Annotated in this window: 113 protein-coding genes, 1 tRNA gene, 1 pseudogene and 1 other annotated feature (1 of these 116 running past the window's edge); of the genes and pseudogenes, 40 read left to right on the top strand and 75 right to left on the bottom strand. The window is 57.0% G+C overall.

What is annotated here, in order from left to right; translation table 11 throughout:
* On the bottom strand, positions 1-84 hold the 5' portion of the coding sequence (locus tag Q0753_RS04790; protein ID WP_298718047.1) for a CoA transferase subunit A. It extends 735 nt beyond the left edge of the window; only the first 84 of its 819 coding nucleotides appear in the window; its start codon is at positions 82-84; its stop codon lies off the left edge, out of view.
* A 215-nt stretch (positions 85-299) separates the two neighbouring features.
* Here Q0753_RS04790 and Q0753_RS04785 point away from each other — a divergent pair, with 215 nt between their 5' ends.
* From Q0753_RS04785 to Q0753_RS04755, 7 genes are all read left to right on the top strand, one after another.
* Positions 300-1,145, top strand: coding sequence for an IclR family transcriptional regulator C-terminal domain-containing protein (locus tag Q0753_RS04785; RefSeq protein ID WP_298718044.1), 846 nt, complete (start codon positions 300-302; stop codon positions 1,143-1,145).
* Positions 1,146-1,557: 412 nt separating this feature from the next.
* Positions 1,558-3,102, top strand: coding sequence for a sodium:alanine symporter family protein (locus tag Q0753_RS04780; protein WP_298718041.1), 1,545 nt, complete (start codon positions 1,558-1,560; stop codon positions 3,100-3,102).
* Positions 3,103-3,170: 68 nt separating this feature from the next.
* Positions 3,171-4,589: an amidase gene (locus Q0753_RS04775; protein WP_298718038.1), complete on the top strand. Its 1,419-nt coding sequence runs from the start codon at positions 3,171-3,173 to the stop codon at positions 4,587-4,589.
* 47 nt (positions 4,590-4,636) lie between these two features.
* Positions 4,637-5,686 (top strand): ornithine cyclodeaminase, encoded by a 1,050-nt coding sequence (locus Q0753_RS04770; protein ID WP_298718035.1) that lies wholly within the window; start codon positions 4,637-4,639, stop codon positions 5,684-5,686.
* Positions 5,687-5,710: 24 nt separating this feature from the next.
* Positions 5,711-7,027 (top strand): amidohydrolase, encoded by a 1,317-nt coding sequence (locus tag Q0753_RS04765; RefSeq protein WP_298718032.1) that lies wholly within the window; start codon positions 5,711-5,713, stop codon positions 7,025-7,027.
* A gap of 177 nt (positions 7,028-7,204) precedes the next feature.
* Entirely contained in the window at positions 7,205-8,569 is a 1,365-nt protein-coding gene (locus Q0753_RS04760; protein WP_298718030.1) for an OprD family outer membrane porin, read from the top strand.
* Between the two features lie 178 nt (positions 8,570-8,747).
* On the top strand, positions 8,748-9,209 hold the full coding sequence (locus tag Q0753_RS04755) for an Lrp/AsnC family transcriptional regulator (RefSeq protein WP_298718024.1): 462 nt from the start codon (positions 8,748-8,750) through the stop codon (positions 9,207-9,209).
* A 170-nt stretch (positions 9,210-9,379) separates the two neighbouring features.
* Here Q0753_RS04755 and Q0753_RS04750 read toward each other — a convergent pair whose 3' ends face one another.
* Positions 9,380-10,282 carry a LysR family transcriptional regulator gene (locus tag Q0753_RS04750; RefSeq protein WP_298718022.1) on the bottom strand — a complete coding sequence of 301 codons (903 nt, stop codon included), beginning with the start codon at positions 10,280-10,282 and terminating at the stop codon, positions 9,380-9,382.
* A gap of 107 nt (positions 10,283-10,389) precedes the next feature.
* Between Q0753_RS04750 and Q0753_RS04745 the strand changes: the two genes are divergently transcribed.
* The 9 genes from Q0753_RS04745 to Q0753_RS04705 all read left to right on the top strand — a co-directional run bounded on the left by Q0753_RS04745 (position 10,390) and on the right by Q0753_RS04705 (position 19,377).
* Positions 10,390-11,508, top strand: a complete 1,119-nt coding sequence (locus Q0753_RS04745; protein WP_298718019.1) for a muconate/chloromuconate family cycloisomerase — start codon at positions 10,390-10,392, stop codon at positions 11,506-11,508.
* Positions 11,509-11,558: 50 nt separating this feature from the next.
* A complete protein-coding gene (gene catC / locus Q0753_RS04740; RefSeq protein WP_298718016.1) occupies positions 11,559-11,849 on the top strand; it encodes a muconolactone Delta-isomerase in 291 nt (96 codons plus the stop codon).
* 61 nt (positions 11,850-11,910) lie between these two features.
* Entirely contained in the window at positions 11,911-12,840 is a 930-nt protein-coding gene (gene catA / locus Q0753_RS04735) for a catechol 1,2-dioxygenase (RefSeq protein WP_298718013.1), read from the top strand.
* 119 nt (positions 12,841-12,959) lie between these two features.
* The gene (locus Q0753_RS04730) at positions 12,960-14,336 is read left to right on the top strand and encodes a Rieske 2Fe-2S domain-containing protein (protein ID WP_298718010.1); all 1,377 of its coding nucleotides are present in this window, start codon (positions 12,960-12,962) and stop codon (positions 14,334-14,336) included.
* Entirely contained in the window at positions 14,333-14,818 is a 486-nt protein-coding gene (gene benB, locus Q0753_RS04725) for a benzoate 1,2-dioxygenase small subunit (RefSeq protein WP_298718007.1), read from the top strand. The genes Q0753_RS04730 and benB overlap by 4 nt, the downstream gene beginning before the upstream one ends.
* Positions 14,819-14,837: 19 nt before the next feature.
* On the top strand, positions 14,838-15,866 hold the full coding sequence (gene benC, locus Q0753_RS04720) for a benzoate 1,2-dioxygenase electron transfer component BenC (RefSeq protein WP_298718004.1): 1,029 nt from the start codon (positions 14,838-14,840) through the stop codon (positions 15,864-15,866).
* On the top strand, positions 15,863-16,642 hold the full coding sequence (benD, locus tag Q0753_RS04715; protein WP_298718002.1) for a benzoate diol dehydrogenase BenD: 780 nt from the start codon (positions 15,863-15,865) through the stop codon (positions 16,640-16,642). The genes benC and benD overlap by 4 nt, the downstream gene beginning before the upstream one ends.
* A 106-nt stretch (positions 16,643-16,748) precedes the next feature.
* The gene (locus Q0753_RS04710) at positions 16,749-18,092 is read left to right on the top strand and encodes an MFS transporter (protein WP_298718000.1); all 1,344 of its coding nucleotides are present in this window, start codon (positions 16,749-16,751) and stop codon (positions 18,090-18,092) included.
* Positions 18,093-18,171: 79 nt separating this feature from the next.
* The gene (locus tag Q0753_RS04705) at positions 18,172-19,377 is read left to right on the top strand and encodes a benzoate/H(+) symporter BenE family transporter (RefSeq protein ID WP_298717997.1); all 1,206 of its coding nucleotides are present in this window, start codon (positions 18,172-18,174) and stop codon (positions 19,375-19,377) included.
* Positions 19,378-20,061: 684 nt separating this feature from the next.
* Here Q0753_RS04705 and Q0753_RS04700 read toward each other — a convergent pair.
* The 3 genes from Q0753_RS04700 to dnaQ form a co-directional block, all read right to left on the bottom strand.
* Positions 20,062-20,138: transfer RNA gene (locus Q0753_RS04700), tRNA-Asp, on the bottom strand.
* 124 nt (positions 20,139-20,262) lie between these two features.
* Positions 20,263-21,357 carry a hypothetical protein gene (locus tag Q0753_RS04695; RefSeq protein ID WP_298717994.1) on the bottom strand — a complete coding sequence of 365 codons (1,095 nt, stop codon included), beginning with the start codon at positions 21,355-21,357 and terminating at the stop codon, positions 20,263-20,265.
* Between the two features lie 35 nt (positions 21,358-21,392).
* Positions 21,393-22,124, bottom strand: a complete 732-nt coding sequence (gene dnaQ / locus Q0753_RS04690) for a DNA polymerase III subunit epsilon (RefSeq protein ID WP_298717992.1) — start codon at positions 22,122-22,124, stop codon at positions 21,393-21,395.
* A 162-nt stretch (positions 22,125-22,286) separates the two neighbouring features.
* Here dnaQ and rnhA point away from each other — a divergent pair, with 162 nt between their 5' ends.
* Entirely contained in the window at positions 22,287-22,751 is a 465-nt protein-coding gene (gene rnhA / locus Q0753_RS04685; RefSeq protein WP_298718159.1) for a ribonuclease HI, read from the top strand.
* Here the strand turns inward: rnhA and Q0753_RS04680 are convergent.
* Positions 22,739-23,452 (bottom strand): methyltransferase domain-containing protein, encoded by a 714-nt coding sequence (locus Q0753_RS04680; RefSeq protein WP_298717990.1) that lies wholly within the window; start codon positions 23,450-23,452, stop codon positions 22,739-22,741. The two genes, rnhA and Q0753_RS04680, sit on opposite strands and share 13 nt — an antisense overlap.
* A 47-nt stretch (positions 23,453-23,499) precedes the next feature.
* On the opposite strand from Q0753_RS04680, the gene gloB reads away from it, so the two are divergent.
* On the top strand, positions 23,500-24,285 hold the full coding sequence (gene gloB / locus Q0753_RS04675) for a hydroxyacylglutathione hydrolase (protein ID WP_298717987.1): 786 nt from the start codon (positions 23,500-23,502) through the stop codon (positions 24,283-24,285).
* Between the two features lie 63 nt (positions 24,286-24,348).
* Complete coding sequence (locus Q0753_RS04670; protein WP_298717984.1) at positions 24,349-25,752, top strand: LysM peptidoglycan-binding domain-containing protein; 1,404 nt, start codon at positions 24,349-24,351, stop codon at positions 25,750-25,752.
* A gap of 62 nt (positions 25,753-25,814) precedes the next feature.
* On the opposite strand, the gene Q0753_RS04665 is transcribed toward Q0753_RS04670, so the two are convergent.
* Positions 25,815-26,657 carry an endonuclease/exonuclease/phosphatase family protein gene (locus Q0753_RS04665; RefSeq protein WP_298717981.1) on the bottom strand — a complete coding sequence of 281 codons (843 nt, stop codon included), beginning with the start codon at positions 26,655-26,657 and terminating at the stop codon, positions 25,815-25,817.
* Entirely contained in the window at positions 26,635-27,033 is a 399-nt protein-coding gene (yciA, locus tag Q0753_RS04660; RefSeq protein WP_298717978.1) for an acyl-CoA thioester hydrolase YciA, read from the bottom strand. The genes Q0753_RS04665 and yciA overlap by 23 nt, the downstream gene beginning before the upstream one ends.
* Before the next feature lie 88 nt (positions 27,034-27,121).
* Here yciA and yjjX point away from each other — a divergent pair, with 88 nt between their 5' ends.
* Positions 27,122-27,703: an inosine/xanthosine triphosphatase gene (gene yjjX / locus Q0753_RS04655; RefSeq protein WP_298717975.1), complete on the top strand. Its 582-nt coding sequence runs from the start codon at positions 27,122-27,124 to the stop codon at positions 27,701-27,703.
* Here yjjX and Q0753_RS04650 read toward each other — a convergent pair.
* A complete protein-coding gene (locus Q0753_RS04650) occupies positions 27,627-28,463 on the bottom strand; it encodes an NAD(P)-binding domain-containing protein (protein ID WP_298717972.1) in 837 nt (278 codons plus the stop codon). The genes yjjX and Q0753_RS04650 overlap by 77 nt on opposite strands.
* Positions 28,453-30,360, bottom strand: coding sequence for a transglycosylase SLT domain-containing protein (locus Q0753_RS04645; protein ID WP_298717970.1), 1,908 nt, complete (start codon positions 30,358-30,360; stop codon positions 28,453-28,455). The genes Q0753_RS04650 and Q0753_RS04645 overlap by 11 nt, the downstream gene beginning before the upstream one ends.
* Before the next feature lie 383 nt (positions 30,361-30,743).
* Here Q0753_RS04645 and raiA point away from each other — a divergent pair, with 383 nt between their 5' ends.
* The 3 genes and pseudogenes from raiA to Q0753_RS04630 form a co-directional block, all read left to right on the top strand.
* Positions 30,744-31,082, top strand: coding sequence for a ribosome-associated translation inhibitor RaiA (raiA, locus tag Q0753_RS04640; protein ID WP_298717967.1), 339 nt, complete (start codon positions 30,744-30,746; stop codon positions 31,080-31,082).
* Positions 31,083-31,104: 22 nt separating this feature from the next.
* Positions 31,105-31,377, top strand: a complete 273-nt coding sequence (locus Q0753_RS04635; protein ID WP_298717962.1) for a hypothetical protein — start codon at positions 31,105-31,107, stop codon at positions 31,375-31,377.
* Positions 31,286-31,422: a sequence feature (Phe leader region), on the top strand. It overlaps the preceding gene by 92 nt.
* 53 nt (positions 31,423-31,475) lie before the next feature.
* Positions 31,476-32,624, top strand: a pseudogene (locus Q0753_RS04630) (chorismate mutase); the annotation flags it as partial.
* 1,056 nt (positions 32,625-33,680) lie between these two features.
* On the opposite strand, the gene tyrA reads toward Q0753_RS04630, so the two are convergent.
* Both tyrA and Q0753_RS04620 read right to left on the bottom strand, forming a co-directional pair.
* Positions 33,681-34,811 (bottom strand): bifunctional chorismate mutase/prephenate dehydrogenase, encoded by a 1,131-nt coding sequence (tyrA, locus tag Q0753_RS04625; protein WP_298717959.1) that lies wholly within the window; start codon positions 34,809-34,811, stop codon positions 33,681-33,683.
* A gap of 142 nt (positions 34,812-34,953) precedes the next feature.
* The gene (locus Q0753_RS04620; protein WP_298717956.1) at positions 34,954-36,024 is read right to left on the bottom strand and encodes a 3-deoxy-7-phosphoheptulonate synthase; all 1,071 of its coding nucleotides are present in this window, start codon (positions 36,022-36,024) and stop codon (positions 34,954-34,956) included.
* A 244-nt stretch (positions 36,025-36,268) separates the two neighbouring features.
* On the opposite strand from Q0753_RS04620, the gene Q0753_RS04615 reads away from it, so the two are divergent.
* Both Q0753_RS04615 and Q0753_RS04610 read left to right on the top strand, forming a co-directional pair.
* The gene (locus tag Q0753_RS04615; protein WP_298717953.1) at positions 36,269-36,562 is read left to right on the top strand and encodes a hypothetical protein; all 294 of its coding nucleotides are present in this window, start codon (positions 36,269-36,271) and stop codon (positions 36,560-36,562) included.
* A gap of 102 nt (positions 36,563-36,664) precedes the next feature.
* Positions 36,665-37,258, top strand: coding sequence for a DUF502 domain-containing protein (locus Q0753_RS04610; protein ID WP_298717950.1), 594 nt, complete (start codon positions 36,665-36,667; stop codon positions 37,256-37,258).
* 102 nt (positions 37,259-37,360) lie between these two features.
* On the opposite strand, the gene Q0753_RS04605 is transcribed toward Q0753_RS04610, so the two are convergent.
* The 47 genes from Q0753_RS04605 to Q0753_RS04375 all read right to left on the bottom strand — a co-directional run bounded on the left by Q0753_RS04605 (position 37,361) and on the right by Q0753_RS04375 (position 81,839).
* On the bottom strand, positions 37,361-38,149 hold the full coding sequence (locus Q0753_RS04605; RefSeq protein WP_298717947.1) for a VacJ family lipoprotein: 789 nt from the start codon (positions 38,147-38,149) through the stop codon (positions 37,361-37,363).
* A 71-nt stretch (positions 38,150-38,220) separates the two neighbouring features.
* Positions 38,221-39,432 carry a c-type cytochrome biogenesis protein CcmI gene (gene ccmI, locus Q0753_RS04600; RefSeq protein WP_298717943.1) on the bottom strand — a complete coding sequence of 404 codons (1,212 nt, stop codon included), beginning with the start codon at positions 39,430-39,432 and terminating at the stop codon, positions 38,221-38,223.
* A gap of 1 nt (position 39,433) precedes the next feature.
* On the bottom strand, positions 39,434-39,916 hold the full coding sequence (locus Q0753_RS04595; RefSeq protein WP_298717940.1) for a cytochrome c-type biogenesis protein: 483 nt from the start codon (positions 39,914-39,916) through the stop codon (positions 39,434-39,436).
* A 4-nt stretch (positions 39,917-39,920) separates the two neighbouring features.
* The gene (locus tag Q0753_RS04590) at positions 39,921-40,454 is read right to left on the bottom strand and encodes a DsbE family thiol:disulfide interchange protein (RefSeq protein WP_298717937.1); all 534 of its coding nucleotides are present in this window, start codon (positions 40,452-40,454) and stop codon (positions 39,921-39,923) included.
* Positions 40,451-42,406 carry a heme lyase CcmF/NrfE family subunit gene (locus Q0753_RS04585; RefSeq protein WP_298717934.1) on the bottom strand — a complete coding sequence of 652 codons (1,956 nt, stop codon included), beginning with the start codon at positions 42,404-42,406 and terminating at the stop codon, positions 40,451-40,453. Before Q0753_RS04585 ends, Q0753_RS04590 begins: the two co-directional genes overlap by 4 nt.
* Positions 42,403-42,897 (bottom strand): cytochrome c maturation protein CcmE, encoded by a 495-nt coding sequence (ccmE, locus tag Q0753_RS04580; protein ID WP_298717931.1) that lies wholly within the window; start codon positions 42,895-42,897, stop codon positions 42,403-42,405. Before ccmE ends, Q0753_RS04585 begins: the two co-directional genes overlap by 4 nt.
* On the bottom strand, positions 42,894-43,100 hold the full coding sequence (gene ccmD, locus Q0753_RS04575; RefSeq protein WP_298717925.1) for a heme exporter protein CcmD: 207 nt from the start codon (positions 43,098-43,100) through the stop codon (positions 42,894-42,896). Before ccmD ends, ccmE begins: the two co-directional genes overlap by 4 nt.
* Positions 43,090-43,836 carry a heme ABC transporter permease gene (locus tag Q0753_RS04570; protein WP_298717922.1) on the bottom strand — a complete coding sequence of 249 codons (747 nt, stop codon included), beginning with the start codon at positions 43,834-43,836 and terminating at the stop codon, positions 43,090-43,092. The genes ccmD and Q0753_RS04570 overlap by 11 nt, the downstream gene beginning before the upstream one ends.
* Positions 43,837-44,001: 165 nt before the next feature.
* The gene (gene ccmB, locus Q0753_RS04565) at positions 44,002-44,670 is read right to left on the bottom strand and encodes a heme exporter protein CcmB (protein ID WP_298717921.1); all 669 of its coding nucleotides are present in this window, start codon (positions 44,668-44,670) and stop codon (positions 44,002-44,004) included.
* Positions 44,667-45,302, bottom strand: a complete 636-nt coding sequence (ccmA, locus tag Q0753_RS04560) for a cytochrome c biogenesis heme-transporting ATPase CcmA (protein WP_344965063.1) — start codon at positions 45,300-45,302, stop codon at positions 44,667-44,669. Before ccmA ends, ccmB begins: the two co-directional genes overlap by 4 nt.
* Before the next feature lie 150 nt (positions 45,303-45,452).
* Complete coding sequence (locus Q0753_RS04555) at positions 45,453-45,857, bottom strand: DUF2802 domain-containing protein (RefSeq protein WP_298717915.1); 405 nt, start codon at positions 45,855-45,857, stop codon at positions 45,453-45,455.
* Positions 45,857-46,345, bottom strand: a complete 489-nt coding sequence (locus tag Q0753_RS04550) for a chemotaxis protein CheW (protein ID WP_298717912.1) — start codon at positions 46,343-46,345, stop codon at positions 45,857-45,859. The genes Q0753_RS04555 and Q0753_RS04550 overlap by 1 nt, the downstream gene beginning before the upstream one ends.
* 19 nt (positions 46,346-46,364) lie before the next feature.
* Positions 46,365-47,240 carry a chemotaxis protein CheW gene (locus Q0753_RS04545; protein WP_298717909.1) on the bottom strand — a complete coding sequence of 292 codons (876 nt, stop codon included), beginning with the start codon at positions 47,238-47,240 and terminating at the stop codon, positions 46,365-46,367.
* Entirely contained in the window at positions 47,237-48,022 is a 786-nt protein-coding gene (locus tag Q0753_RS04540) for a ParA family protein (protein WP_298717906.1), read from the bottom strand. Before Q0753_RS04540 ends, Q0753_RS04545 begins: the two co-directional genes overlap by 4 nt.
* Positions 48,019-48,870: a flagellar motor protein MotB gene (locus Q0753_RS04535; RefSeq protein ID WP_298717903.1), complete on the bottom strand. Its 852-nt coding sequence runs from the start codon at positions 48,868-48,870 to the stop codon at positions 48,019-48,021. Before Q0753_RS04535 ends, Q0753_RS04540 begins: the two co-directional genes overlap by 4 nt.
* The gene (locus Q0753_RS04530; RefSeq protein ID WP_298717900.1) at positions 48,867-49,610 is read right to left on the bottom strand and encodes a flagellar motor protein; all 744 of its coding nucleotides are present in this window, start codon (positions 49,608-49,610) and stop codon (positions 48,867-48,869) included. The genes Q0753_RS04535 and Q0753_RS04530 overlap by 4 nt, the downstream gene beginning before the upstream one ends.
* A gap of 1 nt (position 49,611) precedes the next feature.
* A complete protein-coding gene (locus Q0753_RS04525; RefSeq protein ID WP_298717896.1) occupies positions 49,612-50,754 on the bottom strand; it encodes a chemotaxis response regulator protein-glutamate methylesterase in 1,143 nt (380 codons plus the stop codon).
* A gap of 26 nt (positions 50,755-50,780) precedes the next feature.
* Positions 50,781-52,856 carry a chemotaxis protein CheA gene (locus Q0753_RS04520; protein ID WP_298717893.1) on the bottom strand — a complete coding sequence of 692 codons (2,076 nt, stop codon included), beginning with the start codon at positions 52,854-52,856 and terminating at the stop codon, positions 50,781-50,783.
* A 9-nt stretch (positions 52,857-52,865) separates the two neighbouring features.
* Positions 52,866-53,615 (bottom strand): protein phosphatase CheZ, encoded by a 750-nt coding sequence (locus tag Q0753_RS04515; protein ID WP_298717890.1) that lies wholly within the window; start codon positions 53,613-53,615, stop codon positions 52,866-52,868.
* Between the two features lie 12 nt (positions 53,616-53,627).
* The gene (cheY, locus tag Q0753_RS04510; protein ID WP_298717887.1) at positions 53,628-54,011 is read right to left on the bottom strand and encodes a chemotaxis response regulator CheY; all 384 of its coding nucleotides are present in this window, start codon (positions 54,009-54,011) and stop codon (positions 53,628-53,630) included.
* 272 nt (positions 54,012-54,283) lie between these two features.
* Entirely contained in the window at positions 54,284-55,006 is a 723-nt protein-coding gene (locus Q0753_RS04505) for an RNA polymerase sigma factor FliA (protein WP_298717884.1), read from the bottom strand.
* Positions 54,990-55,874, bottom strand: a complete 885-nt coding sequence (locus tag Q0753_RS04500) for a MinD/ParA family protein (RefSeq protein WP_298717881.1) — start codon at positions 55,872-55,874, stop codon at positions 54,990-54,992. Before Q0753_RS04500 ends, Q0753_RS04505 begins: the two co-directional genes overlap by 17 nt.
* The gene (flhF, locus tag Q0753_RS04495; RefSeq protein ID WP_298717878.1) at positions 55,867-57,255 is read right to left on the bottom strand and encodes a flagellar biosynthesis protein FlhF; all 1,389 of its coding nucleotides are present in this window, start codon (positions 57,253-57,255) and stop codon (positions 55,867-55,869) included. The genes Q0753_RS04500 and flhF overlap by 8 nt, the downstream gene beginning before the upstream one ends.
* 16 nt (positions 57,256-57,271) lie before the next feature.
* Positions 57,272-59,368 carry a flagellar biosynthesis protein FlhA gene (gene flhA, locus Q0753_RS04490; RefSeq protein ID WP_298717875.1) on the bottom strand — a complete coding sequence of 699 codons (2,097 nt, stop codon included), beginning with the start codon at positions 59,366-59,368 and terminating at the stop codon, positions 57,272-57,274.
* Positions 59,369-59,796: 428 nt separating this feature from the next.
* Positions 59,797-60,930 (bottom strand): flagellar biosynthesis protein FlhB, encoded by a 1,134-nt coding sequence (flhB, locus tag Q0753_RS04485; RefSeq protein WP_298717873.1) that lies wholly within the window; start codon positions 60,928-60,930, stop codon positions 59,797-59,799.
* On the bottom strand, positions 60,931-61,719 hold the full coding sequence (fliR, locus tag Q0753_RS04480) for a flagellar biosynthetic protein FliR (RefSeq protein ID WP_298717871.1): 789 nt from the start codon (positions 61,717-61,719) through the stop codon (positions 60,931-60,933).
* A 108-nt stretch (positions 61,720-61,827) separates the two neighbouring features.
* Positions 61,828-62,097: a flagellar biosynthesis protein FliQ gene (fliQ, locus tag Q0753_RS04475; RefSeq protein WP_298717868.1), complete on the bottom strand. Its 270-nt coding sequence runs from the start codon at positions 62,095-62,097 to the stop codon at positions 61,828-61,830.
* Positions 62,097-62,852, bottom strand: a complete 756-nt coding sequence (fliP, locus tag Q0753_RS04470; RefSeq protein ID WP_298717865.1) for a flagellar type III secretion system pore protein FliP — start codon at positions 62,850-62,852, stop codon at positions 62,097-62,099. The genes fliQ and fliP overlap by 1 nt, the downstream gene beginning before the upstream one ends.
* Positions 62,839-63,222 (bottom strand): flagellar biosynthetic protein FliO, encoded by a 384-nt coding sequence (fliO, locus tag Q0753_RS04465; RefSeq protein WP_298717862.1) that lies wholly within the window; start codon positions 63,220-63,222, stop codon positions 62,839-62,841. Before fliO ends, fliP begins: the two co-directional genes overlap by 14 nt.
* Positions 63,222-63,635, bottom strand: coding sequence for a flagellar motor switch protein FliN (fliN, locus tag Q0753_RS04460; protein ID WP_298717859.1), 414 nt, complete (start codon positions 63,633-63,635; stop codon positions 63,222-63,224). The genes fliO and fliN overlap by 1 nt, the downstream gene beginning before the upstream one ends.
* Positions 63,632-64,690 (bottom strand): flagellar motor switch protein FliM, encoded by a 1,059-nt coding sequence (gene fliM, locus Q0753_RS04455; protein WP_298717856.1) that lies wholly within the window; start codon positions 64,688-64,690, stop codon positions 63,632-63,634. Before fliM ends, fliN begins: the two co-directional genes overlap by 4 nt.
* Positions 64,691-64,697: 7 nt before the next feature.
* Positions 64,698-65,168 (bottom strand): flagellar basal body-associated FliL family protein, encoded by a 471-nt coding sequence (locus tag Q0753_RS04450; protein ID WP_298717853.1) that lies wholly within the window; start codon positions 65,166-65,168, stop codon positions 64,698-64,700.
* Positions 65,169-65,214: 46 nt separating this feature from the next.
* Positions 65,215-67,206 carry a flagellar hook-length control protein FliK gene (locus Q0753_RS04445; protein ID WP_298717850.1) on the bottom strand — a complete coding sequence of 664 codons (1,992 nt, stop codon included), beginning with the start codon at positions 67,204-67,206 and terminating at the stop codon, positions 65,215-65,217.
* Positions 67,207-67,335: 129 nt separating this feature from the next.
* On the bottom strand, positions 67,336-67,773 hold the full coding sequence (fliJ, locus tag Q0753_RS04440; protein ID WP_298717847.1) for a flagellar export protein FliJ: 438 nt from the start codon (positions 67,771-67,773) through the stop codon (positions 67,336-67,338).
* A complete protein-coding gene (gene fliI / locus Q0753_RS04435) occupies positions 67,773-69,104 on the bottom strand; it encodes a flagellar protein export ATPase FliI (RefSeq protein WP_298717844.1) in 1,332 nt (443 codons plus the stop codon). Before fliI ends, fliJ begins: the two co-directional genes overlap by 1 nt.
* The gene (gene fliH, locus Q0753_RS04430; RefSeq protein ID WP_298717841.1) at positions 69,091-69,900 is read right to left on the bottom strand and encodes a flagellar assembly protein FliH; all 810 of its coding nucleotides are present in this window, start codon (positions 69,898-69,900) and stop codon (positions 69,091-69,093) included. Before fliH ends, fliI begins: the two co-directional genes overlap by 14 nt.
* A complete protein-coding gene (gene fliG, locus Q0753_RS04425; protein ID WP_298717839.1) occupies positions 69,897-70,943 on the bottom strand; it encodes a flagellar motor switch protein FliG in 1,047 nt (348 codons plus the stop codon). The genes fliH and fliG overlap by 4 nt, the downstream gene beginning before the upstream one ends.
* On the bottom strand, positions 70,936-72,642 hold the full coding sequence (fliF, locus tag Q0753_RS04420; RefSeq protein WP_298717837.1) for a flagellar basal-body MS-ring/collar protein FliF: 1,707 nt from the start codon (positions 72,640-72,642) through the stop codon (positions 70,936-70,938). Before fliF ends, fliG begins: the two co-directional genes overlap by 8 nt.
* Before the next feature lie 11 nt (positions 72,643-72,653).
* On the bottom strand, positions 72,654-72,968 hold the full coding sequence (gene fliE, locus Q0753_RS04415; RefSeq protein ID WP_298717834.1) for a flagellar hook-basal body complex protein FliE: 315 nt from the start codon (positions 72,966-72,968) through the stop codon (positions 72,654-72,656).
* Between the two features lie 162 nt (positions 72,969-73,130).
* Positions 73,131-74,537: a sigma-54 dependent transcriptional regulator gene (locus Q0753_RS04410; RefSeq protein ID WP_298717831.1), complete on the bottom strand. Its 1,407-nt coding sequence runs from the start codon at positions 74,535-74,537 to the stop codon at positions 73,131-73,133.
* Between the two features lie 111 nt (positions 74,538-74,648).
* Positions 74,649-75,602: an ATP-binding protein gene (locus Q0753_RS04405; RefSeq protein WP_298718157.1), complete on the bottom strand. Its 954-nt coding sequence runs from the start codon at positions 75,600-75,602 to the stop codon at positions 74,649-74,651.
* A 173-nt stretch (positions 75,603-75,775) separates the two neighbouring features.
* Positions 75,776-77,236 carry a sigma-54-dependent Fis family transcriptional regulator gene (locus Q0753_RS04400; RefSeq protein ID WP_298717828.1) on the bottom strand — a complete coding sequence of 487 codons (1,461 nt, stop codon included), beginning with the start codon at positions 77,234-77,236 and terminating at the stop codon, positions 75,776-75,778.
* 444 nt (positions 77,237-77,680) lie between these two features.
* On the bottom strand, positions 77,681-78,076 hold the full coding sequence (gene fliS, locus Q0753_RS04395; protein ID WP_298717825.1) for a flagellar export chaperone FliS: 396 nt from the start codon (positions 78,074-78,076) through the stop codon (positions 77,681-77,683).
* A 20-nt stretch (positions 78,077-78,096) separates the two neighbouring features.
* Positions 78,097-78,396 carry a hypothetical protein gene (locus Q0753_RS04390; RefSeq protein WP_298717822.1) on the bottom strand — a complete coding sequence of 100 codons (300 nt, stop codon included), beginning with the start codon at positions 78,394-78,396 and terminating at the stop codon, positions 78,097-78,099.
* Positions 78,393-79,796 (bottom strand): flagellar filament capping protein FliD, encoded by a 1,404-nt coding sequence (fliD, locus tag Q0753_RS04385; protein WP_298717817.1) that lies wholly within the window; start codon positions 79,794-79,796, stop codon positions 78,393-78,395. Before fliD ends, Q0753_RS04390 begins: the two co-directional genes overlap by 4 nt.
* Before the next feature lie 11 nt (positions 79,797-79,807).
* Positions 79,808-80,182, bottom strand: coding sequence for a flagellar protein FlaG (locus tag Q0753_RS04380; protein WP_298717814.1), 375 nt, complete (start codon positions 80,180-80,182; stop codon positions 79,808-79,810).
* Positions 80,183-80,351: 169 nt separating this feature from the next.
* The gene (locus Q0753_RS04375; RefSeq protein ID WP_298717811.1) at positions 80,352-81,839 is read right to left on the bottom strand and encodes a flagellin; all 1,488 of its coding nucleotides are present in this window, start codon (positions 81,837-81,839) and stop codon (positions 80,352-80,354) included.
* A gap of 267 nt (positions 81,840-82,106) precedes the next feature.
* Here Q0753_RS04375 and Q0753_RS04370 point away from each other — a divergent pair, with 267 nt between their 5' ends.
* The 11 genes from Q0753_RS04370 (at position 82,107) to Q0753_RS04320 (ending at position 95,308) form a co-directional block, all read left to right on the top strand.
* On the top strand, positions 82,107-85,793 hold the full coding sequence (locus Q0753_RS04370) for a glycosyltransferase (protein ID WP_298717808.1): 3,687 nt from the start codon (positions 82,107-82,109) through the stop codon (positions 85,791-85,793).
* A 17-nt stretch (positions 85,794-85,810) separates the two neighbouring features.
* Positions 85,811-86,581, top strand: a complete 771-nt coding sequence (gene rfbF / locus Q0753_RS04365; protein WP_298717805.1) for a glucose-1-phosphate cytidylyltransferase — start codon at positions 85,811-85,813, stop codon at positions 86,579-86,581.
* Entirely contained in the window at positions 86,542-87,678 is a 1,137-nt protein-coding gene (gene rfbG / locus Q0753_RS04360) for a CDP-glucose 4,6-dehydratase (protein WP_298717802.1), read from the top strand. The genes rfbF and rfbG overlap by 40 nt, the downstream gene beginning before the upstream one ends.
* The gene (locus Q0753_RS04355) at positions 87,675-88,235 is read left to right on the top strand and encodes a dTDP-4-dehydrorhamnose 3,5-epimerase family protein (RefSeq protein WP_298717799.1); all 561 of its coding nucleotides are present in this window, start codon (positions 87,675-87,677) and stop codon (positions 88,233-88,235) included. Before rfbG ends, Q0753_RS04355 begins: the two co-directional genes overlap by 4 nt.
* Complete coding sequence (locus Q0753_RS04350; RefSeq protein ID WP_298717796.1) at positions 88,232-89,455, top strand: class I SAM-dependent methyltransferase; 1,224 nt, start codon at positions 88,232-88,234, stop codon at positions 89,453-89,455. Before Q0753_RS04355 ends, Q0753_RS04350 begins: the two co-directional genes overlap by 4 nt.
* A complete protein-coding gene (locus tag Q0753_RS04345; protein ID WP_298717793.1) occupies positions 89,452-90,561 on the top strand; it encodes a DegT/DnrJ/EryC1/StrS aminotransferase family protein in 1,110 nt (369 codons plus the stop codon). Before Q0753_RS04350 ends, Q0753_RS04345 begins: the two co-directional genes overlap by 4 nt.
* 72 nt (positions 90,562-90,633) lie before the next feature.
* Complete coding sequence (locus Q0753_RS04340) at positions 90,634-91,392, top strand: hypothetical protein (protein ID WP_298717790.1); 759 nt, start codon at positions 90,634-90,636, stop codon at positions 91,390-91,392.
* A 3-nt stretch (positions 91,393-91,395) separates the two neighbouring features.
* The gene (locus Q0753_RS04335) at positions 91,396-92,715 is read left to right on the top strand and encodes an FAD/NAD(P)-binding protein (RefSeq protein WP_298717787.1); all 1,320 of its coding nucleotides are present in this window, start codon (positions 91,396-91,398) and stop codon (positions 92,713-92,715) included.
* On the top strand, positions 92,678-93,820 hold the full coding sequence (locus Q0753_RS04330) for a class I SAM-dependent methyltransferase (RefSeq protein WP_298717784.1): 1,143 nt from the start codon (positions 92,678-92,680) through the stop codon (positions 93,818-93,820). The genes Q0753_RS04335 and Q0753_RS04330 overlap by 38 nt, the downstream gene beginning before the upstream one ends.
* Entirely contained in the window at positions 93,820-94,554 is a 735-nt protein-coding gene (locus Q0753_RS04325) for a WbqC family protein (RefSeq protein ID WP_298717781.1), read from the top strand. The genes Q0753_RS04330 and Q0753_RS04325 overlap by 1 nt, the downstream gene beginning before the upstream one ends.
* Positions 94,532-95,308, top strand: a complete 777-nt coding sequence (locus Q0753_RS04320; RefSeq protein WP_298717778.1) for a cephalosporin hydroxylase family protein — start codon at positions 94,532-94,534, stop codon at positions 95,306-95,308. Before Q0753_RS04325 ends, Q0753_RS04320 begins: the two co-directional genes overlap by 23 nt.
* Before the next feature lie 98 nt (positions 95,309-95,406).
* Here Q0753_RS04320 and Q0753_RS04315 read toward each other — a convergent pair whose 3' ends face one another.
* The 14 genes from Q0753_RS04315 to Q0753_RS04250 form a co-directional block, all read right to left on the bottom strand.
* Positions 95,407-96,771 (bottom strand): UDP-glucose/GDP-mannose dehydrogenase family protein, encoded by a 1,365-nt coding sequence (locus tag Q0753_RS04315; protein WP_298717775.1) that lies wholly within the window; start codon positions 96,769-96,771, stop codon positions 95,407-95,409.
* Between the two features lie 427 nt (positions 96,772-97,198).
* Entirely contained in the window at positions 97,199-98,470 is a 1,272-nt protein-coding gene (gene flgL / locus Q0753_RS04310) for a flagellar hook-associated protein FlgL (protein WP_298717772.1), read from the bottom strand.
* Positions 98,471-98,479: 9 nt separating this feature from the next.
* On the bottom strand, positions 98,480-100,441 hold the full coding sequence (gene flgK / locus Q0753_RS04305; RefSeq protein WP_298717769.1) for a flagellar hook-associated protein FlgK: 1,962 nt from the start codon (positions 100,439-100,441) through the stop codon (positions 98,480-98,482).
* 9 nt (positions 100,442-100,450) lie between these two features.
* Positions 100,451-101,449: a flagellar assembly peptidoglycan hydrolase FlgJ gene (gene flgJ, locus Q0753_RS04300; protein WP_298717766.1), complete on the bottom strand. Its 999-nt coding sequence runs from the start codon at positions 101,447-101,449 to the stop codon at positions 100,451-100,453.
* Between the two features lie 138 nt (positions 101,450-101,587).
* Positions 101,588-102,637 carry a flagellar basal body P-ring protein FlgI gene (locus Q0753_RS04295; protein ID WP_298718155.1) on the bottom strand — a complete coding sequence of 350 codons (1,050 nt, stop codon included), beginning with the start codon at positions 102,635-102,637 and terminating at the stop codon, positions 101,588-101,590.
* Positions 102,638-102,977: 340 nt separating this feature from the next.
* Entirely contained in the window at positions 102,978-103,667 is a 690-nt protein-coding gene (gene flgH / locus Q0753_RS04290; RefSeq protein WP_298717763.1) for a flagellar basal body L-ring protein FlgH, read from the bottom strand.
* A gap of 42 nt (positions 103,668-103,709) precedes the next feature.
* Positions 103,710-104,498 carry a flagellar basal-body rod protein FlgG gene (flgG, locus tag Q0753_RS04285; RefSeq protein ID WP_298717760.1) on the bottom strand — a complete coding sequence of 263 codons (789 nt, stop codon included), beginning with the start codon at positions 104,496-104,498 and terminating at the stop codon, positions 103,710-103,712.
* An 11-nt stretch (positions 104,499-104,509) separates the two neighbouring features.
* A complete protein-coding gene (flgF, locus tag Q0753_RS04280) occupies positions 104,510-105,253 on the bottom strand; it encodes a flagellar basal-body rod protein FlgF (protein ID WP_298717757.1) in 744 nt (247 codons plus the stop codon).
* Between the two features lie 308 nt (positions 105,254-105,561).
* The gene (gene flgE / locus Q0753_RS04275; RefSeq protein ID WP_298717754.1) at positions 105,562-106,818 is read right to left on the bottom strand and encodes a flagellar hook protein FlgE; all 1,257 of its coding nucleotides are present in this window, start codon (positions 106,816-106,818) and stop codon (positions 105,562-105,564) included.
* Positions 106,819-106,829: 11 nt separating this feature from the next.
* Positions 106,830-107,528: a flagellar hook assembly protein FlgD gene (locus tag Q0753_RS04270; protein ID WP_298717751.1), complete on the bottom strand. Its 699-nt coding sequence runs from the start codon at positions 107,526-107,528 to the stop codon at positions 106,830-106,832.
* 6 nt (positions 107,529-107,534) lie between these two features.
* Entirely contained in the window at positions 107,535-107,954 is a 420-nt protein-coding gene (flgC, locus tag Q0753_RS04265) for a flagellar basal body rod protein FlgC (RefSeq protein ID WP_298717748.1), read from the bottom strand.
* On the bottom strand, positions 107,951-108,352 hold the full coding sequence (flgB, locus tag Q0753_RS04260) for a flagellar basal body rod protein FlgB (RefSeq protein ID WP_298717746.1): 402 nt from the start codon (positions 108,350-108,352) through the stop codon (positions 107,951-107,953). The genes flgC and flgB overlap by 4 nt, the downstream gene beginning before the upstream one ends.
* Positions 108,353-108,444: 92 nt before the next feature.
* Complete coding sequence (locus Q0753_RS04255; protein ID WP_298717743.1) at positions 108,445-109,266, bottom strand: protein-glutamate O-methyltransferase CheR; 822 nt, start codon at positions 109,264-109,266, stop codon at positions 108,445-108,447.
* A 20-nt stretch (positions 109,267-109,286) separates the two neighbouring features.
* Entirely contained in the window at positions 109,287-110,201 is a 915-nt protein-coding gene (locus Q0753_RS04250; protein WP_298717740.1) for a chemotaxis protein CheV, read from the bottom strand.
* 153 nt (positions 110,202-110,354) lie between these two features.
* Here Q0753_RS04250 and flgA point away from each other — a divergent pair, with 153 nt between their 5' ends.
* The 3 genes from flgA (at position 110,355) to Q0753_RS04235 (ending at position 111,899) form a co-directional block, all read left to right on the top strand.
* Entirely contained in the window at positions 110,355-111,095 is a 741-nt protein-coding gene (gene flgA / locus Q0753_RS04245; RefSeq protein ID WP_298717738.1) for a flagellar basal body P-ring formation chaperone FlgA, read from the top strand.
* 71 nt (positions 111,096-111,166) lie between these two features.
* A complete protein-coding gene (gene flgM, locus Q0753_RS04240) occupies positions 111,167-111,484 on the top strand; it encodes a flagellar biosynthesis anti-sigma factor FlgM (RefSeq protein WP_298717735.1) in 318 nt (105 codons plus the stop codon).
* A 1-nt stretch (position 111,485) separates the two neighbouring features.
* The gene (locus tag Q0753_RS04235; RefSeq protein ID WP_298717732.1) at positions 111,486-111,899 is read left to right on the top strand and encodes a flagella synthesis protein FlgN; all 414 of its coding nucleotides are present in this window, start codon (positions 111,486-111,488) and stop codon (positions 111,897-111,899) included.
* Between the two features lie 72 nt (positions 111,900-111,971).
* Here the strand turns inward: Q0753_RS04235 and Q0753_RS04230 are convergent, their stop codons facing one another.
* Together Q0753_RS04230 and Q0753_RS04225 are read right to left on the bottom strand one after the other, a co-directional pair.
* A complete protein-coding gene (locus Q0753_RS04230) occupies positions 111,972-112,367 on the bottom strand; it encodes an LPP20 family lipoprotein (protein ID WP_298717727.1) in 396 nt (131 codons plus the stop codon).
* Positions 112,357-113,103, bottom strand: coding sequence for a FlgO family outer membrane protein (locus Q0753_RS04225; protein ID WP_298717724.1), 747 nt, complete (start codon positions 113,101-113,103; stop codon positions 112,357-112,359). The genes Q0753_RS04230 and Q0753_RS04225 overlap by 11 nt, the downstream gene beginning before the upstream one ends.
* A 254-nt stretch (positions 113,104-113,357) precedes the next feature.
* Between Q0753_RS04225 and Q0753_RS04220 the strand changes: the two genes are divergently transcribed.
* Positions 113,358-114,497, top strand: a complete 1,140-nt coding sequence (locus tag Q0753_RS04220) for a flagellar assembly protein T N-terminal domain-containing protein (RefSeq protein ID WP_298717722.1) — start codon at positions 113,358-113,360, stop codon at positions 114,495-114,497.
* Positions 114,498-114,677 lie beyond the last annotated feature (180 nt).

Genomic DNA, 114,677 nt, shown 5'->3' with positions numbered 1-114,677 from the left:
ATGGGTAAAGCCTTCCATGGCGACGGTAGCGCCGTCCTGGACATAGCGAGCAACTGCGTCGTGCAAGCTCATGAATTGGGCCATGAGTGTTTGCCTCCCTGAGTGAACCTAAAAGTTCGCATTGCGAACCTTGTGTTTGCATTGCGAACATATTTGCACTCTTTTCCCGATCTCGCAAACCCAAAAATTCGACATTCGTCAAATAAAAACTATAACCACCTGTAAAATAAGCCGTTATTTTTTTACCTGGAGGTGACATTTTAAAGGCGTGGAGAAATAACCCATGATGCATGTTCGCAATGCGAACTTTTGCTATCATGGATGGCTCCTTTATCCAGCAATACCGCGACAGGAAATACGGCATGAATCAGGACGACAAACTCAACCCGGACGATCGCGACTTCGTCACCGCGCTGGCCAGCGGACTGGAAGTGTTACAGGCGTTCGATCAAAACAGCCCGCGCATGACCCTGAGCGAAGTGGCGGCCAAAACCGGCATGAACCGGGCCAAGGCCCGCCGCTTTCTGCTGACCCTGCATGCGCTGGATTATCTGAAGAAACAGCACCGTCATTTCGAGCTGACCCCCAAGGTGCTGCAACTGGGTCATGCCTTTCTGTCGGTCAACCGCTACGGCACCATGATTCAGCCTTATCTGGAAGACATGACTCGGCAAATCAACGAGTCCACCTCGCTCGGCATCCTCGACGGCGACGAGGTCGTCTATATCGCCCGCTCCGCCGCCGAACATCGGCTGATGGCCATACAGCTGTCGGTGGGCACCCGGCTGCCCGCCGCCTACACCTCGATGGGACGGGTGCTGTTGGCCCAGCTCTCTGCCGCCGAATTGGACACCTTTCTGAAACAGGTTCGGCTGCAGGCCCACACCGAGCGAAGCATTGTGGATAGCGATGCATTACGTCAGGTATTGGAAGAGGTGCGCGTACAGGGGTATGCCATCGTTGATCAGGAGCTGGACTCCGGCCTGCGTTCGGTGGCGGTGCCGGTGTTCGATAAGCAGGGATTTCTGCTGGGCGCCATCAACATCAGCACCAATGCGGCCCGGGTTGACATGAAAACGCTGCAGGAGCGCTTTCTGCCGCTGCTGCAGGAGAAAGCCGGCCTGATACGAATGGCGGTGCATTGAGATAATACGCGCCAATTTACTCGCGATGGCTATCGCTGCTCGCTGTTTACCACGGCGCGTCACCAGGACTTTGACCCCCAAAGAGAGTCGATTATCTGACAGCTATTGATAAAGCTGCCAACACAAAAAGGCGGGGCCAGGCCTGCCTCCTGACCTACAAACGGTTGAGCGTGCTCCCGCTTTCAGGCAGTGCCTTTGTTACAAGGTGCGCCGCCGATGCAAAAATTTTTCACCAGCCACCCTTGTGACGAAATAACTTACCATCTCTCACTCACTTACCCCTTGTTAACGCGAAATTTTGGCAGGGGGTAATTGTTAATATTTTCTTAACCAAAACATCACATTTTCCAGCGCGACGAATTATGGAAAGGCCGTCTTGATCATCATCCGGCCACGCTCAAGGAGAGTCACTATGAAAGCCACTGCCTCGTTCGGGATACTACTCCTGCTACTACCGGCCATTGCTTCGGCAAACACGGATGATACCTCCGTCAGCCTGCTGACCGAGCTCATCTACCAACTGATGGGCATCGTGTTTTACAGCATACCTCTGGGAGAGTCTTCCATCCCGGTAATCGTACTGTGGTTAATTGCCGGTGCCCTGTTCTGCACCATTTTCTTCAAGTTTCTGCAGTTTCGCTCACTCAAACTCGCCTGTCGGCTGATACGCGGCGACTTCAACGATCCTCATGCGCCCGGCGAAGTCACCCATTTCCAGGCGCTGACTTCGGCGCTGTCGGTCACCGTGGGCCTCGGCAATATTTCCGGGGTCGCCATCGCCATTGCCATCGGCGGCCCCGGTGCCGTGTTCTGGATGATAGTAGCCGGCTTCCTGGGTATGGCCACCAAGTTTGCCGAATGTACTCTGGGGGTAAGGTATCGCACCGTGCATGCCGACGGCACCGTATCCGGTGGCCCCATGCATTACATCAAGCAGGGCTTTGCCGAGAAAGGTCTGCCCAGGCTAGGCCTGTTCCTGGCAAGTTTTATCGCCCTGGCCATCATGCTGGCGTCGTTCGTGTCCACCAATATGTACCAGGTGAATCAGGTCTATACCCAGGTGGTCAGCGTCACCGGTGGTGAAACTGGTTTCATCGGCAGCAACGCCTGGCTGTTCGGTGTGCTGATTGCCCTGATGGTCGGCGTTATCGTCGTCGGCGGTATGAAAAGCATCGCCCGCACCACGGAAAAGCTGATGCCGGTCATGGCCATCATCTATATCTCAGCCTCCCTAATGGTACTACTGGTCAACTACGACCAGATTCCCGCAGCCCTTGCCACCATCTTTGACGCCGCCTTCAGCCTGGACAGCGTATCCGGCGGTATCTGGGGTGCCATCACCCAGGGCTTTATTCGTGCCATGATTTCCAGCGAGGCCGGCATGGGTACCGCCGCCATCGCCCACGCTACCGCCAAGACCCGCTACCCGGCTGCCGAAGGCTATGTGGCACTGCTCGAGCCCTTTATCGACACCGTTATCATCTGCACCATGACGGCACTGGTAATAGTGGTGACCGGTACCTATACCCAGGAAGGCCTGAACGGGGTGGAGCTGACCTCCGCCGCTTATGAAAGCGTACTGCCCTGGTTCCCGGTGATACTGGCCGTGTGCCTGTTCCTGTTTGCCTTCTCGACCATACTGGTGGCCTGCTACTACGGACTGAAGGCCAGCAGCATGCTGTTTGGCACCAGCCGGCTGGTATCGGGCCTGTACCTGTCGGTGTTCCTGACCCTGACGGTAGCCGGCGCCATGATAGAGCTGGACCTGATCGTCAGCCTGATGGATACCCTGGTGGTGTTGATCTGCATCCCCAACATTATCGGACTGATCATGCTGTCTTCGGTGATCCGTGATGAGCGACGTCGCTTCCTCGAGTATGTCGCCAGTACCGATGCCGCCCGCCGCCCAAGTTCGGTTTCGATGAGTACGGGTAAGGCCTCCACCGGCAAACATTAACCCCAAATACCGAAGGGCCGGTAGGCATAGGCCCTTAATTACCCCGTTTAATAAAAGGAGCAGAAGCCATGGCTATCTGGAAATGGAGCGCAACCGAAACCGCCCGGAACATCAAAGAAGGCAATGTCAGCTGTGTGGAAGTGGTGGAAAGCCACCTGCAGCGCCTGGATGACATCAACCCCAAGATCAACGCGGTACCGGTGCAGTTGCATGAAAAAAGCCTGGCCCTGGCCCGGGAGCTGGACAACAAACGCAGCAAGCTCGCCGAGCTGCCGCCCCTGTATGGGGTGCCGGTTACCACCAAGATCAATATGGACCTGGCCGGGCAAGCCAACTCCGATGGGGTGGTTGCCTTCAAGGACAATATCGCCACTCTGGACGCCCCCGTCATCGCCAACCTGAAACAGGACGGCGCCATCATTCTCGGGTTGACCAATACCCCGGAATTCAGCATTCGCTGGTTTACCTCCAATCAGCTGCACGGCACGTCTCTCAACCCCTGGGATCCGACCGTGACCCCCGGTGGCTCCTCCGGCGCCGCTGCCGCCGCCGTCGCTGCCGGTATCGGCTGTATCGCCCACGGCAACGATATGGGTGGCTCTTTGCGTCACCCGGCCTATTGCTGCGGCGTGGCCACCATACGCCCCTCCTTCGGCCGTATCGCCAACGGTAACCCGAGCGCCGCCGGCGGCCGGCCGCCGATTTCCCAGCTGCTGTCGGTACAGGGGCCTATCGCTCGCAGCATCGCCGATGTACGTCTGGGGCTGGCCGCCATGTCCCGCTACAGCGCCTTCGATGCCGACTGGTCACCGGCCAAAGACAGTGGTCGCGCCCAAAAAGCGCCTTTCAGAATTGCCTACCAGCCTGATCCTTTCGGCGAAGGTATTTCTCCCGCCGTACAGGACGCCATGGAACAGGCCCGCGAGGCACTGATCGCCGCCGGTCATACGGTGGAAGAAGTGACGCTGCCCGATGCTCTGCAGGCATCCGAGATCTGGGGCCGGCTCGCCATGGCCGAAGTGGCGACGATGCAACAGCAGGAGCTGGAACAATACGGGTCGAGTGAGGTGATTCGTACCGTGAATGCCTACCGAGACTTTTTCGGTGAGCCCACCCTGGCAAGCACCATGCAAGATATGGCCGAGCGCAACCGCATTCGCCGGGCCTGGAGCCTGCTGCTGAACGAGTACGATCTGGTACTGATGCCGGTATCCGCCGAGCAGGCCTTTGCCAATGATCTGGACTTTACCCAGCCGAATCAGATTGGCCGCATCCTTCGGGCCCAGCGCTTCCTGCTGATGATCAACGCCTTGGGGCTGCCCTCGGCCGCCGTGCCGACCGGGCTTTATAACGGCCTGCCGGTTGGCGTGCAGCTGGTAGGCGCCCCGCTGGATGACGAACTTTGTCTGCAGGGAGCGCAGGCGATTGAAGACCACTGTGGCACCTTGAGTGAGTCACTGTGGCAGCACGGCTTTATTGCCCGCTAAGAACAGAAGTTATTCCCTGTGTATCCCATAATTGAAAGGTAAAGAAGATGACACGTTTTATTGATGTTCCCGGTTTGAGCGACTACATCAGCAAAAAAGGCGTAGAGGCGCTGATTGAAAAAATGGTGGATTATCTTGAACAGGATTATCGCCGCTGGAATGATTTTGAAAAATCGGCCCGACTGGCCAGCCACAGTGATGTCGGCGTGATCGAGTTGATGCCGGTCGCGGACCAGGTGCAATATGCCTTCAAATACGTCAACGGCCATCCGGATAATATCGAGTACAACCTGCCGACGGTGATGGCCTTCGGGGTGCTGGCGGACGTGACGACCGGTTATCCGGTGCTGCTCTCCGAACTGACCCTGACCACTGCTATTCGCACCGCGGCCACCTCGGTGATGGCCGCCAAATACATGGCCCGTAAAGATGCCCGCATCATGACCCTGATCGGCAACGGCTCCCAGAGCGAATTCCAGGCGCTGGCCTTTCACAAGGTGTTAGGAATCAAAGAAGTTCGCTGCTTCGACGTGGACCCCACCGCCACCGCCAAATTCATTGCCAACCTGTCGAATATAGAGGGGCTGACCCTGACCCCCTGTGGCTCCGCGAAGGAAGCCTGTGAAGGCGCCGATATCATTACCACCGTCACCGCCGACAAGCGGCTGGCGACCATCCTCACCCCCGACATGGTAAAGCCGGGTGTACATATCAATGCAGTGGGTGGCGACTGTCCGGGAAAAACCGAAATTCACGCCGACATTCTGCGCCAGGGCAGCATCTTCGTGGAATACGAACCGCAAACCCGAATCGAGGGCGATATTCAGCAGCTGGCCGCCGACCATCCGGTTACCGAGATGTGGTCACTGATTGCCGATAACCGCTCCGGTCGCACCAGCGCCGATGAAATCACCATCTTCGATTCGGTCGGTTTTGCTCTGGAAGACTATTCGGCCCTGCGCCTGTTGTTTGATCTGGCAGAACAGGACGATCTCGGCAATTTTATCAAGCTGGTTCCCAATCTGGAGGATCCCCGGGACTTGTTCAGTCTGACCAAAAACGGCACGGCCAGCGCCCGTCTGCGCAAGGTCGCCTGAAGACGCTATAGAGAGGTAACCCTCATGAACGCCATGTTTTTCCTGAAACGCAGCACCCTGGCCATCACCCTGGCCGGTGTGCTGGCCATGCCCGCCACGGGCATGGCCGATACCCACACTCCGCTTCCCGTCAGGGCACAGAGTCTGGTGGATGAAGTCACGCCGCAGGTCATTTCCTGGCGGCAGGATATTCACCAGCACCCGGAACTAGGCAACCGTGAAACCCGTACCGCCGGCCTGGTGGCCGAACACCTGACGTCGCTGGGGATGCAAGTACGCACCGAGATCGCCCATACCGGTGTAGTCGGCATACTGAAAGGGGCGAAAGAAGGCCCTGTGGTCGCTCTGCGCGCAGACATGGATGCACTGCCGGTCACCGAGGAAACCGGGCTGCCGTTTGCTTCCAGGGTGAGGACCGAATACAACGGTGAAGAAGTGGGGGTTGCCCATGCCTGCGGCCACGATATGCATGTGGCCATTCTGATGGGCGCAGCCCAGGTGCTGGCCGAGATGAAGGATGAACTGGCCGGCACCATTATCTTTGTGTTTCAACCCGCGGAAGAAGGTGCTCCCAAGGGTGAGGAAGGTGGTGCCGCACTGATGCTGAAAGAAGGATTGTTCGCCGATCTGAAACCGGATGCCATGTTCGGCCTGCATGTCATGACCAGTCCGCTGGGCGAGATTTCGGTTCGAACCCAGGGACAGCTGGCCTCGTCGGATCAACTGAACATCACCATCAAAGGCAAGCAGACCCATGGCGGCATGCCCTGGAACGGGGTAGACCCCATCGTGACCGCCAGCCAGGTGGTGATGGGGCTGCAGACCATTACCTCCCGCCAGCTTGACGTCACCAACACCCCGTCGGTGATCTCCATCGGCGCCATCAAGGGCGGCGTACGCGGCAATATCATTCCCGACGAGGTGACAATGGAAGGCACCATACGTACCTTCGACAACAATACCCGGGATGAGATCCATCAGCATATCGAACGGACTGCGGTAAATATTGCCGAGAGCGCCGGGGCGACTGCCGAGGTGAAGATCAACAAGGGTTATCCGGCCACCATCAATGATACCGAATTGACCAATGCCATGGCCCCCACCCTGCAGCGTATCGCCGGCGACAGGTTCCGCGAAGCGACCCGCAGCATGGCGTCCGAGGATTTTGCCTATTTTGCCAGTGAAGTCCCCAGCATGTACTTCTTCCTCGGCACCAAGCCAGAGGGACAGCCACTGGCCTACCCCAATCATTCGCCCAAATTCAATCCGGATGAAAGAGCTTTACCAATTGGCGTCAGCGCCATGACCGCTCTGGTACTGGACTACACCAACAGCCATTAATAGTCGCCACGGCGTCATCAATATCGGGTGACGCCGTCTTCTTTATTCATATCGATACACGGCGCCACCATTTCAAGGATGAAAAAACAGCCCCTTTTCCACCGTACCTACTGTTGTACGGCGGGTTTTTTCGTCTTGTTTATATCAACATACCCACTGCGACTAAATGGATTTAATATGCAAAAACACATCTCCGCTCCCGCTGTCACTGCCGTTCCGTTACTGGCATTATTTATTTCCGCCCAGGCTGGCGCCAATGTACTGCTCGAGGATGACCAGCTCAGGCTGACCTACAAGAACTACTACTACAACGAATACTCCAAAGATAATGGGGATGGACGCATCTGGGGCGCCAACCGCAATGAATGGATTCATGCGCTCGAAGCCCACTACCAGACCGGTTTTATCGGCGACTGGATTCAGCTGGAATATGGCCTGCTGGGCGCCAACCAACTGCGTATCGGCGACAGCGTCGATAACGTCACCAACCTGCCCGACGCCAACGCCGCCAACGGCTATTCGCCCGATGGCCTGCTCGGCACCCAGACCGCCTATATTACCACCCGCTACCAAGGCGACGGCTTTACGCTCAGCGCCGGAGGCGGTAAAAAGGCCCGGGAATCCGCCATCTATCAGGACAGTACTACCCGTATTCAGAATGCGACCTCGGTCGGTTATGATCTGAACGCTAACATCGGCAAGCTGAAACTGTACTACACGGAACTGCACAAGCTGAGCCAGCGTGATCAGGATGACTGGGGGGATGATATCGTGACCTACAGCGGTGATAAAATCGATGCGTTACGCTACTACGGCGGCGAATATGCCTTCGATCTCGGCCTCAAGCTGGAGCTGGCCGAAGCCGAATCCGAAGATTACATCAAGGAACGCAAGGCTCGTGCCAGCTACCGGTTGCCGCTGGCCAACAAGCATGCCCTGCTGTTCAAGGCCACCTATGGCACCATGCAGGACTCCGGCAGCCTGTACGAAACCGGCGGCGTAGGAATTATATCCCTCGCCGGCAATGATTATGCGTTTGCAGAAGCCGGCTCACTGGATGCCCGCTACTATGAGCTCAGCGCCGGCTATCGCTGGCCCGGCTACAGTCTGAGTCTGAACTACTCGGATGTCTCCGGCGATGACTGGAACCACAACCTGGCGCGTAATGAGTTCCGCCTGTGGGATACCAGCAGCCGTTATTCCTGGACCTTTTACGGCCTGGAAGACGAGCAGGCGCTCAGCGTGCTGGGCAGTGTCGACTTCGAGCAGTTCGGCCTGCCCAACCTGAGCTGGAATGCTGGTGTCTGGTACTCCGACCAGGCTCGAGGCTACAACGACTTCCAGCGCTACGAGTTTACCCAGGCGCTGACCTACCGTTTTTCCGGTGAACTCAAGGGACTGTCTCTGAGTTATCTGAATTCCTTTGCCCGTGCCCAGGGCGAACTGGATGGGATCAACCGCATCGCCAACCCCATAAGCCCGGCCGCGCTGGAGGACAAGAACGTCAACCGCCTGTATCTGACCTATACCAAAATCTTCTGATTTGATATGCGGCCCACCTCTTTCATGATGGAGTCAGGGCCGCTATCAGCCGGCAAACAGGCGTGCGCCATCGGCTCCATCTCCTGCTGTTCATATGCGGGGGCTTTGGGTAAACTGCGCGGGCCCACCGCGCCGGATAGCCGGACAAAGGGCGACGGAACAAAAGGATATCTTCCCGATGCACGCGCTTGACAAATTCGACCTCAAAATCCTGCAGTTGCTGCAACGCGACGCCACCCAGTCCAATGCCCAACTTTCCGAGCAGGTCAACCTCTCTCCCTCCCAGTGTCACCGACGGGTAAAGCGGCTGGAACAGGATGGCTATATCCATCACTATGTAGCCCTGCTGGATCATAAAAAGCTGGGGATCAATGTACATGCAGTGGTAATCGTCAAGGTGCACAATGTCAGTCGGGAATCGAAGGAAGCATTCAAGCAGCTTGTCAGCCAGTATTCCCGGGTCACCGAATGCTGGGCCATCGCCGGTGACAAGGATGTGATGCTGAGAATAGTGGCCCCCAGCCTCGAAGACTATTCGGATTTTCTCAGCGAACGGATTTTGAGCATTCCCAATATCGCCTCGGCAGAAAGCTATCTGTTACTCGACAACATGAAATACACCACCGAAATTCCTATCTGATACCAATCCCACTGGCCATGTCCTGGCTATGTCCTAATTCGGTGTATCTGAGTCGACGACATTCTGTTTTTATTCGAGTTAATGTCTGTACGAAAGTGCAGATACCTGGGTAGAAACGGTTCACTCATATATCGGAGGGTAAACGTCTTTCATACCGGCAACGTCAGACATCAGGGATAGCGGCCGCTCAGCCGGTTGGCTACCAGCTCGGCCAGTATGGTATTGACCAGGCGCATCACCGCATTGGGGTTTTCACCACGGCGACGCGAGGCAATCACCGGCGTGGTGATGTGCTCATCGGCCACCGGCATGAAGTCCACCCCTTCACGCCGCAGTTTCTTCACCTGTTCGGGCACCAGCGCAAAGCCCATGTCCGACGCCACAAGTGACAGTGCCGTCTGCAAATCGTTGACCTGCTGAATCACCTGCACCTTGAGGCCCCGCCGATGAAACAGCCCCAATGCCACATCGGAAAAATTGGGCCCGGCCCCCGCCGGAAAGGTCACCATGGGCACCTCGGCCAGTTGCTGCATGGTCGGCACCTGCTGCGTCAGGGGATGAGCGGCCGGCAGGGCGGCAATCAGGGGTTCATTGAACAGCACTTCCTGCTCCACGTCCGGATCCTCAATGCTGATGCGGCCAAACCCAATGTCGATCTTGCCGCTCTTGAGCGCGTCGATTTGCTCTTGAGTCTTCAACTCGTGCAATACGATTTCCAGGTTCTTGTTGCGGCGCAGACGACGCACCATCAAGGGTAACTGACCGTAGAACACCGACGGCACAAAGCCGATGGAAAAGACCGTCTTGCGATGCTGGGCCACCTGGCGCGTCCCTTCGATGCTAGCGTCGAGCCTGTCCATGATCGAATGTACCTGCTGCAGAAAATACTGGCCGCCCTGAGTCAGCTCCAGCCCCCGGGCCTTGCGAATGAACAGCTGAACCTCCAACTCCTCTTCCAGCTGCTTGATCTGCCGGGTCAGCGGCGGCTGCGCAATAAACAACTTCTCGGCAGCCCGGGTCAGATTCAATTCTTCCGCCACCACCACGAAATACCGCAAGTGCCTCAACTCCATCCATACCTCCAGGGTATTACTCGCAACTTAATCAATATTGGTTCACATCCACTCAACATCGTAACCTTTCGGCAACAAAGGGTCATCCGGTCACGTCAGGAGATTACATGTCAGCTACTATCCAGTCCATCGAAGCCATCCTGGTCGATATTCCAACCATACGTCCGCACCAGCTTTCCATGACCACCATGGGGGTTCAGACCATGGTTATCGTGCGAATGAAAGACTCAGATGGTCTGGAGGGACTGGGAGAAGCCACCACTATCGGCGGCCTGGCCTACGGCCCGGAAAGCCCCGAAAGTGTCAAACTGACCATAGACACCTACTTCAAACCGCTGCTGATTGGCCAGGCCGCAGACAACATCAATACCCTGCGGGTAAGGCTTAACAATGCCACTCGGGGTAACAACCTGGCCAAGTCCGCCATCGAGACCGCCCTGCTGGATCTGCAAGGCAAGCGCCTGAATCGCCCGGTGTCGGACCTGCTGGGCGGCGCCGTGCATCAACACATTCCCGTGCTCTGGACCCTGGCCAGCGGCGATACCGCCAAAGACATCGATGAAGCCCACAGCCTGATTGCCGCCAAACGTCATTGTGATTTCAAACTGAAGATCGGCTCCCGTGCCCTGATGGACGATGTGCGCCATGTGGCCGCCATCAAGGCCGCCGTGGGTGACAGTGCCAGCGTGCGGGTCGATGTCAACCAGGCCTGGGATGAGGCCACCGCCGCCAGAGGCATGGCCGAGCTGCAGGCCGCCGGTATCGATCTGGTCGAGCAACCGACCCCGATGAAGGATCTGGCGGCGCTGGTGCGCCTGTCCGAAAAGTTCCATCTGCCCATTCTGGCCGACGAAGCCGTGGCCGATGCAAAAGACATGTTCAGTCTGGCCGCCGCCGGCTTTGCCGGTGCCGTGGCGCTGAAAATTGCCAAGGCGGGCGGCCCGCTGCGGGCGCTGGAAGTGGCCAGGGTGGCCGAGGCCGCCGGGGTCGGCCTCTATGGCGGCACCCTGCTGGAAGGCACCATCGGCTCCGTGGCCGCGCTGCATGCCTGGTCCACCCTCGACAAGATTCACTGGGGGACCGAGATGTTCGGCCCGCTGCTGATGAAGGACGACATAGTAGTAAAGCGATTGAACTTCCATGACAACGGCGTCGAGCTGCCCACAGGCCCCGGTCTGGGCATAGAGATAGACGAAGACAAGCTGACACACTATCGCCGCAAGTAAAACGCCGGAAATAAACGCCGACGCCAACATATCCAAACGGAGAAAGCATCATGCTGTTTAAAGTCGAGATGAAGGTAAATATCCCCCATGACATGCCGGCCGACGTGATTGCCGACATCAAGGCCCGGGAAAAAGCCTACGCCCAGGAACTGCAGACCCAGGGCAAGTGGCGCCATTTGTGGCGGGTGGCCGGCAGCTACGCCAACGTCAGCATCTTCGATGTGGCCGATAACGCCGAATTGCAGGATTTGATCAGTGCCCTGCCCCTGTTTCCCTACATGGACATCAGTGTCGCGCCCCTTTGTCGGCACCCGTCCTCCATCCACCTGGATGACCGTTAAGCACCCTGAAATACCCTTCGACCAAATAACTACATAACAAGACACGCAAGGAGTCACAGCAATGTCAGTCAAAACCATGGAAACTCAGGAAGTCATCACGCTGCTGGAAAAGGTAGCCGGATTCAATCAGTCCGGCGGTAACGACCGGGTCAAGACCATAGTACACCGCGTGATGCACGACGTGTTCCAGCTCATCGAAGATCTGGACATCAGCCCGGAAGAATTCTGGAGCGCCATTTACTACATCAACGAGCTGGGTAAAAACGGCGAAGCCGCCCTGCTGGCCCCGGGCCTCGGCATGGACAAATACCTGGACATCCGCATGGATGCCGAAGACGAGCAGGCCGGCCTGACCGGTGGTACCCCGCGCACCATCGAAGGTCCGCTGTATGTGGCCGGCGCCCCCCTGAGCGAAGGTTTTGCCCGCATGGACGACGGCACCCAGGATGGCGACACCATGATCCTCACAGGTCAGGTTACCGACGAAAGTGGTCAGCCGCTGGCCGATACCATCGTCGACATCTGGCACGCCGATCTGAAAGGTGCCTATTCCTACTTCGATCAGTCCCAGAGCGAGTACAACCTGCGCCGCCGCATCAAGACCGACGCCGACGGCCGTTACACCGCCCGGAGCATCATTCCGTCCGGCTACGGCTGCCCGCCCGAAGGTTCAACCCAGGCGTTGCTCAACCAGCTGGGTCGTCACGGCAACCGCCCTGCGCATATTCACTACTTCGTATCAAAGCCGGGTCACAAGCATCTGACCACCCAGATCAACCTGGCCGGTGATCAGTACACCTTTGATGACTTCGCCTTCGCCACCCGCGAAGAGCTGGTGGTAGACGCCGTGCGTGTCGAAGATGCCGCGGCCGCCGAGCAATATGGTCTGGGTCAGCCATTCACCCGCGTGGAATTCAACATTCAGCTGGTGTCGACCGACAAGGCCGAGCTGCAGAGCCGCCACGAACGCCTGCGCGCCCTGGAAAGCTGAGCCAGCGGCTCCTGAACCTTTAATAACACGCTGTTTGTGAGCCGACCGCCTGCCGTTAGCAGGCGGTCGGATACCACACAGGCCGAAAAGGCCGGCAACGCCAGATGGAGTAACCAAACATGACTCGCCAACTCGACCGACTCGAAAACAAGATCCGGGGCGCGGTGGAAGCCGATCCGACCACCGGCCACTATCGCTGTGACCGTGGCGTCTTCACCGATCAGCAACTGTTCGACCTGGAGATGAAACACATCTTCGAAGGCAACTGGGTTTATCTGGCCCACGAAAGCCAGCTGGAAAATCCCGGCGATTATTACACCACGACCGTCGGTCGCCAGCCGGTGGTGATCACCCGCACCAAGGAAGGCGAGCTGCAGGCGTTGCTGAACACCTGCTCTCACCGTGGTGCTACCCTGTGTCGCAAGAAGCGCGGCAACAAGGCCTCGTTCACCTGCCCCTTTCACGGCTGGACCTTCAAGAACGACGGCAAGCTGCTGAAAGCCCGCGACCAGAAGAAAGGCGGTTACCCGGAAAGCTTCAGCAACGACGGCTCCCACGATCTGAAGCAGTTGCCGAAGTTCGAATCCTACCGCGGCTTTCTGTTCGGCAGCCTGAATGCCGACGTGCTGCCGCTGACCGAGTACCTGGGTGAAACCACCAAAATCATCGACAACATGGTCGATCAGGCGGAAGACGGCATCGAAATTCTGCGCGGCAGCTCTACCTACACCTACGAAGGCAACTGGAAGCTGACCGCCGAGAACGGCGCCGACGGTTATCATGTGGGCACGGTACACTGGAACTACCTGTCTACCATGGGTCAGCGCAACTACGAAAAAGGCGGCACCGAGGCGGTCGATGCCAAGAGCTGGTCCAACGAAGGCGGATTTTATGGCTTCGAGCATGGCCACATGATGCTGTGGACCCAGCTGACTAACCCGCAGGTGCGTCCTGTTTACAGCCAGCTTGAACGACTGCGGCAGAAGGTCGGCGAGGCCCGCGCCGACGCTATCGTGAACACCACCAAAAATCTGTGTCTGTATCCCAACGTCTATCTAATGGATCAGTTTTCCACTCAGATCCGGGTGTTGCGCCCTATCGCCGTTAATAAAACCGAAATCACCATCTACTGCTGGGCACCGAAAAACGAACCGGCGGCGGATCGCGCCAAGCGTCTGCGCCAGTACGAAGACTTCTTCAATGTCAGCGGCATGGGTACTCCGGACGATCTGGAAGAATTCCGCGCCTGCCAGCAAGGTTACGAAGCCAGTGGCCTGAAATGGAACGACATGAGCCGGGGCGCCAGCCACTGGATTGAAGGCCCGGATGCCGGCGCCGACGCCATCGGCCTCAAGCCCCTGCTGAGCGGTACCAAGCCGGAAGACGAAGGCCTGTACGTGACCCATCACCAGCACTGGGTAAAAGAGATGCTGCAGGCGGTAGAGACCGAACGCGCCCAGCTTATTTCCATCACTTCCATGGAGGACTCCGAATGAACTTCGAACAGATTCAGGCGTTTATCTACCGTGAAGCCCGTCTGCTGGACGACCGCCAGTGGGACGAGTGGCTCACCTGCTACAGCGAAAACGTCGTGTACTGGATGCCGGCGTGGGACGACGAAGACCGGCTGACCGAAAATCCCCAGACCGAGATTTCGCTGATCTATTACCCGAACCGTGATGGCCTGGAAGATCGGGTGTATCGGATCAAGACCGAACGCTCCGGTGCCAGCTCCATGCCGGAGCCGCGCACGACTCACCAGACCAGCAACCTGGAGATCCTGTCCCGGGAAGGCAACCAGGTGAAACTGCGCTTCAACTGGCAGACCAACAGCCATCGCTACCACAAGACCGAAACCTTTTTCGGTACCTCCTTCTATACCCTGGATATCGGCGGCGAACAGCCCCTGATCACCGAGAAGAAGGTAGTTCTGAACAACGATTACATCAATCAGGTGATTGATATCTATCACCTGTAATTGGTGGGGAGAAACCAAAATGAGTTACAACATCGCGCTCAACTTTGAAGACGGCATTACCCGCTTCATCAGCTGTAATGAAGGGGAAACCGTACTGGATGCGGCCTACCGCAACCAGATCAATCTGCCGATGGACTGCTCCGACGGCGTATGCGGCACCTGCAAGGGCAGTTGCCACCAGGGCAAGTTCGACCTGGGTGACGAGTACATCGACGAAGCACTGACCGACGATGAAGCCGAGCAGGGCATGATTCTGACCTGCCAGATGGTGCCCGCCAGCGACTGTGTGGTGGAAATCCCCGTTGCGTCCACCCTGTGCAAGACCGGCATCGCCAGGGTCCAGGGTACCGTACTCGAGGTGAACCTGGTTTCTCCCACCGCCATCGAACTGAAAGTAGCCGCAGAAGACGATATTGCCTTTCTGCCGGGCCAGTATGTGAATATTCGAGTGCCGGGTACCGAAGAGACCCGTGCCTATTCATTCAGCTCCAGGCCCGGCAGCCGGGAACTGAGCTTCCTGATCCGCAACGTGCCCGGCGGCCTGATGAGCAGTTATCTGGTTGGTCAGTGCAAGGCCGGAGATTCGCTGACACTCACCGGTCCCATGGGCAGCTTCTACCTGCGCCCGGTGGAACGTCCGGTGTTGATGCTGGCCGGCGGTACCGGCCTGGCGCCCTTCCTCGCCATGCTGGAGCACCTCAAGGTCAACGGCACCGGGCAGCCGACTCATCTGATCTACGGTGTCACCAACGATGACGATCTGGTGTGTATCGAGGCGCTGGAGCAGTTTGCCGCCGGAATAGAGAACTTCAGCTTCAAGACAGTGGTGGCCAGCGCCGACAGCGCTCATCCGCTCAAAGGCTACGTGACCAACCATATGCAGGATGCGCCCATCCATCACGGCGAGGTGGATGTCTACCTGTGTGGACCGCCCCCCATGGTGGACGCCGTGCTGGGCTACTTCCGTGACCAGGGCATCAAACCGAATTCCTTCCATTACGAGAAGTTCAGCCCCAGCGTGTCTGCCGTGGCGGGAGCGGTCGCATGACGCCGCGTTTCACCGACAAGGTGATGGTGATCACCGGTGCCGCCCAGGGTATCGGCCGGCGAGTGGCCGAACGGGCGGCAGAAGAAGGTGCCCGTCTGGTACTGGTGGATCTGGCCGACCATGTGTTCGAGCTGGTGGCCGAGCTTAACCAGCAGGGCGTAGAGGCCATCGCCGTGCAGGCCAACCTGGAAACCTGGGGCGGTGCAGACAGCGTGATGACCAAAGCCGCCGCGCATTTTGGTGGCATCGACATCCTGGTCAACAACGTCGGCGGCACCATCTGGGCCCAGCCTTACGAACATTACAGCCCGGAACAGATCCAGAAAGAGGTGCAGCGGTCGCTGTTTCCCACCCTGTGGTGCTGCCGAGCCGTATTGCCTCACCTGCTGAAACGTGAGGGGGGCGTCATCGTCAATGTGTCTTCCGTGGCCACCCGGGGCCTGATGCGGGTGCCCTACGCCGCAGCCAAGGGCGGCGTCAACGCCCTGACCGTGGCACTGGCGTTCGAATATGCCGAGCTGGGTATTCGGGTCAACGCCACCGCCCCCGGTGGCACCGAAGCCCCGCCCCGGCTGACCCCGCGCAATACCGAAGCGCAGGGCAAGCGCGAGCAACAGTGGTACCAGACCCTGGTGGACCAGACCAAGGCCACCAGCCTGATGCATCGCTACGGCACCCTGGATGAACAGGCCGGTGCCATTCTGTTTCTCGCCTCGGAGGATGCCAGTTATATCACCGGTACCATACTCCCCGTCGCCGGCGGGGATCTGGGCTGATGTAAAAAAGGCTGCCCAACGGAAAGGGCAGCCTTTTGTATAAAAACGGGAGGGATAGATTCCCTCGGACTCCAGACTTAAGGACAATATTCGGAGTAATACCGCAATGAGAAATATCGATGTCAATGCAACCATAGACAACGCCAGCTTCACCCCCTTCCACTGGAAGGTGCTGTTCTGGTGTTCCCTCATCATTATTTTCGACGGTTACGACCTGGTGATCTACGGCGTGGTGCTGCCACTGCTGATGGATCAATGGGCCCTCAACCCCTATGTGGCCGGCCTGCTCGGCAGCAGTGCCCTGTTCGGCATGATGTTTGGCGCCATGGGCTTCGGCATGCTGTCGGACCGGCTCGGACGCAAGAAAACCATTCTTATCTGCGTGGTGCTGTTCAGCCTTACCACCTGCATCAACGGCCTGGTAACCAATCCCTGGCAATTCGGCATATTGCGCTTTATCGCCGGCCTGGGGATAGGTGGCGTCATGCCCAACGTGGTGTCCTTGATGAGTGAATACTCGCCGAAGAGAAGCCGCAGTACCCTGGTAGCCCTGATGTTCAGCGGCTATGCGGTGGGCGGCATGATGTCTGCGGGTCTCGGGATCTGGATAGTGCCCAACTACGGCTGGCAGATCATGTTTTATCTGGCGATCGTGCCCATGCTGCTGCTGCCGCTGATGATCAAATATCTGCCCGAATCCGTGGCCTTTCTGATGGCGCAAGATCGCAAGGAAGAAGCCCGCACGCTGCTGCAGAAGGTGGATCCTGCCCAGAAGATTACCGATCAGGATCAGCTGATTGCTCCCCCGGCCAATGTGCAGAAAGCGCCGGTACTGGAACTGTTCCGCGGTGGTCGTAACCTGAGCACCCTGATGTTCTGGACCGCCTTCTTCTGCTGCCTGCTGATGGTGTATGCGCTGGGCTCCTGGCTGCCCAAATTGATGTCTGCCGCCGGTTACGAGCTGGGCTCCAGCCTGATGTTCCTGATGGTGCTCAACATCGGCGCCATCGTCGGGGCCGTGGGCGGTGGCTGGCTGGCCGACCGTTTCTCGCTGCGAGCTGTGCTGGTGAGCTTCTTCCTGCTGGCGTCCGCCTCGCTGGTGTCGCTCGGTTATCCGCACCCCATGTGGCTGCTGTACAGCCTGATGGCCGTGGCCGGGGCCACCACCATCGGCTCGCAGATCCTGCTGTATGCCTATGTGGCTCAGTATTACCCGGCCAACATTCGCTCCACCGCCCTCGGCTGGGCATCGGGCATCGGCCGTAACGGCGCCATACTGGGTCCCATGCTCGGCGGTACCCTGCTGGCGCTGGCCTTGCCCCACCAGATGAACTTTCTGGCACTGGCGGTGCCCGGCGCTATCGCCACCGTCGCCATTGCCCTGGTGGGTCGCCGCCAGGCTGCCACCGACCAGGCAACCGATGGCACCAGGGTCGCCGCCGACAGCTGATTGCCGGCCAATGACAAAACAGCCCCGGCCTGTGCCGGGGCTGTTTTTATTGTTCACCCTTGCTCAAAGGAGCTGAATTATGTCGTCCTTTCTGCGTGACCTGTCGCTACCCGCCGTTGCCGCCGGCTTTCTTGCGGTACTGGTGTCTTATGCGGGGCCGCTGGCCATTCTGTTTCAGGCTGGCGCCAGCGCCGGCGTGTCCGACACTATGATGACCTCCTGGGTATGGGCCATTTCGATGGGCGCCGCCATATCCGGCATACTGCTGTCGCTGTGGCTGAAAGCACCGGTGGTCACCGCCTGGTCGGCACCGGGCACCGCCCTGCTGGTCACCCTGTTTCCCGACTTGTCCCTTAACGAAGCGATCGGCGCCTATATTACGGCGGCCGCCGTTATGCTGCTTATCGGGATTTCCGGCCTGTTCGACACCTTGGTTCGGCTCATTCCCAAGGGCGTCGCCGCCGGCATGATGGCCGGCATTCTGTTCCAGTTCGGCGTGGAGGCCTTTACCGCCATGGAAACCTCGCCGGCGCTGGCCATCGGCATGCTCATTGCCTATGTGTTTTTTCGCCGAATGTGGCCCAAGTACACCCTGGTCCTGCTGCTGGTCGTCGGAATTATGCTGGCCGTGTTGTTTGAAGGCGCTTCCCTTTCCGGCATTCGCTGGGAGCTGGCCACGCCACAATTCATCAGTCCGCAATGGACCCTATCATCCACCCTCAGCCTGGCCCTGCCGCTGGTGCTGGTGCTGGTCAGCCTGACCGGGCAATTCCTGCCGGGTATGGCGGTGTTGCACAACGCCGGTTATCGGGTGAATGCCAGGCCGGTCATCGGGGTCACCAGCCTGGTGTCTTTGCCCATGGCCTTGTTCGGCGGTATCAGCATCGTCGTCGCCGCCATTACCGCCGCCATCTGCGCCGGCAAAGATGCCCACGAAGATCACGACCGTCGCTATGTGGCCGGGGTGTTCAATGGCGTCTTCTATCTGGTAGGCGGCCTGTTTGCCGGCACCATTGTCAGCCTGTTTACCTCCCTGCCCGCGGCCTTTGTCGCCGTATTGGCGGGCCTGGCCCTGCTTGGCGCCATTACCGGCAACTTGTTGACCGCACTGGACAATGCCCGCGAACGCGAGGCATCCTTGATCACCTTTATCGTCACCGCCTCCGGCCTGTCACTATACGGACTTTCATCGGCATTGTGGGGCGTGGTGATCGGCTATGGCGTGCATCTGGTGCTGACCCACAGCTTGAGCATGGGTGAGAAAAACCTGTGGTCTTCTAGGTGAACAGGGACACTGGCTCTGGGTCACCAAATGGCACGAGGGGTGGTTTGACAATATAGGAAAGGATGAATTTACTGAATAACAGACAGCAAAAAGCCCTTATACCAATTTGAATAAAGATCTGATCATTTTTAAACCTCGAGCTCAGAGGCAACACAGTCGACTCCCTCGACACGCCATAGACCCATCCGTGGGGGCTCGGAAATGCCGTCCATGGCATTTCACGGTCGTGGGAGCCGCTCTCTGTTGCCTCTTCTTAAGCACCGAGTTGTCTGTAGACGGTGCTAACAGACAACTCCGTTGCATCAAGGAGGACAAAGGGATCTGCTCAGCCGACCATCCGCGCTACGGATGGCGCGGCTGAGCCTAGAGGGGGCAGCTTGCTGCCGTGACGAACTGCTTTAGTCTGACCGAACATCCAGTGAATGTTCGCAGTAGGCTAAAGCGGTGAGTGGCACGTCCCACGGCGGGTCGGGCCCTTTGCCCGACTTTTATACAAAAATGAAATAGATCATTTATTTAGTGGGATTGGTATTAGCTATCAACTAGCTAAGGGCTTCTTAACTTTGGCGGAGTGGCAAACGCACCGCGTTTGAAGGTGAAGGTGCGCAGCGCCGACTTCATCCAGAAAGTCCGGCGCAGCCAAACGAAAAAAGCCACCTGTTAAGGTGGCTTTTTTCTGGAGTTTGGCGGAGCGGACGGGACTCGAACCCGCGACCCCCGGCGTGACAGGCCGGTATTCTAACCAACTGAACTACCGCTCCGGCGCCTGATGCTATCGCTTCAGACAGGGCGATAATAGAGTCGTTCCGGGCGGCGGTCAAGACTGAAAAAGCCCCTTTTTTGCCGTTCGACCATTTATTGTCCACAACTCCCGATAATAGGGAGTTAACTTTGCTGTTCCGGGGTGTTTTTCCGCCTGCCAATTATTTTTTTGCGCAAAAACCAAGCAGCGGCCAGTAACACCGTTAACAAGGTTATCCCTGCCAGCAGATGGATCATGGAGAAGCCGCTCTTTGCCGGCGGAATCTCGGCGGTGGCCACGCTGACCGGGGGGCTGACCCGGATCACCTGCTCCATCAGGTTGAGCTGGACTTCACGCCCCTCGCGGGTGGTGGCGAAGGCACGCCCCTGCCAATAGTAATTACCGGGGTCAACGGCATCCGGCAAACGAATGTTCGCCCCCGTGCCCGATACCGCCATGCTCTGCCGGTCCGGTGTGGTCAGCTCCCCCGTAACCACCAGTGAATCCGGCAGCAGATCACTTGTGGCGGTCACCTTCATCTGCCACTTGCCATTGGCGTCCGGCGTGGAAAATCCAAGGGTGACCGGCATGGGATAAACCAGCACCGGTTGCTCGTGCGTGCGTGCCAGTACCCGGTTGCTGATTTGCGCCTGAAACAGGTACTCGCCCGGCAAGGTATCGACCAGCACTTCTGCCGTCAGCTTGCCGTCCGAGGGATAGGCATCCAGACCGGTACCGTCATCGGCAAAGTCGCCGATGACCAACGGCACCGGGGCAAAAGCCGATGTTTCATCCTTGTCCGGCTTGATCAGCTGCGCCCGCAGCGACAGGTCTTTCAGGTAATAATTGGCATCCAGCCGAGTATCCTGATGGCGTAACTCGGCGTCGAGCTTGAACACTTCGTGCTGAAAAATCCGCTCCGGCAGAGGTGCCAGTTGCACCTCGAACACGCTGAGCAGTGAAATGCCCCTGTGCTGGTTGATTTTACCGGTTGCCTGCCAGGGGCCGGGCTCCGGTTGCCACAGGGTAATCACATCCCGGTTGGCGGTGGCTGCCCAGCTGACGTTATCCGGATGATCCTGATAGTAGTATTTGCTGCCATCGGGCCGGATCAACACCACAGGAGTCGTTGCCGTTTCCCGTTCGATCAGCAGGGTAATGGAAGAAATGGACGGATCGATACGAAAGGTGTTGCTCAGCCAGCGGGCACTCTGCTCACCGGCATGGCTTGCCGTCATCGCAAACCCGCACGACAAGGCGAGCAGAAGTGCGCCTATTCTGCGCGCCACAGGCAACTACCTCCCTTTTTCATCACCAGATCCAGCCTGGACTCGTGGGCCTGCAATTCCTGCTCACCGGCCCGAATCACCTTCAGCGGCGCCCGACCGGCACTCAGGCGACGAATGCCGCCGGTATCACCCTGCTGGCCGTTATCGTTCTGCAGGTTGAGCTTGGTCTGGCCACCGGTCATCAAGAGGTAAACGTCGGCCAGGATCTCCGCATCGAGCAAGGCGCCGTGCAGGGTTCGGTGACCGTTGTCTATGCCGAATCGGTCGCACAATATATCCAGGTTGTTGCGCTTGCCGGGAAACATCTTGCGCGCCAGCGCCAGGGTATCGGTTACCTTGCACAGGGCCGCCATGCGTTCGGGCCGCCCCAGCAGCTGCATTTCATAATCGAGAAAGCCGACGTCAAAGGGGGCGTTGTGCGCCACCAGCTCGGCACCGTCGATAAACTGCAAAAATTCGTCAACCTTGGCGGCAAAGGGCGGCTTGTCGGCGAGGTAGTCATCGGTAATGCCGTGCACCCGAATCGCCTCTTCGTCCACCTTGCGGTCCGGCTTGAGATAAACGTGAAAATGCCGACCGGTCAGGCGACGGTTGACCACTTCCACACAGCCGATTTCAATCACCCGGTGCCCTACATAATGGGGGCCGGTATCCATGTTCATACCGGTGGTTTCTGTATCCAGGACTATTTGCCGCTGGTGACTTTGCTGGTTCATTGATGCTTTCTCCACTCAATTCGGCGCTCAGTATAAATAACTGCCACTGCCAACGCCACCGGGCTACATATGCGGTTATCGTTATTGGCACAATCGCGCCGGTGACTGGTGAGCGCCGCCATGCTGTGGCAGACTTCCGGTTTGCTTGTTGCAACACGGATAATCATGAAACAGATTCAGATGTATACCGACGGTTCCTGCCTGGGAAATCCGGGCCCGGGCGGCTATGGCGCCGTGCTGGTTTACAAACAGCACCGCAAGGAGCTGAGCGGAGGCTACCGCCTCACCACCAACAACCGCATGGAGCTGATGGCCGCCATTGCCGGACTGGAGACCCTCAGCGACGATTGCAGCGTGGATTTGACCACCGACAGCCAGTATGTACGCCAGGGCATTACCCAGTGGATCACCGGCTGGAAACGCAATAACTGGAAAACCGCCGCCAAGGCACCGGTCAAAAATGTCGATTTATGGAAACGGCTGGATGAACTCTGTCAGCGCCATCAGGTCACCTGGCACTGGGTCAAGGGCCACTCGGGCCACCCGGAAAACGAACGCTGTGACGATCTCGCCCGGGAAGCCGCGCTGAACGATGCCCACCATGAAGATACCGGCTATTCGCGCTGACAGGCCATGCCCGGCTGCAGCGCGCTGGGTAGCGGTTTGAATTGCCGAATCGGGGTCAGCGGATAGCGCCGCTTGCGCGCCATTATGATATAAACCGCCGCCAGCGACGGGCAGTAACGGGGGCAAAACCGGCGTCGCCAGCGACCGAGCCGAGGAAAGTCGAACCAGCCGGTCAGCCCCATATCATCCTGCTTGATGACCTCAAATCCCAGCAGCTTGAGCCAGTCTTCCAGCCGCCCGGGCGCCAGCATGCGCTGCCAGGGCGGCAACCGATGGCCCAGCCCCGGCAGCAGGCTGGCCAGACCGGCACTGCTGTAAGGATTAAAGCCGGTGATGATCAGCCAGCCATCGTCGCGCAGCACCACTTCGGTTTCGCGCAGTATGGCATGGGGATGTTTGCTGTAATCCAGCACATTGGCCAGCAGGCAGGCATCCAGGCTGCCCGGAGCAAACGGCATGGCGGTGGCATCCCCCTGCAGCTCCATTCCTTCAAAACCGGACTGCCCCATCAGCACCGAATGCAGCAGCCGGCTTTGCTCCAGCGACAGGGCCGCACTCAGGGCGTCGACTTTTAGCAGGGTAAACCCGAACAGCGACGGCGCCCACTCGTCCAGACGCTGCTGTAACTGTTCGGCAAGGTGACGGCCGCGTAACAACCGTGACCAGGCGGCAGGAGCCGCATCCGTACTGGCTGATTTCATCGCGCCTCTGATAAGCTATTGCAGAATATGATCATAAGGACAGCACCATGTTTAACGTAAGCCCCATCCCCGCGTTTCAGGATAACTATATCTGGCTGATAACGAATAACAACCATGCGGTCGTGGTCGATCCGGGTGACGCCGCGCCGGTCGAAAAAATGCTGGCCGAACGCGGGCTGACGCTGGACGCCATTCTGATCACTCACCACCACTGGGATCACACCGGCGGCGTCAAGGCCCTGCTGGCCAGCTGGCCCCAGGCACAGCTTTATGCCCCGGCGGCAGAAGCCATGCCCGCAGCCGGCGCGATTGCGCTGAGCGATGGTGACAAGGTGTATTTGCCCGCGCTGGCACTGGAATTAAAGGTGATGTCGGTACCCGGCCATACCCTGGGCCATATCGCCTACTATGCCCATCAGCAGCCGGAAGCCCCATTGCTGTTCTGCGGCGACACCCTGTTTTCGGGCGGGTGCGGCCGCCTGTTTGAAGGCACGCCAAAACAGATGCACGAGTCTCTGCAGCGTCTCGCCGGTCTGCCGGACGATACCCGTGTCTATTGCACCCACGAATACACCCAGGCAAACCTGGCTTTTTGTCATGCTGTAGAGCCAAACAACCCTGAACTGAAGAAATACCTGCAAAATGTGGCCAAATTACGCCAGCAGGGCGTGCCTACGTTACCCAGTACCCTGGCCCGGGAAAAAGCCGTCAATGTCTTTCTGCGTGCCCATCTGGCGGGGGTTCGAGCCGCGGCCCAGGTGCATCAGGGAGCGGAGTTGATCGGAGACATCGAGGTGTTCGCCGCACTTCGCCGCTGGAAGGACGATTTTTAACGAACTTGATTAAGCTGCTCACAAAGCATACACTGGCCGCCGTTTTTGTGAGACGCAGACACCATGAGAAGACTCTGTTTATTATCCAGTGCCTTGCTCCTGGCGGGCTGCCAGGCGATGTCGACCGATTCGGTTCGACATCCCTATGGCCATCAGGAAACAGCTGGTGAGCAGGCGAACAGCCCGCTCTACCCCAAATCAGCGACCTATTCGTCGCTGCGGATACAAAGCAAGACCACCGCCAGTGGTCGGACTTACAGCACCGTATCCCATTCATCGACCAAACGACCGCCGCGCCAGCAAGCTGAGCAGCAGCAGCCGGATCTGTGGCTCGATCTGGCGGCAAACATGCAGCTGGATATGCCGCTGGATCATCCCAGGGTTGTGGCCCAACGGAAGTGGTACCTCAAACACCCGGCTTATATGCGTTCCGTATCCGAACGCGCCAGACCGTTTCTCTATCTCATCAAGGAAGAGATAGAGAAACGGAACATGCCCATGGAGCTGGTATTGTTACCGGTGGTGGAAAGTACCTTCGATCCCCGTGCCTATTCCCATAGCCACGCCGCGGGTCTGTGGCAGATGCTGCAGGGCACCGGCAAGCAGTTTGGTCTGCATTACGACAGCTGGTATGACGGCCGGTACGATGTAATGGCTGCTACCCGCGCCGCACTCGACTATCTGGAATACCTAAACGGTTTCTTCGATGGCGACTGGGTGCTGGCGCTGGCCGCCTACAACTCGGGTGAAGGCCGGGTACAGCGCGCCATGAAAGCCAATCGGCGTCAGGGCAAGCCCACCGACTACTGGTCGCTGTCGCTGCCCAAAGAGACCCAGAATTATGTGCCCAAGCTGTTGGCACTGGCCGATATTCTGAAGCAACCCGGCCACTATGGTATGGAGGTGCCGGCGGTGCCCAATCGGCCGCAGCTGGCGGTGGTGGAAGTGGAAGGTCAGGTTGATCTGAACATGGCCGCCGATCTGGCCGGCATGAACCGGGGCCAGCTCAAGCAGCTCAACCCGGCATTCAAGCGTGCCGCCACCTCACCGGTGCGCAACGCCGAAATTCTGGTGCCGGTGGCCCATGCCGAGGGCTTTGAAATTGCCATGGCCGATCTGCCCGAGCAGGAACGCAAGTCCTATCAGCGTTATCAGGTCAAGGGCGGTGACAGCCTCGGCAGAATCGCCAGTCGCAACGGCACCAGCATAGAGGCCATCAAGCAGGCCAATAATATGCGCGGCACCACCATTCGGATTGGCCAGACGCTGATGCTGCCCAGGGCATACGGGGCTGTGACGCCTTCGTCCAATGACGGGGTTTATCGCGTGCAGTCCGGGGACTCCCTGTCGGCCATCGCCAGCCGCTTCAGCGTCAGCATTACCGACTTGCTACGCTGGAACCAGCTGGCTGACAAAAACAGCCTGCGCGCCGGACAGAGCCTGATCGTCGCGGCCAACGCCGGATAATGGATAAGCGTGAGGGCTAAGGCACCCCTCACGCTTCACTCCTCACTCCTCACCCTCACTCCTCACTTCAGTTTAACCCTGAAGCTGGCCTGCAAGGGTCCGTGATCGGACGCCTGTGAGCGCATGCTCTGCACACCATCCAGCTCCAGCCCGCGATAAAACACCGCATCCAGCGGATAACCGGCAAAACGGGTGCGATGATCCGGCACCGGAACCGCCTCGGTCAGTTGTTCCCGCTCGGCCCAGCGGTGCAGCAAACGCTCGCGGCGCGGGTTCCAGCGATTGAAGTCGCCCGCCACGATCACCGGGCCACCATAGTGTTCGATAAAGCCGCTGATATGATCCAGCTGTTGCTGATAGGTTCGGCCCCGTAACGAAAAATTCACCGCATGCAGGTTCACCACCAGCAGTTGCTGATCTGCTCCTTCGAGAGAGTAATAACCAAACAGCAGCGACTTGGGAATCCGGGTTGCCGGCTCCCGTATGCGTTGCCCGCACACTCGGGTCGGCAGCCCTGGTGAGGCGGTCAGCACACCGTTGGCCTGCTGCTGCCAGGTGAAGGCGGCCACCTGAAACCAGCGATAATCCCGGACCTGCAGCCAGTCGTACAGCTCATCGCTGCTTTGGGCCTCCTGCAACAACAGCAGATCGCTGTCATCAATCCAGCGATTCAGCTCTGCCTGCCAGTCGCCCTGCTGCTTGTAGATATTCCAGCTCAGCAGCGAAAACGACGAGGGTAACGACTGACTGCTGTCCATCGAGGGAAACAGACACGCGGCGGCCACCGGCTCGAAGCCATCGCTCAGCAGTACCGTTTTCGGCACCTCGATGCAGCCGCTCAGCAACAACGCCGGCAACAACGTCGAGGCCAGCAGGCCGGCTTTAAGCACCGGGCTTGGCGGCACGGGGGCGTCCGTTCTCGTCGATGGCCACATACACAAACTGGGCGCCGGCTACGCGATAGCGGGGGCCGTTTTCCGGCACCAGTACCGGCTTGACCCAGACCTCGACCTTGACGGTGATGGAGCTGCGCCCCACCTTGGCAAGCTCGCCATAGCAGCACACCACGTCCCCCACCTGCACCGGGCGCAGAAAGGTCATGTCGCTGACCGCCACTGTGCATACCCGTCCCAGGGCGATTTCGTTGGCCAGCAGGCTGCCACCCAGATCCATCTGCGACATGATCCAGCCACCGAAGATATCGCCATTGGCATTGGTATCGGCCGGCATGGCCATGGTGCGCAACAGCAGCTCTCCCCTGGGGGTTTGTTGATCGGTCATCGCGTTTGCGTCTCCTATCGGACAAGTAAAGTGGGCATAATAATCAGCCGGCCCGTCGGCCGCAATTTACAACGTAAAAAGGGATTCCATGAAGGTCATTGTCGCATCGCTCAACCCGGCCAAAATCGAGGCCGCCCGCCTGGCTCTTGAGCAGATATTTCCGGATAACCGCTGTCAGATAAGCGGCCTGGCCGTACCGTCCGGCGTGGCCGAGCAGCCGATGAGCGATGCCGAAACCCTCGCCGGTGCCCGCAACCGGGCTTTGGCAGCTCGGGCAGCATCCCCCGAGGCCAGCCTGTGGATTGGCATGGAAGCCGGTATCGACCGGGTTCAACAGCACAGCATCACCTTCGCCTGGCTGCAGGTACTGGGATCTGGGCTGGACAACGCCGCCCGCAGCGCCAGCCTGACGCTACCGCCGTTCGTCGCTCAGGCAGTGGCCGAGGGGGAAGAGCTGGGCCACGCCATGGACCGGCTGTTCAATCTCAGCAACTGCAAGCAGCAAGGCGGTGCCATCGGGGTGCTGACCCGCAATCTGCTGGACCGGCGCCGGGTGTATCGGGATACGCTGCTGCTGGCGCTGGCGCCCCTGCTCAGCCCTGCGCCTTACGCGCTGCCAGCCACGCAAACCAGTCCGTTACCCGGTATTCAAGCCCCAGCCAGCGACTGAGCGCACTGCCGTCGATCTGCTTGCCCTCGCCGCCGCCGTCGAATAGCGGCGCCGGCAAGTCACGCAGCAACGCGGCCCGGGTATAAAATTCACGTCGGCTCGGATGGTGCGGCGCGCTGACATTAAGCACGTCCGGCCAGTCGTGACGGGCCAGTATGGCGGGAATAAAGCGCAACAGGTCTTCCTGCGCCACCAGATTGACCGGCTCTTCACCCCCGTCGAAGCGCCGCCCGGCCAGAAAACGCCCCGGCTCGCGGCTGCCGCCAACCAGACCGGACAGCCGCAGGCACAACACCTGCGGGATGCCACTGTGGCGTACCGCCTGCTCTGCCGCCAGCATGCGCTCGCCCCGGGGGGAGTCCGGTGCGGCATCCGCCTCGGTCTTGCACCCGAGTCCGCCATACACCGAGGTGGCGCTGGTAAACAGCAGCCGTGTCACTCCGGCCCCGGCGGCAAGCGACGCTACCCGCCCCAGGGTATCCGCATAATCATCCACCTTGCCCGGCGGTACGCACAGCACCAGGGTGTTCGCGACCAAATCGGCCGGCCAGGCCGACGGCAAGGGCGCGTTGATGTCCCATACCCGCGCCTTGATGCCCTCGAGCCTCAGGCGTTCGGCCTTTTCCTGCGAGGTGGTGGTGCCGGCCACGCGATAGCCCTGGGCGTGCAGAGTCTTCGCCAGCGGCTCGCCCAGCCAGCCCAGCCCCATGATGACGACGTTCGGTTCACCGTTCGACTCGGTGCGCAGTTCAGTAGACATATTTCAGCTCCGCCGGTTTGATGAAGGTTTTCTGCTGCCCCAGCATATCCTGATAAATCACCGAAAAGGCCAGCACGTTCTGTACATAACCCCGGGTTTCCCGGTAGGGAATGTTTTCTACCCACACATCCATCGGGCGGCTGCCACTGTTGTTCAGCCAGCGGTTAATCCGTGAAGGGCCCGCATTATAGGCGGCAATAGCCGGAATGCGGTTGTTGTCGTAACGCTCAAGCAGCTCGCTGAAGTAACTGGAGCCCAGCTGCACATTAACCTCGGCGCGATACACATCGGCCGGATGTTGATAATCGCCGATACCGTGCTTGCGCGCGGTTTCCCGGGCGGTGGCCGGCATCAATTGCATCAGGCCACCGGCACCCACCGGCGAGCGCGCCTGCTCATAAAAGGCACTTTCCTGCCGGGCGATGGCAAACAGCGTCGCTTCATCCAGCCCCAGCTTGCGGGCCTGACGTTGAAAGAGATCACGGTAGACAATCGGGAAGCGCAGATCCAACTGATCCCAGGCGCGTACCCGAATGCTGGCCACGATGGATTTATCGTACCAGCCCCGACTCAGGGCCAGACTGCCCAGCGCCAGGCCATCGGCCTTGTTGACCCGGCCCAGCAGGTGGTACCACTCGGTGCGTGCCGCGGTTTTGTTGCCCAGCGCCAGCCACTCTTCTACCCGCAACAGCGCCGGCCATTGCCGCCGGGCCTGGCTCAAGGACGGGGCCGATGGCGGGGGCTGCTTTTGCAGATCATACGGATGCCGACCCTGCTGCGCCGCCAAAAAACCGTAGTAGTCCCGGTTTTGCGCCGCCTGTTGCCAGGCCTTGTCCCCTTCTGCATGACGGCTCTGGGCTTTCAACGCCCTGCCCCGCCAGTATTGCCAGCGACTGTCTCTTTGTGCTTCGGCCGGTAAACGCTCTATCCAGTCGGGCAGCTCGCGCCAGTCCTGCTCCCAGATGGCCAGCCGGGCTCGCAGCTCGAACAGGTCCGCATCGCCCACCACCGGCAGGCGACTGTCGAGCCAACTGCGATAATCCCGGGTACGATTGAACATCAGGCGCCGGGCCAGTTGCCGCTCTATGTCGGCCACCTGCTGCCGGCTCAGGTCTGACTGACACCGATATTTGGGATAAAGGCTCATCACCAGCTCGGGCCGGGTGTCTGCCAGTCGCGACAGGGCCCGGGCCAGCGCCGCCTTATGGCGGTCCGAGCCGGCCACCAGCAAGCGGGAGCCGGCCAGCAATTCGGGCTTCTTGTCGAGCGACAGCAAGAAGTCACCGGCCGGTTTGGCGGAAGAGCTCAGCTGGCGGCCAAGATAGCTCATCAGACCGTCCTGGCGCTGGTCATATGCCAACAGCATCCGTTGCCAGACCTGTTCATCGCCGCGCCCACCGGCGCCGGTCCAGGCATCAAACAAGGGATCGCACATATCGGGCCGCGAATAGCCGTGCAGCCACAGCGTTTCTGCACCGGCGATGGCCGTGGCTCTGTCTCCCGTTGCCCATTTGGCCCGGTAGTGAGCGCACTGCAATTCAACGCTGTTGGGCAGGGCGGGATAGAGTGCCAGAAATTCCCGCCAGCGCTGCTCGCGCGCCAGCCGGAAAAGGTAACGGCGCTCCAGCCGGTCGGCCAGCAAAGAGTCGGAATAACGGTTCATGAAGCGGGTCACCTGTGCCGTGGTCAGCTGCTGCATTCGATCGGCAAGATATTGATAATCCAGATACACCGTCAATGGATAGGCATCCAGTCCCTTGCGCAGCCGTTCATAGCCGGGTATGTCATTTTTTTTCAGCGCCTGCTCGGCCTGACGATACTGCTCGCGCAACGGCGAGGCCTGAACACTCGCTCCCAGGCTTAACAGCAGCAGCCCTACTCCCAACCAGCCTCTCACGGCGCACTCCCTTAAATGGCGATATAGAGAGCTATCCTAAGGAATAGTGACAATACTGCCAATGGGGGGCGATAAATTCTCTTTTTGCATCAGGCAAGGGCCTGTCTGGACGAGACAAGGCGGGACGTAACGACAGATGCCACGGGAGAGTTTAGGCCGTCTTTAACGAGGGTAGAGGAAAGAACGGAACAACTTATCCGATCGAGTCTGGCCTGTTTCACTCTCTCCTGACAAGGGCTTTTTGATGGTAGCCGCGGCTCGATCACAGATTTTTGTCGTGACGACAGATCGGGCAGTAAAAGTTGATCAGGGTCACAAAATTAAACTACTGTCAGGGTAGTCTGAAGTCGTAAACCAACAAAGAAACACCTCAGGGGGTCCATATGTCCATTACCATTACCAGCAACGTTATCGACATCTCTCCCGCTATTCGTGAACGGATTGAAAGTCGCTTCGAAAAGCTGAACCGGCGCCAGGTCGCGCTGATCAGCCCTCATGTCATCATTCAGAAAGAGGGACAAAACTATCTGGTGGAGGCGACCGCAGGTGTTCCCAACGATACCCTTTTCGCCCAGGCAGAAGATGAAAACCTGTACGCCGCCATCAAGGAACTGGGACAGCGGCTGGAGCGTCAGCTGAACCGCTATGCCGACAAACCGCTGGCCCAGCGCACCCAGACCCCACAGCCAATCACCGAAAGCGAAGGCGAAGAAGCGGAATAATTCTCCTCCCGGGAGCCAGAGTATGGCTCCCGAAGTCGGCGCCGTTTTCGGCACGAGGCGTCAGGCGGTAAATGGCAAAAGCGCCTATTTACCGCCTTTTGTTATCCAATCCCACCTCGCCGCCAAAAATTACCGGAAAAGGCTTGCCCTTGCCGCCGCTTTTCAGTATTTCTATCAGGGTATGTATCAACGTCGAGAATCACCGTGTCTGTTTCCCTGTTTTTCTTTCGCTTCTTTTTCGCATCCTGCTTGTTTACATCGTAAACGGGGCGGCATCTGGTCTGGCAAGAAATAAGCGAAAGACGAACAGACAAGCCTCCCACCGGGAGGCTTTTTTATTAGGGTCTGTTGACCCTAGGTGACACTTTTTTAGGTACAAGGGAAGCCCTATTCATGAATCTGGATGAAATCAGAACCCACATCAGCCGCCTCGACAAGGAACTGCTGACCCTGCTGGCCAAACGCAAGGGCCTGAGTCTGGAAGTGGCCCGCAGCAAGCTGGAAAATCCGCGACCGATTCGGGATCAGGTACGGGAGCAGGCACTGCTGGTGGAGCTGATCAACCAGGGCCGCCAGCTGGGGCTGGACGCCCATTACGTCACCCGGCTTTACCACACCATCATCGAAGACTCGGTACTGTCGCAGCAGGCGCTGCTGCAGGACCTGCTCAACCCCCAGGATGAAGTGCCGGCCATCAGCGTGGCCTTTCTCGGCCTGCGCGGCTCCTACTCCAACATGGCCGCGCGCAAATATCTGTCCCGTTTTCAGGCCACCATGGTCGAGCATAACTGCGAAACCTTTCAGCAAATTTTTGATACCGTCGAGTCCGGTCAGGCGCAATACGGCATTCTGCCCATCGAAAACACCAGCTCGGGCGCCATCAACGACGTGTTCGATCTGATGCAGCACACCAGCCTGTCCATCGTCGGCGAACTGACCCAGCCGATAGAGCACTGTCTGCTGGTAGCGGTAGACACCGACGTCAGCAAACTGAAAACCCTGTATACCCATCCGCAGGTGTATCAGCAATGTTCCCAGTACCTGAAAACGCTGCCGGGCGTTAAAGTCGAATTCTGTGCCGCCTCCTCCAACGCCATGGAGCTGGTGGCCGGCCTCAAGCGAGACGACATCGGCGCCATGGGCAGCGCCGACGGCGGTGAACTGCACGGCCTCAAGCCGCTGGTACGCGGCCTGGCCAACCAGAAGCAGAACATGACCCGCTTTATCGTGGTGGCGCGCAAGCCGGTGGAAGTGGCGGCGCAAATCCCCGCCAAAACCAGCTTCATCATGTCGACCGGCCAGCAAAGCGGTGCCCTGGTAGAAACCCTGCTGGTGCTGCGCAGTCATCACATCACCATGACCAAACTCGAGTCCCGTCCCATAATCGGCAATCCCTGGGAAGAAATGTTCTATGTGGATGTGGCAGCCAACGTCAACAGTAACGAGATGCAGGCGGCGCTGAAAGAGCTGAAGGATATCGTCCGTTTCATCAAGATACTGGGCTGTTATCCCAGTGCCGAGGTGGCGCCGACCCGCATTCCCTCCAAGGCACTGAGCCAGGGTAACGCCGGTGTACCGGCAGTGCCCCACCGCCCTGCCGACAAGAATGCCGCCATGTCACTGCAGATAGGCCGCTTTTACATGAGCCGCCAGGAGCCGCTGCTGGCCGCCATGCTGGCGACCTGGCCCGATCGCTCCGCCTTGCAGGAGGCGGCGCGACGCCTGAAAGAGCACGGCGGTCAGGTACTGGCCGCTCCCTGTTTCGAGCAGGGCGACAGCCGGCAGCAACAACAACGCCTGCAGCAGTTGCGCGAGATTGCCGCCCAGTTTGACCTGGCGGCCATGACCCTGGTTCACACCCCGGAGCAACTGAGCCGGGCGGCTGAGTCCCTCGATTTGCTGCTGCTGCAACCCATAGAGGGGCGACGCGACGAACTGCTGACCGCGGCCGGTCGCAGCACCCGTCCGGTATTGCTGCCACTGGGCGACAAGCTGGAACACACCCTGGCCGAGGCCGAGCAGATACTGACCGAAGGCAACCAGCAACTGGCGCTGCTCGACACTCAGGGCCGCTCGCTGCCCGAACTACTGCGCCTGCAGCAACAGAGCCGTCTGCCGTTGCTCAGTCAGCTGCCGGGCCAGGACAGCCTGCTGCCCGAGCTGGGCCATGCCCTGAAGGAAGCCGGCATTCAGGGCTTCTGTATTACCCTGAATGAAGAGGACGACATGGTCCCGCTGCAGCAACTGGCCCAGCGGCTGTATCAGGATTAAATAACGTGAGGGGTGAGGCGAATATGTGAACGCGCTGCGGCACCCCCTCCCCGGCCCTCCCCTTGCATTGCCCCCCGCCGTCGTTCTGCAAACTCGAAGTTAAGGGGAGGGAGCTTGTTGCCCCTCCCCCTTGGCAGCGGGGTTACAGGCATAGTTACGGGGTCTCGCCAGGGGGAGGCTGGGAGGGGGTGTTGCACATCGCTGCTATTCCGTCGGCTCTCAAGATCAAAAAAGGCGCTGAATCTTCAGCGCCTTTTTTCGTTTCGGGCTTCGGTGTTTTTCTCCTTACACCTCACCCCTCACATTCCTTTCACCCCTCACATTTTTTCAATCCGCATGATGACGACTGTCGTTGGCCTGGGCCAACAGAATGCGGCTTTCCTTGAGGAAGGTGTCGGCATAGTCGCCGAAAAACTCGCTGACGGTGGAGAACTGCTGCACGAAGGCGTCGCGCTTGCCCTGCTCCAGTTGCTCCAGCAGCTCGCCGAAACGACGGTGATAGCGACGGATCATCTCCAGATTGCCGGGCGACGACAAAATGATGTCCGCATACAGCACCGGATCCTGAGCGAACAGACGACCTACCATGGCCAGTTCCAGCCGGTAGATAGGCGAGCTCAGCCGCAACAGTTGCGCCAGATCCGCCTGTTCGGCACAGAGGTGGGCACCGTAGGCAAAGCTGGTGAAATGACGCAGGGCCTGCACCAGGCTCATGGCCTTGTCGTGCTCGTCGGCATTTACCGCCTGCAATCGCGCGCCCCAGATACGCATCTGGGCCAGCAGCCATTCATACTGCTCGGCGCCACGGCCTTCGCTGTAAATAATCACCTGCTTGGCCAGGCTCGACACATCGGGCCCGAACATGGGGTGCAGCCCCAGTACGGGACCGGCGTGCACCTGCAACATGGCCGCCAGCGGCTCGGCCTTGATGCTGGTCAGATCGACCAGCAGGCAGTCGGCGGGAAGCTCAGGCAGTTGCTCGATCACCGCGACTGTCTGATCGATGGGCACCGCCACCACCACCAGACCCGCACCGGCCAGTAGCTGGTCGGCTCGCGCCCAGTCGTCTTTTTCCAGGATCTCGACCGGATAACCGGACAGGGTCAGCAGATGCGCAAACAGGCCACCCAGCTGACCGGCACCACCGATCACCACCGCCTTGCCCAGACTGGGGTTCATGCACTTGAAGCCGGTGTCTTTTTCGCTGGCGTAAGACTCGCGCATGGCGCGGCGCAACACGTCTTCAATCAAATCCGGCGGCACACCTCGCGCTTCGGCTTCGGCCCGGCGTCGCGCCAGCATCGCCGCCTCTCTGTCGGGCGCATAGATAGGCACCCCCTGGCGGCTCTTGACTTCCCCTACCCCTGCCACCAGTTTCAGGCGGCGGGCAAACAGCTCAACCAGCTGCTGGTCAACTTCGTCTATCTGATCCCGCAGGACTGCTAATTCATCTACCATTGGTCCCATCCCAATTACAAAAGCACCGGCCCTTCCCGGACACGGTGCTCTATTATGCCTGTGAACCGCCGGCGGGGACAGTCACCGCTGGCCGTCAAACGGCACTATTTAATCACGAAGACAATAACATACGGCGCGGCATTCAGCCGATCCGGGCCTTCAGCGGTCCGGCAAGCTGCTGATAGCAACCGGCCAGCAGCTCGGCGGTGGTGTCCCAGTCGATACAGGCGTCGGTAATCGATACCCCGTAGCGCATTTCGCTCTTGGGCTGCTCGCTGGACTGGTTACCTTCATGCAGATGCGATTCCAGCATGATGCCGAGAATGGACTGGTTGCCTTCCTGAATCTGATGTACCACGTTCTCGGTCACCAGCGGTTGCAGGCTGTAATCCTTGTTCGAATTGCCATGGCTGCAATCCACCACCAAACTGGGCGACAGCCCGGCGGAAACCATCGCCTTTTCGGCCAGCGAGACATTGACCGAATCGTAGTTCGGGTGCTTGCCGCCACGCAGTATCACATGGCCGTCCGGGTTACCCTGAGTAACCAGCAGCGCGACCTGCCCTTCCTGATTGATGCCCATGAAAGCATGAGACTCCGCCGCCGCCTTCAGTGCATTGATGGCAGTACCCAGGTTACCGTCGGTACCGTTCTTGAAGCCGACCGGCATCGACAGGCCGGAGGCCATCTCGCGGTGAGTCTGGGACTCGGTAGTGCGGGCACCGATGGCCGACCAGGAAAACAGCTCGGCCAGGTATTGGGGGCTGATGGGATCCAGCGCTTCGGTCGCCAGCGGCAGTTCCAGCTCGGCCAGCCAGCACAGCAGCTCGCGCGCCTTGTGCAGACCTTCTTCGATGTCGAAGCTGCCATCCAGGTGAGGATCGTTGATAAAGCCTTTCCAACCGACGGTGGTGCGCGGCTTCTCGAAATAGACGCGCATCACGATATAAAGGCTGTCACTGTATTCATCATGCAGTTTTTTGAGGCGGGTTGCGTACTCTTTGGCTGCGTCGATATCGTGAATGGAACAGGGACCGCAGATCACCAGCAGACGGTGATCCTTGCGCTGAATAATATCGGAAATGGTGTGCCGGGCCTGGCCGATGTACGACAGCGCCTGTTCCGAGATAGGCAACTTGGCCTTCAGCTCTGCCGGGGTAATCATGACCTTCTCGGATCGAATATGGATATTATTCAGTGTGTCTTTCTGCATGATGACATCCTCACTTGTAAACAAATCATTACAACCAAATAGAAAGAAAAACAGCGCCGAATTTGACATCAAGTTATTTCTTTCTTACGCAACCACTTTCACCTTACCAAGGCCGGGCCGCCTTGCAAAGCCTGATGAAGCGCAAAAATCGGTTATTTTATGCTGTCGGCGGCAAGTGCCTATAAAAGAGCCAAAAAGCCACCGCTGCCGGAGTAGCATATACTCAGGAAAATGGAGAGATTTCATGGATAAGCAGCAATACCAACAATTGGTGGTAAGCTTTCGCCGCATTCTGGATCACTACGCGGTAGATTATCGCCAGAGCCCGCCCTCCTATAATCACGACACCCTCTACGATCACCAGTGCCGGCTGATTATCGATGAGGTCGGCCAGAGCTGGGAGCAACATTATGGCTACCGGCCCAGTGCCATGTTGTTGCACAAGGCGCTGTTTGCCGCCGAACGAAGCCGACAGTTCCGCCCGCCCTGGTATCGAAAGTGGATGTGTTTCTTTCGCCGCCTCAACAGCGGTCGCTGAGCCTTGAAACCGCACGACTTTGTCTGACACAGCACCCTTGATTTCGGCTGTTATTGCACTTGGTATCTGCCATGATGCGGTCCCTTTTATCGGAGCCTGGTGATGCAACGACTGCTTCGTTTTTTCTTTCAGGGTCTGTTGATCCTGCTGCCGTTCGTATTGACGGTGTATCTGGTCTACCTGATTTTCAATCTGCTGAACGAAACCCTGTTTTCGGCACTGGGCTCGGTGTTGCAATTGGTGGTTCCGGGGCTGGAAACAGGTTGGATTGCCGATTTGGCCGGTGGCCTGCTGACCCTGGCGGTGATCATACTGACCGGCATGTTCGCCTCTTTTTATCTCGGCCGTTTTTTCCTGTCGCTGTTCCACAGCGTGCTGTCCCGGATCCCGCTGGTCAAGCTGCTCTACAACTCGCTAAGCGACTTGTTCAATGCGCTGATCGGGGATAACAAAAGGTTCAACAAACCGGTGGCGGTCAGCCTGATGGGAGGCGAGATGCAACTGCTGGGTTTTATCACCCGGGAAGACATGGCGGAGTTTGGCCTGCCGGGCAAGGTCGCGGTCTACCTGCCCCAGTCCTACAATTTTGCCGGCAACCTTATCGTGGTCGACAAGGACAAGATCCAGCTGCTGGACGTAGCCGCCAGCAAGATGACCACCTTTATCGTCAGCGGCGGCATTACCGGAAAGCCCTGAATGAGATGCCGGATGTGAGGGGTAAGGGGTAAGGAGTGAGGAGTGAGGCTTTTACACCTTACCCCTCACCCCTCCCCCCTCACCCCTCACCCCTAACAGATTTTACCCGTCTATCTCGTCCATGAAGGCTTCCAGCTCTTCGTCCGAGGCCGGCTCGAATTCCTTGCCTATCTTGGTATCCTGATACTGCAGATAGAGGTCCTTGGTCAGGCCATAAGGGTCGAGGGAATTGTCGATAATGGGTTCACGCTCTATCAGCTCGCTGCGCTGATACAGGCCGTCGAGCGCCCATTTACCGGTACGCAGCGCAAAGCTCATCACGTCGTAGGGGAAATAGAGGCTGTCGACCATGTCGCCGGAAAGCTGGCGCAGCGTGGTCGGCCCCAGTACCGGCAGCATCAGAAAAGGACCATCGCCGATGCCCATCTGCCCCATCACCTGACTGAAATCCTTGGAGCGACGCGACAACGTCATCTTTTCCGCCACGTCGAAATAACCCAGCACGCCGACGGTACTGTTCACCCCAAAGCGAACCAGGTTGGTACCGGCGCCGGGAAAATCGCCGGTCACCAGATGGTTGACGAAGCTGGCCGGCTCTTCCAGGTTGAGCACCACGTTCTGCAGCCCGTCTCTGACCGGCTTGGCCACATAATCCGCATAGGCGTGGGCCGCCGGGCGGACCACATAAGGATCCAGCACATCGTAGTTGATGACCCAGGAGGCCCGGTTGACCGGCTCGAAAGGGTCACGGGCATCATCGGCCGTCGCACGACCATAATCGGCCGGTATTGCCGGTGAGAAAGGATCGTTAGTACGTGGCACATCCACGCCCTCGTGGGCGGCACAACCTGCCAGAGTCATGCTCGCCGTCACAATCAATGTTCGCCACATAATATGAACCTTATCGTTTTTGTTATTTCTTATTATCGCTCATGGCGGTCAGGCCCGTCGGCCCGGCCGCATTACAAGGGCGTATCGATGAAGATGGACAGCTGACTGTCTTCTTCGGTGCCCAGCACACCGCTGCGACCTTCCCAGGCATCGGTGGCGTCGGTCACGTTACCGCTGGGGGCAATTCGCGCCTTGATCACCACCGAATCACGTCCACTCAGGTTGTTGCTCGCCACCATGGCATCCGCATTGGACAGGGTGATGGTCAGCGGAAATGACGGCTGCTCGATACGACGGGCCACCAACGGCATTTCACCGCCTTTGGCGTCTACCGCATAGACGAAGAGCACGGCACCCGGATGATAAGGCACGGCACTGGCGGCATTGACTTCCACCTCGAAGCGCGGGCCGGTCACCGGCGCATTATCGGTTTCTGTCAATCGTCGCTCGGCAAAGGCCACCGAGCGTTCAATCATCGCATAGCGCGGGTTATCCGGTGACATCCGTTGCAGAATCTGCTGCCAGCGAGCGATGGCCGCGGTCAGGTTATCCTGCTGTACCGCCATGAAGGCAAATACCGACCAGGCCTCCAGATTGTCCGGATCCTGTGCCAGCACCTGCTTGATCATGTTCTCGGCGCGCAACGCTTCACCGGTCATGGTGAGGGCCTCGGCGTAAGGGACGATCACCGCAGTCGGGGTATCGGTCAGCTTGAGCGCCTTTTCCAGCGCATCGCGGGCCGTTTCGCCGTCGCCCATTTCCAGGGTCAGGCGTCCCAGCAGCAGCCAGCCACGAAAATCATCCCCGCTCTGGTGCAGCTTGGTGCGCAGTGACTGGATCAGGTCTTTCATGTCCTGCTCGGTCACCTCGGCATCCGGGTCAATCAATACCTTGTTCGACAACTCACCCAGGCGGGCGGCGTTATCCTGCCATTCCACCACATGTCGATACGCTCCCAGCTGCCAGTAGCCGGCATAGGCCACCGCCACCACGATCAACACCGCCGGCAACCATAGCCAGATACCGTGGCGATATTGTTGCGGCGTTTCGGCTACCACGTCGTCCAGCAGGCTTTTCTGCAGCTCCTGGGCCGCCGATTCCCCTTCATCCAGCAGACCCTGATCCCGGTCCTGCTCCAGCTCCTGCAACCGTTGCCGATAGAGCCGGGTGTTGAGTTGATTACGGCTGTGGCTGGACTCGGCCCGGCCTCGGGTCAGGGGCAATATTATTACCAGTGCCAGCAGCAGCGTCAGCAGGCCGCTGGCGATCCAGAATAAGGTCATATCAGCTCTCTTTCTCTTTGTCTTTGTTCAGCAGGTCGGCCAGGCGCCGTTTTTCTTGCTCGCTCAAGGCACTATCGGCGCCGGCTGCGCTGTTTCGCGATTTTTTTCGCGTCCGTACCAGCACGATCGCCAGCCCCAGCAGCATCACCAGCACGGGGCCGAGCCACAGGATCAGGGTCGATGCCATCACCGGCGGCTGGTAGAGAATAAAGTTGCCGTAGCGGGCCACCATGAAATCGATGATTTCCTTCTTGCTGCTGCCCTCGCGCAACATGGTGTAGGTCTTTTCGCGCAGATCCTTGGCCAGCTCGGCGTTGGAGTCGGCAATATCCTGGTTCTGGCATTTGGGGCAGCGCAACTCACGGGTCAGCTCGCGGAAGGTCTCTTCCTGCTGGGGGGAGTCGAACTCGTAGACATCGATGGCGGCCATGGCCGGCGGCAGCCAAAGCCCCGCCAGCAAGATCAGCACAGAGCATAAACGCATCGCTTTACTCCATTCGCTCAAAAATCGGTTTCAGGGTTTGCTGCCATACCTGCTCGTTGACATCGCCCACATGGCGGTAACGAATCACCCCCTGGCTGTCGATGAGAAAGGTCTCGGGAGCACCGTAAACGCCCAGATCCAGCCCCAGCATGCCGCGAGGATCGTACAGATCGATGGCATAGGGATTGCCCAGGTTCTTCAACCAGCGCAGCGCCTTGTCCCGCTCGTCCTTGTAGTTCATGCCGACGATGTAGATACCCTCTTTGGCCTTCAGCTCGTTAAGATATTCATGCTCGGCATAGCAGGTCGGGCACCAGGTGGCCCATACATTGAGCAGCATGGGTTGGCCGGTAAAGATATCCCGGTTGAACTGCTGTTCCGGGTTCTGCAACGAGGTCAGGGCAAACTCCGGCACCGGTTGATCCAGCAGCACCGACTCCAGCTTGCGCGGATCGGAAAACAACCCCTTGTACAGGAAGATGCAGCCCCCCAGAAACAGCAGCAGCGGGATCGACAGGATCAGGACGCGACGATTCATGCGGCCTCCTGCTTGGCTTTACCACCGAAGCGGTAGCGCTTGTCGACCATGGAAATGACACCGGCAACGGCCATCAGTACGGCGCCGAACCAGACCCAGCGAATAAAGGGCTTGTAATAGAGTCGTACCGCCCAGGCGCCGTCATCCAGCTCTTCACCCAGGGCGGCGTAAAGGTCACGGGTAAAACCGGCATCGATGGCGGCTTCGGTCATCGGCATGCGCTGCACCAGATAGAGCCGTTTCTCCGCGTGCAGCTTGGGCAGCTCGCGGCCGTTTTTGCTCACCGCTATCACGCCCTTGAAACCTTCGTAGTTGGCGCCGTCGGCCTGCTGTGTACCCTCGAAGGTAAAGGTGTAACCGGAAAAGGTCACGCTGTCGCCGGCCGACATGCGCACGTCCCGCTCTATGCTGTAGAGCTGGGTGCAGCTGATGCCGATGATGGTGACCGCCAGACCGATATGACCGAGGAACATGGCCCAGTGGCTGTTACCCAGCTTGCGTACCCCCACGCCGAATGAATGACGATGGGTGGCGCGAACCCAGGTTTCCTGCAGGCTGGTGATCACGATAAAGGCACCCAGCCCCAGGCCGATCGCCGCCCAGATTTCAAAGTTTTCGGCAAAATACCAGGGCAGGAAGGCGCCGATGGCCACACTGGCCAACGCCGCAAACAGCAGCTTGCCGTTGATTTCCTTCATGCTCTGGCGACGCCAGCGGAACAAGGGCCCGGCGCCCAACAGCAGGGCGAAGGGAATGATCAACCAGGCATAGAGGCTGTTGAAGAAGGGCGCGCCGATGGAAATACTGCCCAGGCCCAGTTCCTTGTGTACCAGCGGCAGCAAGGTACCGATGAACACCACCACCAGACCGGCCATCAGCACTATGTTGTTGCCGAGCAGCATGCTTTCGCGGCTGGCCAGCTCATGCTTGCCGTGGCTTTTTACCTCGGCGCCCTTGATGGCATAAAGCAGCAGCGAGGCGCCCACCACCAGCATCAGGAACACCAGAATAAAGAGTCCGCGGGTCGGGTCCGAGGCGAAGGCATGCACCGATACCAGTACCCCGGAGCGCACCAGAAAGGTACCCAGCAGACTCAACGAGAACGCCATGATCGCCAGCAATACGGTCCAGGCCTTGAAGGTGGCCCGCTTCTCGGTTACCGCCAACGAGTGGATAAGCGCGGTACCGGCCAGCCAGGGCATGAAGGAGGCGTTTTCTACCGGATCCCAGAACCACCAGCCGCCCCAGCCCAGTTCGTAATAGGCCCACCAGGAGCCCAGCGCGATACCCAGGGTCAGAAAAATCCAGGCCGCCATGGTCCAGGGGCGCGACCAGCGCGCCCAGGCCGCGTCCAGCTTGCCGGTCATCAGCGAGGCGATGGCGAAGGCAAAGGCGACCGAAAAGCCTACATACCCCATGTAAAGCATGGGCGGATGGAAAATCAGCCCCGGATCCTGCAGCAACGGGTTCAGATCCCGGCCATCGACCGGAAAGAACGGCAGGGTACGCTCGAAGGGGTTGGAGGTCACGATGACGAACAGCAAAAAGCCGACGCCAATCATGCCCATCACGCTCAGTACCCGCGCCACCGCATCCAGCGGCAGCGCCCGGCTGAAGCGGGCCACGGCAGCGGTCCAGCCGGCCAGGGTCAGTACCCACAGCAACAGCGAGCCTTCATGAGCGCCCCACACCGCGGAGATGCGGTATTCCAGCGGCAACAGGCTGTTGGAGTTGGACGCCACATAGCGTACGGTAAAGTCGTGATCGATAAAGGCCCAGGTCAGGCAGCCGAACGACACCAGCAGAAAACCCAACATGGCGTAGGAAAGGGGCCGCGCCAGCAACATCATGTTGACGTTGCCGCGAACGGCCCCGAGCAAGGGATAAATACTGAGTATCAAACTCGCCGCCAGGGCGAGGATCAGGGCAAATTGCCCTATTTCTGGAATCATGACCGGCTTCCTTTCAGCTGCTCCTGGGAATATTCGGGTTTAACGTGCTCGATTCCCTTGAGCGCTTCGGCCACTTCCGGCGGCATGTATTCTTCATCGTGCTTGGCCAATACTTCAAACGCGGTAATGGTACGGGCATCGTCCAGGTGGCCTTGGGCCACGATACCCTGCCCTTCCCGGAACAGGTCCGGCAGTATGCCGTCGAAAATAACGGTAATGACTTCACCACCCGCATCCACCAGATCGAAGCTGACCTTGAGGCTTTGCTGATCACGGCTCACCGAACCCGGCACCACCATGCCGCCGATACGCAGGCGCTGGCCCACTTCCGGCTTGATTTTGTCTTCCCCCTTGCCCTGCACCAGCTCGGTGGGAGTATAGAAAAGATCGATATTCTGCTGCAGGGCATAGAGTACCAGCCCGGTCATCACCGACAGCCCGACCACCACTGCCAGCAGCAGGGCCATGCGCTTTTTACGCCTAGGGTTCATAAGGTATTCTCCAACTTCTGGGCGGCTTTACGACGGGCCGCCCGGGCCTGTTTCTGTTTGACTGCACGCAGCAGGCTTTTTTTGGTGGCCATGGTCGATACCAGCAGCGCCACCAGAGCAAAAAGGGTCAAACCAAAAGACAGCCACACATAAAAGCCGTAGCCGCCCATGGCCCAGAATGCGGACCAGCTATCAAATTTCATCCTGTTCCTCCGCCAGTTTCAGTACCCAGGGACGATGGGACTCGCGCCGGATCAATTCGTTGCGCAGCCGCATCAGGGTCAGGGCCCCCAGGAAGCAGCTGAAGGCCAGTATCATGATCAACAAGGGCCAGAGCATCTCGTTGGAAATGGACGGCCGGTCGAATTTGGTGATGCTGGCCCCCTGATGCAGGGTGTTCCACCACTCTACCGAATAATGAATGATGGGCAGGTTGATCACCCCCACCAGCGCCAGAATACCGGCGGCACGGCCGGCCAGCACCTTGTCGGAAATGGCGTTATAGAGCGCAATCACCCCCAGATAGAGAAACAGCAGGATCAGCTCCGAGGTCAGACGCGCATCCCACACCCACCAGGCGCCCCACATGGGCTTGCCCCAGGCGGCACCGGTAAAGAGGGCAATGGCGGTAAACACGGCGCCCACCGGCGCGATGGCCGCCACCGCCATGTCGGCGGTCTTGATCTGCCACACCAGGCCGATGAAGGCGGCGATGGCCATCGAAGAGTAGGCGCCCATGGAAAGAATGGCGGCGGGCACATGAATATAAATGATACGAAAGGAGTCGCCCTGCTGATAATCCGCCGGCGCAAAGGCCAGCCCCCAGACCAGACCGATGACAAAGGACACCACGCTGAACACGGCAAACCAGGGGAGCCAGAGACCGGCGAGCCGATAGGCTTGCTCTGGCTTGGCATAGGGATGTAACCATTTCCACATCTTGCTCACAGACCTTTTTTTGTATTACGCATTGTTATAAAAAACGTTATTGAAAAACGTTGTTGAAAACGTTGTTAAAAACGTTACATAAATTGTTCACAAAAAAACGAGTGTACCCGGGCATAAGATATCCCAAAGTCGTCATTCAAAACAACTTGACCTCCGTTAGTTCACACTCACTCTTAGCGCCGACGCGATGGCAAAAGGCGCCAGGGTCATGCTGCCCACCAGCATGGCCGCCAGAATCGCCAGCTGACCATCATAGGGCACGCCCAGACTGGCCGCCTCTATGGCCGAGGTGGCAAAAATAAGCACCGGAATATACAGCGGCAGGGTCAGCAGGCTCAACAGCACGCCTCCCTTGCCGATGCCTACTGTGAGTGCCACGCCAATGGCGCCGAGCAGACTCAGGATTGGCGTGCCCAGCAACAGGGTCAGAAACACCGCCTGAAAGCCCACCATGTCCAGGCTGAGCAATACCGCCACCAGGGGCGACAGCAGCAACAGCGGCAAACCGGTCAGCAACCAGTGCGCCATGACCTTGGCCAGCACCAGTACCCCTAAAGGACAGGGCATCAGCATTAATTGTTCCAGGGTGCCGTCAATAAAGTCGTCCCGGAACAAGCGCTCCAGCGCCAGCAGCGACGACAACAGCGCCGCCACCCACACGATACCGGGGGCGATACGCGCCAGCAGGGTCGGCTCCGGGCCTATGCCCAGGGGAAACAGGGTAATGACGATCACGAAAAACCACAGCGGGTTGAGAATATCGGCGCGCCGACGCAGGGCCGACACCAGCTCGCGGCGCAGTACCCCGGTAAACATGGAGATCATGCCGGCTCCTCCTGATAAGGGGTCAGCTGCAGAATGCGTGCCCGGTCGGCACAAAGGGATAAATCCTGATGAGTGGTGATCAATGCCATGCCGCCGGCGTCGGTGTGATCCAGCAGTAGCTGTTCCAGCACCCTGACGCCGTGTTTGTCGATGGCGGTGAAGGGCTCATCGAGGATCCACAGCCGTGGGCCACCCAGCCACAGCCGGGCCAGTGCCACCCGCCGTTTCTGGCCGGCAGACAGCTGACCGGCGGCCTGATCTTCCAGCCCCGCCAGGCCCACCATCGCCAGTACGTCCCACAAACTGGCGGTGCTGTCGGCGTGGTGCATGCGGCGGAAAAAGGCCAGATTCTCGAAGGCGGTCAGTTCGTGTTTGATGCCGGCCTGATGGCCGAGATAGAGCAGGTCCTGATGATAGTCGTCTCTGTGCTGCTCTATGTTCTCGCCCTGCCAGAGTACCTCGCCGCCGTAAGGCCGCGACAGGCCGGCCAGCAAGCGCAGCAGACTGGTTTTACCGACCCCGTTGGGGCCGGCTATCTGCACCAGCTCACCGGGCGCCACCTTCAGGGATAACTCGCTGAACAAGGTGCGCTCTTCACGGACACAGGTCAAGGCTCTGGCTTCAAGCATAATCGTTGATAATTCAAACCATTAAAATGGGCGCCAGTCTAACACACGGCGCCCGTAATGGCCTCAGTTTCACCCGGTGAAGGACAAAATCGCGTGATTTATTGCGCTGAAGCAAGGTTGCCACAGACGAAACGGCGAGCGACGTTTCCGCTTTTACTGTTTACGATGCAGGGAAAGCAGCAGCTCGGCTTCGGCCCTCGGCATGTCGCACTCGGCCATGATTTCGTCGATATCGGCCCCCAGTTGCACCATGCGGGTAGCCCGGCTGTAGAGCTTGCCCTGGGGATCTTTCAGCGCCAGCTCCTGCTGCTGCTCGCTTAACTGCCCCAGTTGACGGTGCAACTCGGTTACCTTGTCACCAAGACCGATATTGGCCGCCTGCAGCTCTTCTATCTGCTTGCGATAGCTGTCCCGAGTACGGGTCAGCTCACGCATCAAGCGGCTCATGGCCTCCAGCTTGCGCTGACTCTGACGCCACATCGACCAGGCCACAAACAGCGCGACCATGCCCAGCATCAGCGCCAACAGCGCCAGTATAAACGCCGGTTGCAACCACATTACAGCTGGCCCAGCTCGTCCCACTCGTCGTCGGACAACAGCTTGTCCAGATCCACCAGAATCAACAGCTCCTCTTCCCGGTTGCACACGCCCTGAATAAACTTGGCGCTTTCATTGGTGCCGACATTGGGGGCGGTTTCGATTTCGGACGACTTGAGATACACCACCTCGGCCACGCTGTCGACCAGGATACCGATGACCTGTTTTTCCGCTTCTATGATCACGATGCGGCTGTTGTCGGTAAGCTCCGCAGGATGCAGGCCGAAGCGCAGCCGGGTATCGAGCACCGTCACTACGTTACCGCGCAGGTTGACGATGCCCAGCACATAATTCGGGGCACCCGGTACCGGCGCTATGTCGCTATAACGCAACACTTCCTGCACCTGCATCACATTGATGCCGTAGGTCTCGTTATCGAGACGGAACGTGACCCACTGCAATACTTCACCCTCGGCCAGATTTTCAGCTACATTGCGATGACTGTTCATAGATTACCCTTATGCCTGCTCAGACTTGTTGTCCGTCGATATTCTTACCCTGCTCCAGCAGCCCAATCAAGGCATCCACATGTAGCAGGGCGCACATTTTTTCTTTTACCATGCCCGCCAGCCAGGGCCGCGAGCCCGGTGTGGCGCGCCATTTTACCTGATCCCGCGTCAGCAGGGCCGTGCCTTTCAACTGATGGCAACCCAGCCCCCAGTTGCTTTCCCCCAGCGTCACCAGATACTGGTATTGTTCCTGTGCCTGGTGGCCGGGCATGGCCCAGCGTGCGGTATCCACCACATAAAGCTGGCGTTCCCGCTCGGTCAGCACACCGGCAAACCAGTTCGGCTTGCCGAACAGGCTGGTCAGCTTGGTCATCTGATAGATGCCCCCCAGATGGGTCAGCGGTACCGCAAAGGTCATGCCCGCCACCTCGAAAAACAAGGCCTGAAAGCTGCTTTCGGTATCCATGTTACGCCATTCGGCGGCGGCCGGTGTCGCGGCGGCAACGGGCACCGGCTCGGGCTCAACGGCCGCTACCGGTGTCGGTTCAACCATGGTCGGTTCGGGAATGGTCGGTTCGGGAATGGCCGGTGTCGGCTCGACCCTGGCCTCCGTCATTATTGCCGGTTCGGGCGCCACAGGAGCAGTCGGCTCGGGTTCAGACACAATGGTTTCCGCCGGCGGCAGACTTTCTTCTTCTTTCAGCTCGGCCACCCGGGCCAGCAGGGCTTCCAGCCCCAAACGCCGTTCCTCTTCGGCCGGGTCGGCAAACACTAAAGGAGCTTCGGCCGGCGCTGGCGAGGGCGCTTGCTGCCACTCAGGCTCCTCTCGGGACGGACTTTCTTCCAGCAGGGCGCCGAAATAATCGTCGAGGGCGTCGGTGTGTCGTTGATTCATAATGCCGTCTCCACGCCATCGAGCTGCCACAGGTAGCGCAGCAGGGTCTGATAGGCATAGACCCCCCGGCTGCCCCTGGCGAAATAAGAAGGCGGTTCGTGGCGCAGGCTGGCATCGCGAAACTTGGTGTCTACCGGAATCACCGCCGGCCAGAGCCGCTCGCCATACTGTTGTTTCAGGCTCTCCAGACTCTGTACCGAAGCCCGGGTGCGCTGATCGTACATGGTGGGCACCACCGTATAGTTGAAGCCGTCTTTTCTGGCTCTGTGCATCAGCTTGAAGGTGCCGACCATCCGCTCCAGCCCCTTGATGGCCAGAAACTCGGTCTGCACCGGCACCAGAATGCGATCACAGGCGGCCAGCGCATTGACCATCATGACCCCCAGCACCGGCGGGCAGTCGATAATCACCACGTCAAAATCATGCTGCAGCTCGGCCAGCAGGCGCTTCAGCACCAGCCCCATGCCTTCACGGCTGCTGGAGGTACGCTCCAGCGTCGCCAGAGAGATCGACGCCGGCAACAGCGTCAGACCATCGAAATCGGTTTTCAGCGCCACCTGTTCAAACAGGGCTCGGGTCGGTCGTTCGGCCTGAAACAGATCGAACAGGGTGTGCGGCAAGGTATCCATATCATAATTGAAATAGGAGGTAAGGGAGCCGTGTGGATCGGTGTCGATCAGCAGCACCCGCTTGTTGCGCTGCGCCAGCAAACCGGCGAGCGCCACGACTGTGGTGGTTTTACCGACCCCGCCTTTCTGATTTGCTACTGTCCAGACAATCACCGGTTAGCCCCGTCTTCTGTTGATGTACCGATTCGTATGCCACCGCCGGGCAGTTCATACTCCCGCAGCGCCTGGCTCTGCTCCGTGTTCAGCGGCCGTGACGGCAAGGCGGCTCTGGGTTGCCAGCGCTGTGCGGAAATGGCAATTTCAACCCGCCGGTTGAGTGCCCGCCCCCGCTCGCCCAGACGCTGCTCCCGGGGATGAAATTCGCCAAAGGCCTCCAGCGCCAGGCGCGGGGCGGCAATCCCCCGCTTCAGCAACCACTCCAGCACCACCCGTGCCCGCTCGGCAGAGAGCTGCCAGTTGGAAGCATAAAGCTCGTTGCTGACCGGCAGATTGTCGGCATAGCCCCGCACCCGAATAAAGTGGTCAACCGGTACCAGCACCGGCAGCAGGGTGCTCAGCACCGGCTCGCCGTTGCCCCCCAGCAAGGCGCTGCCGCTGGCGAACAACAGCTTGCCGTCAAAACTCAGGGTCAGCCAGTCGCCGTCGTTTTCCAGTTCGACCCGCCGTTGTTCGATCAGCGGTGCCAGCTGCAGCGCCAGCTCGGCTTGCAGCCGTTCCAGGCCGGTCGTTTGCAACGGCGCATCGGTGCCGATGGCGGCAGACTCGGCGTCAATCGTCGTGCCGTTCATCGCCGTCGTGGCGGGCAAGGCATCGCCACTCAGACGCACCAGCGCCTGCTGCATGCCATCCAGCATGGGTTGCTGCAGCTCGGTCTTGCCAGCATGAATGGCATACAGCACCACAAACAACGCAAACACCAGCGTCATGTAGTCCGCATAAGACACCAGCCAGCGATCCAGTCCGGCGCTGTCGGGCCCCGACACCAGAGAACGGCGCCTCATTGACGCTGCCCCTGATACTGGGCCAGTTGTCGACTGACCGACAGGCTGCCGTCGCCGCGAGCGATGGCCAGCAGGCCGATGGCGGTCAGCTCACGATAACGCAGTTCAAGCCGGTAGATGGCCCGCAGCCGGTTGGCCAGCGGTAACAGCAACAGGTTGGCTAGCCCCACGCCGTACAGGGTGGCCACAAAGGCCACCGCTATGCCTCGGCCCAGCTCCCCCGGATCATCCAGGTTCGACATCGCCTGAATCAGCCCCAGCACGGCACCAATAATGCCGATGGTCGGGCTGTAGCCGCCCATGGCTTCATACACCCGGGCTTCCAGCTCTTTCTGCTCTTCCAGCCGATCCAGTTCATTATCCAGCAGCCGTTCCAGCGCCGCCGGCTCGGTGCCGTCCACCAGCCATTGCAATCCCTGACGGGTAAAGCGGTCCAGTTCATGCGACTCGGTTTTGGACTCGAGGGCCAGAAAGCCGCCGTGCCGGGCTTCGTGCGACCAGTGCAGCAACCGCGAGGCCTGTTCATGAAAAGGCCAGGACTGGCGAGCGAACAGCACCTTCAGCGCCTTGAGTGCCGCCTTGCACTGGGGCCAGGGCGTTTGCAGCATCACCGCCCCCAGGGTCCCGCCACAGACGATCAGCAGGGCGGGGCCGTCCAGCAGCCCCCACAGGCTGCCCCCATGCCACCACTGGGCCAGGGTGATGCAAACCAGCGCCAACAGCAGCCCGGCCAATGCCATATCAGCCGCCGATCTCGTTATTGATGGCATCGCCGATCAGCGACAAGGGCAAGGATTCGGTGGCAATACCGGCCTTGGCCACCGCCTGGGGCATACCGTAGACCACGCAGCTTTCTTCGTCCTGGGCCCAGATGCTGGCCCCCTGCTCTTTCAGCAGCCGGGCGCCTTCGCGACCGTCTGCCCCCATGCCGGTCAGCACCACCGCCAGCACATTGCCGCCATAGGTTTTGGCGGCCGACGCGAAGGTGATGTCGACACAGGGCTTGTAATTGACCTTGTCATTGCCGTCGATCACACGCAACCGGGCGTTACCGGCGCGGCCTTCAAACAGCATCTGCTTGCCGCCGGGAGCCAGGTAGGCATGGCCCGGGCGCAATTGATCGCCGTCTTCTGCTTCCTTGACCCGGATCTGGCACAGACCGTCGAGTCGGGCGGCAAAGGCGCTGGTAAAGGTACCGGGCATATGCTGGATAAGCACGATGGGATGGGGAAAGTTGGCCGGGAGCCGGGTCAACACCTTCTGCAGGGCAACCGGGCCACCGGTGGAGGTGCCGATGGCCAGCAGTTGATAATGCTTGCCACTGCGACGAGGCAGGCTGCGGCGCTCGACAACCGGCTCGGCCACCACCGGAGTGGCAGCGGCAAAACCGCGGCCGGCAGGAGTGCTGGCCAGCGTAGGTCGAACCCGCGCCGCCGCACTGGCAGCCCCGATCGTCGAGGACCGAGACACAGGCGCAGCAACGGCGCGACGACGGGAAATGGCCTTGACCCTCTGCTGCAGCAGCAGAATCGCTTCTTCCTTGCTGCGGGCGATGTCTTCGAAACGCTTGGGCAGAAAGTCCATGGCGCCGGCGTCCAGCGCATCCAGCGTGGCCCGGGCACCGTCGTGGGTCAGCGAAGAAAACATCAGCACCGGCGTGGGCGTCGCCTTCATGATGGCGCGCACCGCAGAAATACCGTCCATCACCGGCATTTCGATGTCCATGGTGATCACGTCGGGGCGCAGCAAGCGGGCCTTTTCCACCGCCTCCTGGCCATTGGCGGCGGTATCCACCACGGTTAACAAGGGATCCCGATTCAGGATCTCGCTGACACGACGCCGAAAAAAACTGGAATCATCAACCACTAACACCCGTATAGCCATTATTATCCTCTCACTCCCTTTTATTATCAGGCGTAACGCCGGGCATAGGCTTTGATCAAACCGGCCAGATCCAGGATCAGCGCGATGCCGCCATCGCTGGTAATGGTGGCGCCGGCCATGCCGGGCGTACCGTGCAACAGCTGGTCGAGCGGCTTGATCACCACTTCTTCCTGGCCGATAAGGCCATCGACCACAAAACCGACCTGCTGGTTACCCACCACCACTATCACCACATGCCCCTGGGTTTTACGCGGCTGACGCTCACCCTTGAGCAGCCAGTCCTGCAGGTAGAACAGCGGAATGGCGTGATTGCGCACCACTATGGTCAGCTGGCCATCCACCGAGCTGGTGCGGGTCAGGTCGAGATGGAAGATTTCGTTGACGTTGGTCAACGGCAGCGCAAAGGTCTGCTTGCCCACCAGCACCATCAGGGTCGGCAGTATTGCCAGGGTCAGCGGCACCTTGATCTGCAGCCGGGTACCCTTGCCTTTCTCCGAGTCGATCACGATGGAGCCATTGACCGAGTTGATACCGGTCTTGACCACATCCATGCCCACGCCGCGGCCGGAGACGTCGGTAATTTCCTGCTTGGTGGAAAAACCGGGGGCGAAAATCAGGTTATAGGCCTCGCCGTCGCTCATGCGGGCGGCGCCATCCGCATCGAGAATGCCCCGCTTCATGGCGATGCCCTTGAGCTTTTCCGGATCCATACCGGCACCGTCATCTTCGATACCGAGCAGAATGTGATCCCCTTCCTGCGAAGCCGTCAGCCGAATAACGCCGGCTCGCGCTTTGCCGGCTGCTTCCCGCTCTGCCGGCATTTCGATGCCGTGATCACAGGAGTTACGCACCAGGTGAACCAGGGGATCGGCCAGCGCCTCAACCAGGTTTTTATCGAGGTCGGTGTCTTCCCCGACCATTTCCAGGTTGATTTCCTTGCCCATGTTGCGGGCCATATCACGCACCACACGCGGAAAGCGGCCGAAGACCTTCTTGATCGGCTGCATCCGGGTTTTCATCACGGCGCCCTGCAGATCACCGGTGACCGCATCCAGGTTGGCGACCGTCTTGGAAATGTCTTCATCGTCATGATTGGCATCGAGGCTGAGCAGGCGATTACGCACCAACACCAGCTCGCCCACCATGTTCATGATGTTATCGAGGATCCTGGTATCCACCCGTACCGAGGTATCCGGTGGCGCGTTATGATGCGCCGGCGCCTTGGCGGCGGCCTTGTCGGCGCTCGGCGCCGCAGGTGCAGATGCCGTCACGGCCGCCGGTGCTTGTTGAGCCGGGGCAGCCTGCGCCGGAGTACTAACGGCCTCCTCTGCCGCAATCGACGGACCCTTGCCGGCGCCATGCAACTGATCCAGCAGCGCCTCGAACTCGAGATCGTCTATCTCGTCACCACCGTCATCCGTGCTCTGGCTGGCCGATGGCGATGAGGCGGCAGAGGCGGGCACACCGCTGTGCTTGCCGGCGCCGTGCAACTGATCCAGCAGCGCTTCGAATTCATCGTCGCTGATGTCGTCGCCGTCACTGGCGGCACTATTGTCGGCCGAGGCGCCTGACGCCGGTTCGGATACGCTGTCGGCCGACGTATCGGGCGCAAGCTGGTCCAGCATCTGACGATAGTCGGCTTCGCCGAGGTCGGCGATGGTGGCATCAGCCGCCGCCGTGGCAACCGGAGCGACGTCCGCCTCATCTTCACTGGCCGGCCGGCAATAGCGCTTGAGTTCTTCCAGCAATTGCGGATCGGCGGGGGTCGGCTCCTGCCGGTTCTGGATTTCGGCAAACATGTTGTTCACCGTATCCAGCGCCCGCAGTATCACGTCCATCAGCTCGGAGGTAACGTGACGCTGGCCCGTGCGCAGAATATCGAACACGTTTTCGGCTTTGTGGCAGGTGTCCACCAGAGCAGTCAACGACAGAAAACCGGCACCACCCTTGACGGTATGAAAACCGCGAAAAATCGCATTCAGCAAGTCTTTATCGTCCGGCTGGCGCTCCAGTGTCACCAACTGCTCCGACAATTGCTCCAGAATTTCCGATGCTTCCACCAGAAAGTCCTGCAGAATATCCTCGTCTACCTCAAAGCCCATGCTCTCTCCTTAGAATCCCAGACTGGACAACAGATCGTCTACGCCGTCCTGATCCGAGACCACATCATTACGATGCTCTTTATTGATGATCGGACCTTCGGCTTCAATGGCCGAGACTGGTGCGTTCGCCGGCATCGGCTGAGCGTCTTCCATACCCGGTAAACGACCAAAGACCGACAGAATGGCCACCAGCTTGGCTTCCACTTCCTGCACCAGGTTGATCACCCGGCGAATCATCTGCCCGGTTAAATCCTGATAATCCTGCGCCATCAGGATTTCGGTCAGCAACTGCCTTAGCTGATTGGCATCCTGCTCGGAGCTCTGCAGAAAATCGTCGAGCTGATAGCACAGCTCCTTGAACCTGTTAAGATCCAATTGGCACTGCATTAACTCACGCCAGCCCGGCATTATCTGCTGGATACGATCGCCGAGTCGGTCGGCAATGGGCAGACTGGCTTCCACCGCATCCATGGTACGGTTGGCCGCCTTGTCGGTCATGTCGATGACGTAGCTCAACCGCTCCCTGGCATCGGGAATTTCATTTTCTGCCAGCTCGGGCAGACGTGGATCGTTGCGAAACTCCTGCAACGCATCATGCAGCTGCCGGGTCAGTTGTCCGACCTGTTCGACCAGGTCTTTCGCCTGCGGCATGCAGACATCGGTAAGATAACGGTCGGCGCCGTCCTGATCCCCCCGCTCCAGCATGGCTACCAGTATGCGAGCCTGCTCCAGACTGATGGTTCCTTTCTGTAATGCCATTGCTCTGCCTTTTTATCCGATTCGCTCGAAAACCTTCTCGAGTTTTTCCTTGAGAGTGCCGGCGGTAAAAGGCTTGACCACGTAGCCGTTCACGCCGGCCTGAGCGGCGGTGATAATCTGCTCGCGCTTGGCTTCCGCCGTGACCATCAATACCGGCAGATGCTTGAGCTTGTCGTCGGCTCGAATGGCGCGTAACAAGTCGATACCCTGCATGCCGGGCATGTTCCAGTCGGTGACCACAAAATCGAAGCCGCCTCCCTTGAGCATGGGCAAGGCGGTGGTGCCGTCGTCGGCCTCGTGAGTATTATTGAATCCGAGATCCCGCAGCAGGTTTTTAATAATCCTGCGCATGGTGGAAAAATCATCCACGATGAGGATTTTCATGTTCTTGTCCAAGCATTTCCTCCTATCAGCCGAGTCTGCGGCCGCTGATCACGACAAGTATCTTAACTATATCGACCCGGTATACCTTAACTTAAATCGTATATTGCGCTATTGGCACACTAAAATATGCCAAATCCTTGATTTCGATTGTTTAATAAACACAACACTGTCAGTTATAAGCCTTAAGCTGAAAGCTGAAAGCTGAAAGCTGAAAGCTCACAAGCACCACACCGATTCTCCAACTGCAACAGTCTGACTTACCGCTTATGGCTTATGGCTTTATTTCACTCTTTCCATTCTTTCAGCCTGGCGCGCAAACGGTGCATGGCCTGGCTGTGGATCTGGCTGATTCGGGATTCGCTCACTTCGAGTATCTGACCTATCTCTTTCAGGTTCAGCTCCTCGTCGTAATATAAAGACAGCACCAGGGCCTCGCGCTCGGGCAGTGTCTTGATATGGCGCGACAGGGCGCCGAGAAAACGTTGTCTGGCCATGTCTTCAAACGGACTGGCCACATGAGAGCTTTCCTCCGCATGATGGTCGACACCGGTTTCAAATTCGTCCATTTCCAGGATTTTGCCGTTGCTGGTATCGCGCAGCATGGCGTAATAGCTGTCCAGGCTCACGCCCAGCTCTTCGGCCACTTCCCGGTCGTTGGCATTGCGTCCTTCCCGACGCTGTACCGCGGCCACGGCATCGGCTATCTGCCGGCTGTGTTTGTGTACCGAGCGCGGCACCCAGTCACCACGGCGAATTTCATCCAGCATGGCGCCGCGAATGCGAATGCCGGCAAAGGTCTCGAAGCTGGCGCCCTTGCCGGCATCGAAGTTGCGGGCGGCTTCCAGCAACCCGACCATGCCCGACTGGATGAGATCGTCCAGCAGCACGCTGTCCGGCAATCGCGCCAGCAGGTGATGGGCGATGCGACGCACCAGTCCCGCATGACGCTCTACCAGCTGGTTACCCTGCTGTCTGGCATAGACCAGCGCCTTATTCCCCCCGAACATCTAACTCGACCGCCGGAGGGTTCAACAATTTTTCGATAAAGAACTGCAGGTGGCCACCGGCCCGCTGGGGTGCCGGCCAGCTCAGTGCCTTGCCGGCCAGCTGCTTGATCGCCATGGCCGATGGTGAGGTGGGATATTGATTGACCACCAGGGTCTGACGACGTACCGCCAGCCGCAGATTGCCGTCGAACGGCACACAGGCCACCAGTTCCAGCGCCGCATCCAGAAAGCGATCGGTCACCCGGGTCAACTTGGTAAACAGTTCCTGACCTTCGCGCTGGCTGCGCACCATGTTGGCCACGATTTTGAAACGGAACACGCCGTAATCCCGGGACAAAATCTTGATCAGGGCGTAGGCATCGGTGATCGAGGTGGGTTCGTCGCACACCACCACTATCACCTCTTGCGCGGCGCGGGAGAAACTGAGCACCATGTCGGAGATACCGGCGGCGGTATCCACCAGCAGAATATCAATCGGGGTCTGCATTTCGCTGAAGGCGCGGATCAGGCTCACGTGCTCCAGCGGCGACAATTCGGTCATCGACTGGTTGCCGGACGTGGCCGGTATGATCTTGACGCCCTGCGGCCCTTCCACCAGCACCTCGTCCAGGGTGCACTCCCCGCGCAACACGTGGGACAGATTGCGCGTGACTCGGATGCCCAGCAAGACATCGACGTTGGCCAGCCCCAGATCCGCATCCAGCACCATGACTCTCTTGCCCTGCGCCGCCATGGCCGACGCCATGTTGAGGGTAATGTTGGTTTTGCCCACACCGCCCTTGCCGCCGGTCACCGAAATAACCTGTACTCTGCTTGTTTTTTGCATAAGCCGCAGTCCACTCGCCTGGTCCTGAAACCAATTATTCATAAAAACGCGCATCCTCTTCGTCGAACTCGGAGGACTCCCAGTAGTGAGGCTCTTCCCGACGTTGCTCCATGGTTCCCAATGCCTGCCTGACCAGCTCCAGGCCGTCCGCCAGGCGCAAATCTTCCGGCACCCGCTGCCCGTCGGTGATATAGCTGATGGGCAGACTGTTCTGAATACTGATATCCAGTACGTCACCCAGTGACAGACTTTCGTCCAGCTTGGTCAGAATGCAGCCGGCCAGGGGAATGCGACGAAAATGATCCACCGCTTCCTGCAATACCCGGCGCTGGGCCGTGGCCGGCAGCACCAGATAGTTACGAATCTTGATTTGTTTATCGCCCACCAGGGTATCGAGCTGTTCGTTCAATCGCAGATCCCGCTGGCCCATACCGGCGGTGTCAATCAACACCAACCGCCGATGACGCAGCTGATAGAGTGCCTGAGCCAGTTCCTGATAGGTACGCGCCTGCTTGACCACCACGCCCATGATGCGACCGTAGGTCTGCAGTTGTTCATGCGCACCAATCCGGTAGTGGTCGGTGGTAATCAAGGCGATTTGGTCGGCGCCATAGCGGGACGCAAAGCGGGCGGCCAGCTTGGCGATGGTGGTGGTTTTACCGACCCCGGTGGGGCCCAGCAGGGCGACGGCGCCGCCCTGGCGCAGAATTTCGTCTTCACCGGTCATCAACTGCTGACACAGCGCGGTTTCAATCTGGCTCCAGGCTTCATGCGGTGCGGCCGTGTCGTGCACCATCATCGCCAGCTGGTCGGAAAAAACATCGCTGAATCCCAGGCCGTTCAGGTGTTTGATCAGCATGGCGCGGACCGGCTCGCGCCGTTCCACCTCCTGCCACATCAATCCCGACACCTGATGTTCGAGCAAGCGTCGAATACTGGCAATTTCCTGACGCATGGCATTCAACTCTTTGTCTTTGGCCCCTTCCCTGCGCTTGTGCTCGCGGCTGTCGTGCAACTGGGGCTGAGCCTGGGGCTCTTTCGTCCCCATTCGCGGCTCCTGACGCGGCGCTTTGCCCGCTTCCGGGGTCAGCGCCGGCTCCTTCCAGCTGGACTGCTCGGCCAGAGTCTGGGGAGAGGCTTCACTGCGCCCCCGCATCAACAGCGATTGCAGGGTTTCCGACTGCTGCTTTGCATCCAGCGGAGAAATAAATTGACGGGCCTGCGACGAAATTCTGACATTGTCATCCCGCAGCGGCCGCTGCACGGGGGTGACCGGCGTGTCGTCGTCGTCCACCGCCGCCACTATTTCGATACCGCCGGACACTTTTTTATTGGACATGATCACCGCGTCCGCGCCGAGCACGTCCTTCACCTCGGCCAGGGCGGCTCTCATGTCTTTGGCAAAAAATCGTTTTATCTTCATTTAAACTACCACCCTGCTACTGCTGGCCAACAGACGCCACGATGCGGATTTGACGGTCATCAGGTACTTCCTGATAGGACAAGACCCGCAGACTGGGAATCGTGTGTTTTACAAAGCGCGCCAAGGTGGTGCGCAACATGCCGGAGGTCAGCAAAATCGCCGCCTGCCCTTCCATTTCCTGATTGGCCGCCGCCTGCGCCAGCGATTGCTGCATGCGCTCGGCCAGGCCGGGCTCGATGCCGCTGCCCTGCGCACCGCCGGCCTGCAAAGAGTTCTGCAATATCTGTTCCAGTTCTGGCGCCAATGTGATGACCGGCAGCTCGCGCTCGGTGCCCGCTATCTCCTGCACCATGAAACGGCGCAGGGCAATACGACAGGCGGCGGTCAGCACTTCCGGATCCTGGCTCTTGGTGGAGTACTCGGTCAGGGTCTGCAGAATGGTGCGCATGTCACGAATGGTCACCCCTTCATGCAGCAGGCTCTGCAACACCTTGGTCACCAACGCCAGACTCATGGTGTTGGGTACCAGCCCTTCCACCAGCTTGGGCTGACTGCGACCGATTTGATCCACCAGGTTCTGCACTTCTTCATGGCCCAGCAAGACGGCGGCATGGTTGGTCAGCAGCTGACTGAGGTGCGTGGCCACCACGGTAGCGGCATCCACCACCGTGTAACCCAGGCTCTGGGCCTGTTCGATCTGGTCTTTGGTAATCCAGGTGGCCTCCAGATCGAAGGCGGGATCCCGGGTGTCGATCCCCTGCACCGGCCCGAAGACCTGCCCGGGGTTGATGGCCAGTTCACGATCCGGATAAATGTCGGCCGCGCCGGAGCTCACCCCCATCAGGGTGATCTGATACTGATTGGGGCCCAGTTCCAGGTTGTCGCGAATATGCACGGCGGGGATCAGAAAGCCCAGCTCCTGGGAGAGCTTCTTGCGCACCCCCTTGATGCGGCTCAGCAATTCGCCGCCCTGAGATTGATCGACCAGGCTTATCAGCCGGTACCCCACTTCCAGGCCTATGGTGTCGACCTGCGCCACGTCGTCCCAGCTCAGCTCCTTCACCTCGGTACTTGGCACCGTCGGCGACTGCTCCTGCTCTACCGCAAGCTGTGCATCACGAGCATTGCGTTTGATGGTCCACCAGGCCGCAAAGGCTGCCAGTCCCCCCAGCAGCAGAAAGGCGAAGTGAGGCATGCCCGGCACCAGACCCATGGTGATCAGAATGCCGGCGGCAATGGCCAGCGACTTGGGGTTGTCGAACAGTTGCCCCAGCATCGCCTGGCCCATGTCTTCACGGGTATTCTGGCGCGTCACGATAATGGCGGCGGCAATCGACAGCAGCAGCGAGGGAATCTGCGCCACCAGACCGTCACCTATGGTCAGCAGGGTATAGATTTCGGCCGCTTCGCCGAACGGCAGCCCGTGCTGGGCCATGCCGATGATGAAACCACCGATGATATTGATAAACAGGATCATGATGCCGGCGATGGCATCGCCCTTGACGAACTTGGAGGCACCGTCCATGGAGCCGTAGAAGTCGGCTTCACGGGTCACTTCGTCCCGGCGCAGCCGTGCCTCGTCCTGATTGATCAGGCCCGCATTCAAATCCGCATCGATGGCCATCTGCTTGCCGGGCATGGCGTCCAGGGTAAAACGGGCACTCACTTCCGAGATACGGCCGGCCCCCTTGGTGACCACCGCGAAGTTGATGATCATCAGGATCAGAAACACGATAAGACCGACCGCATAGTTGCCGCCGATCACCACGGAGCCGAAGGCCTCAATCACGTTACCGGCCGCATTGCCGCCCTCGTGCCCTTCCAGCAGTACCACCCGGGTCGAGGCCACGTTCAGCGCCAGCCGCAACAGGGTGGCGACCAGCAGCACGGTAGGAAAGGCGGCAAAGTCCAGCGGCCGCTGGCTGTATACCGCCACCAGCAGGATCACCAATGCCAGGGAAATATTGAACGAGAACAGCACATCCAGCAGCAGGGCGGGAATGGGCAGCACCACCATGCCCAGTGCCGCCAGCACCAGCAGCGGGGTGCCCAGTCCTTTACTGAACCAGGAGGACCAGGGTCCGATTTGTGAAAGCGTGTCCTTGAATGCCATTGCCACTGCTGTGTAGACGAGAATTGATGCGGCTTAATATGCAATAAGCAGGCCATTTTCAGCTGTAAGCTTTAAGCGTTCAGCTATAAGCAGCCCTCCCCTTGCGTTGCACTCCGCAGTCATGCTGTCAAAACCGAGGTTAAGGGGAGGGAGCAAAACGGCGCTTGGATTTGGAATTTTCGCCGAACGGCTCCTCCCCCTTGGCAGCGGGACCACTGGCATAACGGCGGATTTGCGCCAGGGGGAGGCTGGGAGGGGGTGTCACTTCGACAGCGGTACCGAGCCTGCGGAATATGTGAATATTCTGCAGCAACCCCTCCCCAGCCCTCCCCTTGCGTTGCACTCCGCCGTCATTCTGTCAAATCCGAGGTCAAGGGGAGGGAGCAAAACAACGCCGTGCGGCTTTTAGCTCACGGCTTATAGCTAGCTCAGGCCTTATATTCGTCCGGTATCGGCAGGTCTTCCTTCAGCGGTACCGGGCGGTTGCCCTGCCCCTTGCGCCAGGCGTTCAGCTGGAATACATAGGCCAGCACCTGGGCCACGGCCACGAAGAGGCCGTCGGGAATTTCCCGGTCAAGCTTGGTGGAGTGATACACGGCTCGCGCCAGCGCCGGAGACGAAATCACCGGTACCTCGTATTCCCGGGCAATTTCCCGAATCTTGAGCGCAATCTCATCCAGCCCCTTGGCCACCACCATGGGGGCGGCGCCGGGCTTGTCCTTGTCATAACGCAAGGCCACCGAGTAATGGGTCGGGTTGACCACCACCACGTCGGCGGTGGGCACTTCACCCATCATGCGGCGGTTGGCCATTTCCTGCTGCAAACGACGAATACGGCCTTTGACCTCGGGCTTGCCCTCGGTGTTCTTGTATTCGTCCTTGATTTCCTGCAGCGTCATCTTCAGCTGACGGGTGTGATTCCAGATCTGAAACGGCACATCGATGGCCACGATGGGCAGCAGGGCCATGCACAGCAACAGGCCCATGTTCAGCAACAACTCCACCGAGCCGACCATGGCGGCGGGCAGGGTTTCGTCGCTCAAACGCAGAATATTGTCAAACTGGCCCCACAACAGCCAGATGGCCAGGGTGGCGATAAACACCACCTTGGCGATGGACTTGAGCAGCTCCACCAGCGCCTGCACGCCGAACATTCGCTTGAAGCCCTTCATCGGGCTCATGCGATCCAGCTTGGGCAGCATCGCCTGGCTGCTGAAGTTAACGCCGCCGAGCAGGCTGTTGCCCACCAGCGCCGCCACTAGCACGATGGCAAAGAAGCCGAACAGGGGCCACATCAGCCCCAGCAGCGAGTCGCGCAGCGCCGGCATCATGGCCTCGGGGTCGAACAAGGCGGCCCGGTCGACCTGAAAATTACGTTCAAACAACCGCGCCATGGCCAGGCCCAGCGAGTCGCCGACCATCATCAGCCCCAGCGCCGCACTCAACAGTACGGCGGCGGTTCCCAGCTCTTTGGAACGGGGGATCTGGCCTTTTTCTCGTGCCTGGCGAAGGCGTTGTTCCGTAGGCTGTTCTGTTTTTTCCTGACCGTCCGACTCCGCCATTCAGCCTCCTTCACAGGTCAGTTGCAGGGTGTCACACATCACCGTTTGCAACCGTAGCCACTGGTTTTGAAAATGCCCCAGAAATCCGCCCAGAGTCAGCCACAGAATAAACAGGCCGCACACCATGCTGACCGCAAAGCCGACGCTGAAGATGTTCAGCTGGGGAGCGGCCCGGGTCAGCACCCCGAAAGTCAGGTTGATCAACAACATGGCGACGATGGCCGACAGCGACATGGCCACCGCCGCCTGAAACAGCAGGCTCAGCAGCCCGGCCAGATTTTCCCAGCTGGTCACCGACAGACCATTCATCGCCACCGGCAGGGTGTCAAAGCTCAGTACTATGGCTTCTATCATCACCAGATGACCGTTCAGCGCCAGAAACAGCAGGGTACCCAGCATCAGATACAGCTGGCCTACCACCGGAGTAGACTGACCGTTGAGCGGGTCGACCATGGAGGCGAAACCCAGACTGGTCTGCATGGCGATGATCTGACCGGCGGTGACGAAGGTCTGCAGCAAAAACTGGGACAGCAGGCCGATAACGGCGCCAATCAGCACCTGTTGGCCGGTGATCAGAAAGCCACCGACCGAGAACAGCGCCACCTCGGGCATGGGGGGCAGCACCGGCGCCACCGCCAGGGTGGTGGCAAGCGCCAGCAGCACCCGGTTGTAGGCCGGCGTCAGCTGGGCACCAAACATCACCATGGTCATCATCATGCCGGCGATGCGGCACAGGGGCCAGAGGTAAGCGGCCAGCCACATCAGGATCTGTTCGGTGCTGTAGTTCAAACTTCGTTTCTCGCCATTGTTGAAAAACGTGAAGAGTGAGGGGTAAGGGGTAAAAAGCACACGCTCGCCTCACGCCTCACGCCTCACGCCTCACGCCTCACAAAGATGTTACCCAACCACCTGCGGGATCTGGTAAATCATCTCGTAAAAGAAATCCATCAGCATATCAAAGCCCCAGTGGGCTCCCACCGCCAGGGCGCCCAGGGTCACCAGCAGACGCGGCAGAAAGCTCAGGGTCTGCTCGTTGATGGAGGTGGCCGCCTGAAACACCGCCACCACCAGACCGATGGCCAGACTCGGCAGAATCACCGCCGATACCAGCACCGTGACCAGCCAGAGCGCACTGCGAAAGATGTCGACGAAGGTTTCCGGGCTCACTATCCCGCTCCCAGGCCAAAGCTGTTGGCCAATGTACCCATGATCAGGTTCCAGCCGTCTACCAGCACGAACAGCATCAGCTTGAACGGCAGCGAAATCAGCATGGGCGACAGCATCATCATACCCATCGCCATCAGAATACTGGCCACCACCAAGTCGATCACCAGAAAGGGCAGAAACAGCATGAAGCCAATCTGAAAGGCGGTTTTCAGCTCGCTGGTCACGAAGGCCGGTATCAAGACCCGCAGCGGCACCTCGGCTTCACTGTCCACCTGGATGTCGGCGATGTTGAGAAAGGTGTCCAGATCCTTGACCCGGGTCTGGGCCAGCATGAAGTCACGTATCGGCAGCTCGGCCCGGGCCAGCGCTTCCCGGGAGTCGATCTCTTCCGCCAGATAGGGCTGCAGCGCATTCGCATTCACCCGATCCAGCACCGGCGACATGATGAAAAAGGACAAAAACAGGCTGATGCCGATCAGCACCTGATTATTGGGGCTTTGCTGCAGCCCCAGAGCCTGGCGCAGAATCGACAGCACTATGATGATGCGGGTGAACGAGGTCATCATGATGACCATGGCCGGCAGAAAAGACAGCGCCGTCATCAGCGCCAGCACCTGCAGGGTCAGGCTGTATTCCTGGCTGCCGTCGGTGTTGGTGGTGACCGTCACCGCCGACATGCCCTGCTGGGCCATGGCCGGCCCGGCCAGCAGCAACATCGGTAATAACAGGGGCAGATAGCGACTAAGACGACTCATGGCCGCCCCTTTCCGTCCGCCTCGCCCTCTGTTTCGACAACAGAGACGTCGCCTGCTCCGGCGCCAGCGGTTGCTCCAGCCTGCCCAGACCCGAGATCTGCTGGGCGGTAACGCCGAGCAGCCACTGCTCTTCACCCACCTGCACCACCAGCAAACGCTCGCGTTGGCCCAGCGCCAGCGAGGCTACTATGTTGAGCTGACGGCTACCACCCAGCAGCGAGGCGCCCCGCAGGCGGCGCAGCAGCCAGCCCAGTACCAGGATCAGCCCGATGACCAGCATCGATGACAGGGCCCACGAGTCCCAGCGAACGTCCGGCCCCTGGGCCAGCACCGAGGCCGGCAGCAGCAGTAATATCGATAACAGCCGCATTATTTAAGCTTTTTGATGCGTTCGGTCTGGCTGATCACATCGGTCAGCCGAATACCGAACTTGTCGTTCACCACCACCACTTCGCCATGGGCGATCAGGGTGCCGTTGACCATGACATCCAGCGGCTCGCCGGCCAGCCGGTCCAGCTCCACCACAGATCCCTGGTTCAGCTGCAGCAGGTTGCGAATGCTGATGCGGGTACGGCCCACTTCCATCGAAATGGTGACCGGAATATCCAGAATGGCGTCAAGTTTTCGACGCTCGTCACCGGACAAGGGGCTTTCGGTCGGGTCATTGAAATCATTCAGCTCGGCCCGCTTGACCGAGTCCTGCTCTTTTGTTTCGCTCTGCGACGTCTGCTCGGCCATCGCCTCGCCCCAGACATCATCCAGCTCGTTCTGTTCATCACTCATGATGCATCCTCAATGGTTCTTTCCAGTTCTTCCAGCTCGGCTTCACCGTCAATACGCACGCCACGGCGGGTGACGTGACTCAGTTCGGTCTTGACCGTTTCCGGCTTCTTGATTTTCTCGCTGATCCGCACGGCCATTTTCTCGCCGGCCCGCCCCAGCTGACCACGGAAACTGGGCAAGTCTTCTACCGACACCAGCAAATGCTCGGGCATCTCCACCGGAATGATATCGCCGGCCTGCAGCTCCATGATATCGCGCAGGCTCAGCTCTTTTTCCAGCAGCTTTACCGACATATCCACCCCCACATCGAGAATTTCATCGCGCAACGCCTTGCCCCAGCGCAAATCGTTTTCACCCTTGTCGCTTTGCACGCCGGCATCCAGCAGCTCGCGAATAGGCTCCAGCATGCCGTAAGGCAGGGTTACGTGAAAATCACCGCCGCCGCCATCCAGCTCGATATGAAAGGAGCTGACCACCACCACCTCGGTGGGGCTGACGATATTGGCCATGGTGGGGTTCACTTCCGAGTCCAGGTACTCGAATTCCACGTCCATGACCGGCGCCCAGGCCTCTTTGTAATCCTCGAACACCAGCTTCAGCAGCAGCTGTATCACCCGGCGCTCGGTGGGGGTAAATTCACGGCCTTCGATTTTGGCATGACGGCCGTCACCACCGAAGAAATTGTCGACCAGAATAAACACCAGCCGCGCTTCCATGGTGACCAGACCTATGCCCTTGAGCGGGCGAAAACGCACCATGTTGAGACTGGTCGGCAAAAACAGCGAATGCACGTATTCGCCGAACTTGAGCATTTGCACCCCGTTGACCGACACTTCGGCGGTGCGGCGCATCATGTTGAACAGGCTGATACGCATATGCCGGGCAAAGCGCTCATTAACCATTTCCAGCGTCGGCATGCGCCCACGAACGATGCGATCCTGCGAAGAAAAATCAAACATGGCAACGCCATTACTGTCGTTGCTCTCCTCTTCCTTTACATCGTCCACCCCGTGTAGCAGGGCATCAATTTCATCCTGAGATAACAGATCGCTCACGACTCACCTATTGCATTACGATACCGGTAAAGAGCACTTTTTCTATCAGCGGTGCTCCCAGCTCTTCCGTCAACACCCTGTTCAATTCATTCAGCGCTTCCTGCCGTACCGCCTGCTTGCCATCGGCAGACAGGTAATTATCGGCACTCTGACGGCTCAACACCGTCAGCAGCACACTTTCCAGCAACGGCAGGTGCTGCTTGGCCCTGGTTTCATCGGCCAGTCCCCTTACCATCAATTGCAGCTCCACCTGCACCAGACGTTCCCGTCGCCCGGCCGGTACCGAGAAAATAAAGGGCCGGGGCAGGCCGACATACAGCGCCTGATTGTCGACCACCGGCTCCGCCTCGACATTCTGTGAAGCGGGCATCAGCCACCAGGCCGCACCGCCGCCGGCGACCACCAGCAGCAATACGATTACCCAGACGAGTTTACGTTTGTACCATGCCACCTTTGGCATGATCAGATCATCGGCCATGCTATCCCTTCATCCTTACGGCAAACGCGTAGTTTACCCATTTGAATCATGCAAAAAAATCAATTCTGCCGGCGTCATCGCTACGGTTCGACAATCGAGCCTCGCCCGCCAGAGACGTTTGAGGCTCATCACCGGCAAGGGAGCCGTAGCCACGCGGGCCATGACTGCGCCCCTCGCCTCCTTGTTGGGCATTCTGTTGCGACTGCTGCTGGCCATCTTGCTGCGCGGCCTGGTTGAACCCGCCCTGCTGACTGCCCGACTGGCTCTGGCCCTGGTTCTGGCTCAGGTTCAGCCCCTGCTGGCTCAGCATGTCTCTCAGCCGCGGCAAGGCCTGATCGAGCAGTTCCCGGGCCTGAGGATGACTGGCCAGAAACTGGACCTGCACCTCCCCCTGCTCCATTTTCACCTGAATTCGAAGACCGCCCAGGTTCGACGGATCAAGACGGATGTCCGCCTCCTGCAGATTCTGGCTCACCATCACCTGCACCTGTTGCGACAGCTGTTTTGCGCTTTGTTCCGGTGCACCCTGCTGCAGCGTGACCACCCGGTCCGCCAACACCGGGCGCTCGGCTGTTGAACCTGCCTGAATGCCGTCCCGGTTAACCACCGCCAGACCGGCATCCTGACCAACGGCGGCCTGATTCATCGCCGGCGCCCCGTCGCCACCAGACTGGCTCGACAACAGGGAGGCCGGCGCAGGTTCAGGCATGTTCGAGGCGGTGCTCACCGGCTTCGCCCGGCTTTCCTGTTCACCATCGCCCTCGGCGAGATCAACCGACGGCAAGGCGTTGCCGTTATCGTCGGTATTCATCGGCGAGCCGGCCCGCAAGTCGGGTTGCGACCAGCGGCGCCCATGCTCTATTTGCGCCAGCCATTCGGGGGGGCGAGCCGAGGTGGCCTCTTGTTGCCGCACCGCCACGGCATCTTTATTTGCCAGCGAGTCCGCCGCCTGAGAGTTTGCAATCTGAGAGTTTGCCGTGTCTCTGCGCGTATCAGGCGGGGGGACCTCCACGGTTATCTTTGGCCGACTTGCCGCAGGCACTGTTTCGCTCTGCCGGCTTGACTCGCTCCGCGAGGCGGCTGACGCCGCCGTCGCCTCGGCGGTGGTGCGCTCGGCCTGCTTCTGTACCGCACGGCCTTCGACTTCATCACGCGCAACAACGTCGGGATTCTCGACCGCTTGAGGAGCAGGAGCTACCGGCTCCCGCGCACCTGTAACCGGTGCTGCTGCCTGGCCTGAAGCCCCTTCGAAGACGGCAGGGCCAGACTTGGGGATCTGCTCTGGCGAACGTGCGTCCAGCGCTTGCCGGTCGGCTTTCGTCGCCGTTGCCGGTGGCAATTGACTGCCGCTTTCCTGCCGGGAAGACGAGGCTTGCTCTGTTGTGGTTGTCGAACGACCCGCGTCGGTTAACGACTCGACGCCAGACCGACGCCGGCTGTCGGTGGCGTCAATCAAAGCCCCCTTCGCCGCGTCACTGCCTTCGGCTTCAGCTTCGTTTCCTGTCTCTGCTTTCGCAGCCGGTGCGGTATCGATATCGGAAAGCAGCGCCGCACCGGCAGTGGTTTTCGCCGATGTCGGCATCGATGCCGGGCGTACCGGTGCGTCACCGGCAGTGTCGTCGGTGGAACGCTCACCGGCCGGAGCGGGCTCGGCTGCCATATTGCTCGGCGCCGAGATCGGCGTCGTCGATATGGTTGCCGATAAAGAGGAAAGCGAGGGGGCAGGCTCGGAGGTGTTCTCCGGCTTCGCGTCGCGATTATCCGCCGTCTCATCCTGCGATGAAGAGGTTGCAGCCGACGTGACACCTTCATCCTGCACATCGGCTTCTAAAGCGGCGATATCAACGTCATCCGGCAGCGCTTCGGCTGCCGGCTGCCGAGGGTTGGCCGTCGCCGGTGTGGCATTTTTTCCGGAGTCGGTCTGCTGCATCAGCACATCGGCAAACCGGCCGGACTTCCCGCTGTTATCACCCTCGGTGACGCCAGCGCCCGTTTCCGTGCCGGCCTGAACCCGCATAGACATGATGTTCATGGTCATGATGAAGTGATCCCCGTAAATCCTGCGGCTGTGCCGTCTGTCATCGAATCGACGCCATAGCTTATGCAAATAACACACCAGTTACGCAAAGATCACAGCGGCAAGTGCAAGATGCTCGGCAAACAAACACTAAAGACTTTTTTTGTGAAACCGGTAGATGGCCAGGTTATCGAGCATTTTTTGCTCCTGACGGGCGCTTTCCAGCCGCTGTCGCTCGGCATCCCGCTCCATCAGCTTGTCGATCGCCTGCTTGCGGGTGCGTACCGCCATCCAGGCGCTACGACTTTGCTCCAGCTGTTGCCTGGCCTGCTGCAAGCCCTGCTGTTGCTGTTGCTGAGACAATTCCAGCTTGTCGATAAAGCCCTGAAAGTGACCGAACTGGTGGGCGCTGAGGCCTTGTTGGCCGCGGTTTTGAAATTCCTGACTGTAATGACGTTGATACTGGCTCAGGGTCTGCTGCTGTTGTTCCAGCTGTTGCAACTGCAACTGGGCGGCGCCCAGCTCGGCCGCCGCCTTGCGTTCCTGACCATCGAGCTGATCCAGCAACAACCGTAATGCCCGACTCATCAACCGGCTCTCAACAGCGGTTTGCTGATGGTTTCAAGATCGGTCAGGCACATGGGAAACTCCACCACGTCTTTCATGCTCTGGGTCAAAAAGTGATCCAGCCGGGGGCGGACATGAATCGCCATGTCCAGCCGGGGATCCGCGCCGGACTGATAGGCGCCGAGGTTGATCAAGTCGTGATTCTGCTGATAGAGGGCATAGGCCTGCTTGACCGCACGCGCCTGCTGCTGATGGGCATCGGTGGTCACCGCCGTCATCACCCGGCTGATCGACTTTTCGATATCGATGGCCGGATAATGGCCGCTGTCGGCCAATTGACGCGACAGCACTATGTGACCATCGAGAATGGCCCGGGCCGCATCGGCAATGGGATCCTGCAGGTCATCCCCTTCGGTCAGTACGGTGAAGAAGGCGGTGATGCTGCCCTGGCCTTCGGCACCGTTACCCGCTCGCTCCACCAGCGCCGGCAGGCGGGCAAACACCGAGGGCGGATAGCCCTTGCTGGCCGGGGGCTCGCCAACCGCCAGCGCAATTTCCCGCTGAGCCTGGGCATAGCGGGTCAGGGAGTCCATCAGCAGCAGCACATTGAGCCCCTGATCGCGAAAGTATTCCGCCAGCGTCAACGCCGTTTCACAGCCCTTGAGTCGCATCAGCGGCGAGGCATCGGCCGGGGCCGCCACCACCACGGATCGGGCGCGGCCTTCTTCGCCGAGAATCACATCGATGAACTCTTTGACCTCCCGGCCCCGTTCACCAATCAGGCCCACTATCACCACATCGGCCTTGGCGCCGCGGGTCATCATGCCCAGCAGCACACTCTTGCCGACGCCTGAGCCGGCAAACAGCCCCATGCGCTGACCCCGCCCCACGGTCAGCAGGGCATTGATAGCCCGCACGCCCACGTCCATCGGCGCTTCGATGGGTTTGCGCGCCATCGGGTTAAGCCGCTGGGCGGTAAAATCGGCGGTATTGCTGGTGACGATGGGCCCCAGACCGTCCAGCGGCTGGCCGATGCCGTCGATCACCCGTCCCAGCAGCTCCATGCCCACCGGCACCCCGGCCCCCTGCCCTACCGGCGTGACGCGGGCGCCGGGAATCACGCCCTTGAGCGATTCACTGGGCATCAGAAACAGTCGATCGTCGGCAAAACCGACCACTTCGGCGTCCATTTCACCAAACATCGTCTGAATCTTGCACTGACTGCCGACGGCGGCGGTACAGCCCACCGCCTCCAGCGTAAGGCCAACCACCCGGGTCAGCTTGCCGCTGGCCGCCATGGCCGGCATCAAGCCCCTGGCCTGATAAGCCGCCAGCCGCTCAGGGAGTGTCATGGAAACGATTCCAGTTGGCCTTGATGAAGTTGGCCATCAGCTCGTCGATACGCAGTGCCAGACTCACATCCAGCTCGGATAACGCGGTTTTTACCCGCACATCGCCCCGGACCAGATCCGGCTCGCTCACCAGTTCCCACCGTCGCTGACGGCGGCTTTTTTCGTCGAAATGCTGCTCGATAATGGCCATATCGTCCGGGTGCAGAAACAGGGTCACGTCTCCCTCATGCCCGGGCAAGGCCGCCACCGCTTCACGTACCGTGGCCAGCAACAACTGCGGCGAGGTAGTGGCTTCGGTCTTGAGCAGGTTGCGGGCCAGCTCCTGCGCCAGGGTGACCAGACTTTGCTCTACCACCTGATCTATCTGCGCCAGCGGTGCCTGCAACTGTTCAAGCAGCTGCTGCCACTGCTGCTGCTGCTGTTCTATTTGCTGCTGCCCTTCGGCCAGCCCCTGTTCCAGCCCCTGCTTGAGACCGGCCTCGTGGCCCTGTTGCAGCCCGGTGAGGCGACCCTCTTCCTGCCCGGCGACCAGACCTTCCTGCTTGCCCTGTTCAAAGCCTTCTTCGTAGGCGGCCTGACGAATGGCCTCCAGCGCCTCGGCGGTCAGCGGCTCGGGCTCGGGTTCCGCTATCGGCTCGGGCTCGGCCACCTCGGCCCGGCGCTTGATATTCAGCGCCTGCTGTTCTCTTGGCTCGGCCCGAGGCTGTGTCATCTCTGGCCAGGGCCAGTGCTCGGCGTCCGTCATTTTATCGCGGGGGATGCGATCATACTCGGAGGAATAAGGATGACGACTCATACGAAGTCATCTCCGCCACCCTTGGCCAGCATCAATTCCCCGCTGTCGGCCAGACGGCGGGCAATGGCCAGAATTTCTTTCTGGGCGACCTCGACATCGCTCACCCGTACCGGGCCCATGGCGTCCAGATCGTCCTGCAGCATTTCGGCGGCCCGCTTGGACATGTTGCCCAGGAACTTGTCCTTGAGCTGATCGTCCGCCCCTTTCAATGCCCGCTGCAGCAGCTCGCCGTTCACCTCGCGCAGCAACATCTGTATGCCGCGGTCATCCACATCAATCAGATTTTCGAACACGAACATCAGATCCTGGATCTTCATGCTCATCTCTTCATCCTGATCACGAATAGAGTCCATCAGGGTGCCTTCGATAGAAGTATCCAGATAGTTCATGATATTGGCGGCGGCCTTGAGGCCCCCCATCTTGGCGGCCTTGGCGCCACTCTGACCGGCAAACTGTTTTTCCATGATGTCGTTCAGCTCTTGCAACGCCGCCGGTTGCACCTCTTCCAGCTCGGCGATGCGCATCACCAAATCCAGCCGGACCGGCTCGGCAAACTGCTGCAGAATTTCGGCGGCCTGCTCCGGCTCGAGGTAAGACAACACTATGGTCTGAATTTGCGGGTGTTCGTTATGAATGATGCTGGCTACCTGGCGCGCATCCATCCATTTCAACGAGTCCAGCCCGCGCGAGCCGGCACCGACCGAAATCTGCTCCACCAGGCGTCCGGCCTTGTCTTCACCCAGCGCCGAGACCAGGGCGTTGCGCACGAAGTCCTGACTGCCCACGCCGATTTTGGTGAAGCGCTGAATATCCTCGATAAAGAGCCGATGCACCGCCCCCACCCGCTCGGGACCAAAGTCGCCAACCGAGGCCATTTTCATGCCCAGACGCTGTACCTGCTTGGGATCGAGATGGCGAAATATCTGCGCCGCGTCTTCTTCCCGCAGGCTCAGCATCAAGAGCGCGGCTTTTTCGGTGCCGGTCATCTTGGTGAGCAGTTGCCGCTGCTCATCGGTAATCATCAGTTGCTGCGTATCAGTCATCGGCTTTCACCCAATTTCTCACTACCTGTGCCGCCAGATCCGGCTCGTTGGCCACCAGGGCCCGAATGGCCGACAGCACATCTTCGTCCTTGTTCAGATCGGGCAGTTGCAAACGGCCCTCGCGAATACCAAACATGCCGTCATCCTGCTCGGCCTGCTGCGCCAGCAGCGCCAGATCATCATTGCCCAGCAGCGCATTCTGGCCGTCCAGATCCACCTCTTCCGGCATCTTTTCATCGCTGCCCAGCAGACGCCTGACCATGGGGCGCACCAGGGTCAGCAACAGCACAATCAGCACAATCACCGCACCGAGAATACGCATGAGGTGCAGGAACCAGGTTTTTTCGTAGAAAGGCACACCGGCAATATCGTCAAGCTGGGGCCGGTTGAATGCCACCGACACCACCTCTATGGCATCACCTCGGCTCACGTCGAAGCCCAGGCCGCCACGCAGCAGCCGATCGATACGGGTCAGCTCTTCCGGCGTGAGTGCGACCCGCTCTGTAGTGCCATCCTCATTGGTAATGGCCTTGTGATCCACCGCCACCGATACCGTTAACCGGCGCACATCACCGGTGGCGCTCTGGGTGTGACTGATAGTGGTGTCCAGCTCGAAGTTGCGGGTCGCCTCGCGCCGGGAACGTTCGTTGCTTCGTTTTTCCTGAGCCTGCCCGGCCTGTTCGGGAATATCCGACTCGGCCGGCGGCTGATTGGTCAAGGCGCCCGGAATGCCAATGGCCCCCATGCCGGACGTATTGTCTTCCATCACCATTTCCGAGCGTACCGCCGGCAACTCGGGATTGAACGACTTGACGGTCTGTTCTTTGCGGGTGAAGTCGAGCCGCACATCCACTTCTGCGGTGTAATTGCCCAGCCCCAACACCGGACTCAGAATGGCGTCAATTTTCTGGCGATACTCCGCTTCCTGCTTTTGCTGCAGTTCAAATTCGCGACGGGTGCGGGCCGACAAGGGGTCTTGCGAGCCGGAGTTGAGCAGGCGACCGTTTTGATCGGTGACCGTGACCCGGTCCGGCGTCATGTCCGATACCGCCGAGGCCACCGTATCCACGATGGCATCCACTTCTTCCTGACGCAGGGTGCCACCCCGACGCAGGTTCAGCACCACGGTGGCGCTGGGCTGGCGCTTGTCGCGTACAAAGACGTTTTCACGGGGAATGGCCAGCAGCACCTGGGCCTGGGCCACGCTGTTGTATTGTTCGATGACCCGCGCCAGCTGCCGTTCACGACTCAGGTTGAGCCGCTCCCGCTCCAGGCGTTGGCTGATGCCGAAACCGGGGTCGGACAGCAGAATGGAATCCCCCTGGGGCGGGCTTTGATCCAGGCCGGAGCGACGCAGGTTAAGCTGAATATCGGCAAATTTATCGGCCCGCACCAGCACGGTATTGCCGTCTATGGTGTATTCGACCTTCTGGGCATCGAGAAAGTCGAGGGTTTCAATCAATTCCTGATTGCTGTATACGCCCAGCGGGCGCATCTGGGGTTCTTTGCCCCACAGCAGAATAAACACCGCCAACGCCAGACAGATAGCCAGCGCCAGCACAATAATGACCTGGCGCAGAATGTCGGTGTTGCCCAGCAAGGCGAACGGCGTGCTTTTTTGCTCCTGGGCTTCCAGTGAGTTGTCCTCGCTGGTGGCAAGGGCAGATTTGTCGGTATTCACCAACGGATTATCGGCCACCAATCAAGTCCTCATACCGGCATGTTCATGATGGTTTTATAGGCCTCAACCACCTTGTTGCGCACCTGCACGGTGGCATCGAAAGCGATGCTCGACTTTTGCGACGAGATCATCACCTGCTCCAGGCTGACCGACTCGTCGCCCAGCTCGAAGCGGTTGCGCAAATCGCCGGTGCTTTGCTGCAGACCATTGACGTTGTTGACCGCCTGGGTCAGCAGGGCAGAAAAGTCCTGTTGCGGGGCTACGCTATTGGGTGGCGTCAGCGGTTGCAGTTCGCCCTTGATGGCCTGCATGTCTGTTAATAGTCCGGCTGCGCTAATGTCCATCCCAGTCATCCTCAGTCAAATAAATAGCGTGAAGATCATAATGCAAACGGCGGGCCAGTCTATCTTTATCTGCTCGCCGGCTTCTATTTGAACATGTGGGGTCCAATTTATTGGACCGCCTGAGCCAGGGCGTAGCTTGTATCTGCTCATTCAGGGTTCAATTCACACCGGCACGCTAATCCCGGCATCGCGCATGCGCGCCAGCTTATAGCGCAGGGTGCGAGGGCTGATACCCAGTTTTTCCGCCACCTGCTGACGGCTGCCGGCACAGGTTTGCAAGGCCTGCAGAATAAGCTGGTGTTCCTGAGTAGCCAGCTCCTTGCCCAGGTCACTGTCCGGCTCACCACGCCCGGAGGCGGTTGGTGCGGCAGGGAGTGCGACGGATGAGGCGGCGTCCAGCAGAATATCCGCCGCGTCAATCACCTCGCCGTGCGCCAGTATCAGCGCTCGCTGTATCACGTTACCCAGCTCGCGCACGTTGCCGGGCCAGTGCCAGGCCTGCAGTCGCGCTTTGGCCTGGTCACTCAACACCAAAGCGCCCCGCCCCAACTCACGCGCATGGCGCTGCAGCAGATATTCCGCCAGCGGAATAATGTCGCCGGGCCGCTCGGCCAGCGCCGGCCAGTGCAACGGAAACACGTTAAGCCGGTAGTACAAGTCTTCCCGAAAACGGCCTTCTGCCACCGCCTGGCGCAGATCCCGGTTGCTGGTGGCCAGCACCCGCACATCAAGCCGAATGGTCTTGCGCCCGCCCAGGCGCTCCACTTCCCGCTCTTGCAACACCCGCAGCAACTTGGCCTGCAGGTTGAGATCCATTTCGGTAATTTCGTCCAGCAGCAGGGTGCCGCCGTTGGCCTGCTCAAACTTGCCGGGGCTGGCCTGCACCGCCCCGGTAAAGGCCCCCTTTTCATAACCGAACAGGGTGGCTTCCAGCATGTTCTCGGGAATGGCGGCACAGTTAATGGCCACAAAGGCGCCCTCGGCCCGCTCGGAGCGACGATGAATAAAACGCGCCAGCACCTCTTTGCCGGTGCCGCTGGGGCCACTGATCATCACGCTGGCGCCCGACTCCGCCACCCGGGTGGCCAGTTGCAGCAACTGTATGCTGCCCGCATCCCCCACCACGGGATCGCCGCCGTCTGCCGCTTCTTGCGACGTATGGCTCGACCTGTGTTGCGACACATACCGCGACACCACCGCCAGCAGCGCATCGGGGGTAAACGGCTTGGCCAGATAATCCACCGCACCGGCACGCATGGCGGCCACCGCCCCCGCAACCTGGGCATAAGCGGTGATCACCAGCACCGGCAGGCCGGGAATGCGACGATTAATCCAGCCGAGCAACCCCAGGCCGTCCATGCCGGCCATCTGCACATCGGTGATCACCAGCCGCGCCGCCCGCTCTTGCAGCCCATCACGTTGAAACCACAGTATGGCCGCCTCGGCACTGTTGACCGCGGCGCAGGAAAACCCCGCCAGCAGCAGGGTATCCTGCAGCGCCTGCTGCAAACCCGAATCGTCTTCGACGATAAGAAGATCAACCACATCGGGCTGGTCATCATGTGTCATGAAGATGCCTCCTTAATCTGTAAGGGGTAAATCGTGAGGGGTCAGGGTGAAACGGAAAACAAGGAACACACCGCGTCTGCCAATTCGGTGTTACCCCTTGCCCTTCCCCCTTCATTTTTTAGGCAGCCACAGGCTGAAACGGCTGCCCTGCCCCGGCGACGACTGCACCGTGACCCGGCCCTGATGGGCGCTCATCACCGCCATGACCGCCGCCAGCCCCAGGCCGGTGCCCTGGCTGCGGGTGGTAAAAAACGGGGTGAAAATCCGATTAAGCAGGCCGGCGCTCATGCCCTTGCCATTATCCTGCACCCGTATTTCGACTTCATTATTCGCTGCCGCCATTACCGCCAGCGCGATTCGGGTCGCTCCGGCTTCTGTCGCATTCTCCAGCAGGTTCAGGATGATACCCTTGAGGGCGTGCGCATTGCCGAGCACCCGCGCCGGCTGTGCCGGAGCAAGGTCCAGGGTAGCCCCTTCGGCCGCCAGCAAAGACATGACAGCCTCGGCACATTCGCCGAGCAGCGCGTTCAGCTCCAGCTCTTCGGCGATGGAGCTCTGCTCGGGCCGGGCAAACAGCAGAATGTCGCTTATTTGACGCTCTATGTCGTTCAGCCGCGCCATCAGCCGCTGCTGAAACTGCGTCCGTTGCGCGTCGTTCAGGCTGTCCGCAGACAAGTTGGCGCCATATAACATGGCGGCAGACAGGGGGGTGCGAATCTGGTGGGCAAGCGTCGCCGCCATTTGCCCCAGCGCCGCCAACCGCCGGGCGTGGCTTTGCTGCTCAACCCAGGTTCGGGTGGGCGTCATGTCGGTCAATTGGATCAGCTGGCCGGGCTGGCCTTCTATATGGGAAATAGCCAGCTGTATGCGTCGACCGTCCTTGAGCGATATTTGCAGGCCGTCATCCGGCTGGGGCGCAAACACCCGTTCAATCACCTCGGGCCAGGCGATGTCCTGCAGGGGCTCACCCAATATGGCCCGGGCCGCCGGGTTGGCCAGCCGCACCCGGCCCCGGCCGTCCAGCCAGACCACACCGCTGGGCATGGCGTTCAGCAGTAAGTCCATACTCAAGGGCGTATCAGACGACGCTTGTGGCAACAGGGCCGGATCACTGAACATAAGATGGCGACAATTGAGGAAGTGTTGAACCGGTTATTCAATAAGCATGCCAAAGCCGGAGGCGTGAGGCGTGAGGCGTGAGGCGTGGCCCCTTCCCCCTCACCCCTCACATTTATTTATCACGCCTCACGATTAATCCCGTATTTCTTCATTTTTTCGACCAGGGTGGTGCGACGCATCCCTAAGTGCTCGGCGGCACGGGCCACTATGCCTTCGTTCACTTCCAGCGCCTGGCCAATCATGTCCATCTCGATATTGGCCAGCATCTCCTTGAGATTAACGCCTTCGGCCGACAACGAAGGAGCAAGCGGCTCCGGCTCTTCCTGCCCCATATCGTCGATAGCCTGAAAGTCGAAAAAATCGGCTTCGTCTTCGGCCGGCTCGTCACCGGACTGAAATATCGACGACAGCGCATCCCGTTCGTCCAGTTCGTCGAAAGGCTGTACCGCCAGCTGTTCGTCATTCAGAAAACGGTATTTCGCCGGCAAGTCTTTCTGCTGCACCACCTGGTTGGGGCACAGAATAAACATGCGCTCTACCAGGTTGGACAGCTCGCGCACGTTGCCCGGCCAGTGCCAGGCCTGCAGTGAGGCGATGGCGTCCGCTGAAAAAGACAGCTCGGCACCATGAGTGAGCCGGTGACGACCGATAAGCTCGGTCAGCAACAAAGGAATATCGTCCTGCCGCTGGCGCAAAGCCGGCGTTTCTATCGGAAACACATTCAGGCGGTAATAGAGATCTTCCCGAAAGCGCTGCTCATAGATCATCTGCTCCAGATCGCGATGGGTCGCGGCAATTACCCGTACTTTTGCCTTGATGGGCCGGGTGCCCCCCACCCGCTCGAAGGTGCGTTCCTGCAACACCCGCAACAGCTTGACCTGCATCGGCAACGGCATATCGCCGATTTCATCCAGAAACAGGGTACCGCCCTCGGCCAGCTCGAAGCGGCCCTTGCGCGCCGACACCGCACCGGTAAAAGCGCCTTTCTCGTGGCCGAACAGCTCGCTTTCCAGCAACTCGGCCGGAATGGCGCCGCAGTTGATGGGCACGAACGGCCCTTCGGCCTGCAACGACAACAGATGAATGGCCCGAGCAATCACTTCCTTGCCGGTGCCCGACTCGCCCAGCAACAACACATTGGCCGGCTTGCCCGCCACCTGACGGATCAGCTTCTTCACCTCTTGCATGGGGGCGCTGTCGCCAATCAATAACTGTTGCAGTCCCGCATCCTGCTCGCTGGACGACCGCACCGGTTGCCATTGCTGGGCCTGGGTCAGCAAGGCGGTCAGCTCACCGTAGGTCAGCTCGGTCAGGGCACCCAGTAGATTGTCGGCCCGACAGTCGGTTTTGTTAAGGCAGATAAAAGCATGGTGAGGAAACGTCTCCAGCAGGCTGGACAGGGAAACATCGGCCTCGCCCACCAGCACCGTCATATTCTGCGGCTGGCTCTGCAGCCAGGCTAAATCGTCGGCCCGGTTGCCACTGCGCCATGTTACCTGCATAAAGGAAAGGATGGCTTCAAGCCTTGAGCGTCGCTCCTGGTTGTGGTCCATGATCAGGACGCAGCCGTTAAAGCCCATAGGGTAAATATCCTTTCTATTCAATTGGTTATTCTGAGTATTTACTCGATTATTATCCCGAAATCGGTCATAGCATAGCACCATGATGGTGCCAATATGAACCCGAAGAGTCGTAATTCTGACACGAGCGTCAAAATAACTCGACAGATAAGATCGCGTAAGCACCTTCATCGTTGATCTGGATCAATTAAGCAGTAAGAGCTGATTATTTTTTAAGGCAAAAATGGGGTGGTGAGCGGAAGGGCTGGCAAAATTATGACACTGACCGCTACACAAGGGCCATATCCATACCGAGCGAAAAAACGAGTGAAGCTAAATTTTTACAACGAGAAAAGCGATGATCCGGATAGGGGGTATTGCAGGAGGAGCAAGGTAAAGATTGTGATAACAGCATGATTCAGAGCAAACGGCGCCGAAGACCGGCGCCGCAATAAGAGTCAGCGCTTAAGCAGGAACCTGCTGCTGCTCGGTAGGAATCGCATCCCAGCTTTCTTTAATGTCGCGCAGCAAACCACTGATAGCTTCCAGCTTGTCGATACTGTTTTCGGTATTGGCCAGCACCAGCTCGGCCATGATGAACTCGTATAGGTTATCCAGGTTGGCCGCAATCTCGCCACCGGTGTCATGATCCAGTGCCATGCGCAACTCGGCGACAATCATCATGGTTCCGCCCAACAGCTCGCCACGCTGAGCCGGTTTTTCCTGTTCTATGGCAACACGGGCCTTGGCCAGTCTCTCCAGAGCACCAGCCAATAGCATTTGCACCACTTTATAAGGGCTGGCCACGGTTTTCTGGCTGTCTAGTGCTACCGATTTATAGGCTTTCATTGAGCCGCGCATGAGTTACTCCTAAATTACGTCTAATTACGTTTAACAGATTGATAGGCCTGCATCGAGCGCCGGCCTTTTTGCATTTTTTTAAGCTGCTCGCCGAGCCGTTGTTGCAGTTGCTCGGCGGCTTCTTTTAACTTTCGAGAGCGAGCAATCAGTTCGCTCGACTGCTGTGGTGTTACATCAGCCTGCTTAATAACAGCCTGTAACAAGGTAGCGCGCTCGTCCAGTTGCTCTGACAGCCAGTGTTCATCCAGCTGCTCTGAGTGCGCCAACGCGATAAGCAAATCTCGATCCAGCTCTGCCAATTGTTCAAACGCTGTCGTCACTGCTTGCCACCACTAAAGTCAGGCATATTGGCAAAAGCGGATGTGACCGCACTAAGCTGTTGGTTCAGCTGTGCAACCATAATATCCATGCTGGTAAATTGCTTATAGGTACGCTCTTCAAACTTTTCCATATAAAGCTCGAAGTCAACAGCGTCTTTATCGAGCTTTGCCATTTGCTCGTTCAACGATTTATCGCGTTCGGTTAACACACCTTCCTTACCGACGAAACTTTCCAGCATCTCGTCCAGCTTGTTGGACACTCCTTTTTCGGAAGCAAACAGCAAACCAATGCGTTCGAAGTTATCTTCTACCTGCTTTTTAAGAATGTCGTCATCCAGCTCTATGGTGCCGTCCTGTTTGCTGGTAATGCCCAGGTCGGTCAGGGTCTTGATGGGGGCAACCGCGCCTTCTATCGGCTCGCTCAGCATGTTGCGAATTTGTGACGTTAAATTGCGCGTGCTGCCGTCGCCGTTCAACGGACCGGCCCGCTCGGTTTCTGCATCATAAGCAGTAAGCTGGTTGATGGTTCCCATCACCTTGTTGAACGCCGTCACGAATCCCTTGAGGTTACTTTCTACCGTTTTCTTGTCGTAACCGATGGTCAGCTTGGTATCGGGCTTTTCTCCGTCCGGTGCATCATTGATTTTTTTCAGATCCAGGGTCACGCCCTGAATGGCATTTTCTATCTCGTTGGTCTGACTGGTGACGGTGGCACCGTCTATGGTCACCACCGCGTCTTTGGCAGCCTGCACCGTGGTCAGAGCATCATCCAGCGTCGCGAGATCGGCCCCACCTTCGCCATCTGCATTACCGGTGGCCGACACGGTAATCTGACTTTCGGTGCCGGTTTTATCGGCAAAAAAGACCAGGCGTGAACCGGTGTCGTCGGTGACCACGGTGGCGCGTACGCCCTTGTTATCTTCCGAGTTGTTCACCGCCTCGGCGACTTCGGCCAAGGTGCTTTTTTCTTTATCGACAGCCACCGTAAACGACTCGTCGCCCACGCCCAGCGTCAGGGTGCCCGAGCCCAGCTTTTTCTCCGCGTCCGCCTTGGGGATGGCCGCGGTGCCCAGCTTGTGGGCTTCTGCCAGCTCTTTCACTACCAAGGTATAGCTACCGGCCACCGCGGTTTTATCGGCGGTCGCGCTGGCAAAACCACTGTTGGTAAAACTGGTAGATCGTTTTTGAAAGGCCTCTTCTTCACCCAGCGTTTTAAGTGCGTCTTGAAACTCGCTGAGTACCCCTTTCAGTGAGCCATAAGAAGACAGCTGCACGTTAATATCATTAGCCTGGCGGGCTAACATCTTCTCTTTCGGGGCCCGCTCACCGGCTACGGTGGCGTCCACAAAGCTCTGAATCGGAAAGCCGGAGCCTACCCCGGGTAATTTTATGCCGGCCACTGTGCTGTCTCCTATGCCTTGGTGTCGATTAACCCGCCGGAGGCTTCTGCCAGCCGGGTGATCACATCCAGCAGTTCTTCGGACGGGATCTGGCGAATGATATCACCACTTTTATTATCTACCACCGTCACCACATTACGCCCCGAGTCTTCATCCACTCTGAACTTGAGCCCCCGGTTGAAGCTACCGATAAAAGACTCCATTTGACCGGCCATTTCTTCCAGTTGCTCGGTAGAAAGCTCTGAAGCTACGGGCTTGCCTGCCGCCTGCACCGCCTGGGGTGTTTGCGTGGCTTCACTGCCCGCCGGTTGGGTGGTAGCCTGAGGCTTTTGGCCAGCGTCTGAAGTCAGCACAGGTATTTTTTGCGTTAAGGGAAGAGTATCCATCGTCATGTCCTTGGGCCTTTGCAGCCAGTACACATTCATCTTGATGAAGCCGCTGTTTAGCTTAACAGCTTGAGTTTTAAGGAAGGGTTGATACTCAAAACACTAAGCTAAACAGCGAAAAACCGGGGGCATGCCCCCGGTGGCAATTTTGAGCCATTAGCCCACTTATTTAGCCCAACAAGGACAGCGCCGCCTGTGGGATCTGCTTGGCCTGCGCCAGAATGGAAGTACCGGCCTGCTGCAGAATCTGCTGCTTGGTCAGGTTCACAGTTTCCTGGGCGAAATCCACGTCCTTGATGCGAGACATACCGGCCGCCGCGTTTTCACGGGTGTTGGCCAGGTTATTGATGGTGCTGTTCAACCGGTTTTGCATGGCACCCAGATCGGAACGCTGGGAATCGATCATGCCGATGGCACCGTCAAGAATCGCGATAGCAGACTGAGCACCTGACTGAGTGGACAGGTCAACATCGGATACAGCAGACAAAGTTGAGAACTCGGCAGTGGAGGTAACGTTCAGCGTCGCATCGGCGACAGCACCTTTAATCGCAAATGACTCGGTGGAGTTCAGACGAATAGCGCCAGAAACCGTGGTCGAGTCAGTGCCACCGTTGGTCAGTGTTATTCCAGCACCGGCGTTATTACCATCCATGTCCTTGCCCTGAACATTCACATTAGCGCCGGTAAAATCCTTGATATCGATATTTTCGCCGGTATCACTAACCAGGGTCAGCTCACCGCCATCTACGCTGGCCTTGACACCGCTCTCGGACGCTTTAGCGTTGATAGCGTCGGCCAAGGAGGACAAGTCACCGGTATCGTCCACGTTGGCGGCAATGGAAGCACCGTTCAGCTCGAAGCTGATCTGACCGGCAGCAGACAATGTGTTCATCTTGACTTCGGTGCGAGCCTCTGCTGTCACACCGGTATTATATGACTTGGAGTTGATGGCACCGGCAATCGCCTTGGCAGTGTCACCACCGGTCACTGCAGCGGTATCGGTCTTGGCACCATTGATGGTCAGGGTTTCTGCTGTGATACCGTTAGCAGAGGATGCACCGGTCGCTACGGTGTTAGTTGCAGCAATGGCACCACCCAAACCACCAGCAGTCTGTGCCGCACTGGCGGCCAGGGTCAGACGATTAGAGCCTATGGCATCGGCAGACACGTCTTTCAGTGCCAAATCGATGGTTTCATTAGAGTTAGCGCCAACCTGCAGGGTACGGCTACCAAAGGTACCGTCAATCAGGTTCTGACCACCGAAAGAGGTGGTTTCTGCGATACGGGTCAGCTCGTTTTTCAATGCAGAGACTTCTTTCTGAATCGCTTTGCGATCATCCGCAGAGTTGGTGCCGTTGGCGGATTGCAATGACAGATCACGCATCCGCTGCAGGATATTGGTGGACTCGTTCATAGCGCCTTCGGCGGTTTGCGCAATGGAGATGCCATCGCTGGCGTTTTTCATCGCCACACCCAAGCCGCGAACCTGAGAGTTCAGTCGGTTGGAGATTTGCAGACCGGCGGCATCGTCCTTGGCGGAGTTGATACGGCTACCGGTAGCCAGGCGTTCCATTGAAGTGGCCAAGGCGTTGCTGGAAACATTCAGGTTACGCTGGGCGGTCATGCCGGTGACATTGGTGTTGACTGTAATCGCCATAATAAACTCTCCGTTGAGGTTTTTCCGGCGTCATGCCGGTGTTGCTTTGATGAGTGGGTTATCGGCGACGGATTCAGCAACTTTAGATTTTTTTAACCCGCTTGAACTCAGCCGCCAGCCCATTACAAACGTTATCGGCTTCACCTGAGAAAGCTTGAGTAAAAAATAACAATTCTTATCCGGTATCAAACCACTGTCAGAGGTTGCGCAAGGGGCCCCAATGTCCCTACTATCTGTCACCTAATTTTGCTACTTTCAGGATCCTGCATGAGCCAACGCCAACAGAGAACGTCTTCGCGCTTCCCCACTCCATCACGCTGGCTCGATGCGCAACTGGACAATGCCAGACGGCTGCTGGCTAGCTCCGAATACCAGAAAGCAGCTAACCTGTTAGAGCAACACTTAAACACAGAAAACCATCACGCCGAGCTTCACTATCTGTTTGCTCAGGCATTACACGGCTTGGGTAAGAGCGATGAGGCCAAAAAAAAACTGGAAACGGTACTGGCGTCGTCTCCTGAACATAAAGCAGCTCACAAACTGCTGGCCACCATGCTGTTTCAATGCAGTCATTATCAGGAAGCACTGCAACATGCCGAATTTAATCTGGCTCAGGCTCCCGATGACCTGAATGCTCTTGAACAAAAAGCATTGATATTGTCTGAACTCTACCGGTATGACGAAGCGGCGGATATCTTTGAAACCTTGGTAAAACAGCGCCCAGACGATCCCAGCTTCTGGAATAACGCTGGCAATTTATGGCGTAATTTGGGGCAACTGGACAAGGCGATCGGTTACTACTACAAGGCCATGGAGTGTGCTGGCGCCGATGACATGACGTATTCCAATTACCTGACTGCATTACATTACCATCCCGAATACAGCAGTGAAGATATCTTTATCGCGGCCAAAGAATGGCAGCAGCGTTATGCAACAAATTTAGTAAGAGACTCATCTCATACCAATGATAAAAACTTCAGTAAACGGCTGAGGATCGGCATGTTTTCCGACGGTTTCAGAGCCCATCCAGTGGGTCAAATGATCACCTCGGTGCTAGAACAGTTATCGCACCACGAAATAGAGTTATACCTGTACAGTACCAATACCGCCCAGGATTCGATTACCAATAGAATCAAAAAAACGGCCGAACAATGGATGAGTATTATTCACCTTAATGATACCGACTTCATCTCTCAAATCCGAAAAGATAACATTGATATTCTGATTGATCTCTGCGGTCACAACTCAGGCAGCCGGATGCGGACTATGGTGCACCGCCCGGCTCCGCTACTGGTTAAATGGGTGGGGGGATTAATCAACACCACCGGTGTTTCTGCCATTGATTACTTGATCAGCGATAATATAGAAACGCCACCCCATACAGATGATTTTTATACCGAAAAACTAATCCGGATGCCGGATGACTACATCTGCTACAATCCGCCCCTTTATTCACCGGACATTACGCCGCCACCTGCAAAATATATCGGTTATATTACGTTGGGTTGTTTTAACAACCCGACAAAAATCAATGAAGTTATACTCGGCCAGTGGGCAAAAATTTTGCATTCACTGCCTAATGCCCGACTTTTTCTGAAAGGCCTGCAATTCGGCAGCGATGTCTTGCGTCAACAGACCCAGGCTTTTCTTGAACAACAAGGAATTGCAGCATACCGGATACAGATAGAAGGCCCCTCCCCACATGATATGCTGTTAAAAGCCTATAATCGGGTCGATATAGCTCTGGATCCATGGCCTTACTCCGGAGGTTTAACCACCTGTGAAGCCCTGTTTATGGGCGTACCCGTAGTTACCTTGCCCGGACCTACCTTTGCCGGCCGCCACTCCGCAACTCACCTGACCAATGTCGGTCTATCGCAATTGGTAGCCGAGGACTGGGAGCAATATCACGATATTGTAGTAAATCTTGCCAGTGACCTCGATAACCTAGCGAATATTCGCACTCATTTAAGAAGTGCTTTACTCGAATCGCCGGTTTGCGATGCCCCTCGCTTTGCTCGTAATTTCAGTAACGCCATACGTGCTATATGGCAGCGTCATTGTGAAGGGAAAACTCCTGCAGCCCTGACACTGGACACTGAGGGTAATCCACAGTTTAAAGACGATGCCGAACCAGTCATAATTCAGCTGCCAGCTCTTTCGCAGGAAGAAACGAAGACCAATGGTTTTCATTTCAGCTTCAATGGGAAAATTATTACCCTCGACAATGGTGGCACATTAAGCAGCTCGGTCAAGTTTGCCGGCCTGCACAAACTGGGGGCGTTGGCCACTATTTGCCTAGATCCGGGTAATCGTATTGCCAATGCTCAGCAACTTCAGTACACCGGCGAATTTCATCATTATCCCATGACCATACTGGGCGATGGTGACACCGCCACCCTCTATGTCACGCTGGATTCAATCAATACCGGAACTCTGCCCCCGTTGCCTACAGAGCTGATACCCGAGAGCCTGAGCGCTGGATGTGAATTATTGACGGAACTGCCGATCAATACTCTCAGGCTCGATAGCATCGAGGGGCTGGGACAGCTGGAATGGCTGGTATTGGACAATATGCATAATATCCATTCAATTCTAGAGCACGGAGCCAAATCCCTGGTCCAACCGTTGATAATCCAGATCCGAGTCAACTTCATCGAAAGTCATCAAGAACAGCCGGAACTGAACGTCTGCCGCCAACGGATGGCTGAACTCGGTTACCATTTTCATCGGCTGACCAACAAGCAGTGTGTGAATGCTGATTCGAATGGCGACAGTGATCTTCTGTTTGCCGATGCTGTATTCGTCCCCAGTGAAAACAGGTTATCCAACTTCGACCACAATCAGCGTCTGAAGCTGGCTTTTCTTCTGCATGCGGTATACCAGTCATTTAACTTTGCTTACGTGTTATTAAAAGGCGCAGATCAACAACTCGCGGAAGATTACCTGAACAGCCTGAGCCCGGAAGAAAAAATGACATCCGACTTAATCAATCGCGATAACGATGAGTCCCCGTTACAGCAGACGACCAAAAATGACAATTCGCCTCAACACAATGATGAACCTGAACTGAGTATCGTCAAAGTACTTAAGGCTGGACGCTACCCCCATGCCCACAGCCAGGTTTGCGTTGGCGTCCCTATCTATAATGAAGCTGACTATCTGACAGAAACGCTGACTTCCCTGAAGCGCCAGAACCTTGATGATGTTCATTTTCTAATCATCGACAATGCCTCCACCGACAACAGCATCGCACTGTGCCTTGAGCTCATCGGTGATGATCCGCGCTTTACCCTGCTGCAACAACACCAAAACCTGGGAGCTAATGAAAACTTTAAGGCCGCTCTCAACCTGTCCCGTTCCCAGTATTTTATGTGGTTAGGCGGGCATGATTTTATCTCGGATGATTACCTTGGCTCCGCTGTATCCGTACTTGAGCAACATCCTCAGGTTGCCATGGTGCTGGGCCAACCTTATGCCATGCTCAATGACAAGTGTTTAGGCTTGGTCAAAGAGGCGATCTATGACTTTTCAGACGGTAATCCTCTGGTTAGATATTTACGTTCAGTACAACAATTAACCAACTGCACTATTGTCCATTCTCTATTTCGCCGTAATGCATTAGATGGTTACGAAATGCGCCAGACCATTTCCGCAGACCATGTGCTCATCAGCCACCTGTTGTGGCATGGCCGGATACATTACCTGGATAATGCCCGCTACTACCGCCGTTATTTTGAGCAACGAGACTCCACACAATCCGAACGGCTTTCTGGCAACAAAAGCTACTTAAGCAGATATGAGTTCTACCGTTTCTATCTGGATAATTTTTCCCAGCTCTATCGCGGAGATAGTAGAATGGAGCGTTTCGTTGAGAACAAAATTCTGAGCCTGCTGGAACAACGCTTTGGCGCCCAGGGCCTACTGGAAAATGACGGCCTCCATCTTCATTGATTAGCAAACGGATAGACATGAAAGCAGTCATACTCGCCGGTGGACTCGGCACTCGAATTTCGGAAGAAACCCACCTCAAGCCAAAGCCGATGATTGAGATCGGCGGCAAGCCGATTCTCTGGCACATCATGAAACAGTACTCCCATCACGGCATTAATGACTTCATCATCTGCTGTGGCTACAAGGGCTATGTGATCAAGGAATATTTCGCCAACTATTTTCTACACATGTCCGACGTCACCTTCGACATGTCGAAAAACAGCATGGAGGTGCATCACCGTTATGTCGAGCCCTGGCGGGTCACCCTGATCGATACCGGCGAACACACCCTAACCGGCGGCCGCCTCAAGCGGGTGCGGGAACATCTGGGCAACAAGCCCTTTTGTTTCACCTATGGCGATGGCGTGTCCAACATCGACATCGGTGCGCTGATCGACTTTCATCACAATCACGGTCAGCCCGCCACCATCACCGCCATTCAGCCCCCCGGCCGCTACGGCGCGATTAACTTGCAAGGGGAACGGGTCAACAACTTTCAGGAAAAACCCGCAGGTGACGGCGCCTGGATCAACGGTGGCTACTTTGTACTCAACCCCGAGGTCATCGACTATATCGCCGGCGACATGACCAGCTGGGAAGCCGAGCCACTGGATCGGCTGGCCCATGAGGGCAAGCTGATGTCCTACCGCCACGCTGGATTCTGGCAGGCCATGGACACACTGCGGGACAAGAACCAGCTGGAAGAGCTGTGGGCCACCGGCACCCCGCCCTGGAAGTGCTGGGCATGATCCAGTTCGGCAATATTTACGCAGGCAAACGGGTGCTGGTCACCGGCCACACCGGCTTCAAGGGCAGCTGGCTGACCACCTGGCTCACCGAGCTGGGAGCCGAGGTCACCGGCCTGGCGCTGGATCCGGAAGCCAGCCCCAACCACTGGCAACTGCTAAACACCAGCGCCACCGATGTGCGCGGCGACATTCGCGATGCCGAAGGGGTGCTGCGCCTGGCCGAACAAGTGCAACCGGAACTGGTCTTTCATCTGGCGGCCCAGCCCCTGGTGCGGCGCTCCTACCGGGCGCCGCTGGACACCTGGTCCAGCAACCTGATGGGCAGCGCCCATGTACTGGACGCCTGCCGCCAAGTAAGCAGCGTTCGGGCCGCCGTCATGATCACCACCGACAAGGTCTACCAGAACCAGGAATGGGCCTGGGGCTACCGGGAGTCGGACGCCTTGGGAGGCTATGATCCCTACAGCGCTTCCAAGGCCGCCTGCGAGCTGCTGATCGACAGTTACCGCCGCTCCTTCGGGCCGCCCCAGACATCGCTGCTAATCGCCAGCACCCGGGCCGGCAACGTCATCGGTGGCGGCGACTGGGCCGAAGACCGGCTGATCCCCGATCTGGTCCGGGCCCTGGCCCAGAGCCAGCCGATGGAAATCCGCTCGCCCCAGTCCACCCGCCCCTGGCAACACGTGCTGGAATGCCTGTCCGGTTACCTACTGCTGGGACAGCGTCTGCTAAAAGGCGACGCCAGCGCGGCTCAAGCCTGGAACTTCGGCCCGGCATTCACCGATAACCGCTCCGTGCAGCAGGTGCTCACCGGCCTGCAACAACACTGGCCCGAGCTGGACTGGCACACCGGCACGGCTCCCCAGCCCCATGAAGCCCGACTGCTCTACCTCGATTGCGCTCTCGCCCACACTGAACTCAACTGGCAGCCGGTGTGGAGCCTGGAGCAGGCCTTAGAAATGACGGCAGGCTGGTACCGGCACTTTTACGCCACCGGCCAGGCCCAAACACGGGAACAACTGCGACAGTATCTCGACGCCGCCAGCCGCAGCGGCCGGTCCTGGATAGCGCCAGCACAAGAGGCCTCCCCCTTATGAGCACCTTTACCGTGACCGAGTTGCCGCTGCCGGGCCTGAAGCGCCTGACCCGCCGCCGCTTTGAAGACGATCGGGGCCGCTTCAGCCGCCTGTTCTGCCCGACGGCACTGCAACAGGCCGGCTGGCAGGGCCCGGTGACCCAAATCAACCACAGCGTGACCCAGCACGAGGGTACGGTGCGTGGCCTGCACTATCAGCGCCCGCCCCATGAAGAAATGAAACTGGTCAGCTGCCTGCACGGCCGCATCTGGGATCTGGTGGTAGACCTACGTTCCGACTCACCCACTTTTCTGCGCTGGCATGCCGAAATCCTGAACGCCAACGAGGACAGTGCGCTACTGATCCCCGCCGGTTTCGCCCACGGATTTCAGACCCTGACGCCAAATGTCGAATTAATCTATTGCCACTCGGCCGGGTATGAGCCGGACTTTGAGGCCGGACTGCGTGTCGACGATCCAGCCCTGGCCATTGCCTGGCCGCTGACCGTCAAAAATCTGTCGGAGCGGGACCAGGCTTTTCTCCTGATCTCATCCGGCTTTGAAGGAGTAGGTAGATGAAATGCCGCCATTGCCAGCATGAGTTAAGTTTGCCTCTGGTTGATTTGGGCGTCATGCCGCCTTCCAATGCCTATCTGACGGAGGAAGGGCTGTTCAGCCCTGAACCCAGTTACCCATTGAAAGTGTGGGTGTGTCAGCATTGCTGGTTGGTTCAGACGGAAGACTTCACCAAAGCCGAAGAGCTGTTTACGGCAGATTATGCTTATTTCTCATCGACGTCTGTCAGTTGGCTAGAGCACGCCAGAACGTTCGTTTGCAAGAGTATTGAGGAGATGAACCTTGATCAACACAGTTTTGTTGTCGAACTCGCATCCAATGACGGCTACCTACTGAAAAACTATCTGGCTGCGGGTATTCCATGTTTGGGGGTTGAACCCACCACAGCGACAGCCACCATAGCCAGAGAACAGGGCATTGAAGTAGTGTCTGCGTTTTTTGGCAAGGCACTGGCATCAGAACTGTGCACTCAGCATCATAAAGCAGACTTGATTATTGCCAATAATGTATTGGCTCATGTGCCCGACATTAATGATTTTGTAGCAGGAATTGCCTTACTGTTGGCGGATGATGGCACTGTCAGCATCGAGTTTCCACACCTCCTTAACTTATTGACTTTGTGCCAGTTTGACACCATTTATCATGAGCATTACTCCTACCTGTCATTACATACTGCCTGCCATATTTTTAGAACGGTTGGATTAAAAGTATTCAGGGTGGAGCAACTGCACACTCATGGCGGAAGCCTGAGGCTATGGATTTGTCACCAGCATGATCCGAGAGAAATTGAGCCAATAGTCGCGACACTGCTTCAGGAAGAGATGGCGGCAGGCTTACTTTCTTCTGATAGCTACAGCGGTTTTCAAGCCAGGGTTAACAAAATCACAGAAATTTTACAAAGTTTCCTGACAACATGCGTACAAAATGGTCAAATAGTGATTGCTTATGGTGCAGCAGCCAAAGGTAATACGTTACTCAATTATGCCGGCATTAACCGTTCACAACTTCCCGTCGTTGTCGATGCGGCTTTATCCAAACAGGGTAAATATCTTCCTGGCAGCCACATACCTATTTTGTCACCAGACACGCTGAAAAACTTAAAGCCAGATTATGTACTTGTACTACCTTGGAATATTCGGCAAGAGATAATCAATCAGCTGAAAACAGTGTTGGGTGAAAACACCCGCTACGTGACCATGATCCCGGAATTTAGCATTGCATGAATAACCCTATCGCTTATACCAAACCTTCAATTACTGAACTTGAAATTCGTTATGTAACGGATGCGGTAACTCATGGTTGGGGTGCGAGTTGTTATGAGTATATTGAACGACTTGAGCATGAGTTTGCCCGTTATTTAGGTGTCAACTACGCAGTGGCGACCTCCAGCTGCACCGGCGCTTTACATCTGGGCCTGGCGGCGCTGGGCATTGGTCCAGGTGATGAGGTGATTATTGCCGACAGCAACTGGATTGCCAGTGTCGCACCAGTGGTTCACTTGGGAGCTAAACCCGTTTTTGTCGACATTCTGGAAGATAGCTGGTGCTTGGATCCTTCAGCTGTGGAGCGGTCAATCACTGCAAATACCAAAGCTATTATTGCTGTGCATTTGTACGGAAATCTTTGTCAAATGTCAGAATTAAAATTATTGGCAGACAAGTACAAACTGCTATTAATTGAGGATGCTGCCGAAGCACTTGGCTCTGAGTGTCATGGTAAGAAAGCTGGCAGCATGTCTGACTTTGGTGTTTTCTCATTTCATGGAACAAAAACAATGACCACCGGTGAAGGTGGAATATTTGTTACCAACAACAATCAACTGTACGAGCAAGTATTGACGCTCAGCAACCATGGTCGAAAACGTGGTCAACAGAAACAATTCTGGCCTGATGAGTTGGGATTTAAGTATAAGATGTCCAATATTCAGGCGGCACTTGGCTGCGCACAGCTGGAAAGAATTCATGAAATAATAAATAGAAAACGTGAGATCTTGCACCGATATAAACAGCTACTTTCTCACCACCCTGAAATATCACTAAATCCAGAGCCTGAAGAAACCTTTAATTCAGCTTGGATGCCAACTGCTGTATTTTCCACAGAAAGCCACATAACCAGAGAAAAATTACAGCACGCCTTTTCATCTGAAAACATTGATGCGAGAGTATTTTTTTGGCCTCTCAGCCACCTTCCCATGTTTGATCAGCCTGATGAATCATCTATGTCCTGGTCTATATGCAACAGGGCAATAAACCTGCCAAGTTATTTTGATATGACAGAAGACGATATTAGAAGAGTGGTATCAGTAATAGAAAAACTCATGCTTGATTAAAACTCTACGTGGACGATGATTTACTTTATAAAAAATTATGCTAGCTCAGTATGAGCATTAAGGATAGAGTTAATGGAACAATCTAATCCAAAAAATTACAAAAAAAATGAACATCAATATTTCTCTGAACTTCCCGGATATTTTGAGCATGCAAGTGGAAACTTTGGAGAGAAAATGCACTGCTTCACCAAGTTTGTTCCACGACAATCACTTGCCTATTTTATGGCGCGTGCTGAAATATATAAAAACATAATAGCATTACATGGTTCTGTATTTGACTTCGGTATTTATCATGGTGGATCATTTTTCACCTGGTTACAGTTAAGCTCAATTTATGAACCTTACAACCACATCAGGAAATTTGTGGGTTTCGACTCATTCTCCGGCTTTTCTGAAATATCACGAAATGATATCGGCGGCGAACATTTGGAACTTAAGAAAACCGGTGGCATGACCTATACTAATGGTTATGAAGAAATCATCGATGGTATTAACTTGTTGGATTTGAACCGGCCATTAGGTCATGTAAAAAATACGTCCGTGTTCGAAGGTGAAGCATCTGAAAAATTCTCAGAGTATCTTGATTTACATAATGAAACCATTATTGCAATGGCTAATTTTGGCTTGGGGACCTATGAACCTACTGTAAAAATCCTGTCTTTGATAAAGCCTAGATTACAAAAAGGAAGTGTACTGGTATTCGAAGATTTAAACCAGTCAAATTGGCCAGGAGAAACCAAGGCTTTATATGAGGTTTTTAAACCTGAAGAAATTTCACTTCAGAGATTCCCATTCTGTCCTCAATTAAGCTTTATGATTTATGGGAGCTAAATCATGGCGAAAGTTGCAATAATTGGAGCCTCTGTTGCTGGACTAACTGCGGCAGTTAAATTAAAACAGTTAGGGTTGGATGTTACTATTTTTGAAAAAAAACGCTCGGTCGGTGGTTTGTTTTCAAAGATAGACACGCCATTTGGCTTGTGTGAGCTTGGTATGCATGTCCTTTATGTGACTAACGAACAGCATAAGTTGTTGGCTGACATATTTGGCAAGGAAAATTTTATCGAACAAAAAGGCGTGAATACAGATATTGGCGGCTGCTTTAATCGCACCCTCTTTGTTGATAGCATTTATCCTGACTTGAGAGGTAACTCCTCGCTACACGTCATCATGCAAGATCTATTAGATTCAGAAAAAAGAATCGAAAATGTCAGCAATTGCTTATCTGAATTGCATCAACGCTTTGGACAAACGGGTGCCGATGTCATTTCACCTATCCTGGAGAAACTATGGAAATTCCCAGTTGAAAATTTAACCCCGGAATCGATTCATTGCTATTTTGACCTACGCCGCCTAGTTGTTGCGGATAAAACCAGATCTGATGAAATGAAAAAAGATCCAAGGTTGAATGAATTGGTAGCAAATCCTTTACAGTTACAGCCCGCGGGTGAAGTTTTTAATGGCAGGAAAGCCCTGTTTTTTAGCAGCCGTTCAATGATAATTACAGAAGATGTAGCAAAATCCATTTCAGGCCTAGGAATCAATCTGGTTCTAAATAGTGATATAAAGCTTTTTAACTCATCTTTATATAATGGTTCAGAGTTAATTAAAGACAACTTTGACGCTTGCATTATCGCCAGCCCTTTAAATACGCTACAACAAGATTTGGCTGACGCTCTGGATAATGTCGAGTTGTCTATTTTCTATTTCAAAGTGGATCGGAGTCACTGCAGACCGATAGATGACTATTATATAGTTTGCCATGACCCACACCTCCACTCAACCAGAATAGTCAACTACTCAGCTTATAATTTTGAAAAACTGAAACATTTGAACGACATAATAGCAGTCGAAGTCATTCATCCTGTTCACCATAAACCTGACAGCGCCATCATTAGTAATGAATTAATGCTCGTGATAAGCGGAATGACCGTCATTGATAGCTATGAACTACCACTTTCTCTGAAAGTCCCTATTCCATCCTTAACCAATGCTCGCCTGTTGGATTTGGAAGTTTCAGCCATACGGAAAAACTTTGAAGATAAACCACTTTTTTTCGCAGGAATGCGCACAGACAAGGGTGTGTTTTTTTCCCATCATACAATAGGAGCGGCTTATGACGCAGCATTGGAGTGTGCATCAAAATTATCTTGAATTGGGAAACATGCCTTTTTATTGGAGAATGAGTCAATCACCTGACCCTATCAATGGAATCAAGCAAAGCCTTCCAGCAAGGATTAGCATCAATTTGGAATTTGATTTCCTAGAATTAATGATGTCTGATGACGAATGGAAAAATCTGGAAAAGGCATATGGACAGAATGAAAACATAGGTTTTATCAACCCTGAATCAGGACAATTGGACACATATGGAAAAAGTGTCAATCAATTTTTTCTGAATGTTGCCAACTCTGTCCAGCCTAAAAAAATTTATGAGATAGGTTGTGGTGCTGGCTTCACCATTAATTTTATGAAAAAACATGGTTGGAATGTTGTCGGCATAGATCCTTCCGACTATTCAAAAAAATGGAGTGAAATACTTGGCTTTGAGCTATTATCAACTTACTTTGATGATTTAACCCTTGATGCTGAGGCCGAATTAATAATCTGCAATGATGTGTTTGAACATGTCAGAAATGTACTTGAGTTTTCCTCTCATGTTTACCATGCTTTAAAACCGGGGGGCGTTTTTTGTTTCTCTACAACAAATTCGACTTTATCTGTTCAGATCGGTGATATATCCATGCTTGAACATCAGCATGTCAATATGTTTACTGAACATTCCATTTCCCTAATTTTACGTAACGCCGGTTTTAATCAGATTGAGATAAAAAAAGGGGATTACGGCAACACCTTTCATGTTGTAGCCAGAAAAGTGTCGATTCAGCATAGCAATATCGCGAAAAGACACTTTTTATGCACAGATTTTTTTGAGCGTGCCTCACATAAACTAGAAGCTTTTTCTCGGTTTTACCATAAATATGGTAGCCAGTGTGCCTTCTATGTTCCTTTACGTTGCATTCCATACTTGGCTAGTGTGGGCGATTTTGGTAACCGCCCAATTTTCGATTCAAATGTAAAATGGACTGGAAAGTATATTGATGGCTATAAACGTCCCATATCAGGCCCCGATGACATTGATTCAAATCCAAGTTCTCATTTTTTTGTTGGCTCCATGACATTTGAGAAGCAAATAACTGAAATGCTTATTTCTCAAAATATTTCCCCAACCAACATTCATCGAATAAGAGATCTCTGATGAATATTGTTATAACCCAATCTATGCTTTTCCCTTGGGTTGGTTTGCTTGAACAAATTCGTCTGGCTGATGTAATTGTACACTACGACGATGTTCAGTTCTCCAAAGGCAGCTTTGTTAACCGAGTGCAATTGAAAACTTCGAGTGGGATACGTTGGATGACTGTACCTCTAAAAAAGTTCAACCTTGGTACCGCAATTAAAAATATTAAAATAAGCCAACACCATAATTGGCAGCGGGCACATATTGATTTAATGAAAGAAAGCTTCTCCGGCTCACCCTTTTCCCAACATGCAGTTGAGCTTGCTCACTCATGTTACCAAAATGCTGACACCAAAAACGTAGGACATCTGGCCAGAGCATCAATGTATAGTTTTCTTAATTATTTTAATTTGAGAGATAACAAAGAGTTTATTGATGTAGCCGATTTGAAAATTTCAGGATCCAGTAGTATTAGAGTGTTTGAAATAGTAAAAGCTCTAGGTGGAACCACTTATATAACAGGCCATGGAGCAGCTCGTTATCTTGACCATTCCTTATTTGAAGATAATGGAATCAACGTTGAGTATATGAATTACCAATGTAAATATTACCCCCAGAACCACGGTGACTTCACACCTTATGTCAGCAGCTTGGATTTGATTGCAAATATGGGAACTGATGGTGCCGAAGTCATTTGTTCAGGAACAAGAAATTGGAAGGATTTTATCGATGAACGAAATCGAGAAGTTTGAGATTGAAGTGCAAGGTAATATAGACAGCCTGATGAGTGACAAGGATCTCCAGGCATTATCAAGAATTTGGATCAGAGAAATTATTCCTCACAAATGGGTTTATAATTTTTCTTGGTTAGGCCGCCCGGCAATACAGGTCCCGAATGACGCTTGGGCATTACAGGAGCTAGTGTGGAAAATAAAACCGGATTTAATTATTGAGACAGGTATTGCTCATGGTGGGTCATTGATGGTCAGTGCCTCATTGCTGGCCTTGTTAGATTACACTGATGCGGTGGAATCAGGGCAAGTACTGGATCCAAAAAGTAGCAAACGCAAGGTCATCGGCATCGATATAGATATTCGACAGCATAATCGAGAGGCAATAGAACAGCATCCATTGTCGCACAAAATTCAGATGTTTGAAGGTTCAAGTATTGATCCATCAATAGTTAACGCGGTCAAAGAAGCAGCCAAAGGGTATCAGCGGATACTGGTTTGTCTTGACTCAAATCATACTCATGACCATGTTCTGGCTGAGCTGGAAGCATATGCGTCACTGGTGACACCAGGAAGTTACTGCATTGTTTATGACACAATCGTCGAAGATATGCCAGAAAGCATGTTTCAAGATCGCCCTTGGAAACCCGGTAATAGTCCCAAATCAGCTGTTTCTGCATTTCTAAATAAATGCGATGATTTTTTGGCCGATGAGCGAATGGATGCTAAGTTGTTGATTAGCGTTGCAAACGGCGGTTTTTTAAAGCGCTTGTAAATCACTATTTAAGTCAAATATTTTTCATAAAGTTTCACCCTAACAAAGAGCTCATTACTTTTAACAAGACATGAGCTTATTTGAGATTTTATTTAACCCTAAACCCTGCCTATTCCAAAGTACATAATACCAGCCATAGCTGCCATTTCAGGACTATACAGATTTCGTCCATCCATAATTAATGGAGAACGCAGCTTCTCTTTAATCCAGGTGAAGTCTAATGTACGAAATTCTTTCCATTCGGTGCAGATAACTAAGGCATCAGCTTGATGTACCGCTTGTTCTTTGCTTTTACAAAGTGAAAGTAAAGAAGCATTACTGTTATCTTTTTTAACTCTGTTATTTACTAACAGCTGATCTGGATAGAGTCTTGCGCATTCAGCCATTGCTTCTGGATCATAGGCTTGTACTCTTGCACCCGCTTGCCACAAGTCTTCCATTAATACTCGACTGGGCGCTTCACGCATATCGTCGGTATTGGGCTTAAACGCCAGGCCCCAGATAGCAATGGTTTTACCTGTCAAATCACCGTTGAATGCCTGACTCAGCTTACTAAACAACACGGTTTTCTGGCGCTGGTTAACCGACTCTACCGCTTGCAGCAATTCGCTGGGGAAGCCCACTTGCTCAGCTATATGGCACAGCGCCTGTACATCCTTAGGGAAGCAGGAGCCGCCATAGCCACAGCCGGGATAGATAAAGTGGTAACCAATACGGGGATCACTGCCAATTCCCTGACGCACTTCTTCTATGTCTACGTTCAAGTGTTCGGCCAGGTTGGCCATTTCGTTCATAAAGCTGATCTTGGTGGCCAGCATGGCATTGGCGGCATATTTGGTCAGCTCGGCGGCGCGCACGCCCATAAACATGAGTTTGTCGCGGTTGCGGTTATAGGGACCATAGCACTCGCGCATGACATGCTTTACCCATTCCGACTCGGTACCCACAATAATGCGCGGCCCCCGGGTAAAGTCCTCAATAGCACAGCCTTCTTTCATGAACTCGGGGTTGGAGCACACCTCAAAGCGCAGGGTTAACCCTCGCTGCTCCAGCTGCTCAGCGACGACGGCGGATACGTTATCGGCGGTGCCCACCGGCACAGTTGACTTGTTGACGATGATTTTGGGCTCATACATGTAACGACCAATGCTGTCTGCCACCTGCAATACGTATTGCAGATCGGCACTGCCGTCTTCATCGGGGGGCGTGCCCACGGCAATAAACAGCATTTCACCGGCATTTACGGCCGCTTTGGTGTCACCGGTGAAGGTCAGTCTGCCGGCAGCTGTGTTGGCGGCTATCAGCTCTTTAAGGCCTGGCTCATAAATGGGAATATGACCATTTTCGAGGTCGCGAATACGCTCGGGGTTGGTATCCATGCACATCACGTTGTGACCTACATCAGCCAGGCAGGCGGCGGCCACCAGGCCAACATAGCCCGAGCCAAAAATAGTGAGGTTCATGAGATTTCCTTGATTACCGTGCCGGAGAGATGATTTAAGAAAGCAAAAAATAGGCCATTTATTGCTGAGTTAAGAGCCGACAACATAAGGATGGGTACATTCAGCATTTCCAAAGCACCGGACCAGATAAAACTGTAGGCACCGCTTTAGCCGGCGCAAATCGGCAGGGTCCGAGTGCAAGGCACATCGCCCCCCCTCTCCCTGGCGAAAACCCGCCGTTATGCCTGCTGGTCCGCAGCCAAGGGGGAGGAGCAGTGCGGTGCCAACTGAAGCGCCGTGGCACCTGGTTTAACGCGGTCGAATAAATTCGACCCTACGCAAAATCAGCCCCCGTGGCAAATCGAGCCACAAGGGATAGCCTGCCTCGTTCGAATCCAATTTTCCCCTCACGCCTTACGCCTTTCCCCTCACACCTCTCGACTTTTCATCAAATGTAATTAAACAAACTTATGTTCTGTACCTTGCCAAACATGGTCTGGGTGGCCTGCAGGGCAACCATGGTCTGGCTGAATTCGCCAGTGGCCTTGGCGTAGTCCAGGTCTTCCATTCCACTGCGCAGTTTCTCCAGCGTCAGGCTCATGTCGGCGTGGGTCTCTTTTTGGTTATCAAGACGCTGCATGCGGTTACCGGTATCGGCGCGTACCTGAGTGAAGTGGCCGCCCATGGCGTCCAGTTCATCGAGGATGTCGATCATTTCACTCTGGCCGCTGGGGGTATGGCCGTCACTCTCGAGCCACTCTTTGGCTCGATTTAAAATGTCGAATACGCCGCGATCATCCTGACCGGTACCGTCTTGAACCGTGGAGTTAAGCTCGATTTTATCGCCTATTTTAGCTTCGCCTTTTACTACTATCTCTAAACCATCTACCTCAATTTTCTTACCCGGTTCGTAAGCTAACTGCATTAGCGGATCGTTAGGATCAGTAGGTAAGATAACAGCTCCGCTCTCATCTTTAATCTGATAAAACACTTCTTCCGACTCTGGATCGGCAGGTATCACGCCAACAAACTCGACGGTATAGCGCTCTTGGTCACTAAAATTGGCACGCTTTGCGATGTTAGCGCTTTCTACCCGCACCTGGTCTTCTCTAGTCTCATCACCCAGTTGATAACTGGCAGTAAAGTCGCCACGCGGATTGGGCACGCCGCCAAACACCAGGTCACCGTCGTGGTTGATAGCCACCTTGACGCTGTCGCCCACCATCATCTCCCGCTGACCGCTGTCGCCGGAATAGGTCACATTGCCGCCGGGCTGGCGGGTAAAGGGGTCTGTGTCGGTTTGAAAACCGCCGAATATGGCCTGACCGAATTCGTCTTTGGTATTGGCGATATCAAGCATTTCATCGATACGACCTTGCAACACATCTTTATAGGCATCACGTTCTTGCTGGGTAATTGCCGGGTTGTTGGCGCCCAGCATGATTTCCTTCACCTGCTGGGTAATGTTTTCGGCGCTGGTCAACCCGGTCTCTTCGCGGCGCAACCGGTTTTCGGCCAGGTTGATGTTGGTCTGGTACTGGTCGAGCTTACGCAATTCCTGCTTGTAGTTGAGAATGCCGTTAGCGGCGACCGGATCGTCACTGGCGTATTCCACTCGCTTGCCGGACGACAGCTGCCCCAGCTGCCGGTTGGCCTCGGAAGTACGGCCACTGATATTGTCCAGGTTGCGCTGAATAAACTGAAAACTGGCTACTCGCATCGTGGTTCCTTAGCGTATCTGCAGAAGGGTGTTCATGGTCTCGGAGGCCACGGTCACCACCCGGGCCGAGGCCATGTAGGACTGCTGAAAACGCAGCAGGTTGGCGGCTTCTTCATCCAGGTTAACTCCGGAGGTAGACAGCATGCGGTCGTAAGACTGGTCATAGGCCGCTTCGGCCGCCAGTGCTTTTACCCGCTGATTTTTGGTGAGACCGCCCAGCTCTACTGCGGTTTTATTCAGGCTGTCGGTGACGGTCGACTTGCCGTTGTTGAGCCATTTTTTATTCTGCAGCTCGGCAAAGGCCAGGGCGTTGGTGTTGTTGCCCGAGCCTTGGGCCTGCTCGATAACAAACTGATCAAACTCTTTGGCATCGCCTTTAACGGTCAACTCCACATCATTAAAGGCAATATTGCCATTGGCATCCGGCACACCACTGAACAGACTCGTGCCATTTTTATCGAGCACGTTATAAACCAGTCCACCTGCTCCGTCATCTTCCACTTTCAGGCTCAGCGGGTAGTCGGCTTCAGCAATGGCAGTGGCCGGTGCCGTGGGCTCAACCAGCTTAATACCGATTTTGGCGGTGCCGGTATTGTCTTTATTGGGGCTCACCATCACCGAGCCGGAGACGGCAATCTGGTCACCGGTATTCAGATTTACCTGAAGATCGTTGCCGCCCTGACGAGTGGGCCTTAGCTGCATTTCATCACCGGTGTTGGGTACGTCGCTCAAGGTAAAGCTGAAGCCCAGATCCGGCATATTAATGGTTTGTGCTGGGGGTGATGAGCTATCTACATCTGCTGCATTAATACCGAACGACTCACCGGTGGTGATATCGGTTAACAGATAATCGCCATTGGTTTGATATTTAACCGTGTACTCGCCGCCGGTGAGTTTGCCGGTATCGGTAATTTCAACCGCACCACTGATGGCCGGGTTGTTACCGATAAAACGGCGAGCCTGAGCATCAGGATCGTTGATGTCGTTAAAGAAGTTTGCGCCCGCTTCACCGTTTAAATCTACGCCCTGCTTTTGTACCTGGTTAAAGGCATCGGCAATGGCGATAGCGGTTTTACCCATGTCGCTCAGGTTGGGGCCTAATACCTGATCCCGGTAATGAAACAGGGCGCCCATTTCTCCGCCCAGGGCCTGGCTGCCCTTGATGCGGGTGGCCTGATCCGGGTTGTTGGGGCTGGTCAGATACAGTTCGGTTTGTTGCGGATCCGGTGAACCGGGCCTTACTTCCATGCCATAGGCCTGGTTACCACTGACTAACGGCTCACGCCCGCCCAGCATCACCGAGATCATGCCGTTGTTGTCTTTTATGGTGGTGATTTGTACTTCCTGCCCCAGCTCCTGGATCAGTCGGTCGCGCTGATCGAGCAGGTCGTTGGGGGTGCCGTTAAGGCCCGAATTCATGATTTGCTGGTTAAGCTCGGCAATACCGGCGGTGATGGACGTGACATGCTCGGCGCGGGATTCGATATCCCGATTCTTGATGGTCATTTCCTGTTCGAGCGCGCTGTAATACTCGTTGAAATGGTTGGTAATGTCGTTGGCGTTGGCCAGCATCAATTCGCGGTTGCCCAGGTTGCCGGGGTTATCTGCCACGGCGTTAATGGCGCCGTATAGGTCATCCAGGCTGGCGGCAATGCCCTGGTTGGTGCTGGTCAGTCCCTTGTCGAGAAAGCTCAGGTGGTTATACAGGGCTTCTGCGCCCGCCTTCTCGGTATTATTGATGAGTACGTCCTTGAAGGCGTATTCCTGATACATGCGGGTCACGTCGGTTACCCGAGTGCCGGTGCCGTAAAACTGACCACCCGAATACATCTGCATCGTGGTCATTTGCTCTACCCGCTGGCGACTGAAGCCTTCGGTATTGACGTTGGCAATGTTATGGCCGGTGGTGGCCAGCTGACTCTGTGCCGCCAGCAGGCCACTTACGCCGGTTTGATACATATCAACAGCCATGATGTGTCCTTATGCTTGTGATGCCAGTCGGGTTACGGTATTGAAAATGGAACTCAGCTTGTCGGCATATTTGGGGTCGGTGGCATAACCGGCTTCTTGCAAGGCATTGAAATACTGCCGGGGCGAGTCGGTTTGCTGCAACGCCTCGCCGTAACGCGGGTTGTCGTGCAAAAAATTCACGTAGTCGTTAAAGCTGTCGTTGAACGAGCCATAGGCACGAAACGGCGCCTGCACCTTTACGGCTATACCCTGCTCATATTCCAGGGTGCTGACCCAGGTTTTTGAGTCCTTCCAGCTGTTATCGGCCTTGATGCCGAAAAGATTATGGCTGGAGTCACCATTTTTTTGGCCGATGATCTTTTTACCCCAGCCGGTTTCCAGCGCCGCCTGCGCCAGCATGGCCTCGGGCGGCAGGCCCATGCGCTTGCCTGCCTCGGTCGCCGCCGGCAACAGGCGGCGTACGAAGTCTTCGGGGGAGCGAAACGGCTCGCTGGCGTTGTAGGTAACGGTATCCGGGCTGTTAGCGGCGGCCTGCAATGGCGGCCGGGCTTGTTCTGCGGCCGGTTTCAAGTCCGGTTTTACCTCGAGCGTGTCGTCCGGGCTCTGCTCAAGCGGCCGCACCACCTTGCCGGAAATTCGACGCACATCGGTCAGTTCAAAGTGCTTGGCCGGGGGCTCCACCTTGTTTTGCTCCCCCCCCAGCTGGCGGGCAACCAGATCGGCCAGCCCCAAACTGCCCTGGCGGCTGAGCTCGGCGGACATCTGCTGGTCGTGCATGTCCTGATAATGCTGGGTGTAACGGCTGTTCATCGGGCTGTTGGACTCGAACACCTTGTTGGCGGCACGCATCGACTTGAACAGCTGCTGGGTGAACAGGCTCTCGAACTGGCGCGCCGCTTCATCCAGCGCCTTGCCACGGTCTTGCTCAAAGCCCTGCTGCCGCAGCTTGTCCAGCCCCTGAATGTCGTTAACCAGCAGGCTGTTATTGAATGAGTCGGTGGGTTTCATGCCGTTACTCCTTTCGACGTGAGAAGTGAGGAGTGAGGAGTGAGGAGTGAGGAGTGAGGAGCAAGACACCGAACTGATGAGTCCAGCCGTTTTTTTCACCTCCCCCCTCACCATTTACCCCTCACTCCTCACATTCAATTAAATAATCACCAGCTCGCCCTGAATGGCGCCGGCCTGGCGCAGGGCTTCGAGTATGGCGACCAGGTCGCCGGGGGCCACGCCGACCTGATTAATCGCCCGTACCAGATCGTCCAGTGTGGTGCCGGTGTCCAGCTTGAACATGCGGCCGTCTTGCTGCTCTACGTTGATGTTGCTGTTGGGCACCACCACGGTTTCGCCACCGGCCAGCGCATTGGGCTGGGACACCTGAGGATTTTCCGAAATGGTAATGGTCAGGCCGCCGTGGGTAATGGCCGCCGGCTTCAACTGTACCGTCTGGCCAATCACTACGGTGCCGGTGCGCGAGTTGACGATGATTTTGGCGGCTTCGTCGGCCACGTCTACGGTCAGGTTTTCCAGCGTAGACAGATAACTGACCCGCTGGCCCGGATCGCGCGGTGCATATACCTGTACCGAGGTGGCATCCAGCGCCTGGGCGTTGTTCGGGCCGACCAAATCGTTAATCACCTCGGCCATGCGTTTGGCGGTGGTAAAGTCGGAGCGGTGCAGGTTAAAGGTAATGGTATCGCCACGGCCAAAGGAGTTTTGTACTTCGCGCTCTACCATGGCACCACCGGGAATGCGGCCCACGGTGGGAATATTGATCATGATGGAAGAGCCATCGGCCCCTTCGGCCCCCAAACCGCCCACTACCAGGCTGCCCTGGGCCAGGGCATAGACCCGACCATCCACCCCTTTCAGAAAGGTCTGCAGCAGGGTGCCGCCACGCAGGCTCTTGGCCTCGCCAATGGCGGAAACGGTAACGTCTATGGTCTGGCCCGGCTTGGCAAAGGCCGGCAATTCGGCGTGCACCGCCACCGGCGCCACGTCGTTCATCTTGGGCCGCATGTTATCGGGCACGGTAATGCCGAAGTTGTTGAGCATGGTGCGAAAAGTCTGGGCGGCAAAGGCGTTGTTACGCTCGCCGGTACCGGGCAGGCCCACTACCAGGCCGTAACCCACCAGCTGGTTGGCGCGCACACCGGCCACCGAGCTGATGTCTTTGATGCGGGCCGCCTGGGCCGGCATTAAGACACCAGCCAGTAAGGTTAAGCTCAGTAATATCGCAGTGAGCTGCTTCATGTATTTCTCCTGAAAACAAAACTTTCAGCCGTAAGCAAAATATGCAAACTGCAGTAACCCCACCCCAACCCTCCCCTTGCGTTGCACCCCGGCGTTATTCTGATAAATAGCGACCAAGGGGAGGGAGCAAACCGCGCCAATTTACAGGGCCTGCGCCGAACGCCCCTCCCCCTTGGCTCCAGCCCCGCAGGCATCATGAAGAGGCATCGCCAGGGGGAGGCTGGGTGGGGGTGTCGTTTGCGTGGTCGAATAAATACGACCCTACGACGCCTCACCCCTCACGTATTTAAAACGGCAGCCAGGGGCTGTTGAAGAACTTGGCCAGCCAGCCGCGGGTCTGGGTATTGGCAAAGTCGCCGGTGCCGCCATAATAGATGCGGGCATTGGCGACCCGGGTCGACTCAACCCGGTTGTCGGCACCGATATCCTGCGGCCGTATCATGCCGCTGATGCGCACGTATTCTTCGCCGGTGTTCAGCATGATCCACTTTTCGCCCTGCACCAGCAGGTTACCGTTGTCCAGCACCTGCGCCACGCTAACGGTAATGCTGCCCTGCAGGCTGTTACTCTGGTTGGTGTTGGCCTGGCCGTCGAATTCGTTGCTGCTCGACATGGACGCCTGCAGCGGGTAGCCGCCGATGTTGACCGGCGCACCACCGAGGCTGAGCGGATTGATGTTCACGCTGGAGTCTTTGCCCTGCTGGGTAGTGGCACGCTTCTGGGCCCGGGTCGACTCGGCCAGATCGACAGTAATGATGTCGCCCACCCGGTGCGCCTTGATGTCGGAATACAGGCTGTTGGCATAGTTGTCCCTGAAGATGCCGCCGTTGGGCTCCAGCTGCTGCTCGTTCAGGCTGGGGATCACCGGCGCAAAGGCAGGATCATCCGGCTTGGGGGTATAAGGGGTGCTGGTGCAGGCCGACAGGCCACCAACACACAAAACCAGCAGACCGAACCTCGCCGTTATGCTACGCATGACTCTCCATTGTTTAACATGATTCCTGCTTAACATGCCGGTTTACAGCTGCTGATTGACATAGGCCATCATTTCATCGACCGACGAGATCACCTTGGAGTTCATCTCGTATACCCGCTGTGCCTGGATCAGGTTGACCAGCTCTTCGGTCACGTTGACGTTGGAGGTTTCCAGCATGCCCTGCTTGATGGTGCCGTAACCGTCGGCACCGGCAATGCCCTGCAGTGGCGCACCGCTGGACTGAGTTGCCAGATAGAGATTTTCCCCTTTGGGCTGCAGGCCGGACGGGTTGGCAAAGTCGGTCAGCGTCAGCTGGCCAACCACCTGGGATTCGGCCTGACCGGCCAGCTGTACCGATACCTCACCGTTGGTGCCCACGCTGATGCTTTGGGCATTACCGGGAATCTGCATTTCCGGCAGCAAGGGATAGCCATTGCCGGGGGTCACGATAATGCCTTCGTCGTTGAGCGCAAACTGACCGTTACGGGTGTAGCCGGTGGTACCGTCTGGCAGCATCACCTCGAAGAAGCCCCGGCCATCAATCATCACATCCAGGGCGTTGTCGGTAGTTTGCACGCTGCCCTGGGTAAAGGTTTTCTGGGTAGCCACCACCTTGCTGCCCGCCCCCAGCATAAGACCGGAGGGCAAGTTGGTGTCGGCGGTGGCACGACCACCCGGCTGGTGCACATTCTGATACAGCAGATCTTCGAAGATGGCCCGGCCTTTCTTGAAACCAACGGTGCTGGCGTTGGCCAGGTTGTTGGAGGTGACCGAAATATTGGTCTGCTGGGCATCGAGGCCGGTTTTGCTAATCCATAATGCGGGGTTCATCGTAATCTCCTTTAGATGCGCAGCAACTGGGCGTGGGCTTTATCATTCTCTTCGGCGTGGCTCATCATCTTCATCTGGGTTTCAAAGCGCCGCTGCAGGTCGATCAAGTGGGTCATTTCGGCCACCGGGTTGACGTTGCTGCCTTCCAGCGCACCGGCAATCAGCTGCACCTGCGCCGACGGTGCCTCGGCCTGACCGTCTTTGCGACGAAAGAGACCATCCAGTCCTTTTTCGATATCGCCGTTATCGGGCAGCACCGTCTTGATGCGTTGCAGTTCGGCACCGCCGTCGGCCGGCTCGCCCTCCAACCGGGCAAAGATGGTGCCGTCTTTGTTGATTTCCATTTTTTCCAGCGGCAGCGGCAGAAAAATAGGTCCGCCATTATCGTCCAGCACGTTAAGGCCATTGCTGGTTTGCAGCATGCCCTCGGGCGTCACCTGCAAATTGCCGAAACGGGTGTAGGCCTCGGTGCCGTCTTTGGACTCCACCGCCAGCCAGCCGTCGCCGGACACGGCAACGTCAAGATCCCGACCCGTGGTCTGAATGGGACCGGAGGCAAAACTTTGCCCCGGCCGCTCGGCCATGGCAAACACCCGGCTGGGCAAGCCTTCGCCAAAGGCCTGCATGGCCCGGGCCTGCTCCATATCGGCCTTGAAGCCGGTGGTATTGGCGTTGGCCAGGTTGTTGGCTCGCAGGGCCACGCTGTGCATGTTTTCTTTGGCGCCAGACATGGCGATATAAAGCAAATGATCCATTTCAGCTCCGTCGACGCTGTTGCCGAATAAGTACTGAGTGATGCTGAACGTCAGCTAGTGTACCAATTACATTACAGAGTTATCTGCAAAATTGGTGCCATTAAACATAGTGAGGGGTAAAGCGAGAGGCGTGAGGGGATTAAGACAAAAGCTCAACAATCGGTGTTAAACAACCCAACACCGATTGTTTCTATCAGAACAGAATTTACCGACTATCTGTGGTCCAAAAGCCACAGGCCACATAGGGGAGTCAGACTTTTCTTTGTCTGCCTCCCTCACTCTTCACGCCTTACCCCTCACGATTTAGGTTACCGGATCTGCAATATGGTCTGCTGCAGAGTGCTGTTCACTTCCAGTGCCCGGGAGTTGGCCTGGAAGTTACGCTGGGCGGTGATCAGGTCTACCAGCTCGGTGGTCAGGTTGGTGTTGGACTGCTCCAGTGCCGCCACGCTGACCTTGCCGAAAATGCCGGTATTGGGCTGGCCGGTGACGGCTTCGCCCGACAGCAGTGACTGACTCCACTGGGTATCGCCTTCCTGAGTCAGGCCCTGATCGTTGGGGAAGCGCGCCATGGCTACGATCCCTAAGTTTTCGGTACTGCCGTTGCTGTAAGTGGCCTGTACCAGGCCATCCGCGCCAACATCCACCTTGGTCAGGCGGCCGACTGTGGTGCCGTCCTGGCTGGATTGAGTGACTTCGAAGGGGCCGGAGTTTAAAGTGGCTGAAGGAATTTTAATCTCAACCGTCTGCTGATCATTTGAGCCATTGGTAAAGCCTAACGGCAATGTATTAACTGAAACTGGTGGGGCCGGTGTATCCAATACCCCAGCGTTATCAAATCCTAAATCCAAAGGAGCAGCTAACGCATCATTACCATCCACATAGACGTGCATCTGCCACTTGTTTTCACCGGCAGCCGCAGAGTTATCTTTCACGAAATACTGGGTCATGGTGTGGGTATCACCCAATGAATCATAAATCGTCATCGAGGTAGACGAGGTATAGGTCGCTGAATCGGTTGGATCAAAACCACCGACGGGTAAAGCTTCTGCTTTCACCGGCAGGTTAACACCGATTTTGGCTTCTGTAGTAGCCTGAGGATCACCGGCCTTGTCGGGGATCCGCAGTGGCTGGGTGGTGTTCAGGCCCAGACCGGACGGGGTACCGTCCTCGTTGGCGGCATAGGTTTGCAGGTAGTTGCCCTGAGAGTTGGTAACAAAGCCCTGATCGTTGAGGCGAAAGGCACCGGCACGGGTAAAAGTACGATCAAGCGAGCCGAGTTCGTTGGACATCACGAAGAAGCCGCTGCCGTTGATGGCCATGTCCAGCGAGTTGTTGGTGAACTGCAGTGCGCCCTGGTGAAACTGTTGGGCCACCGAGGCGGTTTGCACACCGCTGCCGGTACTGGTTTTGGAGTTGGAAAAAATGGAGTTGGCGTACACGTCGGCAAATTCGGCGCGGGACTCTTTAAAGCCAATGGTATTGACGTTGGCAATGTTGTTGGCGGTCACGTCCAGGTCTTTCTGGGACGCATTCACACCGCTCAGGGCAATATTAAAAGACATTAATGTTCTCCTTACGCCGCTTTACGGCCAGCTATTTCGAGTACCTGATTCAGGGGGATGCCCCCAAGACCAGCAAGATTCACCAGGGTTGGGCTGTTGGCGCTGCCTAAGGTCACGCTGTCGACCCGGCCAAAAGCCAGAGCGTTTAGGTCTTCACGCTGATTGTCAATCAGGCCGCTGACCTTGATTTTGTAGCGGCCCTCGGGAGCCGGCTCCCCCTTGTCATTCAGGCCGTCCCAGCTAAAGGGCACGTTGCCTTTTTGTGGGCCATCCAGGGGAATGCTACGTATCAATTCGCCCTTTTCGTTCTCTATTCTGATCAACACGTTATCGGCGCCCTCACCGGTAACGGCCACGCCATCTACCGGCTCGGACTGATCCCAGTAAGCCAGATCACTGGGCAACAAGACTTTTTGCCCGACCAGGCTTGAGGCCTGCAGTGCCTGGCTGGAGGTCATGACGTCGCTCAGGCTCGACAGCTTTTCGCTCATCTGATTGATGCCGTCTGCGGTGGTGAAAGACGTCATCTGGGCAATCATCTGGGAATTGTCTGCCGGTTTGAACGGATCCTGATAGGCCAGTTGCTGGGTCATGAGGGCGAAAAAGTCTTCCTGCCCCAACTGTGCCCGGCTGGGATCCTGGGCTTTTTCGGCGGGGCTTTGCTCCCCCGGCCACTTGAGACCGTTTAAATAGTCTTGGTTAACTTGCATGGCTTATTACCCCTTACCCAGACGCAGGGTTTGCTGCAGCATCTGCTTGGCGGCATCGGCCACCTGCACGTTGGTCTGGTAGTTGCGCGAGGCGCTGAGCATGTCGGTCATCTCTTCCACCACGTTGACGTTGGGCTTGTAGATGAAACCATCCTGATCCGCCATCGGATGATCGGGGCGAAATTCCTTTAACAGCGGTTTGTCGGTTTCTACTATGCCCATGACCTTGACGCCGACGCTTTCCTGACGGTCGGACAAGGCCTGATCCAGATCGGCGGCAAACACCGGCTTGCGGGCACGGTAGGTTTCGTTGATGCTGGAGCTGACGCTGTCGGCGTTGGCCAGGTTACTGGCGGTGGTGTTGAGCCGCACCGACTGGGCGCTCATGGCGCTGCCGGAAATATCAAATACCTTAAACAGGCTCACATTGAATCTCCTTTGATGGCCTTCAACAGGCCGCTGATCTTGCCGTTAAGAAATTCCAGCGAGGCCTGATACTGCAGGGCGTTTTCCATGTAGTTGTTACGTTCGGTCTGCACGTCCACGGTATTACCGTCGCCGGTATCCGGCTGATTGGGGACGCGAAACTGCACCGTGCCGGGGGGAGCAAGCTCTACGGCAAAGTGTTGCTGGCTGGTGCGGCTCAGCGAGAAGCCCTGATTGGTCTGCGCCTGACTCAGGGCAGACTGAAAGTCCATGTCTTTGGCTTTGTAGCCGGGGGTGTCTGCATTGGCCAGGTTGCCGGCCAGCAATTCGGCCCGATCGGAACGGGCCACCAGGGCGTGTTGATGAATACCAAAGGCTTTGTCGAACGAAATCGTCACCTGGCACCTCTTGCGTTATGTTGACGCCATATCGTGGCTAAAACGCACGCCACGAAGTTATGCCTAAAACAAAGCAAAAGGTATGCCAGCTATCACTTGAGACGATAAATGATACCTGGGCTGCAACGGATCATCTCGAACTTGTCGGACAGGCCGGTCAGTGACTCGGAGGCCCCCAGCAACAGGTAGCCGCCGGGATTCAGGCTGCTGGCAAACTGGTTGAGGATCCTGGTCTTGTTCTCGGGAGAGAAATAAATCAGCACATTACGGCAGAAGATAATGTCGAACTTGCCCAACAGGCTGTAGCTGTCCAGCAGGTTGAAGGGCCGAAAGCTGACCATGTTTCTCACCTTGGCCTGCAACTGCATCTTGCCGTCGGTCAGCGGGGTAAAAAACTGCTTGCGGCGCTCGGGAGACAAGCCGCGCGCCAGCGACAGGCTGTCGTAAATGCCGCTCTTGCACTGTTCCAGCATGCTGGTGGAAATATCGGTGGCAACAATTTGCAGGCCCGGCAAGCCGCCCGGCCGCCGAGCCTGATATTCCAGTGCCGTCATGGCAATGGAGTAAGGCTCCTGACCGGAAGAGCTGGCGGCAGACCAGACTTTCAACGACTTGCCCGGTTTGGCCAACTCCGGAAACAGTTTGTCCGTTAGCAGGGTAAAGGGGTAGCCGTCTCGAAACCACAGGGTTTCGTTGGTGGTCATGGCGTCGATAACCGCCGTTTTCAGCTCCCGTTCGCGTACCGACATGGCTTTGCTGATCAACTCGTCGAGTGAGTCTATCTGAAAGCGAGTCAGTAGCGGAGACAGCCGACTTTTTACCAGATACTGCTTGTTATCGCCCAGCACAATGCCGGTGCCGGCTTCAAGAAACTGGCAAAATACCCGGTACTGCTCGTCGGTAAAGTTCTTCATCCGTGTTGTTTACACCTTTATTACAGCGCTTGTTTCACCGCCGATGCCAGCTCGTCCGGGTGGAATTTGGCGATAAAATTATTCGCCCCCACCTTTTCCACCAGCGCCTTGTTGAATACACCACTCAGAGAAGTATGCAGGATCACATACAAGTCTTTCAGTGCAGGATCATTACGGATTTCTGCCGTCAGGGTATAACCGTCCATTTCCGGCATTTCCACATCCGAGATCACCATCGACAGCTGCTCGCTGATGGGACCGGTCGCCGCCATTTCTCTGAGCTTGTTCAGCGCAAGCTTGCCATTTTCGGCAACGATGCACTCCAACCCCAGGGTCGCCATGGTTTTCTGGATCTGGCGTCGGGCCACCGAAGAGTCATCTGCAATCAATATCGGTTTTTGCCGTTCGGTATTCAAATGCGAAACCTGCTCTACAATCTCGGCGTTGACCGTGGTTTTGACCGGGGCGATCTCGTCGAGAATTTTTTCCACATCCAGAATTTCCACCAGCTCGCCGTCGATCTCGGTCACTGCCGTCATGTAATTGAGGCGACCCGCCCCTTTGGGCGGCGGCAATATCGACTCCCAGTTGACGTTGATGATCCGCTCAACCGAGTTCACCAGAAAGCCCTGCACCGAGCGGTTGTATTCGGAGATAATCACGAAGCTGTTTTCGGTCTGCTCTATGGGGCGGCCACCCATGGACTTGCTCAAGTCGATAATGGAAATGGTTTGGCCACGAATATTGGCGACGCCTTTGACCATGGTATTACGCTGTGGCAAGCCGGTCAGCCTGGGGCACTGCAACACTTCCTTTACCTTGAACACGTTAATGCCAAATCTTTGACGTCCGTTCAGCTTGAACAGCAGCAGTTCCAGCCTGTTCTGACCGACGAGTTGTGTTCTCTGGTTTACCGAGTCGAGTATCCCCGCCATTACCTTGTCTCCATCTGTACCATGGCATGCTTTTTGCGTGAATTAAATAACGATGCTTATCATGCTTGAGTTATACGACGCCAGCTTAACACCCGCCCAAGGCAGACACCAACTGAAGCCAGCCTAACGTGTTTTATCGGCCATGAGGTAGTAATGCTTAAGAGAAATTTTCCGCTTTTTAACATTCTGGTTCGCACATCATCGCTGGCAACACTCGGCCGGCTGCTCTGCTGGTTGCTTGCCGCTTCGCTATGGCCGGCCCTGGCTCAGGCGTCGGTGCATGATGAACTTCGCCATTATGCCGAAGACTATGTGCGAGATTTGGTCCCCTTGCAACCGGGTGATCGGCTGCACATCAACGCGGCCAGCATCGATACCCGATTATCGCTAACCGAATGCCTGGGCAAGCTGACCGCCGATATTCGCGGTGCCGGCGAGGTACGTCGCAATACCCATGTTTATCTGCAATGCCATGAGCAGCCAGGCTGGGACCTGTTTGTGCCGGTACGAGTTAAAATACTCAAGCCGGTGGTTACCGCCGCCGACCCCGTTGCCCGCAATACCCTGCTGCAGGCGCAGCATTTAACCGTGGATTATCAGGATGAAGTGTTACTGCGCGGGGATGTATTCAGCTCGCCGGATGAACTGATTGGCGCACGCAGCAAGCGGGATTTACGCCCCGGCCAGCCCATTCGCAGCAGTCAGCTGTGTGTGGTCTGCAAGGGCGACAAGGTCGGCATCGTCGCGCAAACGGGGGGATTGATGCTGAAAACCGACGGCATGGCGCAGGAAGACGGCGGCTTTAATGACAGCATTCGTGTGCGTAATATCAACTCCGGTCGAGACATTACCGCCCGGGTCATGGCCGCCGGTCGTGTGCAGGTCAAACTGTAAATTCTGCTAAAGTTACGGCTACAGAGGCCGATACTTCATTTACGCAGCAGTAACATCAGGACTTGACCATTATGGCTATCGATAAATTACCTCCCGGCCTCGGCAGCACGACGCCGTTGGCGAACAATGCAAAGTACAAGGCATCAACCACCACCGGCGCACAGCCCGATGGCAGTACAGCCGCGATTCGCCAGGATGAAGTCACCCTGACACCTCAGGCCAAACGCCTCAGTCAGATGCAGCAATCGCTGGCAACCACGCCCGCTCCCGATAACAGTGCCCGGCTGGATGCACTGAAAAAAGCCATCAATGAAGGCAGCTACCAGGTAGACAGTGAACGACTGGCGGCTAATATTTCTCGCTTTGAACAGGATTTGGAAGGCCTCTGACATGCCCCTTGATGTGCTGCTGAACCATCAAAAATCACAACTCGAGCTACTGCTGGAGATTACCCATCAAGAGCGTGACTTGATTGTTAAACGCAAGGCGCTTGAACTCCCCCCGTTGACCGAGCGCAAGCAGGCATTGCTGATCGAGATTCAGAATACCGATAGCCAGCTTGCCGGCCACCCCGAACGGGATCGCCTGAACGGCGATTATCATGATCGGGTAGCGGAGTTGCGGGCGCTGTTGCAACAATGCCAGGAGCAGAACCAGGTGGCCGGGCAACTGCTGGAGCAATCGCTCAACGGTATTCGCCAGCTGACCAATATTCTGAGCCGGCTGCATGAACGTCAAAGCATGACCTATGATCAGAAAGGTCACACCAAAGGCATCAACAAAGGCGTTGGTTTCAAGGTTTAAGGAAAGGGGGGATTAACACTCCGCCCCTCCCCTTTACGTTTCACCCTTGTTTTTATATTCGACCATTCTGGGTCAATTTCCTCGTCGTAATTGCTCGTAAACCGCCAGATCCAGTTCAAGCTCGGTGATGTACATGTCACCATCGGGATAACTGTTTACCACTCGCGCGCCCCTGACCACCCCACGGCTGCTGTTGCTGACGGTACCATCCTGCAGCACATGACTGCTCATTTGGCTTGAGCTACTGGTCATCACGCCACCCAGCTGCTCGGTCAACTCGCGATAGGCATCCATCTTTGACGCCCGCATGGCATGCAGCAACTTCTGCTGATGATTGGCAGGCTGCTGCAGGCTGATTGGGGCATACCCCACCGCATACAGATGATTTTTGGCCGGACGGACGTCGCCCTGTTGCCCGCTGCACCCCGCCAGCATCAACAACAGCAAGGCACACAGATTATTTCGCATAACGGCTCCTTTGCTCCGGGGTCATCACAACCCGGGACTCTGGCCCCTGTGCCCTGATCATGCCGGCAACCAGATATTCGGGAATAAACTGCTGGGCACTGGCCACCAGGCTGTTGTCGCCCATCGAGACCAGTCGTGCATTAATCAAACGTCCACCCGTGGTTTCACTAACGGTGCCATGCAACAGATAGCGGGCGCCGATACGTGAACTCAGCTGCCGATAGTCCCGGCTGGTACTGACATCTCCTTGCGGAGTGATACGAATAAAAGGCAGCGCCTTGAAGTCGACCACGCGCAAGCCGTATTGATTGAGCTGAAACATCATGGTTTCCGACAGCAGGCGGCCAAAGTCGTCCTGGCTGCGATAGTCCTGCTGATCGACAAAGCCACTGACGGCAATGCCCGACTGACTGTCCAGGTGATGCGCGCTCGACACCAGATGGTAAGCCAGTGCCGACATATGCTGCTGCAACCGGGTTTGGCCGCCCACCAGTGAAGGCCCGGTGGATGGCAGATAAGCGCTGCGAGTACCGGCACTCATCCGCATGGGAATGCCATCTCGACTATGTCTGGGTGATGCCTGCGTTTGCCCCAGAGATCCCGGCGGTTTGCGATTGATGTAGTGGGACGCATGATCGTGGGGCAGGTAATGATGTTGGTCATCAAACTGCGACTTCCCCGCTCCCGAGCAGGCCGTCAGGCCCAGTACGGCAACAAGGAAAAAAGGTCTGCTCATGCACCGACTCCCGCTAAATTGGTTAAATGAAACTCGATAGGTTATCGACCGGAGGCCGGCAGACTTTACCCGGCCTGCAGTAAAACAACCATATGACACGCCAGGCGAACAGAATAACTCGTTTGATGTATTCGCGCATTTAACGCTTTTATCGACGTATCAGGCAAGATTTTTGCATAATCCTTGCCAAGAAGTATCAACAATTGACCGCCGCCGTTATTTTATCCGGCTGCCGCTGTTACACAGGATACCCAGTGTCGATAAAAGCCTTGTTACCCTCATTCTTTCTGCTGCTGCCATTGGCAGCTCACGCCGACTGGTATCAGGCCGAAGGCTCGGCACCGCTCAGCCTGGGGGCAGAAACCGCCCGCCAGCAGGCGCTGGAGCAGGCGTTGACCGATGCCCTGTTGCAGGCTGGCGCTTCGCTGACCACGGTGCAGTCGGTTACCAACGGCGCCCTGTCGGGTCAGCAGATCGATATTGCCGCTCAGGGTGAACTGATGGACTACGTCATCCTTGATGAGCAGCATTCACAGGGCCAGCTAAGATTGACGCTGCGCGCCGATATCTGGCCCGATGGTGATGTACAGCCACAGTGTGCCGGTCGTTATCGCCCGGGTCTGACCCTCAGTCGTTTTCCGCTGTTGCACCCCGAGCAGGGCCAGATTGGTCAGATATTTGAACTGGGCGTCGCCGTAACCGCCAGATTGGCGCAACACCTGACACCCGGCGTCAATTTGATGACACAGCTGCCCCACCAGCTGACCACCGATTATCAGCTGCCCCGCAGCCCCGGTCTACGTCAGGGCAGTGATGTACTGGCACAACAGCAGCAATCCCGACTGCTGCTAAGCGGAGTGATTGATGATATCAGCATGGATAAGGGCAACTGGGTTAAATGGCGTTTCACCGATATGCCGCGCCAGTTTGGCCTCTCGATTACCCTGGAAGACAGTCTGACCGGTGAACACTTGCTGCAACAGCATTATCAGACCACATCGCCCTGGTCTTTCAGCAAGCACGCCAGGGTAAAGGTACATGAACAGAGCTTCTGGCAGTCGGCCTACGGCCAATCGGTAGATCAACTGCTGTTACGCATCGCTCGCGATGTCACCAATGCCCAGTCGTGCATGAAAGCCATTGGTCATATATTGCAGCAGTCTGAAGAAGGCATATTGATGGATCTTGGCCGCCAGGCCGGCATTCAACCCGGCGATCGCTTCACCCTTGTTCACCGTCGCCAGCTTCAGCCCGGCTACTACAGCGAAACCTCATCCAAGGCCCAATTTGTAGTGCAGCAGAGTCACACCGACTACAGCCTGCTGGCACCGGCCGATAGTGAAGCCCGACAGATCAACATTACCCCGGGCGATATGCTGACCAGCGTCAAGTGATCCAGCGTGAGGCGTGGCAACATAAGGTATTTCTCACAGACGCAAAAAAGCCCTTCACATCGGTGAAGGGCTTTTTGGGTGGTCGAATAAATTCGACCCTACGTATTGGGTGCCTGGCAGTGACCTACTTTCACATGGCAGCTGCCACACTATCATCGGCGCGGGTGCGTTTCACTTCTG

This window comes from uncultured Oceanisphaera sp. (assembly GCF_947495715.1).
Taxonomy (GTDB): domain Bacteria; phylum Pseudomonadota; class Gammaproteobacteria; order Enterobacterales; family Aeromonadaceae; genus Oceanimonas; species Oceanimonas sediminis.
The sequence above is the reverse complement of the archived record's forward strand: the minus strand, read 5'-3'. Positions and strand labels throughout refer to the sequence as shown.

What these genes read in the sequence shown, in the direction of transcription:
- Q0753_RS04785 (WP_298718044.1), top strand. Translation starts at nt 300, where the DNA reads ATGCGAACTTTTGCTATCATGGATGGCTCCTTTATCCAGCAATACCGC.
- Q0753_RS04780 (WP_298718041.1), top strand. Translation starts at nt 1,558, where the DNA reads ATGAAAGCCACTGCCTCGTTCGGGATACTACTCCTGCTACTACCGGCC.
- Q0753_RS04775 (WP_298718038.1), top strand. Translation starts at nt 3,171, where the DNA reads ATGGCTATCTGGAAATGGAGCGCAACCGAAACCGCCCGGAACATCAAA.
- Q0753_RS04770 (WP_298718035.1), top strand. Translation starts at nt 4,637, where the DNA reads ATGACACGTTTTATTGATGTTCCCGGTTTGAGCGACTACATCAGCAAA.
- Q0753_RS04765 (WP_298718032.1), top strand. Translation starts at nt 5,711, where the DNA reads ATGAACGCCATGTTTTTCCTGAAACGCAGCACCCTGGCCATCACCCTG.
- Q0753_RS04760 (WP_298718030.1), top strand. Translation starts at nt 7,205, where the DNA reads ATGCAAAAACACATCTCCGCTCCCGCTGTCACTGCCGTTCCGTTACTG.
- Q0753_RS04755 (WP_298718024.1), top strand. Translation starts at nt 8,748, where the DNA reads ATGCACGCGCTTGACAAATTCGACCTCAAAATCCTGCAGTTGCTGCAA.
- Q0753_RS04750 (WP_298718022.1), bottom strand. Translation starts at nt 10,282, where the DNA reads ATGGAGTTGAGGCACTTGCGGTATTTCGTGGTGGTGGCGGAAGAATTG.
- Q0753_RS04745 (WP_298718019.1), top strand. Translation starts at nt 10,390, where the DNA reads ATGTCAGCTACTATCCAGTCCATCGAAGCCATCCTGGTCGATATTCCA.
- catC (WP_298718016.1), top strand. Translation starts at nt 11,559, where the DNA reads ATGCTGTTTAAAGTCGAGATGAAGGTAAATATCCCCCATGACATGCCG.
- catA (WP_298718013.1), top strand. Translation starts at nt 11,911, where the DNA reads ATGTCAGTCAAAACCATGGAAACTCAGGAAGTCATCACGCTGCTGGAA.
- Q0753_RS04730 (WP_298718010.1), top strand. Translation starts at nt 12,960, where the DNA reads ATGACTCGCCAACTCGACCGACTCGAAAACAAGATCCGGGGCGCGGTG.
- benB (WP_298718007.1), top strand. Translation starts at nt 14,333, where the DNA reads ATGAACTTCGAACAGATTCAGGCGTTTATCTACCGTGAAGCCCGTCTG.
- benC (WP_298718004.1), top strand. Translation starts at nt 14,838, where the DNA reads ATGAGTTACAACATCGCGCTCAACTTTGAAGACGGCATTACCCGCTTC.
- benD (WP_298718002.1), top strand. Translation starts at nt 15,863, where the DNA reads ATGACGCCGCGTTTCACCGACAAGGTGATGGTGATCACCGGTGCCGCC.
- Q0753_RS04710 (WP_298718000.1), top strand. Translation starts at nt 16,749, where the DNA reads ATGAGAAATATCGATGTCAATGCAACCATAGACAACGCCAGCTTCACC.
- Q0753_RS04705 (WP_298717997.1), top strand. Translation starts at nt 18,172, where the DNA reads ATGTCGTCCTTTCTGCGTGACCTGTCGCTACCCGCCGTTGCCGCCGGC.
- Q0753_RS04695 (WP_298717994.1), bottom strand. Translation starts at nt 21,357, where the DNA reads ATGACGGCAAGCCATGCCGGTGAGCAGAGTGCCCGCTGGCTGAGCAAC.
- dnaQ (WP_298717992.1), bottom strand. Translation starts at nt 22,124, where the DNA reads ATGAACCAGCAAAGTCACCAGCGGCAAATAGTCCTGGATACAGAAACC.
- Q0753_RS04680 (WP_298717990.1), bottom strand. Translation starts at nt 23,452, where the DNA reads ATGAAATCAGCCAGTACGGATGCGGCTCCTGCCGCCTGGTCACGGTTG.
- gloB (WP_298717987.1), top strand. Translation starts at nt 23,500, where the DNA reads ATGTTTAACGTAAGCCCCATCCCCGCGTTTCAGGATAACTATATCTGG.
- Q0753_RS04670 (WP_298717984.1), top strand. Translation starts at nt 24,349, where the DNA reads ATGAGAAGACTCTGTTTATTATCCAGTGCCTTGCTCCTGGCGGGCTGC.
- yciA (WP_298717978.1), bottom strand. Translation starts at nt 27,033, where the DNA reads ATGACCGATCAACAAACCCCCAGGGGAGAGCTGCTGTTGCGCACCATG.
- yjjX (WP_298717975.1), top strand. Translation starts at nt 27,122, where the DNA reads ATGAAGGTCATTGTCGCATCGCTCAACCCGGCCAAAATCGAGGCCGCC.
- Q0753_RS04650 (WP_298717972.1), bottom strand. Translation starts at nt 28,463, where the DNA reads ATGTCTACTGAACTGCGCACCGAGTCGAACGGTGAACCGAACGTCGTC.
- raiA (WP_298717967.1), top strand. Translation starts at nt 30,744, where the DNA reads ATGTCCATTACCATTACCAGCAACGTTATCGACATCTCTCCCGCTATT.
- Q0753_RS04635 (WP_298717962.1), top strand. Translation starts at nt 31,105, where the DNA reads ATGGCTCCCGAAGTCGGCGCCGTTTTCGGCACGAGGCGTCAGGCGGTA.
- tyrA (WP_298717959.1), bottom strand. Translation starts at nt 34,811, where the DNA reads ATGGTAGATGAATTAGCAGTCCTGCGGGATCAGATAGACGAAGTTGAC.
- Q0753_RS04620 (WP_298717956.1), bottom strand. Translation starts at nt 36,024, where the DNA reads ATGCAGAAAGACACACTGAATAATATCCATATTCGATCCGAGAAGGTC.
- Q0753_RS04615 (WP_298717953.1), top strand. Translation starts at nt 36,269, where the DNA reads ATGGATAAGCAGCAATACCAACAATTGGTGGTAAGCTTTCGCCGCATT.
- Q0753_RS04610 (WP_298717950.1), top strand. Translation starts at nt 36,665, where the DNA reads ATGCAACGACTGCTTCGTTTTTTCTTTCAGGGTCTGTTGATCCTGCTG.
- Q0753_RS04605 (WP_298717947.1), bottom strand. Translation starts at nt 38,149, where the DNA reads ATGTGGCGAACATTGATTGTGACGGCGAGCATGACTCTGGCAGGTTGT.
- ccmI (WP_298717943.1), bottom strand. Translation starts at nt 39,432, where the DNA reads ATGACCTTATTCTGGATCGCCAGCGGCCTGCTGACGCTGCTGCTGGCA.
- Q0753_RS04595 (WP_298717940.1), bottom strand. Translation starts at nt 39,916, where the DNA reads ATGCGTTTATGCTCTGTGCTGATCTTGCTGGCGGGGCTTTGGCTGCCG.
- Q0753_RS04590 (WP_298717937.1), bottom strand. Translation starts at nt 40,454, where the DNA reads ATGAATCGTCGCGTCCTGATCCTGTCGATCCCGCTGCTGCTGTTTCTG.
- Q0753_RS04585 (WP_298717934.1), bottom strand. Translation starts at nt 42,406, where the DNA reads ATGATTCCAGAAATAGGGCAATTTGCCCTGATCCTCGCCCTGGCGGCG.
- ccmE (WP_298717931.1), bottom strand. Translation starts at nt 42,897, where the DNA reads ATGAACCCTAGGCGTAAAAAGCGCATGGCCCTGCTGCTGGCAGTGGTG.
- ccmD (WP_298717925.1), bottom strand. Translation starts at nt 43,100, where the DNA reads ATGAAATTTGATAGCTGGTCCGCATTCTGGGCCATGGGCGGCTACGGC.
- Q0753_RS04570 (WP_298717922.1), bottom strand. Translation starts at nt 43,836, where the DNA reads ATGTGGAAATGGTTACATCCCTATGCCAAGCCAGAGCAAGCCTATCGG.
- ccmB (WP_298717921.1), bottom strand. Translation starts at nt 44,670, where the DNA reads ATGATCTCCATGTTTACCGGGGTACTGCGCCGCGAGCTGGTGTCGGCC.
- Q0753_RS04555 (WP_298717915.1), bottom strand. Translation starts at nt 45,857, where the DNA reads ATGTGGTTGCAACCGGCGTTTATACTGGCGCTGTTGGCGCTGATGCTG.
- Q0753_RS04550 (WP_298717912.1), bottom strand. Translation starts at nt 46,345, where the DNA reads ATGAACAGTCATCGCAATGTAGCTGAAAATCTGGCCGAGGGTGAAGTA.
- Q0753_RS04545 (WP_298717909.1), bottom strand. Translation starts at nt 47,240, where the DNA reads ATGAATCAACGACACACCGACGCCCTCGACGATTATTTCGGCGCCCTG.
- Q0753_RS04535 (WP_298717903.1), bottom strand. Translation starts at nt 48,870, where the DNA reads ATGAGGCGCCGTTCTCTGGTGTCGGGGCCCGACAGCGCCGGACTGGAT.
- Q0753_RS04530 (WP_298717900.1), bottom strand. Translation starts at nt 49,610, where the DNA reads ATGGCATTGGCCGGGCTGCTGTTGGCGCTGGTTTGCATCACCCTGGCC.
- Q0753_RS04525 (WP_298717896.1), bottom strand. Translation starts at nt 50,754, where the DNA reads ATGGCTATACGGGTGTTAGTGGTTGATGATTCCAGTTTTTTTCGGCGT.
- Q0753_RS04520 (WP_298717893.1), bottom strand. Translation starts at nt 52,856, where the DNA reads ATGGGCTTTGAGGTAGACGAGGATATTCTGCAGGACTTTCTGGTGGAA.
- Q0753_RS04515 (WP_298717890.1), bottom strand. Translation starts at nt 53,615, where the DNA reads ATGGCATTACAGAAAGGAACCATCAGTCTGGAGCAGGCTCGCATACTG.
- Q0753_RS04505 (WP_298717884.1), bottom strand. Translation starts at nt 55,006, where the DNA reads ATGTTCGGGGGGAATAAGGCGCTGGTCTATGCCAGACAGCAGGGTAAC.
- Q0753_RS04500 (WP_298717881.1), bottom strand. Translation starts at nt 55,874, where the DNA reads ATGAATAATTGGTTTCAGGACCAGGCGAGTGGACTGCGGCTTATGCAA.
- flhF (WP_298717878.1), bottom strand. Translation starts at nt 57,255, where the DNA reads ATGAAGATAAAACGATTTTTTGCCAAAGACATGAGAGCCGCCCTGGCC.
- flhA (WP_298717875.1), bottom strand. Translation starts at nt 59,368, where the DNA reads ATGGCATTCAAGGACACGCTTTCACAAATCGGACCCTGGTCCTCCTGG.
- flhB (WP_298717873.1), bottom strand. Translation starts at nt 60,930, where the DNA reads ATGGCGGAGTCGGACGGTCAGGAAAAAACAGAACAGCCTACGGAACAA.
- fliP (WP_298717865.1), bottom strand. Translation starts at nt 62,852, where the DNA reads ATGAGTCGTCTTAGTCGCTATCTGCCCCTGTTATTACCGATGTTGCTG.
- fliO (WP_298717862.1), bottom strand. Translation starts at nt 63,222, where the DNA reads ATGCGGCTGTTATCGATATTACTGCTGCTGCCGGCCTCGGTGCTGGCC.
- fliN (WP_298717859.1), bottom strand. Translation starts at nt 63,635, where the DNA reads ATGAGTGATGAACAGAACGAGCTGGATGATGTCTGGGGCGAGGCGATG.
- Q0753_RS04450 (WP_298717853.1), bottom strand. Translation starts at nt 65,168, where the DNA reads ATGGCCGATGATCTGATCATGCCAAAGGTGGCATGGTACAAACGTAAA.
- Q0753_RS04445 (WP_298717850.1), bottom strand. Translation starts at nt 67,206, where the DNA reads ATGACCATGAACATCATGTCTATGCGGGTTCAGGCCGGCACGGAAACG.
- fliJ (WP_298717847.1), bottom strand. Translation starts at nt 67,773, where the DNA reads ATGAGTCGGGCATTACGGTTGTTGCTGGATCAGCTCGATGGTCAGGAA.
- fliI (WP_298717844.1), bottom strand. Translation starts at nt 69,104, where the DNA reads ATGACACTCCCTGAGCGGCTGGCGGCTTATCAGGCCAGGGGCTTGATG.
- fliH (WP_298717841.1), bottom strand. Translation starts at nt 69,900, where the DNA reads ATGAGTCGTCATCCTTATTCCTCCGAGTATGATCGCATCCCCCGCGAT.
- fliG (WP_298717839.1), bottom strand. Translation starts at nt 70,943, where the DNA reads ATGACTGATACGCAGCAACTGATGATTACCGATGAGCAGCGGCAACTG.
- fliE (WP_298717834.1), bottom strand. Translation starts at nt 72,968, where the DNA reads ATGGACATTAGCGCAGCCGGACTATTAACAGACATGCAGGCCATCAAG.
- Q0753_RS04410 (WP_298717831.1), bottom strand. Translation starts at nt 74,537, where the DNA reads ATGACACATGATGACCAGCCCGATGTGGTTGATCTTCTTATCGTCGAA.
- Q0753_RS04405 (WP_298718157.1), bottom strand. Translation starts at nt 75,602, where the DNA reads ATGGACTTACTGCTGAACGCCATGCCCAGCGGTGTGGTCTGGCTGGAC.
- Q0753_RS04400 (WP_298717828.1), bottom strand. Translation starts at nt 77,236, where the DNA reads ATGGGCTTTAACGGCTGCGTCCTGATCATGGACCACAACCAGGAGCGA.
- fliS (WP_298717825.1), bottom strand. Translation starts at nt 78,076, where the DNA reads ATGCGCGGCTCAATGAAAGCCTATAAATCGGTAGCACTAGACAGCCAG.
- Q0753_RS04380 (WP_298717814.1), bottom strand. Translation starts at nt 80,182, where the DNA reads ATGGATACTCTTCCCTTAACGCAAAAAATACCTGTGCTGACTTCAGAC.
- Q0753_RS04375 (WP_298717811.1), bottom strand. Translation starts at nt 81,839, where the DNA reads ATGGCGATTACAGTCAACACCAATGTCACCGGCATGACCGCCCAGCGT.
- Q0753_RS04370 (WP_298717808.1), top strand. Translation starts at nt 82,107, where the DNA reads ATGAGCCAACGCCAACAGAGAACGTCTTCGCGCTTCCCCACTCCATCA.
- rfbF (WP_298717805.1), top strand. Translation starts at nt 85,811, where the DNA reads ATGAAAGCAGTCATACTCGCCGGTGGACTCGGCACTCGAATTTCGGAA.
- Q0753_RS04355 (WP_298717799.1), top strand. Translation starts at nt 87,675, where the DNA reads ATGAGCACCTTTACCGTGACCGAGTTGCCGCTGCCGGGCCTGAAGCGC.
- Q0753_RS04350 (WP_298717796.1), top strand. Translation starts at nt 88,232, where the DNA reads ATGAAATGCCGCCATTGCCAGCATGAGTTAAGTTTGCCTCTGGTTGAT.
- Q0753_RS04345 (WP_298717793.1), top strand. Translation starts at nt 89,452, where the DNA reads ATGAATAACCCTATCGCTTATACCAAACCTTCAATTACTGAACTTGAA.
- Q0753_RS04340 (WP_298717790.1), top strand. Translation starts at nt 90,634, where the DNA reads ATGGAACAATCTAATCCAAAAAATTACAAAAAAAATGAACATCAATAT.
- Q0753_RS04335 (WP_298717787.1), top strand. Translation starts at nt 91,396, where the DNA reads ATGGCGAAAGTTGCAATAATTGGAGCCTCTGTTGCTGGACTAACTGCG.
- Q0753_RS04330 (WP_298717784.1), top strand. Translation starts at nt 92,678, where the DNA reads ATGACGCAGCATTGGAGTGTGCATCAAAATTATCTTGAATTGGGAAAC.
- Q0753_RS04325 (WP_298717781.1), top strand. Translation starts at nt 93,820, where the DNA reads ATGAATATTGTTATAACCCAATCTATGCTTTTCCCTTGGGTTGGTTTG.
- Q0753_RS04320 (WP_298717778.1), top strand. Translation starts at nt 94,532, where the DNA reads ATGAACGAAATCGAGAAGTTTGAGATTGAAGTGCAAGGTAATATAGAC.
- Q0753_RS04315 (WP_298717775.1), bottom strand. Translation starts at nt 96,771, where the DNA reads ATGAACCTCACTATTTTTGGCTCGGGCTATGTTGGCCTGGTGGCCGCC.
- flgL (WP_298717772.1), bottom strand. Translation starts at nt 98,470, where the DNA reads ATGCGAGTAGCCAGTTTTCAGTTTATTCAGCGCAACCTGGACAATATC.
- flgK (WP_298717769.1), bottom strand. Translation starts at nt 100,441, where the DNA reads ATGGCTGTTGATATGTATCAAACCGGCGTAAGTGGCCTGCTGGCGGCA.
- flgJ (WP_298717766.1), bottom strand. Translation starts at nt 101,449, where the DNA reads ATGAAACCCACCGACTCATTCAATAACAGCCTGCTGGTTAACGACATT.
- Q0753_RS04295 (WP_298718155.1), bottom strand. Translation starts at nt 102,637, where the DNA reads ATGCCGGCCCAGGCGGCCCGCATCAAAGACATCAGCTCGGTGGCCGGT.
- flgH (WP_298717763.1), bottom strand. Translation starts at nt 103,667, where the DNA reads ATGCGTAGCATAACGGCGAGGTTCGGTCTGCTGGTTTTGTGTGTTGGT.
- flgG (WP_298717760.1), bottom strand. Translation starts at nt 104,498, where the DNA reads ATGAACCCCGCATTATGGATTAGCAAAACCGGCCTCGATGCCCAGCAG.
- flgF (WP_298717757.1), bottom strand. Translation starts at nt 105,253, where the DNA reads ATGGATCATTTGCTTTATATCGCCATGTCTGGCGCCAAAGAAAACATG.
- flgE (WP_298717754.1), bottom strand. Translation starts at nt 106,818, where the DNA reads ATGTCTTTTAATATTGCCCTGAGCGGTGTGAATGCGTCCCAGAAAGAC.
- Q0753_RS04270 (WP_298717751.1), bottom strand. Translation starts at nt 107,528, where the DNA reads ATGCAAGTTAACCAAGACTATTTAAACGGTCTCAAGTGGCCGGGGGAG.
- Q0753_RS04255 (WP_298717743.1), bottom strand. Translation starts at nt 109,266, where the DNA reads ATGAAGAACTTTACCGACGAGCAGTACCGGGTATTTTGCCAGTTTCTT.
- Q0753_RS04250 (WP_298717740.1), bottom strand. Translation starts at nt 110,201, where the DNA reads ATGGCGGGGATACTCGACTCGGTAAACCAGAGAACACAACTCGTCGGT.
- flgA (WP_298717738.1), top strand. Translation starts at nt 110,355, where the DNA reads ATGCTTAAGAGAAATTTTCCGCTTTTTAACATTCTGGTTCGCACATCA.
- flgM (WP_298717735.1), top strand. Translation starts at nt 111,167, where the DNA reads ATGGCTATCGATAAATTACCTCCCGGCCTCGGCAGCACGACGCCGTTG.
- Q0753_RS04235 (WP_298717732.1), top strand. Translation starts at nt 111,486, where the DNA reads ATGCCCCTTGATGTGCTGCTGAACCATCAAAAATCACAACTCGAGCTA.
- Q0753_RS04230 (WP_298717727.1), bottom strand. Translation starts at nt 112,367, where the DNA reads ATGCGAAATAATCTGTGTGCCTTGCTGTTGTTGATGCTGGCGGGGTGC.
- Q0753_RS04225 (WP_298717724.1), bottom strand. Translation starts at nt 113,103, where the DNA reads ATGAGCAGACCTTTTTTCCTTGTTGCCGTACTGGGCCTGACGGCCTGC.